This is a genomic window from Citrobacter sp. TBCS-14 (genome assembly GCF_005280805.1).
Taxonomy (GTDB): Bacteria; Pseudomonadota; Gammaproteobacteria; order Enterobacterales; family Enterobacteriaceae; genus Citrobacter; species Citrobacter gillenii.
The window spans coordinates 691,055-804,795 of the sequence record NZ_SZWM01000164.1; the positions used below are offsets into that span (position 1 = coordinate 691,055).

Annotated in this window: 117 protein-coding genes, 2 tRNA genes, 2 pseudogenes and 2 riboswitches (2 of these 123 running past the window's edge); of the genes and pseudogenes, 60 read left to right on the forward strand and 61 right to left on the reverse strand. The window is 53.3% G+C overall.

The genetic code is table 11. The features are described from left to right. From FDX22_RS06985 to FDX22_RS07015, 7 genes are all read left to right on the forward strand, one after another. A protein-coding gene (locus tag FDX22_RS06985; protein ID WP_146716918.1) for a fimbria/pilus outer membrane usher protein crosses the window boundary here: on the forward strand, positions 1-2,326 show its 3' portion. 38 nt of this gene lie to the left of the window's left edge; the window shows 2,326 of its 2,364 coding nt (coding positions 39-2,364); its start codon lies off the left edge, out of view; its stop codon occupies positions 2,324-2,326. Positions 2,327-2,339: 13 nt separating this feature from the next. Next, positions 2,340-3,308: a spore coat protein U domain-containing protein gene (locus FDX22_RS06990; protein WP_146716919.1), complete on the forward strand. Its 969-nt coding sequence runs from the start codon at positions 2,340-2,342 to the stop codon at positions 3,306-3,308. A gap of 318 nt (positions 3,309-3,626) precedes the next feature. Next, entirely contained in the window at positions 3,627-4,901 is a 1,275-nt protein-coding gene (locus FDX22_RS06995) for a Glu/Leu/Phe/Val dehydrogenase (protein ID WP_096756744.1), read from the forward strand. A gap of 325 nt (positions 4,902-5,226) precedes the next feature. Further along, the gene (dhaK, locus tag FDX22_RS07000; protein ID WP_135911887.1) at positions 5,227-6,297 is read left to right on the forward strand and encodes a dihydroxyacetone kinase subunit DhaK; all 1,071 of its coding nucleotides are present in this window, start codon (positions 5,227-5,229) and stop codon (positions 6,295-6,297) included. Positions 6,298-6,308: 11 nt separating this feature from the next. Further along, positions 6,309-6,941, forward strand: a complete 633-nt coding sequence (gene dhaL, locus FDX22_RS07005) for a dihydroxyacetone kinase subunit DhaL (RefSeq protein WP_146716920.1) — start codon at positions 6,309-6,311, stop codon at positions 6,939-6,941. 10 nt (positions 6,942-6,951) lie between these two features. Beyond that, positions 6,952-8,382: a dihydroxyacetone kinase phosphoryl donor subunit DhaM gene (gene dhaM, locus FDX22_RS07010; RefSeq protein ID WP_146716921.1), complete on the forward strand. Its 1,431-nt coding sequence runs from the start codon at positions 6,952-6,954 to the stop codon at positions 8,380-8,382. 171 nt (positions 8,383-8,553) lie between these two features. Next, positions 8,554-10,242: an alpha,alpha-trehalase gene (locus FDX22_RS07015; RefSeq protein ID WP_146716922.1), complete on the forward strand. Its 1,689-nt coding sequence runs from the start codon at positions 8,554-8,556 to the stop codon at positions 10,240-10,242. 48 nt (positions 10,243-10,290) lie between these two features. On the opposite strand, the gene FDX22_RS07020 is transcribed toward FDX22_RS07015, so the two are convergent. Beyond that, the gene (locus FDX22_RS07020; protein WP_115259931.1) at positions 10,291-10,545 is read right to left on the reverse strand and encodes a GlsB/YeaQ/YmgE family stress response membrane protein; all 255 of its coding nucleotides are present in this window, start codon (positions 10,543-10,545) and stop codon (positions 10,291-10,293) included. A gap of 198 nt (positions 10,546-10,743) precedes the next feature. Between FDX22_RS07020 and FDX22_RS07025 the strand changes: the two genes are divergently transcribed. Next, positions 10,744-11,478 carry a flagellar brake protein gene (locus FDX22_RS07025; protein WP_115258258.1) on the forward strand — a complete coding sequence of 245 codons (735 nt, stop codon included), beginning with the start codon at positions 10,744-10,746 and terminating at the stop codon, positions 11,476-11,478. A gap of 11 nt (positions 11,479-11,489) precedes the next feature. Here FDX22_RS07025 and emtA read toward each other — a convergent pair whose 3' ends face one another. Further along, positions 11,490-12,101, reverse strand: a complete 612-nt coding sequence (gene emtA, locus FDX22_RS07030; RefSeq protein WP_096756738.1) for a membrane-bound lytic murein transglycosylase EmtA — start codon at positions 12,099-12,101, stop codon at positions 11,490-11,492. A gap of 98 nt (positions 12,102-12,199) precedes the next feature. On the opposite strand from emtA, the gene ldcA reads away from it, so the two are divergent. Further along, the gene (gene ldcA / locus FDX22_RS07035; protein ID WP_146716923.1) at positions 12,200-13,114 is read left to right on the forward strand and encodes a muramoyltetrapeptide carboxypeptidase; all 915 of its coding nucleotides are present in this window, start codon (positions 12,200-12,202) and stop codon (positions 13,112-13,114) included. Between the two features lie 97 nt (positions 13,115-13,211). Next, on the forward strand, positions 13,212-14,945 hold the full coding sequence (locus tag FDX22_RS07040) for a potassium/proton antiporter (protein ID WP_096756736.1): 1,734 nt from the start codon (positions 13,212-13,214) through the stop codon (positions 14,943-14,945). A 103-nt stretch (positions 14,946-15,048) separates the two neighbouring features. Here the strand turns inward: FDX22_RS07040 and dadX are convergent, their stop codons facing one another. Beyond that, positions 15,049-16,119 carry a catabolic alanine racemase DadX gene (dadX, locus tag FDX22_RS07045; protein WP_135911881.1) on the reverse strand — a complete coding sequence of 357 codons (1,071 nt, stop codon included), beginning with the start codon at positions 16,117-16,119 and terminating at the stop codon, positions 15,049-15,051. 12 nt (positions 16,120-16,131) lie between these two features. After that, positions 16,132-17,430, reverse strand: a complete 1,299-nt coding sequence (locus FDX22_RS07050; protein WP_115258254.1) for a D-amino acid dehydrogenase — start codon at positions 17,428-17,430, stop codon at positions 16,132-16,134. A gap of 322 nt (positions 17,431-17,752) precedes the next feature. On the opposite strand from FDX22_RS07050, the gene FDX22_RS07055 reads away from it, so the two are divergent. Next, positions 17,753-19,285: a SpoVR family protein gene (locus tag FDX22_RS07055; RefSeq protein ID WP_096756733.1), complete on the forward strand. Its 1,533-nt coding sequence runs from the start codon at positions 17,753-17,755 to the stop codon at positions 19,283-19,285. Between the two features lie 102 nt (positions 19,286-19,387). Here FDX22_RS07055 and fadR read toward each other — a convergent pair whose 3' ends face one another. Further along, entirely contained in the window at positions 19,388-20,107 is a 720-nt protein-coding gene (gene fadR / locus FDX22_RS07060) for a fatty acid metabolism transcriptional regulator FadR (RefSeq protein ID WP_096756732.1), read from the reverse strand. 237 nt (positions 20,108-20,344) lie between these two features. Between fadR and nhaB the strand changes: the two genes are divergently transcribed. The 3 genes from nhaB (at position 20,345) to FDX22_RS07075 (ending at position 23,011) form a co-directional block, all read left to right on the forward strand. Continuing rightward, complete coding sequence (nhaB, locus tag FDX22_RS07065) at positions 20,345-21,886, forward strand: Na(+)/H(+) antiporter NhaB (protein ID WP_137399979.1); 1,542 nt, start codon at positions 20,345-20,347, stop codon at positions 21,884-21,886. Positions 21,887-22,027: 141 nt separating this feature from the next. Then, positions 22,028-22,558, forward strand: a complete 531-nt coding sequence (gene dsbB / locus FDX22_RS07070; protein WP_096756730.1) for a disulfide bond formation protein DsbB — start codon at positions 22,028-22,030, stop codon at positions 22,556-22,558. A gap of 111 nt (positions 22,559-22,669) precedes the next feature. Further along, positions 22,670-23,011 carry a DUF1971 domain-containing protein gene (locus FDX22_RS07075; RefSeq protein ID WP_096756729.1) on the forward strand — a complete coding sequence of 114 codons (342 nt, stop codon included), beginning with the start codon at positions 22,670-22,672 and terminating at the stop codon, positions 23,009-23,011. Between the two features lie 29 nt (positions 23,012-23,040). Here FDX22_RS07075 and FDX22_RS07080 read toward each other — a convergent pair whose 3' ends face one another. The 3 genes from FDX22_RS07080 to FDX22_RS07090 all read right to left on the reverse strand — a co-directional run bounded on the left by FDX22_RS07080 (position 23,041) and on the right by FDX22_RS07090 (position 24,602). Further along, entirely contained in the window at positions 23,041-23,487 is a 447-nt protein-coding gene (locus tag FDX22_RS07080) for a YcgN family cysteine cluster protein (RefSeq protein WP_196209307.1), read from the reverse strand. 92 nt (positions 23,488-23,579) lie between these two features. Further along, on the reverse strand, positions 23,580-24,239 hold the full coding sequence (locus tag FDX22_RS07085; protein WP_096756728.1) for a fumarylacetoacetate hydrolase family protein: 660 nt from the start codon (positions 24,237-24,239) through the stop codon (positions 23,580-23,582). Between the two features lie 69 nt (positions 24,240-24,308). Beyond that, positions 24,309-24,602, reverse strand: a complete 294-nt coding sequence (locus FDX22_RS07090) for a YcgL domain-containing protein (protein WP_096756727.1) — start codon at positions 24,600-24,602, stop codon at positions 24,309-24,311. A gap of 126 nt (positions 24,603-24,728) precedes the next feature. Here FDX22_RS07090 and minC point away from each other — a divergent pair, with 126 nt between their 5' ends. Genes minC through minE form a run of 3 tightly spaced genes read left to right on the forward strand, consistent with a single transcriptional unit; the run spans position 24,729 to position 26,542 of the window. After that, positions 24,729-25,436 carry a septum site-determining protein MinC gene (gene minC / locus FDX22_RS07095; RefSeq protein WP_096756726.1) on the forward strand — a complete coding sequence of 236 codons (708 nt, stop codon included), beginning with the start codon at positions 24,729-24,731 and terminating at the stop codon, positions 25,434-25,436. Between the two features lie 23 nt (positions 25,437-25,459). Continuing rightward, the gene (gene minD / locus FDX22_RS07100; protein ID WP_096756725.1) at positions 25,460-26,272 is read left to right on the forward strand and encodes a septum site-determining protein MinD; all 813 of its coding nucleotides are present in this window, start codon (positions 25,460-25,462) and stop codon (positions 26,270-26,272) included. Positions 26,273-26,275: 3 nt separating this feature from the next. After that, positions 26,276-26,542 (forward strand): cell division topological specificity factor MinE, encoded by a 267-nt coding sequence (gene minE, locus FDX22_RS07105; protein WP_003833739.1) that lies wholly within the window; start codon positions 26,276-26,278, stop codon positions 26,540-26,542. 134 nt (positions 26,543-26,676) lie between these two features. On the opposite strand, the gene rnd is transcribed toward minE, so the two are convergent. From rnd to FDX22_RS07130, 5 genes are all read right to left on the reverse strand, one after another. Then, the gene (rnd, locus tag FDX22_RS07110; protein WP_146716924.1) at positions 26,677-27,792 is read right to left on the reverse strand and encodes a ribonuclease D; all 1,116 of its coding nucleotides are present in this window, start codon (positions 27,790-27,792) and stop codon (positions 26,677-26,679) included. A gap of 84 nt (positions 27,793-27,876) precedes the next feature. Beyond that, the gene (gene fadD, locus FDX22_RS07115; protein WP_135911878.1) at positions 27,877-29,562 is read right to left on the reverse strand and encodes a long-chain-fatty-acid--CoA ligase FadD; all 1,686 of its coding nucleotides are present in this window, start codon (positions 29,560-29,562) and stop codon (positions 27,877-27,879) included. Between the two features lie 204 nt (positions 29,563-29,766). Beyond that, positions 29,767-30,351, reverse strand: coding sequence for a Slp family lipoprotein (locus FDX22_RS07120; RefSeq protein ID WP_096756721.1), 585 nt, complete (start codon positions 30,349-30,351; stop codon positions 29,767-29,769). 105 nt (positions 30,352-30,456) lie between these two features. After that, a complete protein-coding gene (tsaB, locus tag FDX22_RS07125) occupies positions 30,457-31,152 on the reverse strand; it encodes a tRNA (adenosine(37)-N6)-threonylcarbamoyltransferase complex dimerization subunit type 1 TsaB (protein WP_146716925.1) in 696 nt (231 codons plus the stop codon). A gap of 58 nt (positions 31,153-31,210) precedes the next feature. Beyond that, on the reverse strand, positions 31,211-33,121 hold the full coding sequence (locus tag FDX22_RS07130) for an ATP-dependent DNA helicase (RefSeq protein ID WP_096756719.1): 1,911 nt from the start codon (positions 33,119-33,121) through the stop codon (positions 31,211-31,213). Positions 33,122-33,263: 142 nt separating this feature from the next. On the opposite strand from FDX22_RS07130, the gene FDX22_RS07135 reads away from it, so the two are divergent. Beyond that, positions 33,264-33,608, forward strand: coding sequence for a RidA family protein (locus FDX22_RS07135; protein WP_096756718.1), 345 nt, complete (start codon positions 33,264-33,266; stop codon positions 33,606-33,608). A 6-nt stretch (positions 33,609-33,614) separates the two neighbouring features. Here the strand turns inward: FDX22_RS07135 and FDX22_RS07140 are convergent, their stop codons facing one another. After that, on the reverse strand, positions 33,615-33,800 hold the full coding sequence (locus tag FDX22_RS07140) for a YoaH family protein (protein ID WP_096756717.1): 186 nt from the start codon (positions 33,798-33,800) through the stop codon (positions 33,615-33,617). An 83-nt stretch (positions 33,801-33,883) separates the two neighbouring features. Here FDX22_RS07140 and pabB point away from each other — a divergent pair, with 83 nt between their 5' ends. The 4 genes from pabB to FDX22_RS07160 all read left to right on the forward strand — a co-directional run bounded on the left by pabB (position 33,884) and on the right by FDX22_RS07160 (position 39,152). Then, complete coding sequence (gene pabB, locus FDX22_RS07145) at positions 33,884-35,290, forward strand: aminodeoxychorismate synthase component 1 (protein WP_186805282.1); 1,407 nt, start codon at positions 33,884-33,886, stop codon at positions 35,288-35,290. A gap of 3 nt (positions 35,291-35,293) precedes the next feature. Then, positions 35,294-35,872, forward strand: a complete 579-nt coding sequence (locus FDX22_RS07150) for a CoA pyrophosphatase (RefSeq protein WP_117342931.1) — start codon at positions 35,294-35,296, stop codon at positions 35,870-35,872. Positions 35,873-36,055: 183 nt separating this feature from the next. Next, complete coding sequence (gene sdaA, locus FDX22_RS07155; protein ID WP_096756714.1) at positions 36,056-37,420, forward strand: L-serine ammonia-lyase; 1,365 nt, start codon at positions 36,056-36,058, stop codon at positions 37,418-37,420. A 130-nt stretch (positions 37,421-37,550) separates the two neighbouring features. Then, positions 37,551-39,152, forward strand: coding sequence for an EAL domain-containing protein (locus FDX22_RS07160; RefSeq protein ID WP_115258244.1), 1,602 nt, complete (start codon positions 37,551-37,553; stop codon positions 39,150-39,152). Between the two features lie 6 nt (positions 39,153-39,158). Here the strand turns inward: FDX22_RS07160 and yoaE are convergent, their stop codons facing one another. Beyond that, a complete protein-coding gene (gene yoaE / locus FDX22_RS07165; protein ID WP_096756712.1) occupies positions 39,159-40,718 on the reverse strand; it encodes a CNNM family cation transport protein YoaE in 1,560 nt (519 codons plus the stop codon). 460 nt (positions 40,719-41,178) lie between these two features. Here yoaE and manX point away from each other — a divergent pair, with 460 nt between their 5' ends. From manX to mntP, 5 genes are all read left to right on the forward strand, one after another. After that, positions 41,179-42,141, forward strand: a complete 963-nt coding sequence (manX, locus tag FDX22_RS07170; RefSeq protein ID WP_146716927.1) for a PTS mannose transporter subunit IIAB — start codon at positions 41,179-41,181, stop codon at positions 42,139-42,141. 58 nt (positions 42,142-42,199) lie between these two features. Continuing rightward, a complete protein-coding gene (locus FDX22_RS07175) occupies positions 42,200-43,000 on the forward strand; it encodes a PTS mannose/fructose/sorbose transporter subunit IIC (RefSeq protein WP_096756709.1) in 801 nt (266 codons plus the stop codon). 12 nt (positions 43,001-43,012) lie between these two features. Beyond that, positions 43,013-43,864 (forward strand): PTS mannose transporter subunit IID, encoded by an 852-nt coding sequence (locus FDX22_RS07180; protein ID WP_096756708.1) that lies wholly within the window; start codon positions 43,013-43,015, stop codon positions 43,862-43,864. 61 nt (positions 43,865-43,925) lie between these two features. Continuing rightward, positions 43,926-44,384: a DUF986 family protein gene (locus FDX22_RS07185; protein WP_115258242.1), complete on the forward strand. Its 459-nt coding sequence runs from the start codon at positions 43,926-43,928 to the stop codon at positions 44,382-44,384. A 197-nt stretch (positions 44,385-44,581) separates the two neighbouring features. Beyond that, positions 44,582-44,682, forward strand: a riboswitch (yybP-ykoY riboswitch). Positions 44,683-44,798: 116 nt separating this feature from the next. Beyond that, positions 44,799-45,365, forward strand: coding sequence for a manganese efflux pump MntP (mntP, locus tag FDX22_RS07190; protein WP_020996621.1), 567 nt, complete (start codon positions 44,799-44,801; stop codon positions 45,363-45,365). Here mntP and rlmA read toward each other — a convergent pair. The 6 genes from rlmA to mgrB all read right to left on the reverse strand — a co-directional run bounded on the left by rlmA (position 45,362) and on the right by mgrB (position 49,704). Next, a complete protein-coding gene (gene rlmA / locus FDX22_RS07195; protein WP_146716928.1) occupies positions 45,362-46,171 on the reverse strand; it encodes a 23S rRNA (guanine(745)-N(1))-methyltransferase in 810 nt (269 codons plus the stop codon). The two genes, mntP and rlmA, sit on opposite strands and share 4 nt — an antisense overlap. 63 nt (positions 46,172-46,234) lie before the next feature. Continuing rightward, positions 46,235-47,980, reverse strand: coding sequence for a peptidoglycan glycosyltransferase FtsI (gene ftsI / locus FDX22_RS07200; RefSeq protein ID WP_096756705.1), 1,746 nt, complete (start codon positions 47,978-47,980; stop codon positions 46,235-46,237). A gap of 219 nt (positions 47,981-48,199) precedes the next feature. Next, entirely contained in the window at positions 48,200-48,409 is a 210-nt protein-coding gene (gene cspE, locus FDX22_RS07205) for a transcription antiterminator/RNA stability regulator CspE (protein WP_001062678.1), read from the reverse strand. 12 nt (positions 48,410-48,421) lie between these two features. Then, positions 48,422-48,565 (reverse strand): DUF2627 domain-containing protein, encoded by a 144-nt coding sequence (locus tag FDX22_RS07210; protein WP_003034983.1) that lies wholly within the window; start codon positions 48,563-48,565, stop codon positions 48,422-48,424. A gap of 639 nt (positions 48,566-49,204) precedes the next feature. Then, entirely contained in the window at positions 49,205-49,486 is a 282-nt protein-coding gene (locus FDX22_RS07215) for a YebO family protein (RefSeq protein WP_117342933.1), read from the reverse strand. A gap of 74 nt (positions 49,487-49,560) precedes the next feature. Then, a complete protein-coding gene (gene mgrB / locus FDX22_RS07220) occupies positions 49,561-49,704 on the reverse strand; it encodes a PhoP/PhoQ regulator MgrB (protein ID WP_115258239.1) in 144 nt (47 codons plus the stop codon). A gap of 163 nt (positions 49,705-49,867) precedes the next feature. On the opposite strand from mgrB, the gene FDX22_RS07225 reads away from it, so the two are divergent. Next, the gene (locus tag FDX22_RS07225) at positions 49,868-50,107 is read left to right on the forward strand and encodes a YobH family protein (protein ID WP_096756702.1); all 240 of its coding nucleotides are present in this window, start codon (positions 49,868-49,870) and stop codon (positions 50,105-50,107) included. A gap of 113 nt (positions 50,108-50,220) precedes the next feature. Here FDX22_RS07225 and kdgR read toward each other — a convergent pair whose 3' ends face one another. Then, positions 50,221-51,012: a DNA-binding transcriptional regulator KdgR gene (gene kdgR / locus FDX22_RS07230; protein WP_096756701.1), complete on the reverse strand. Its 792-nt coding sequence runs from the start codon at positions 51,010-51,012 to the stop codon at positions 50,221-50,223. Between the two features lie 175 nt (positions 51,013-51,187). On the opposite strand from kdgR, the gene FDX22_RS07235 reads away from it, so the two are divergent. Then, on the forward strand, positions 51,188-52,561 hold the full coding sequence (locus FDX22_RS07235) for an MFS transporter (protein ID WP_117342934.1): 1,374 nt from the start codon (positions 51,188-51,190) through the stop codon (positions 52,559-52,561). A gap of 49 nt (positions 52,562-52,610) precedes the next feature. On the opposite strand, the gene htpX is transcribed toward FDX22_RS07235, so the two are convergent. The 4 genes from htpX to FDX22_RS07255 form a co-directional block, all read right to left on the reverse strand. Then, the gene (gene htpX, locus FDX22_RS07240) at positions 52,611-53,492 is read right to left on the reverse strand and encodes a protease HtpX (RefSeq protein ID WP_096756699.1); all 882 of its coding nucleotides are present in this window, start codon (positions 53,490-53,492) and stop codon (positions 52,611-52,613) included. Between the two features lie 192 nt (positions 53,493-53,684). Then, positions 53,685-55,733, reverse strand: a complete 2,049-nt coding sequence (gene prc / locus FDX22_RS07245) for a carboxy terminal-processing peptidase (RefSeq protein ID WP_096756698.1) — start codon at positions 55,731-55,733, stop codon at positions 53,685-53,687. Between the two features lie 19 nt (positions 55,734-55,752). Next, positions 55,753-56,439: an RNA chaperone ProQ gene (gene proQ / locus FDX22_RS07250; protein ID WP_096756697.1), complete on the reverse strand. Its 687-nt coding sequence runs from the start codon at positions 56,437-56,439 to the stop codon at positions 55,753-55,755. Between the two features lie 96 nt (positions 56,440-56,535). Continuing rightward, positions 56,536-57,033: a GAF domain-containing protein gene (locus tag FDX22_RS07255; protein ID WP_146716929.1), complete on the reverse strand. Its 498-nt coding sequence runs from the start codon at positions 57,031-57,033 to the stop codon at positions 56,536-56,538. Between the two features lie 128 nt (positions 57,034-57,161). On the opposite strand from FDX22_RS07255, the gene yebS reads away from it, so the two are divergent. From yebS to FDX22_RS07280, 5 genes are all read left to right on the forward strand, one after another. Then, on the forward strand, positions 57,162-58,445 hold the full coding sequence (yebS, locus tag FDX22_RS07260; protein ID WP_135911872.1) for a membrane integrity lipid transport subunit YebS: 1,284 nt from the start codon (positions 57,162-57,164) through the stop codon (positions 58,443-58,445). Then, a complete protein-coding gene (locus FDX22_RS07265) occupies positions 58,414-61,047 on the forward strand; it encodes a PqiB family protein (protein ID WP_146716930.1) in 2,634 nt (877 codons plus the stop codon). The genes yebS and FDX22_RS07265 overlap by 32 nt, the downstream gene beginning before the upstream one ends. Before the next feature lie 78 nt (positions 61,048-61,125). Beyond that, positions 61,126-62,547 (forward strand): 16S rRNA (cytosine(1407)-C(5))-methyltransferase RsmF, encoded by a 1,422-nt coding sequence (gene rsmF / locus FDX22_RS07270; RefSeq protein ID WP_146716931.1) that lies wholly within the window; start codon positions 61,126-61,128, stop codon positions 62,545-62,547. 100 nt (positions 62,548-62,647) lie between these two features. Next, a complete protein-coding gene (locus tag FDX22_RS07275; protein WP_161959030.1) occupies positions 62,648-62,884 on the forward strand; it encodes a YebV family protein in 237 nt (78 codons plus the stop codon). A gap of 102 nt (positions 62,885-62,986) precedes the next feature. Next, on the forward strand, positions 62,987-63,178 hold the full coding sequence (locus FDX22_RS07280; protein ID WP_045444034.1) for a YebW family protein: 192 nt from the start codon (positions 62,987-62,989) through the stop codon (positions 63,176-63,178). Here FDX22_RS07280 and pphA read toward each other — a convergent pair whose 3' ends face one another. The 4 genes from pphA to yobA all read right to left on the reverse strand — a co-directional run bounded on the left by pphA (position 63,179) and on the right by yobA (position 65,840). After that, positions 63,179-63,820, reverse strand: coding sequence for a protein-serine/threonine phosphatase (pphA, locus tag FDX22_RS07285; protein ID WP_146716932.1), 642 nt, complete (start codon positions 63,818-63,820; stop codon positions 63,179-63,181). 413 nt (positions 63,821-64,233) lie between these two features. Then, positions 64,234-64,572 (reverse strand): YebY family protein, encoded by a 339-nt coding sequence (locus tag FDX22_RS07290; protein WP_146716933.1) that lies wholly within the window; start codon positions 64,570-64,572, stop codon positions 64,234-64,236. 16 nt (positions 64,573-64,588) lie between these two features. Continuing rightward, positions 64,589-65,461 carry a copper homeostasis membrane protein CopD gene (gene copD, locus FDX22_RS07295; protein ID WP_115258190.1) on the reverse strand — a complete coding sequence of 291 codons (873 nt, stop codon included), beginning with the start codon at positions 65,459-65,461 and terminating at the stop codon, positions 64,589-64,591. Positions 65,462-65,465: 4 nt separating this feature from the next. Continuing rightward, positions 65,466-65,840 carry a CopC domain-containing protein YobA gene (yobA, locus tag FDX22_RS07300; protein ID WP_146716934.1) on the reverse strand — a complete coding sequence of 125 codons (375 nt, stop codon included), beginning with the start codon at positions 65,838-65,840 and terminating at the stop codon, positions 65,466-65,468. 144 nt (positions 65,841-65,984) lie between these two features. Here yobA and FDX22_RS07305 point away from each other — a divergent pair, with 144 nt between their 5' ends. The 3 genes from FDX22_RS07305 to exoX all read left to right on the forward strand — a co-directional run bounded on the left by FDX22_RS07305 (position 65,985) and on the right by exoX (position 67,658). After that, positions 65,985-66,209, forward strand: a complete 225-nt coding sequence (locus tag FDX22_RS07305) for a DNA polymerase III subunit theta (RefSeq protein WP_096756688.1) — start codon at positions 65,985-65,987, stop codon at positions 66,207-66,209. Between the two features lie 106 nt (positions 66,210-66,315). Further along, the gene (locus tag FDX22_RS07310; RefSeq protein ID WP_115258187.1) at positions 66,316-66,972 is read left to right on the forward strand and encodes a carbon-nitrogen hydrolase family protein; all 657 of its coding nucleotides are present in this window, start codon (positions 66,316-66,318) and stop codon (positions 66,970-66,972) included. Between the two features lie 23 nt (positions 66,973-66,995). Then, complete coding sequence (exoX, locus tag FDX22_RS07315) at positions 66,996-67,658, forward strand: exodeoxyribonuclease X (protein ID WP_096756686.1); 663 nt, start codon at positions 66,996-66,998, stop codon at positions 67,656-67,658. On the opposite strand, the gene ptrB is transcribed toward exoX, so the two are convergent. The 4 genes from ptrB to yebG form a co-directional block, all read right to left on the reverse strand. After that, a complete protein-coding gene (gene ptrB, locus FDX22_RS07320; protein ID WP_186805283.1) occupies positions 67,655-69,715 on the reverse strand; it encodes an oligopeptidase B in 2,061 nt (686 codons plus the stop codon). The two genes, exoX and ptrB, sit on opposite strands and share 4 nt — an antisense overlap. 86 nt (positions 69,716-69,801) lie before the next feature. Continuing rightward, positions 69,802-70,461 carry a tellurite resistance TerB family protein gene (locus FDX22_RS07325; protein ID WP_117343339.1) on the reverse strand — a complete coding sequence of 220 codons (660 nt, stop codon included), beginning with the start codon at positions 70,459-70,461 and terminating at the stop codon, positions 69,802-69,804. Between the two features lie 93 nt (positions 70,462-70,554). After that, entirely contained in the window at positions 70,555-70,908 is a 354-nt protein-coding gene (gene yebF / locus FDX22_RS07330; RefSeq protein WP_096756683.1) for a protein YebF, read from the reverse strand. Positions 70,909-71,027: 119 nt separating this feature from the next. Then, positions 71,028-71,318: a DNA damage-inducible protein YebG gene (yebG, locus tag FDX22_RS07335; protein ID WP_115258185.1), complete on the reverse strand. Its 291-nt coding sequence runs from the start codon at positions 71,316-71,318 to the stop codon at positions 71,028-71,030. Positions 71,319-71,449: 131 nt separating this feature from the next. On the opposite strand from yebG, the gene purT reads away from it, so the two are divergent. Beyond that, the gene (gene purT, locus FDX22_RS07340; RefSeq protein ID WP_146716936.1) at positions 71,450-72,628 is read left to right on the forward strand and encodes a formate-dependent phosphoribosylglycinamide formyltransferase; all 1,179 of its coding nucleotides are present in this window, start codon (positions 71,450-71,452) and stop codon (positions 72,626-72,628) included. A 316-nt stretch (positions 72,629-72,944) separates the two neighbouring features. On the opposite strand, the gene FDX22_RS07345 is transcribed toward purT, so the two are convergent. The 3 genes from FDX22_RS07345 to FDX22_RS32560 all read right to left on the reverse strand — a co-directional run bounded on the left by FDX22_RS07345 (position 72,945) and on the right by FDX22_RS32560 (position 74,761). Beyond that, positions 72,945-73,020 (reverse strand) — tRNA-Asn (locus FDX22_RS07345). Positions 73,021-73,119: 99 nt separating this feature from the next. Then, the gene (locus FDX22_RS07350; protein WP_304571754.1) at positions 73,120-74,607 is read right to left on the reverse strand and encodes an EmmdR/YeeO family multidrug/toxin efflux MATE transporter; all 1,488 of its coding nucleotides are present in this window, start codon (positions 74,605-74,607) and stop codon (positions 73,120-73,122) included. Between the two features lie 19 nt (positions 74,608-74,626). Next, positions 74,627-74,761, reverse strand: a complete 135-nt coding sequence (locus FDX22_RS32560) for a DUF5951 family protein (protein ID WP_370316880.1) — start codon at positions 74,759-74,761, stop codon at positions 74,627-74,629. Between the two features lie 6 nt (positions 74,762-74,767). Between FDX22_RS32560 and FDX22_RS07355 the strand changes: the two genes are divergently transcribed. After that, positions 74,768-74,843: transfer RNA gene (locus FDX22_RS07355), tRNA-Asn, on the forward strand. A 42-nt stretch (positions 74,844-74,885) separates the two neighbouring features. Here the strand turns inward: FDX22_RS07355 and FDX22_RS07360 are convergent. Further along, positions 74,886-75,773, reverse strand: a complete 888-nt coding sequence (locus FDX22_RS07360; protein WP_146716938.1) for a LysR substrate-binding domain-containing protein — start codon at positions 75,771-75,773, stop codon at positions 74,886-74,888. A gap of 109 nt (positions 75,774-75,882) precedes the next feature. Here FDX22_RS07360 and FDX22_RS07365 point away from each other — a divergent pair, with 109 nt between their 5' ends. The 5 genes from FDX22_RS07365 (at position 75,883) to FDX22_RS07385 (ending at position 81,209) form a co-directional block, all read left to right on the forward strand. After that, positions 75,883-76,473, forward strand: coding sequence for a nuclear transport factor 2 family protein (locus tag FDX22_RS07365; RefSeq protein ID WP_146716939.1), 591 nt, complete (start codon positions 75,883-75,885; stop codon positions 76,471-76,473). 52 nt (positions 76,474-76,525) lie between these two features. Beyond that, positions 76,526-77,593, forward strand: a complete 1,068-nt coding sequence (dctP, locus tag FDX22_RS07370) for a TRAP transporter substrate-binding protein DctP (RefSeq protein ID WP_228758144.1) — start codon at positions 76,526-76,528, stop codon at positions 77,591-77,593. 221 nt (positions 77,594-77,814) lie between these two features. Next, positions 77,815-78,852, forward strand: a complete 1,038-nt coding sequence (locus FDX22_RS07375) for an extracellular solute-binding protein (RefSeq protein WP_146716940.1) — start codon at positions 77,815-77,817, stop codon at positions 78,850-78,852. Further along, on the forward strand, positions 78,836-80,524 hold the full coding sequence (locus FDX22_RS07380; protein ID WP_146716941.1) for an iron ABC transporter permease: 1,689 nt from the start codon (positions 78,836-78,838) through the stop codon (positions 80,522-80,524). Before FDX22_RS07375 ends, FDX22_RS07380 begins: the two co-directional genes overlap by 17 nt. Before the next feature lie 10 nt (positions 80,525-80,534). Beyond that, positions 80,535-81,209, forward strand: a complete 675-nt coding sequence (locus FDX22_RS07385) for an ABC transporter ATP-binding protein (protein WP_135911860.1) — start codon at positions 80,535-80,537, stop codon at positions 81,207-81,209. Positions 81,210-81,239: 30 nt separating this feature from the next. On the opposite strand, the gene ldtA is transcribed toward FDX22_RS07385, so the two are convergent. The 23 genes from ldtA to pduF all read right to left on the reverse strand — a co-directional run bounded on the left by ldtA (position 81,240) and on the right by pduF (position 101,296). Next, positions 81,240-82,166: a L,D-transpeptidase gene (gene ldtA / locus FDX22_RS07390; protein WP_117343330.1), complete on the reverse strand. Its 927-nt coding sequence runs from the start codon at positions 82,164-82,166 to the stop codon at positions 81,240-81,242. A 118-nt stretch (positions 82,167-82,284) separates the two neighbouring features. After that, complete coding sequence (gene cobT / locus FDX22_RS07395) at positions 82,285-83,349, reverse strand: nicotinate-nucleotide--dimethylbenzimidazole phosphoribosyltransferase (RefSeq protein WP_146716942.1); 1,065 nt, start codon at positions 83,347-83,349, stop codon at positions 82,285-82,287. Positions 83,350-83,374: 25 nt separating this feature from the next. After that, positions 83,375-84,118, reverse strand: a complete 744-nt coding sequence (cobS, locus tag FDX22_RS07400) for an adenosylcobinamide-GDP ribazoletransferase (protein ID WP_146716943.1) — start codon at positions 84,116-84,118, stop codon at positions 83,375-83,377. Further along, positions 84,115-84,660, reverse strand: coding sequence for a bifunctional adenosylcobinamide kinase/adenosylcobinamide-phosphate guanylyltransferase (gene cobU / locus FDX22_RS07405; protein WP_137362941.1), 546 nt, complete (start codon positions 84,658-84,660; stop codon positions 84,115-84,117). The genes cobS and cobU overlap by 4 nt, the downstream gene beginning before the upstream one ends. After that, positions 84,657-86,177, reverse strand: a complete 1,521-nt coding sequence (locus tag FDX22_RS07410; protein ID WP_146716944.1) for a cobyric acid synthase — start codon at positions 86,175-86,177, stop codon at positions 84,657-84,659. Before FDX22_RS07410 ends, cobU begins: the two co-directional genes overlap by 4 nt. Further along, positions 86,174-86,989: an energy-coupling factor ABC transporter ATP-binding protein gene (locus tag FDX22_RS07415; protein WP_146716945.1), complete on the reverse strand. Its 816-nt coding sequence runs from the start codon at positions 86,987-86,989 to the stop codon at positions 86,174-86,176. The genes FDX22_RS07410 and FDX22_RS07415 overlap by 4 nt, the downstream gene beginning before the upstream one ends. An 8-nt stretch (positions 86,990-86,997) precedes the next feature. Then, the gene (locus tag FDX22_RS07420; RefSeq protein WP_096756668.1) at positions 86,998-87,675 is read right to left on the reverse strand and encodes an energy-coupling factor ABC transporter transmembrane protein; all 678 of its coding nucleotides are present in this window, start codon (positions 87,673-87,675) and stop codon (positions 86,998-87,000) included. Next, positions 87,662-87,943, reverse strand: a complete 282-nt coding sequence (locus tag FDX22_RS07425) for an energy-coupling factor ABC transporter substrate-binding protein (RefSeq protein ID WP_096756667.1) — start codon at positions 87,941-87,943, stop codon at positions 87,662-87,664. The genes FDX22_RS07420 and FDX22_RS07425 overlap by 14 nt, the downstream gene beginning before the upstream one ends. A 2-nt stretch (positions 87,944-87,945) precedes the next feature. After that, a complete protein-coding gene (gene cbiM / locus FDX22_RS07430) occupies positions 87,946-88,683 on the reverse strand; it encodes a cobalt ECF transporter S component CbiM (protein ID WP_096756666.1) in 738 nt (245 codons plus the stop codon). Then, a complete protein-coding gene (locus FDX22_RS07435) occupies positions 88,680-89,393 on the reverse strand; it encodes a cobalt-factor II C(20)-methyltransferase (protein WP_117343324.1) in 714 nt (237 codons plus the stop codon). Before FDX22_RS07435 ends, cbiM begins: the two co-directional genes overlap by 4 nt. After that, positions 89,390-90,184: a sirohydrochlorin cobaltochelatase gene (locus FDX22_RS07440; protein WP_115258164.1), complete on the reverse strand. Its 795-nt coding sequence runs from the start codon at positions 90,182-90,184 to the stop codon at positions 89,390-89,392. Before FDX22_RS07440 ends, FDX22_RS07435 begins: the two co-directional genes overlap by 4 nt. Positions 90,185-90,194: 10 nt before the next feature. Beyond that, positions 90,195-90,980 carry a cobalt-precorrin-6A reductase gene (locus FDX22_RS07445; protein WP_146716946.1) on the reverse strand — a complete coding sequence of 262 codons (786 nt, stop codon included), beginning with the start codon at positions 90,978-90,980 and terminating at the stop codon, positions 90,195-90,197. After that, a complete protein-coding gene (locus FDX22_RS07450; protein WP_096756662.1) occupies positions 90,977-91,702 on the reverse strand; it encodes a precorrin-3B C(17)-methyltransferase in 726 nt (241 codons plus the stop codon). The genes FDX22_RS07445 and FDX22_RS07450 overlap by 4 nt, the downstream gene beginning before the upstream one ends. Further along, positions 91,702-92,757, reverse strand: coding sequence for a cobalt-precorrin 5A hydrolase (gene cbiG / locus FDX22_RS07455; RefSeq protein WP_115258162.1), 1,056 nt, complete (start codon positions 92,755-92,757; stop codon positions 91,702-91,704). Before cbiG ends, FDX22_RS07450 begins: the two co-directional genes overlap by 1 nt. After that, positions 92,738-93,511, reverse strand: a complete 774-nt coding sequence (locus FDX22_RS07460) for a cobalt-precorrin-4 methyltransferase (RefSeq protein WP_117343322.1) — start codon at positions 93,509-93,511, stop codon at positions 92,738-92,740. The genes cbiG and FDX22_RS07460 overlap by 20 nt, the downstream gene beginning before the upstream one ends. Beyond that, entirely contained in the window at positions 93,504-94,073 is a 570-nt protein-coding gene (locus FDX22_RS07465; RefSeq protein ID WP_115258161.1) for a decarboxylating cobalt-precorrin-6B (C(15))-methyltransferase, read from the reverse strand. The genes FDX22_RS07460 and FDX22_RS07465 overlap by 8 nt, the downstream gene beginning before the upstream one ends. Next, a complete protein-coding gene (locus FDX22_RS07470; protein WP_115258160.1) occupies positions 94,063-94,668 on the reverse strand; it encodes a cobalt-precorrin-7 (C(5))-methyltransferase in 606 nt (201 codons plus the stop codon). Before FDX22_RS07470 ends, FDX22_RS07465 begins: the two co-directional genes overlap by 11 nt. Continuing rightward, positions 94,653-95,801 (reverse strand): cobalt-precorrin-5B (C(1))-methyltransferase CbiD, encoded by a 1,149-nt coding sequence (gene cbiD, locus FDX22_RS07475; RefSeq protein ID WP_115258159.1) that lies wholly within the window; start codon positions 95,799-95,801, stop codon positions 94,653-94,655. Before cbiD ends, FDX22_RS07470 begins: the two co-directional genes overlap by 16 nt. Beyond that, a complete protein-coding gene (locus tag FDX22_RS07480; protein ID WP_096756656.1) occupies positions 95,798-96,430 on the reverse strand; it encodes a cobalt-precorrin-8 methylmutase in 633 nt (210 codons plus the stop codon). Before FDX22_RS07480 ends, cbiD begins: the two co-directional genes overlap by 4 nt. A gap of 10 nt (positions 96,431-96,440) precedes the next feature. Beyond that, a complete protein-coding gene (gene cbiB / locus FDX22_RS07485) occupies positions 96,441-97,400 on the reverse strand; it encodes an adenosylcobinamide-phosphate synthase CbiB (RefSeq protein ID WP_146716947.1) in 960 nt (319 codons plus the stop codon). Beyond that, a complete protein-coding gene (locus tag FDX22_RS07490; protein ID WP_146716948.1) occupies positions 97,397-98,776 on the reverse strand; it encodes a cobyrinate a,c-diamide synthase in 1,380 nt (459 codons plus the stop codon). The genes cbiB and FDX22_RS07490 overlap by 4 nt, the downstream gene beginning before the upstream one ends. Before the next feature lie 87 nt (positions 98,777-98,863). Continuing rightward, positions 98,864-99,039: riboswitch (cobalamin riboswitch) on the reverse strand. Positions 99,040-99,370: 331 nt separating this feature from the next. Then, positions 99,371-100,282 carry a regulatory protein PocR gene (gene pocR / locus FDX22_RS07495; RefSeq protein WP_146716949.1) on the reverse strand — a complete coding sequence of 304 codons (912 nt, stop codon included), beginning with the start codon at positions 100,280-100,282 and terminating at the stop codon, positions 99,371-99,373. A gap of 204 nt (positions 100,283-100,486) precedes the next feature. Continuing rightward, positions 100,487-101,296, reverse strand: a complete 810-nt coding sequence (pduF, locus tag FDX22_RS07500) for a propanediol diffusion facilitator PduF (protein ID WP_096756652.1) — start codon at positions 101,294-101,296, stop codon at positions 100,487-100,489. A gap of 525 nt (positions 101,297-101,821) precedes the next feature. On the opposite strand from pduF, the gene pduA reads away from it, so the two are divergent. The 16 genes and pseudogenes from pduA to FDX22_RS07575 form a co-directional block, all read left to right on the forward strand. Next, on the forward strand, positions 101,822-102,103 hold the full coding sequence (gene pduA / locus FDX22_RS07505; RefSeq protein WP_003030255.1) for a propanediol utilization microcompartment protein PduA: 282 nt from the start codon (positions 101,822-101,824) through the stop codon (positions 102,101-102,103). Beyond that, positions 102,103-102,915 (forward strand): propanediol utilization microcompartment protein PduB, encoded by an 813-nt coding sequence (gene pduB / locus FDX22_RS07510; protein WP_096756651.1) that lies wholly within the window; start codon positions 102,103-102,105, stop codon positions 102,913-102,915. Before pduA ends, pduB begins: the two co-directional genes overlap by 1 nt. A gap of 18 nt (positions 102,916-102,933) precedes the next feature. Continuing rightward, positions 102,934-104,598, forward strand: a complete 1,665-nt coding sequence (gene pduC / locus FDX22_RS07515; protein WP_096756650.1) for a propanediol dehydratase large subunit PduC — start codon at positions 102,934-102,936, stop codon at positions 104,596-104,598. Positions 104,599-104,608: 10 nt separating this feature from the next. Further along, positions 104,609-105,283, forward strand: coding sequence for a propanediol dehydratase medium subunit PduD (gene pduD / locus FDX22_RS07520; RefSeq protein ID WP_096756649.1), 675 nt, complete (start codon positions 104,609-104,611; stop codon positions 105,281-105,283). 14 nt (positions 105,284-105,297) lie between these two features. Next, complete coding sequence (gene pduE, locus FDX22_RS07525; protein WP_115258155.1) at positions 105,298-105,816, forward strand: propanediol dehydratase small subunit PduE; 519 nt, start codon at positions 105,298-105,300, stop codon at positions 105,814-105,816. A gap of 15 nt (positions 105,817-105,831) precedes the next feature. Next, positions 105,832-106,110: pseudogene (locus FDX22_RS32565) on the forward strand (diol dehydratase reactivase subunit alpha); the annotation flags it as partial. A 161-nt stretch (positions 106,111-106,271) separates the two neighbouring features. After that, a pseudogene (locus FDX22_RS07530) lies at positions 106,272-107,825 on the forward strand (diol dehydratase reactivase subunit alpha); the annotation flags it as partial. After that, complete coding sequence (locus tag FDX22_RS07535; protein WP_096756647.1) at positions 107,815-108,165, forward strand: glycerol dehydratase reactivase beta/small subunit family protein; 351 nt, start codon at positions 107,815-107,817, stop codon at positions 108,163-108,165. The pseudogene FDX22_RS07530 and the gene FDX22_RS07535, both read left to right, overlap by 11 nt. 19 nt (positions 108,166-108,184) lie before the next feature. Continuing rightward, complete coding sequence (pduJ, locus tag FDX22_RS07540; RefSeq protein ID WP_001057752.1) at positions 108,185-108,460, forward strand: propanediol utilization microcompartment protein PduJ; 276 nt, start codon at positions 108,185-108,187, stop codon at positions 108,458-108,460. Positions 108,461-108,483: 23 nt separating this feature from the next. Next, a complete protein-coding gene (locus tag FDX22_RS07545) occupies positions 108,484-108,948 on the forward strand; it encodes a BMC domain-containing protein (RefSeq protein WP_096756646.1) in 465 nt (154 codons plus the stop codon). After that, positions 108,948-109,580, forward strand: a complete 633-nt coding sequence (locus tag FDX22_RS07550) for a phosphate propanoyltransferase (protein WP_115258153.1) — start codon at positions 108,948-108,950, stop codon at positions 109,578-109,580. The genes FDX22_RS07545 and FDX22_RS07550 overlap by 1 nt, the downstream gene beginning before the upstream one ends. Next, entirely contained in the window at positions 109,577-110,068 is a 492-nt protein-coding gene (gene pduM / locus FDX22_RS07555; protein WP_115258152.1) for a microcompartment protein PduM, read from the forward strand. Before FDX22_RS07550 ends, pduM begins: the two co-directional genes overlap by 4 nt. A 3-nt stretch (positions 110,069-110,071) precedes the next feature. Beyond that, complete coding sequence (locus FDX22_RS07560; protein ID WP_096756643.1) at positions 110,072-110,347, forward strand: EutN/CcmL family microcompartment protein; 276 nt, start codon at positions 110,072-110,074, stop codon at positions 110,345-110,347. A gap of 8 nt (positions 110,348-110,355) precedes the next feature. Further along, a complete protein-coding gene (pduO, locus tag FDX22_RS07565; RefSeq protein WP_146716950.1) occupies positions 110,356-111,363 on the forward strand; it encodes a two-domain cob(I)yrinic acid a,c-diamide adenosyltransferase PduO in 1,008 nt (335 codons plus the stop codon). Then, positions 111,360-112,745, forward strand: coding sequence for a CoA-acylating propionaldehyde dehydrogenase PduP (gene pduP / locus FDX22_RS07570; protein WP_146716951.1), 1,386 nt, complete (start codon positions 111,360-111,362; stop codon positions 112,743-112,745). The genes pduO and pduP overlap by 4 nt, the downstream gene beginning before the upstream one ends. A 10-nt stretch (positions 112,746-112,755) precedes the next feature. Further along, on the forward strand, positions 112,756-113,741 hold the 5' portion of the coding sequence (locus FDX22_RS07575) for a 1-propanol dehydrogenase PduQ (RefSeq protein WP_115258149.1). The gene runs 127 nt beyond the window's last position; 986 of the gene's 1,113 nt are visible here — the first part of the coding sequence; the start codon lies at positions 112,756-112,758; the stop codon falls past the right edge of the window.

Consider the following 113,741-nt stretch of genomic DNA (forward strand, 5'->3'; position numbering starts at 1 on the left):
GCTTGTGGTGAAATATGGCGTACTTAATGGGGCCTTACTCTCGGGAATGGCCTGCGTGCACGCACAGACAAACACCCCAACGGACACGGGCATTATTCGTGATGAGTCCCCCTTGCCCGGAGTCGATTTATATCTCGACGTGACGGTCAACGGCAATGCCGCTGGATTGGTTCATTTTGGCTATGAAAACGAAAAGCTGTACGCCAGTGCCAATACCCTACGCACGCTGGGTTTTCGTCTACCAGAGGAAACTACTCAGCCTGTCGGGCTGTATGATATTGCGCAGCTGAACGTTGACTACAATAAACAACTGCAAACGCTGGCGCTAACCGTACCACTAAGTGAACTCGACCTTGCCACCACCCAGCTTAACCCACCCGCAGAAACTGCCCCGATGGCCTCCACCGCGGGCGGCGCATTGCTCAATTATGATATTTACGCAGAGCAGGGTGACGCCAGCAGCATTAATACGTTTAGCGAACTGCGCGCTTTTAATGGTTCAGGGGTGTTAAGTACCACTCAACTCACCCAGTACTCCACTGAAACCGATGCCGATAACGCCTTTTACCGACTGGATACCAGCTGGCGCTCATCATTCCCGGAAACGATGCTGGCACTGACCGTGGGGGATACGCTGACCAGTTCGCTCACCGGCTCCCGCCCAACCCGCATCGGCGGGATTCAAATTGGGACCGATTTTGGTTTGCAGCCGTATATGCCAACCACCCCGCTTCCCGCGTATCTCGGCTCCGCAACGGTGCCGTCCAACGTAGAGTTGTATGTCGACGGGGTCAGGTACTACAACGGTGAAGTCCCGGCGGGCAGTTTTCAGATCAACACCTTGCCAAATATCAGCGGTGCGGGGACGGGTCAAGTGATGATGACAGATGCGCTGGGCAGAACGACGGTGCAAAATTTCTCTTTTTACAACGATCAACAGCTGCTGCGCGAAGGTCTGACCTCGTGGTCAGCCGAGATTGGGGTGGTGCGCGAAAACTACGGGTACGCCTCATTTGAGTATGCCAGCGCCCCGGCGATCAGCGGGACATGGCGTCGGGGATTCAGCAGTAACTTCACCGCAGGTGCGCACGCCGAAACCAGCGACGGGCTGATTAATGCCGGTTTCAGCAACGACTGGATCCCAGATATCCACAGCGGCACATTCTCTACGGCATTGGCGGCAAGTGCGGACGCCGGGAAAAACGGTTTTTTATACAGCATGGGATACCGCTGGTCCGGAGAGAAATTCAATTTCAGCACCAGTACTACCGCCACCTCCGGCGATTATCGTGATGTGGCGACCCATTATGGCGAACCACCACCGACGCTGAGCAGCAACACGGTGGTGGGCTATTCGCTGGCGTCCGCCGGAAATATCAGCCTGAGCTACCTGCAATTTCGCTACCCGCATGAAAGCGCCGTGCGCTATGCCAACGCCAGTTGGTACAAGTCCCTCACTGATACCGTGTCCCTTAACGCAGGGTTCAACCAGAACGTTGATGACAACCGCGACCGCAGCGTCTACCTGATGGTGACCGTCACCACTCCTCGTAATCTGAGCGTCAGCAGCACCATCCAGCGTACGAATGACGAAACCGGCTACCAGTTGAATGCCAGCCAGACGCCGCCAGCTGACGGGGGCTGGGGCTGGAACGTCGCCGCCAGCCAGCAAGCATCTCAACAAAGCGGCCAGGGGGAAGTAGGTTATTTAGGTCGTTACGGGAAAGCGTACACCGGCTTCAGCCAATTGCCGGATAACCACTATGGCTATGCCGGTGCGACCGGGTCCGTGGTGATGATGGGCGGCGGCCTGTTTGCCGCGCGTGAAATTAGCAATGGCTTTGCCGTGGTGTCGACCGACGGCATTCCCGACGTTCCCATCAAGCTACAAAACAACGTGATCGGCAGCAGTGATGACAATGGCCTGCTGCTGGTTACCTCCCTGAACAGCTATCAAAAAAACCAGATCAGCATTGACCCGATGGACCTGCCCGCCAATATGCGCATCACTCACGTCGAGGCGAATGCCACCCCTGCAGACCGTTCCGGCACGCTGGTCAGTTTTGGCATTACGCCAATACGCGCCGCGCAGGTGATCCTCGTCGATGAACAGGGGCAGGCTATCCCCGAAGGCAGCATGGCCATTGCCACCACTGGCGCGGGCCAGTCATCACTTGTTGGGTTTGACGGGATGACCTGGTTCGACACGTTGGAACAACACAACGCTCTGCGTATTAAGACAGAAACCGGTACCTGCAGCGTCAAATTTGACTACCCGGCCTCAGCGCGAGGCATCGTGCAAATTGGCCCACTGGTATGCCGATAACAGGAGTAATTTTATGTGGCTAAGAAATCTGCCCCTGATTAGCGGATTACTCGTAAACCCAGGATTCGTTTACGCGGTCACCTGTTCAGTAAGCAACGTGCAGCCGGTTAATTTTGGCGCCGTCAATCCACTGCCAACGTCAGCTGTAACATCCGCGATGACCTTTAACTACAGCTGTGCTAAAGAGCTGGGCGACGTGCTGGCGGGGATTAATCTGTGCTTTAATATTGGCATCTCCGGCGTCAGCGGCCAGGTCACCACGAGGAATATGTCATTGAGTGGTACGCCAGCCAGAACGCTGACCTATCAGCTGTACCAGGACGCGGGACATAGCAAAATATGGGGAAGTCAGTATCAGTCGGGCGCCACCTTCCCGATGGTAAAGCTCAACTTACTTAACCTGACACCGGTGACCGGTACGCTGACGGTGTACGCGAAGCTCAACACCCCGCAAACGACCGCCGTGCCGGGAAACTATCAGGATAGCTATACGACGGCAACAGCTCTGGTGACGCTCAATCCCGGTCTGGTTTTGCCACCCACGACCTGTGGTGATACCGTCGCCGCCAGGCTACCCTTCACCGTCTCGGCCAACGTCACAAAACAGTGCGCGATCGGCTACGCCAATAACATTACCTTTAACCCGTCTAAAGCCACTGACCGCAACGTCACGGCAAGCAGTGCACTCGGGGTCGCCTGCACCAATAACACTCCCTATACCATTGGATTGCAGCCTTCCAATGGGAATACATCAGGTTATGGTGTATTGAAAGGAACCGGGGCCAATCAGGATAAAGTGCCGTATCAGCTAAGTTCAACACCTGGCCCGACGGGGACTATCTGGGGAAATACGTCGCTTAATGCAGTAGCAGGCACAGGTACGGGGTTAACCACCGATTATCCGGTGTATGCCACCGTTCCGAGCAGCAATTTTACCCCTGATAACTATGCCGATACGGTGACCATCTCGGTGACCTACTGAGAGCAGAAATGCAATAAGGAAAATACAATTTATTATCATATTCTTTACTTTTAGAGGTGCGTCATAAATCTGACAAATAGCAAGCCGCACATCTTATGCACTGCAACTGGTTTATTATCAAAAAAACCGCCAAAAACCCTGTGAATCCCGGATAATTATTCACATTCCAACTAAAAACCTAACCCACAGACATGACAATCCGTGCCCTGAAGGCAGGCCGTTGTTTGAAAAAAATGTTAAATTTACGTTTATATGGTGAGATCCACTGTATACCACGGCGAAATTAAGCACATATTACTTTTATAACTAAGGTTTATCATGGATAAGTTATCTTACGCTTCAGATAGCAGCACATCTGCCTGGAATACCTACCTGCAACAAATCGAGCGTGTGGCCCCGTACTTGGGTGAACTTTCCCACTGGGTGGATACCCTGCGTCACCCAAAACGCGCATTGATTGTCGATATCCCGGTGCAAATGGATGACGGTACCATCCGCCATTTCGAAGGATACCGCGTGCAGCACAACCTCTCCCGAGGCCCAGGTAAAGGCGGCGTGCGTTATCATCCTGATGTTGATCTTAACGAAGTGATGGCTCTTTCTGCGTGGATGACCATCAAATGCGCCGCGCTTAACCTGCCATATGGCGGTGCGAAAGGTGGTGTTCGCGTCGATCCTTTCTCGTTGTCTGAGGGCGAACTGGAGCGTTTGACCCGCCGCTATACCAGTGAAATCGGCATTATCATCGGACCGCAGAAAGATATTCCTGCCCCGGATGTCGGTACCAACGGGAAAGTCATGGCGTGGATGATGGATACTTACTCCATGAACCACGGCACTACCGTGACCAGCGTGGTCACCGGTAAACCAATCCATCTTGGCGGCTCTCTGGGTCGTGATAAAGCCACCGGTCGCGGCGTATTCGTCAGCGGTCTGGAAGTAGCGCGCCGTGCCAACATCGCCGTTGAAGGCGCTCGCGTGGCGGTGCAAGGTTTTGGTAACGTGGGGAGTGAAGCAGCTCGCCTGTTCGCCGGTGCGGGTGCACGCGTGGTCGCTATTCAGGATCATACCGCCACCCTGTTTAATACCACCGGGATCGACATGACTGCGCTGACTGCATGGCAGTTAGAGCACAAACAAATTGCCGGTTTCCCGGGTGCTGAAACCATCGCCAGCGAAGCGTTCTGGAGCGTGGAGATGGATATTCTGATCCCGGCTGCGCTTGAAGGCCAGATCACCCGTCATCGCGCGGAAACGCTGACCTGTAAGCTGGTGCTCGAAGGCGCAAACGGCCCAACCTACCCGGATGCCGATGACGTACTGGCCAGCCGCGGTATCGTTGTGGTACCTGACGTGGTCTGTAACGCCGGTGGCGTTACCGTCAGCTACTTTGAATGGGTGCAGGACATGGCAAGCTTCTTCTGGAGCGAAGAAGAGATCAACGCGCGCATGGATAAGATCATGACCGACGCAATGGTCCACGTGTGGGAAAAAGCCGCGGAGAAATCCTGCTCTCTGCGTACTGCCGCCTACATTGTCGCCTGTGAGCGTATTCTGCTGGCGCGTAAAGATCGTGGTATCTATCCGGGCTAAGACCGGACTCCGCTCTTGCGAACAAAACCACCTGCAATGCAGGTGGTTTTTACTTCACCTCCCCACGCTGAGGCGTTTTGCGCTAAACCTGCCGCATCTCTCATTTCCGCTGTTTTATGCACCACTACGTTTCAATACGGAACATTTATCAGCGAAGATGTTCCGTATTGAAACGCTCATTACGGCAATTTTCTTTTGACAACCCATATGCAAAATTACCTTATCGGCAGCGAGAGGTCGCCGTGGCGCTGTACATCACCGATACCCTACACCAGATGTCTGCCGTTTTTTGCAGCCATCTCAGGACTGTCTACGGAGCATAAAAATGAAAAAATTGATCAACCGTGTTGAAGACGTACTGAATGAACAACTCGCCGGGCTGGCAAAAGCCTACCCTTCTCTGGCGCTGCATCAGGACCCGGTATACGTCACTCGTGCTGACGCGCCGGTGATGGGTAAAGTGGCGCTACTTTCAGGTGGCGGCAGCGGGCATGAACCAATGCACTGCGGCTATATTGGTCAGGGCATGCTTTCCGGTGCCTGTCCGGGGGAGATTTTCACCTCGCCAACCCCGGACAAAATGTTCGAATGCGCCATGCAAATTGACGGTGGCGAAGGCGTGCTGCTAATCATCAAAAATTACACCGGTGACATTCTGAATTTTGAAACCGCTACCGAGCTGTTGCACGAAAGCGGCGTCAAGGTCACGACCATGGTTGTTGACGACGACGTAGCGGTAAAAGATAGCCTGTATACCGCCGGACGTCGCGGTGTTGCGAATACCGTGCTGATTGAAAAACTGGTCGGCGCGGCTGCCGAGCGCGGAGACTCGCTGGAAGCGTGTGCCGCATTGGGTCGCAAACTGAATAACCTCGGTCACTCTATCGGCATTGCTATCGGCGCCTGTACTGTCCCGGCCGCAGGGCAACCTTCGTTTACGCTGCAGGATAACGAAATGGAGTTTGGCGTCGGCATTCATGGGGAGCCGGGGATCGACCGACGCGCCTTCTCTTCCCTCGACCAGACCGTGGATGAAATGTTCGACACCCTGCTGGAAAACGGTCACTACAGCCGTACGCTGCGCCACTGGGACAACATCCAGGGTGCCTGGCAGGAAGGTAAAGAAACCAAACAAGCGCTGCAACAGGGCGACCGCGTCATTGCGCTGGTCAATAACCTTGGCGCAACGCCGCTATCCGAGCTGTTCGGCGTCTATAACCGTCTTGAAAGCCGCTGTCAGGATGCGGGTATCATCATCGAACGCAATCTGATTGGCTCTTACTGTACCTCTCTGGATATGACCGGCTTCTCCATCACCCTGTTAAAGGTCGATGACGAAACGCTGAACCTGTGGGATGCACCGGTACACACCCCTGCTCTCAACTGGGGTAAATAAGGAGATTCATAATGTCCCTCAACAGAACACAAATCGTTAACTGGCTTTATCGCTGCGGTGAAATATTTATCACAGAAAGTGATTTTCTGACCGGTCTGGACCGGGAAATTGGCGACGCCGACCACGGCCTGAACATGCACCGTGGCTTCAGTAAAGTGGTCGAAAAACTGCCGTCCATTGCGGATAAAGACATCGGTTTCATTTTGAAAAACACCGGCATGGTGCTGCTTTCCAGCGTCGGCGGGGCCAGCGGTCCACTGTTCGGTACCTTCTTCATCCGCGCCGCACAGGTGACTCAGGCCCATCAGAGCCTGACGCTGGACGAGCTGTATCAAATGATGCGCGATGGCGCAGAAGGCGTGATTAGCCGAGGTAAAGCCGAGCCTGGTGACAAAACCATGTGTGATGTCTGGGTGCCGGTGGTCGAGTCGCTACGTCAGTCCTGCGAACAAAAACTGAGTGTACAGGCGGCGCTGGACACGGCGAGTCAACAAGCAGAAGCGGCTGCACAAAGCACCATCACCATGCAGGCACGTAAAGGTCGTGCCAGCTATCTGGGTGAGCGCAGTATCGGGCATCAGGATCCCGGCGCAACGTCGGTGATGTTTATGATGCAAATGCTGGCTCAGGCCGCCAGAGAGTAAGGATAAAGCGATGGTAAACCTGGTTATTGTGTCTCATAGCGCACAGTTGGGCGCAGGCGTCGGCGAGTTAGCCCGACAGATGTTAATGGGCGAAGGGTGCAAACTCGCGATCGCCGCGGGCATTGACGATCCCGATAATCCTATCGGCACCGATCCAATTAAAGTGATGGAAGCCATTGAGTCCGTCGCGGACACGGATCACGTGCTGGTGATGATGGATATCGGCAGCGCGTTATTAAGTGCGGAAACCGCCCTGGAACTGCTCGATCCGACGATCGCCGCGAAGGTACGCTTGTGCGCAGCCCCGCTGGTAGAAGGCACCCTGGCCGCAACGGTCAGCGCCGCAGCAGGTGCCGATATCGACCGCGTCATTCGCGATGCCATGAGCGCCCTCGATGCCAAATATGCGCAACTGGGTTTACCACCGTCGTCCCCGGTCGTGACCTCGCCGGAAGACCTCTCTGCTGATGACGAGGCCCGCTCTGTTGCCGTGGTGGTCAAAAACCCCAACGGCATCCACGTTCGCCCGGCGTCACGGCTGGTCTCCACGCTGTCTGGCTTTCGCGCCGACATGCTGCTTGAGAAAAACGGTAAGTGCGTGGTCCCGGACAGCCTGAACCAAATCGCGCTGCTGCAGGTGCGTTGTAATGACACGCTGCGCTTAATTGCCAAAGGTGAACAGGCCGACGACGCGCTGGCGGCATTCAAACAACTGGCTGCGCAGAACTTTGGTGAGTCCGTTGAACAGCCACATACCGGCGGCATCACCAACTCAGCACCGATACAAGCAACGGGGATGGCCTTTTGCTATACGCCGGTCGCCGCAGAGGTAGCCCCGCAGCCTGCCACCGATTTACCGTACGAACAGCAGCGGTTACAGGCGGCAATCCGCAATACGCTGGAGGATCTGAACTGTTTAACAGCGCTTGCCGAAGAGAAATACTCCGCCGATATCGCCGCGATTTTCTCCGGCCACCACACGCTGCTGGACGATACCGAGTTATATGACATGGCCTGCGCTATCATGCGCGAAAAACAGTGTCGCGCCGAACATGCCTGGCATACGGTATTGAGCGACCTGAGTCAGCAGTATCTCCAGCTCGACGACCCCTATTTGCAGGCGCGGTATATCGATATTGACGATTTACTGTACCGCTCACTGCGGCATTTGACCGGAATACCCGCTCAAATCCCGACCTTTATTCGCCCGACAATCCTGGTGGCAGACGTCATTTACCCGTCCACCGTACTGCAGTTGGATCCGCTGACCATCAAAGGTATCTGTTTGCGCGCGGGCAGCGAGGCGTCCCATTCGGCAATCATTGCCCGCGAGATGGGGATCGGCTGGGTATGCCAGCAGGGTGAGGCGCTCGACGCCATCAAAATGGGGGACACCCTGACCCTTGACTGCGCGGCACATCAGGTCATCCGCGTGGGCTAAACGCCGCTGCACGTCCTGTTATCACAAAGGGCGTGCAGCTTTCACATCACGTGCAGAAACCTCTGTTTGTTCGCAAAATAGGGTCCCTATAACGCGTAACGGTCGATCCTGGACTAAGGTTTTCTCATGGTAAATGCCGCAACTTCGGCACGCCGCTAAGGAGATTACCCGATGATAACGCCAGCAATTCGCCATCCTGGCCTGCTCTCTGTTACAGTAAAACTCACGCTCGCAAGTACCCTTTTGGCCCTTGCTTCATTCGGCGCCCACGCCGAGGAACAGCCCGCCGCAACGCCGCAGCCCCCTGATATCCTGCTCGGCCCTCTGTTTAATGATGTGCAAACCGCCAAACTGTTCCCGGATCAGAAAACCTTTGCCGATGCAGTGCCCAATAGCGATCCGCTGATGATCCTTGCTGATTATCGGATGCAAAAAAACCAGTCCGGCTTCGATCTTCGTCATTTCGTCGGTGTGAATTTTACGCTGCCCAAAGAGGGTGAGAAATACGTACCGCCCGCCGGGCAGTCGCTGCGTGAGCATATCGACGGGCTGTGGCCAGTGCTAACGCGCTCGACGACTGACGTGGAAAAATGGGACTCATTGCTGCCGCTGCCGGAGCCGTATGTGGTGCCCGGCGGACGTTTTCGCGAAATTTATTACTGGGACAGCTATTTCACTATGCTGGGGCTTGCCGAGAGCAACCACTGGGACAAGGTCTCTGACATGGTGGCGAACTTCGCTTACGAGATTGATGCCTGGGGACACATTCCTAACGGTAACCGCAGCTATTATCTGAGCCGCTCCCAGCCGCCGTTCTTCGCCTTTATGGTTGAACTGCTGGCGCAGCACGACGGTAATGATGCGCTGAAAAAATACCTGCCGCAGATGCAGAAAGAGTACAGCTACTGGATGGAGGGCGTCGAAACGCTTAAGCCAGGTCAGCAGAACAAACGGGTAGTCAAACTGGCTGACGGCACGGTGTTAAACCGCTACTGGGATGACCGTGATACGCCAAGACCCGAGTCCTGGGTTGAAGATATCGCCACCGCCAAAAGCAATCCGAACCGTCCGGCCACCGACATTTACCGCGACCTGCGTTCGGCCGCCGCCTCGGGCTGGGATTTTAGCTCACGTTGGATGGACAACCCGAACCAGTTAAGCACCCTGCGCACCACCAGCATCGTCCCTGTCGATCTCAATGCGCTGCTGTTCAAGATGGAAAAAATGATTGCGCTTGCCAGCAAAGCCGCAGGGGATGAAGCCAAAGCTACACAGTACGAAGGCTTCGCTAATGCGCGACAAAAAGGGATTGAAAGCTACCTGTGGAACGATAAAGAGGGCTGGTATGCCGACTACGATTTAAAAAGTCAGAAAGTACGCAATCAACTGACCGCCGCCGCCCTGTTCCCGTTGTATGTCAATGCGGCGGCCAACGATCGCGCCAGCAAGGTGGCTGCGGCGACCCAGGCGCATCTGCTGCAACCCGGCGGTCTGGCCACAACGTCGGTGAAAAGCGGTCAACAGTGGGATGCCCCGAACGGCTGGGCACCACTCCAGTGGGTTGCAGCGTCCGGGTTACAAAACTACGGCCAGGATAAGGTCGCCATGGAGGTCACCTGGCGCTTCCTGACCAACGTGCAGCATACCTATGACCGGGAGAAAAAGCTGGTTGAAAAATACGACGTCAGCAGCACAGGAACCGGCGGTGGCGGTGGCGAGTACCCGTTACAGGACGGCTTTGGCTGGACCAACGGCGTCACCTTAAAAATGCTCGACCTGATTTGCGCCAAAGAAAAACCCTGTGATAGCGTCCCGTCGACACGGCCAGTAACTGAAAAAACAACGCAGACCGTGCAATAAATCACACCAGATTAGCCATGAGAGGCGGCCCCCGCAGGGGCCGCTGAATTAATCTCGCCGTACCAACCGGAAAATCCCCAGCACGAGAATGGCACCGACGACGGCCACCAGGAAACTGTGCAGATTAAACCCGCTGATATCTCCCCCGATACCAAACATGGTTGCCAGCCATCCGCCAACCACAGCCCCGACAATGCCGAGAATACAGGTCAGAATAAATCCTCCGCCATCGCGCCCCGGCATGAGCAGTTTAGCGATAACACCCGCAATCAGACCAAAAATAATCCAGGCAATAATTCCCATTTTCAGGCCCTCTTTCCAATGAACGCACGCGCAAGCCATTCCTGCGCCAGTACGTTAAGTATAGGCAAGCCGTCGCCCGGCGTTTTTCTACAGCTTGCGTTCAGCGGACTTAATAAAAAATTTCATCCATTTGTATTAAGTTCTGTCGCGCGATGCCGATAATCCAACGACAAACCAGGCATCCAGGAGTCATTAGGTGTGAGCAACTACCATGAGCAGTTCCTGAAGCAAAATCCATTGGCGGTGTTAGGCGTTCTCCGCGACTTAAATTCACAGCAGATCCCCCTGCGAATCTCCTGGTCAGGAGGGCAATTCATCAGCAAAATTCTCGCGGTGAGCCCGGATGAATTAGTTATGGATTTTGGCAGCCAGGAATATGAAAACCAGGCCGTTCAGCGGGCAAACCACGTCTCTGTCATCGCTGAAACGCAGGGCGCCAAGGTCGAGTTCACCCTGCCTCAGCTCAAAAAAGGGGAATTTCAACGGTTGCCGGCATTTATCTCGTCGCTGCCGCCCGCGCTGTGGTTTGTCCAGCGCCGGGAATATTTCCGTATTGGTGCCCCATTGCATCCGCCCTATCACTGCACGGCAAAAATGCCGGACAACAGCATTTTACGTTTTCGGTTGTTCGATTTATCGCTCGGCGGGATGGGCGCGCTGTTAGAAGAGGCAAAACCAGAAGGACTGGTGGAGGGCATGCGCTTTTCGCAGGTTGAAATCAACATGGAACAATGGGGAGTGTACCACGTTGACGCCCAGCTTATTTCCATCAGCGAGCGCAAAGTTATCGACGGGAAAAATGAAACCATCACTACTCCCCGCCTGAGCTTCCGTTTTCTCAACGTCAGCCCGGCGGTGGAGCGGAACTTACAGCGGATTATTTTTTCACTCGAACGTGAGGCCCGGGAAAAATCCAACAAGGTACGCGAGTAACCTCACGCGAACTACATCACATCCAGCGCTTGCTGAAGCTTCCAGATATAACGCGGAGCCTGCGGCGCCGGATGATTATCAGCCACATGCTCAATAAACTCATCCGGACTGAGATCGTTGATTTTGTTGATGGCTTTTTTCCTGTCGGAGGAGAATGTCCGCAGCAACGCCCCCGCACCGTTGGCATATGACACCACCAGCGCATATTGCATCACCTGTGGGTCTTCGATGCCGGCCAATGGTCCGGTTTCGAGAATATTCAGGTACGCGGCACCCATTGAGATGTTGCGCTCAGGGTTTTTCAGCTCACTGGTTGACGGCTCGCCACTCCAGCCCATCCGACGGTAGACATCCCGTCCGGAGGTAGAGGCTTTGAGCTGCATCAGCCCAACGGCGTTAGATTTACTGACCGCATTCGGATTTCCGCCTGATTCAATGGCGATGATGGCCGTAATCAATTGTGGGCTTACCCCCCAGGCCGCGCCGGCTTTTTCACTGATCGGCATCCATTGCATTGCGCGTTTAACCGGAACTTCAGCATTCCATGGCGGATTTTTGTAATCCTGTTTTGAACTACAGCCCGCAAGTAATACAACCAAAAAAGCAAACCATCTCAATTTCACGTCATCTATCCTTATAGCCGGAACCTGTCGCTGAGGTGACAACGACATACCTACGCGGCATGATATACATTTGGTTTTAGTTGTAGCAAGGAAATGCCATGTCCCGGTTTCACTTAATTGCCCCCTCGGGCTACTGTATCAACCAGCAAGCGGCATTGCGCGGGCTTTCGCGCCTTACTGAGGCCGGTCATCAGGTCACAAACTCGGCGGTTATTGCACGTCGCTACCAGCGTTTTGCCGGGACGGAAACCGAACGGTTAGCGGATGTGAATGCATTGGTTGAGCTGAAAACGCCCGATACCATTGTACTGGCGGTGCGCGGCGGCTATGGCGCCAGCCGTTTACTGGATGCTATTGACTGGCAGGCACTGACCGCCCGCCAGCAACACGACCCACTGCTCATTTGCGGACACAGCGACTTTACGGCAATCCAGTGCGGCCTACTGGCACAAGGCAACGTCATTACCTTCAGCGGCCCGATGTTAGCGGCCAATTTTGGTGCCGAAGAAATGAACGCGTTTACCGAACACCATTTCTGGCAGGCATTACGCAATGCGCAATTTACTATCGACTGGCAAGGTGATGGTCCGGACTGCGCCACCGAAGGCACGCTGTGGGGCGGTAATCTGGCGATGCTCATTTCGCTGATTGGCACCCCGTATATGCCCGCCATTGATAACGGTATTCTGGTGCTGGAAGACATTAATGAGCATCCGTTCCGCGTCGAGCGCATGCTGTTGCAGCTGTACCTCGCGGGCATTTTAGCCCGTCAGAACGCCATTATTCTCGGCAGTTTTAGCGGCAGCGCACCAAACGATTACGACGCTGGCTACAATCTGGAGGAAGTCTGCACATTTCTGCGTGCCAGACTGTCGGTACCGTTGATTAGCGGTCTCGATTTTGGTCACGAACAGCGCACCGTCACGCTCCCGCTCGGGGCAAAAGCGGTGCTGCGAAACGTGAAAAATAGCAGCCAGCTCACCTTAACCGGGCATCCGGTGCTGAAATCGTAAAAAAAGCTGCTAACAGGGCTAAGTAAAACGCTGTTTCTGCCGCTAATATGTTAGGGTTTGTTAATACGAAACAGCGTAATTCAGGAGTAACCGAACGTTGGATGCCGCAGCAATTATTAGCCTTTTTATTTTGGGTTCCGTTCTCGTCACCTGCAGTATCTTACTCAGTTCATTCTCATCACGTCTTGGTATCCCGATCCTGGTGATATTTCTCGCGATCGGTATGTTAGCGGGCGTAGATGGCATTGGCGGTATTCCTTTTGATAACTACCCTTTCGCCTACATGGTGAGTAACCTGGCGCTGGCGGTTATCCTGCTTGATGGCGGGATGCGTACCCAGGCCAGTTCCTTTCGCGTAGCGCTCGGTCCGGCATTATCACTGGCGACCGTGGGCGTGCTGATCACCTCCGGCTTAACCGGCATGATGGCCGCGTGGCTGTTTCATCTGGATCTCATCGAGGGTTTATTGATTGGCGCGATTGTTGGCTCAACCGACGCCGCGGCGGTATTTTCCCTGCTCGGTGGGAAGGGTCTGAACGAACGTGTCGGCTCGACGCTGGAAATAGAATCGGGCAGCAATGACCCGATGGCGGTGTTTCTGACCATCACGCTAATTGAAATGATCCAAAACCACGAGACCGGCTTAAGCTGGATGTTCGCGGTGCATATTATTCAACAGTTCGGTCTGGGTATTGCGCTGGGTCTGGGTGGCGGTTATCTGCTCCAGCAAATGATTAACCGGATTTCGCTGCCTGCCGGATTGTATCCACTGCTGGCGTTAAGCGGCGGGATCCTGATTTTTGCCCTCACCACCGCGCTGGAAGGCAGCGGTATTCTGGCGGTCTACCTGTGTGGTTTCCTGTTGGGTAATCGCCCCATTCGCAACCGGTTCGGTATTCTACAAAACTTTGACGGCCTGGCCTGGCTGGCGCAAATCGCCATGTTCCTGGTACTGGGTCTGCTGGTGACGCCATCCGACCTGCTGCCCATTGCCATTCCGGCGCTGATTTTGTCTGCCTGGATGATTTTCGTTGCCCGCCCGCTGTCGGTGTTCGCCGGGCTGCTGCCGTTCCGGGGTTTTAATCTGCGTGAGCGCATTTTCATCAGTTGGGTCGGCTTGCGCGGTGCGGTGCCGATCATCCTCGCCGTCTTCCCGATGATGGCCGGGCTGGATAATGCCCGTCTGTTCTTTAACGTGGCGTTCTTCGTCGTCCTGATTTCGCTGTTGTTTCAGGGGACATCGCTCTCTTGGGCTGCCAAAAAAGCCAAAGTGGTGGTTCCACCGGTCGGCTGGCCCGTTTCGCGCATTGGTCTGGATATTCATCCTGACAATCCCTGGGAGCAGTTTGTTTATCAACTGAGTGCCGATAAATGGTGTGTGGGGGCCGCACTACGCGACCTGCATATGCCAGACGAGACGCGAATTGCCGCGCTGTTTCGTGACAACGTGCTGTTTCATCCGTCGGGCAGCACCCGCCTGCGTGAAGGTGACGTATTGTGCGTTATTGGTCGCGAGCGCGATCTTCCCGCATTAGGCAAGCTGTTCAGCCAGTCGCCGCCGGTCGCGTTAGACCAGCGTTTCTTTGGTGACTTTATTCTCGAAGCCAGCGCCAAATACGCCGACGTGGCGCTGATATACGGGCTGGAAGATGGCACTGAATATCGCGATAAGCAGCAGACGCTGGGTGAGATCGTCCAGCAATTGTTAGGCGCCGCACCGGTGGTCGGCGACCAGGTCGAATTTGCCGGGATGATCTGGACGGTGGCCGAGAAAGAAGATAATTCGGTGCTGAAAGTCGGCGTTCGCGTGGCAGAAGACGAGGATGAATAATAGTGATGTTTTTGCCGGGTAGCGGCTGCGCCGTACCCGGCTTACAAATGTACTGCTATTGTAGGCCTGATAAGCGCATCGCCATCAGGCAACTTTACAAAAGTTACACCGTCACAACCGGTACGCGCAGCGCCAGCGAGCACATCAACTCGTACCCCACCGTACCGGCCGCGGTAGCCACATCGTCGATTTTGATCTCTTTGCCCCACAGCTCTACCGGCGTACCAATGCCTGCCTGAGGACATGGCGTCAGATCCACTGCCAGCATATCCATCGACACCGTGCCGACCGTCCCGGTACGGACACCGTCCACCAGCACCGGCGTGCCGCTCGGTGCATGGCGCGGATATCCATCGGCATAGCCGGTCGCCACAATCCCGATACGTTGTTCACCGCGTGCGGTGTAACGCCCACCGTAGCCGACCCTGTCACCGGCCTTCAGCGTTTGCACCCCGATGACCTCGCTGTTCAGGCTCATTACCGGTTTGAGACCGGTGTTGGCGATGTCCCGCCATTGCCCTGACGGAGAGGCACCGTACAAAATAATACCCGGGCGTACCCAGTCAAAATGGGCTTCCGGGTGCCACAGCGTGGCGGCGGAGTTTGACAGCGAACGTCGGCATTCAAGCCCTTCCGTCGCCTGTGCAATACGCGCCATCGCGTCCTGAATACCGTCCGGATGTTCGGCATCAGCAAAGTGCGACATCAGCGTCATTTCACCCACATTCGGCATCGCCCGCAGCTGTTGCCAGACGGTTGCCACCCGCTCAGGCAAAAAGCCCAGACGGTTCATGCCGCTGTTAACCTTCAGGTATACATCCAGCGGAGCGTTCAGTCGGGCATTTTGTAACGCTTTGAGCTGCCAGTTGCTGTGTACACAGGTGGTTAAACGATATTGGTCATACACCGTCAGATCGTCGGCGTGGAAAAAACCTTCCAGCATTAAGATCGGGCCTTTCCAGCCACGCTCGCGCAGCGTTATCGCTTCTTCCAGATTCAGCATGGCGAAACCGTCGGTGGTCCCCAGCGCATTCCAGACGCGCTCAATGCCATGTCCATAAGCATTGGCTTTTACCACCGACCAGACGCGGGCGTCCGGTGCGGCCTGCCGTGCAATGCCTAAATTTTGTTTCAACGCCTGCAGGTCAATGCTGGCCAGTATTGGGCGGGTCATCTCGCGTCCTTCTCAGCTATGTGCGCCGTGTAAATGTCGTGGACGTGACGGCGAAAATCCTGGGCTGTAACGCGCCACGCTCAGGTCATCGTAAGGGATGGCGGGCGTGCGACCAGAAAGAATATCGCTCAGCAACTGTCCCGATCCACAGGCCATGGTCCAGCCCAGCGTACCGTGACCGGTGTTGAGCAGCAGGTTCTTAAAACGGGTACGCCCGACTACCGGCGTGCCGTCCGGCGTCATCGGCCGCAGCCCGGTCCAGAAGGTGGCCTGCTCCACATGCCCCCCGCGCGGGAAGAGATCGCGCACCACCATTTCCAGCGTTTCACGTCGCGGCTGTAATAATTCAGTATTGAAGCCCACGATCTCCGCCATGCCGCCCACGCGGATACGGTTATCAAAACGGGTAATGGCAATTTTGTAGGTTTCATCAAGGATAGTCGACACCGGCGCGCCGTCGTCCTCCGCGATCGGAATGGTCAGCGAATAACCTTTGAGTGGGTAAACCGGAATATCGACCATCCCTTTCAGCATAGCCGTGGAGTAAGAGCCAAATGCCATCACATAAGCATCGGCTTTGATAATTTCCTCACCGCACTGCACGCCATAAATCTGCTCGCCATCGCTCAGCAGCTTATCAACCGGTGTGTTGAAGCGGAATTTAACCCCTGCCAGCTCCGCCATTTGTGCCAAGCGTTGGGTAAACAGCTGACAGTCGCCGGTTTCGTCATTCGGTAGACGCAGCCCGCCGGTCAGCTTATGCGCCACTTCGGCCAGAGCCGGTTCAACTTCCGCGAGGCGATGGGCTTCCAGCAGTTGATATGGCACACCCGCATCTTCCAGAACGGCGATGTCGCGCGTGGCGTTCTCATACTGCTGCGCGGTACGGAATAGCTGCAGCGTCCCGCCCTGACGACCTTCATATTCAATGCCGGTAGTGGCTCGCAGCGCCTTCAGGCAATCACGGCTATATTCCGCCAGACGCACCATACGACCTTTGTTTTCCATGTAATGACTGGTGTCACAGTTGCGTAGCATCTGCCACATCCATTTCAGTTGGAACTGCGTGCCGTCAAGGCGAACGGCCAACGGCGCATGGCGTTGAAACATCCATTTAATCGCTTTTAGCGGTACGCCGGGTGCCGCCCACGGTGCTGCATAGCCTGGAGAGATTTGCCCCGCATTCGCCGCACTGGTTTCCAGCGCCGGACCGGGCTCACGATCAATGACGGTGACATCGTGTCCAGCCTGACTTAAATACCAGGCGCTGGTCACGCCAACGACACCACTTCCCAGTATGACAACTCGCATAGCCACTCCGTTAACAGTAAAAGAATAATCATCTAATTACATCTTGATAACTCAGTTGAAAATATTATTCAACATATGGCTTTTTTATGGTGATGTACCTCACACATAGCGGTAACGACAGGGATGTCTCTGCTTTAGGATCTCCTGCTGTGCGTCATTTTTATCTAGCATAAAATTTCGTGAACATCCTGTTTTTCGATGTTGGATTAACGTGATATCGCAAAGAAAAATTTTCTGCCGCAGCACGTTTTTTAACACTGTGTTCTATGCTTGAAATGAGGTACTCCAGACAGAGAGTGCCGCCAACAATGAGGGTGCGCGAATGGCTACGATTGATTCCATGAACAAGGACACCACACGGTTGAGCGATGGACCCGACTGGACGTTTGATCTGCTGGATGTCTATCTGGCGGAAATAGACCGCGTGGCAAAACTCTACCGACTGGAGACCTATCCGCACCAAATCGAGGTCATTACCTCCGAGCAGATGATGGACGCCTACTCCAGCGTCGGGATGCCGATTAACTATACCCACTGGTCGTTTGGTAAAAAATTTATTGAAACCGAACGTCTGTATAAGCACGGTCAGCAAGGGCTGGCTTATGAGATTGTCATCAACTCCAACCCATGTATCGCGTATCTGATGGAGGAGAACACCATCACCATGCAGGCGCTGGTGATGGCACACGCCTGCTATGGGCATAACTCCTTCTTCAAGAACAACTACCTTTTCCGTAGCTGGACGGATGCCAGCTCCATTGTTGATTATCTGATTTTTGCCCGAAACTACATTACCCAGTGTGAAGAGCGCTACGGCGTCGACGAAGTCGAAAAACTGCTCGATTCCTGCCATGCACTGATGAACTACGGTGTCGATCGCTATAAACGCCCGCAAAAAATTTCATTGCAGGAAGAGAAAGCGCGGCAAAAAAGCCGCGAAGAATATCTGCAAAGTCAGGTAAATATGCTGTGGCGTACCTTGCCGAAAAAAGAGGAAGAGAAAACCGTGTTTGAAGCGCGGCGTTATCCTTCTGAACCCCAGGAAAACCTGCTGTACTTTATGGAAAAAAATGCCCCGCTGCTGGAGTCCTGGCAGCGTGAAGTGCTGCGTATCGTGCGCAAAGTGAGCCAGTATTTTTATCCGCAGAAACAGACCCAGGTGATGAACGAAGGCTGGGCGACGTTCTGGCATTACACCATCCTTAACCACCTGTACGATGAAGGCAAAGTGACCGAGCGGTTTATGCTGGAGTTTCTACACAGCCATACCAATGTGGTGTTCCAGCCGCCGTACAACAGCCCGTGGTATAGCGGGATAAACCCTTATGCGCTCGGATTCGCCATGTTCCAGGACATCAAACGTATTTGTCAGTCTCCGACCGAGGAAGATAAATACTGGTTCCCGGATATCGCCGGTTCTGACTGGCTGGAAACCCTGCACTTCGCGATGCGTGATTTTAAAGATGAGAGCTTTATCAGCCAGTTCCTGTCACCGAAGGTGATGCGTGATTTCCGCCTGTTCACCGTGTTGGACGATGACAGACATAATTATCTGGAAATCTCAGCAATTCATAACGAAGAGGGATACCGTGAAATTCGTAACCGGCTGTCGTCGCAGTATAACCTGAGCAACCTGGAGCCAAACATTCAGGTATGGAATGTCGATTTGCGCGGCGATCGCTCTCTCACACTGCGCTATATCCCGCATAATCGCGCCCCGCTAGATAAGGGCCGCAAAGAGGTGCTGAAGCACGTCCATCGGTTATGGGGTTTTGACGTAACGCTGGAGCAACAAAATGAGGATGGCAGCGTGGAACTGCTGGAACGTTGCCCGCCGAGAATGAACGGTCTGTGAATCTTATTGCCGGATGGCGACGCGAAAGCGTCTTATCCGGCCTACACTAGACATCCACGTAGGCCGGATAAGGTGTTCACACCACCATCCGGCATTGAGCGATTAACGGCCCTGAATGGCTAAATCGCCGGGCAGGTTTTTCTGCATGCGATGCCAAATCTCGCCGCTGTCGTGACCGTAACTGCGCACCGTCTCATACACCTGGTCATGGGAGCCCTGCTCGCAGAGCAATGACAGCTTACGGTAGAAGCTCAGTGCCAGACCGCGGGCTTCCGGGTTGGCGAAATAATGACGACCAATACGGGTATACAATCCCTTCATGCCGTTGAGGATCAGGCCGTAAATCGGATTGCCGGACGCGAATGCCAGGCCGCGGAAAATGTTGTAGTCCAGGTCAGCAAAAGCGTCAGCGTGGTCGGCTACCTGATTTGCCGTCGCCAGCACTTCCTGCGCTTTGTCCGGATGTTGGCGGAATGCGGTGCGAATGAAGATTGTTGAGATGTTGGTACGCACCGACAGCAGATTATCAATCAGCTGCGGAACGCTCTCGTGATCGAGGCGCGCCAGCGTTTCAAGAATATTCAGGCCTGACGTTTCCCAGAAATTATTCACTTTCGTCGGTTTGCCGTGCTGAATGGTCAACCAGCCGTCCCGCGCCAGGCGCTGTAACACTTCGCGTAGCGTGGTGCGTGTTACTCCGATAAGTTCAGAGAGTTCACGTTCAGCGGGCAAAATAGTGCCTGGGGGGAAGCGGTTATTCCAGATACTTTCAATGATGTACTCTTCCGCGAACCCCGCTGGGCTTTGCGCCTTAATGACCATAGTAATAATTCCATTACACAGCAAAACATAGTTACACACATCATACCAGACGGGTCTGATAGCTGATAGCTGAGGCAATGAAGAAAAAGTGGATCAAGGCTTCATTTTCCAGATAACGCTGGGGCGCAATTGGCGCGACGAAGCACGTGAAGAGCTTGCCTGCGTTCCCTCCTCCCGCTAAGCTTTGCCGTCAAACATAAAAACATGATTTCATTTTTACAGGTAAGGGAAACTGCCATGGAGCTATCCTGGGGTCGCGCGCTGTGGCGCAACTTTTTAGGCCAGTCGCCGGACTGGTACAAACTCGCATTATTATCCTTCTTAATCGTTAACCCGATTATTTTCTTCATCAACCCGTTCGTTGCCGGGTGGCTGCTGGTGGCTGAGTTCATTTTTACGCTGGCAATGGCGCTCAAATGTTATCCGCTGCTGCCGGGTGGCCTGCTGGCGATTGAAGCCGTCGTCATTGGCATGACCAGCGCCACGCACGTGCGTGAAGAGATTGCCGCCAATCTTGAGGTGTTATTGCTGCTGATGTTTATGGTGGCGGGCATCTACTTTATGAAGCAGTTACTGCTGTTTATTTTTACCCGATTGCTGCTGAGCATTCGCTCTAAAATGCTGCTGTCGCTGTCCTTCTGCGTAGCCGCCGCCTTCCTGTCCGCGTTCCTCGATGCATTGACCGTGGTCGCCGTCGTGATAAGCGTGGCGGTCGGTTTTTATGGCATTTACCACCGCATCGCCTCTTCCCGTGGGGAAGATAATATGCTCGATGACAGCCATATTGATCAGCACAATAAAGCCGTGCTCGAGCAGTTCCGCGGTTTTCTGCGCAGCCTGATGATGCATGCCGGCGTCGGCACGGCGTTAGGCGGCGTGATGACCATGGTTGGTGAACCGCAAAACCTGATTATCGCCAAAGCGGCGGGCTGGCATTTCGGGGATTTCTTCCTGCGGATGTCCCCGGTCACCGTCCCGGTGCTGATCTGCGGACTGCTAACCTGCATGCTGGTCGAGAAATTACGTTGGTTTGGCTATGGTGAAACATTGCCTGAAAAGGTACGTGACGTTCTGCAGCAATATGACGATCAAAGCCGCCAGCAGCGTACCCGCCAGGACAAGATCAAACTGATTGTCCAGGCGATTATCGGCGTCTGGCTGGTTATCGCCCTGGCCCTGCATCTGGCCGAAGTTGGACTGATAGGCCTGTCGGTTATCATCCTGGCGACGTCCTTAACGGGGGTCACTGATGAACATGCTATCGGCAAGGCGTTCACCGAGTCACTGCCGTTCACCGCGCTGCTGACCGTGTTCTTCTCAATTGTGGCCGTAATTATCGATCAGCAATTGTTCGCTCCGATTATTCATTTTGTTTTACAGGCTTCAGAGCATGCCCAGCTCACTCTGTTCTACCTCTTTAACGGTCTGCTTTCTTCTATCTCCGATAACGTCTTTGTAGGCACGATTTACATTAACGAAGCCAAAGCGGCGATGGAGCACGGGACCATCAGCCTGAACCAGTTCGAACTGTTAGCCGTGGCGATTAATACCGGGACTAACCTGCCTTCCGTCGCAACTCCGAATGGCCAGGCCGCATTCCTGTTCCTGCTGACTTCCGCACTGGCACCGTTGATTCGCCTCTCCTATGGCCGCATGGTATGGATGGCGCTGCCGTATACCCTCGTACTGACGCTGGTCGGTCTTTTGTGCGTGGAATTCACCCTCGTCCCGGTGACCGAGTGGATGACGCAAATAGGCTGGTTAGCTACACTTTCATAACAACTTACCGGGCAAATCACTGCCCGGTTTGACTTTTTGCATGATAATTATCCGATTACACAATATTTCAATAGCTGCTAGTGGCGCATAAATTGAATTGGTTTAAACTGCGCTCTCTACGCATGTTGCAGGGAATTTATTATGTTGCGATTTTTAAACCAGTGCTCCCGCGGTCGCGGAGCATGGTTATTGTTGGCGCTAACCGCCCTGGCGCTGGAACTCGTTGCGCTGTGGTTCCAGCACGTGATGCTGCTTAAACCTTGCGTGTTGTGTATTTACGAACGTAGTGCGTTATTCGGCGTAATGGGTGCCGGGCTGGTGGGTGCTATCGCGCCAAAAACGCCGCTGCGTTATGTAGCGATGGTTATCTGGATTTACAGCGCCTGGCGCGGTCTGCAGTTAGCATATGAGCACACCATGATCCAGCTTCACCCGTCTCCGTTCATGACCTGTGATTTTGCGGCGCGCTTTCCGAGCTGGTTACCGCTGGACAAATGGCTGCCTCAGGTTTTCCTGGCATCCGGCGACTGCGCCGAGCGTCAGTGGTCTTTTTTAACCCTTGAAATGCCACAGTGGCTATTAGGGATCTTTGCTGCGTACCTAGTGGTCGCCGTGCTGGTGGTCATTGCCCAACCGTTTAAACCGAAAAAACGCGACCTCTTCGGTCGCTAACAGAGACGCTCCTTCGGGAGCGTTTTTTTTTGCCATAATGTCATTGCTTGGTGGCATCTATAAGATGTATATTAAATACATCTTATAGATGCCACACCAAGGAGATGTCCCATGTCCCATTTACGCATCCCGGCAAACTGGAAAGTTAAACGCTCTACTCCCTTTTTCACAAAAGACACTGTCCCAGCCGCACTGCTTTCCCACCATAACACCGCAGCAGGCGTCTTTGGACAGCTTTGCGTGATGGAAGGTACGGTAACGTATTACGGCTTTGCGAATGAAGAAGCGAAAGAACCTGAAGTGAAAGTGGTGATAAATGCCGGTCAGTTTGCGACCAGCCCACCGCAGTACTGGCATCGTGTTGAATTAAGCGACGACGCGCAGTTCAACATTAATTTCTGGGTTGAAGATGACAACCACTCAGATGAGATGTATCAGGCGAAAAAATCTTAATCTTTAGCGCCTGTTAACCGATGGGCGGCTCAGTCCGCCCATGAAGGTTTGTTCAAAATGTGATCCTGCCAGTCGTGTACTTCTGATTCTTTCACCGCAATATGACGGACTGAAATACGCTCACCGTGCATCGCGGCTTTCGAGCCAGTCAGTAGCGGGTGCCAGTCCGGCAGCCCTTTCCCTTCCGCAAGCAGACGATACGCGCAGGTCATCGGTAGCCATTCAAAAGTTGGCAAATTGTCACGCGTCAGCTTGATGCAATCAGGCTCGTATTCGAAACGACGTTCGTAGTTACGGCACTGGCAGGTTTTGATATTGAGCTGCTTACAGGCGACGTTGGTAAAATAGATTTCGTCGGTATCTTCATCCATCAGCTTATGCAGGCAGCATTGACCACATCCGTCGCATAATGACTCCCACTCGGCATCGGTCATTTCATCCAGGGTTTTGCTTTGCCAGAAAGGTATGTCGCTCATCAGGGTATCCGCTATTGCAATAAAGCTGCACCTTATAACCAGTCTGGCACGTTGATGCAAGTTTTGCCGCCCGAAAAGGCGGCAAGAAGAGATTACAGTACTCTCGTCGTCAGCGTTTGACCGTGAAAACCGATCGCCAGCTCATCACCACTGTGTAACGGCCCTACGCCTTCTGGCGTTCCTGTCAATACCACATCCCCCGCTTTGAGGGTGAAGAAACGACTCATGTAGGCAATCAACGGAATAATGTGATGGATCATGTCCGCCGTAGAACCGTGCTGACGTGTTTCACCGTTTACCGTCAGACTGAGCAGCGTATTTTGCGGATCGCCGTTAAACTCCGATACCGGAATGAAGCCCGACAGCGGACAGGAATTATCAAATCCTTTCGCTTTTTCCCACGGCTGCCCCGCTTTCTTCATTTTGCCCTGAATATCGCGCAGGGTCAGATCCAGCGCCACGCCATAACCGGCAATGGCTTTACGCACATGATCTTCCGTTGCCTGGCGCAGGGTCGCGCCAATCAGCACCGCCAGCTCAACTTCGTGGTGCACCGCCCCCATATCCGCCGGGATAACCAGCGGTTGGCGCAGGTCGCACAATGCCGTTTCCGGTTTGATAAACAGCACGGGTTCATCTGGCGTTGCGCTGCCCATCTCCTTAATGTGCTTTGCGTAATTACTGCCCACGCAAACCACTTTACTCACTGGGTAATCCAGCAGAGCACCATGCCAGTTGTGATGTTGATACATGACTTTCCCCTAACGTCGTCTTCGATTTCAGGAACTGCATCGACGGGACATGCGGCTGCCGGATACAGTTTAACCTTTAGCGTCTGGTATATTTTGTTTTGCCACAGACAGATGCTGTTTGAGTAAATCTTCTGGCGGTGGCGGGATTTGTAAATAATAGCCCTGCTCGGTTAACGCCTGTTTTACTTTTTCAAGGTCAGCGTTCACCAGTTTCTTGCGACCATCAAGTGGTAAAATCATTGCCAGTTTCGGCTGACCAAAACCTTTCATCAGTTCTTCAGGAACGCGAGAGAAATCGTCTTTTTTTTCGACATATAAATAGGTCTGGTCACGTTTGCTGCTTCGGTAGATCACACAAAACATATCTTTTACTCTGAATTCACGGAATGGTGGCTTGCCTCAATATAATACTGACTATAACATGCCTTATAGTCTTCGGAATATCACCCCGCGCTGGGGATGATAAATAGCAAATTGAGTAAGGCCAGGATGTCAAACACGCCAATCGAGCTTAAAGGCAGTAGCTTCACCTTATCTGTGGTTCACTTGCACGAGTCAGAACCCGAGGTTATTCGTCAGGCGTTGGAAGACAAAATCGCGCAGGCTCCTGCTTTTTTAAAACATGCTCCCGTGGTGATCAACGTCAGTGGCCTTGAAAGCCCGGTAAACTGGCCAACGCTGCAGAAAGTTGTCGCATCTACCGGTCTGCGCATTATCGGCGTTAGCGGCTGCAAAGATGCCAGACTCAAAGCAGAGATCGACGAAATGGGCCTGCCTTTACTGACTGAAGGTAAAGAAAAAGCGCTGCGCCCTGCCCCCATTGCTGAACCCGCACCTGCCGCGCCGGTACAAAACGTTACTCCCATCACAAAAACACGATTAATAAATGTCCCGGTTCGTTCCGGTCAGCGCATTTATGCACCACAATGTGATCTGATTGTTACAAACCACGTCAGCGCGGGCGCAGAACTCATCGCTGACGGCAATATTCACGTTTATGGCATGATGAGAGGCCGTGCACTGGCGGGTGCAAGCGGCGATCGAGAAGCACAGATTTTTTGTACCCACCTGACGGCAGAACTGGTGTCTATCGCAGGTGTTTATTGGCTGAGTGATAAAATCCCAGCAGAATTTTATGGCAAAGCGGCGCGTCTGCAATTAGCAGAGAACGCTTTGACAGTTCAACCGTTGAATTGATCCCTTTTTAACAAGGAATTTCTATGGCACGCATTATTGTTGTTACTTCGGGTAAAGGGGGCGTTGGCAAAACCACCTCCAGCGCGGCCATCGCTACAGGTTTGGCCCAGAAGGGAAAGAAAACTGTCGTTATTGATTTTGATATCGGCCTGCGTAACCTCGATTTGATCATGGGTTGCGAACGCCGCGTCGTTTACGACTTCGTCAACGTTATTCAGGGCGATGCGTCGTTAAATCAGGCGTTAATCAAAGATAAGCGTACTGAAAATCTCTTTATTCTTCCGGCCTCACAGACTCGCGATAAAGACGCGCTGACGCGTGAAGGCGTCGCAAAAGTTCTGGATGATCTGAAATCGATGGACTTCGACTTCATCGTCTGCGACTCCCCGGCCGGTATTGAAACCGGTGCGCTAATGGCACTGTATTTTGCCGATGAAGCGATTATTACCACCAACCCGGAAGTGTCTTCAGTACGTGACTCTGACCGTATTCTGGGCATTCTGGCGTCGAAATCTCGTCGCGCGGAAAATGGTGAAGATCCGATTAAAGAGCATCTGCTGCTTACGCGCTACAACCCTGGCCGCGTAAACAGAGGCGACATGCTCAGCATGGAAGACGTACTGGAAATTCTGCGCATCAAACTGGTTGGTGTGATTCCGGAAGATCAGTCAGTCCTGCGCGCATCTAACCAGGGTGAGCCGGTGATCCTCGACATCAATGCGGATGCTGGCAAAGCTTATGCAGATACCGTAGACCGTCTGTTGGGAGAAGAACGTCCTTTCCGCTTCGTTGAAGAAGAGAAGAAAGGTTTCCTCAAACGCCTGTTCGGAGGATAAGTTATGGCATTACTGGATTTTTTTCTCTCGCGGAAAAAGAGCACAGCAAACATCGCTAAAGAGCGACTGCAGATCATTGTTGCAGAACGTCGTCGTAGTGACGCCGAACCGCATTATTTACCGCAGTTGAGGAAAGATATTCTCGACGTTATCTGTAAGTATGTACAAATCGATCCAGAGATGGTCACTGTACAACTTGAACAAAAAGACGGCGATATTTCTATCCTCGAACTTAACGTGACATTACCAGAAGCAGAAGAGTCGAAATAAGCGCTTGGGTAAAAAAGTTGTGGTCGAAAAAAGGCAGAATATTCTGCCTTTTTTATTTTCAGTGACCCGTCCTGAATAGCGTTATTACCGAATAAACAGTAGATAGGGTTCCAGAATAACCACCAGACACTCGCTTATTGTGGATATTCCAGCAACAGGGCGTTAAGTCGCTCGGCCATCAGGTCGCCACGCCAGCCGGAAATAAGCTCCGGCAAGGAAGACTTCGGCTTTAATTTCCAGTGCCAGTTAAGCAACTGATTTATCTGACGGCGGGAGGCCAGCAGCTCCACGCTGAGATTGTGTTCCGCGCTCACGTCAGCCACCAGCGCCTTAATGGCTTTGAAGGCTTTACGGTAGCCCGGCATATCCATCAGGTTCAGCAGTGGTTCAGGCAACGATGCTTCCGGCAGGGCCTGCGCTTTTTCTACCAATGAAATCAGTGTCTTGCCATGGAAGCGAATTTCGCTCCCGGAAAGACCGAGGCTGTCCAGCTCACCCAGACTACCCGGCATATAGCGCGCCACTGACCACAGATGCTCTTCGCGTACCACGAAATTCACCGCCAGATCGCGTTCACGCGCTTTACGCAGTCGCCAGTCAGCCAGCAGTTGCAGGCAGGCAAGCTGACGGGTACGCAGCTGCCAGGCGTTGGTAATGTCACGCCACGCGTCCTCAGGCGCCAGTACTTCCTGGCGACGCTGCTGCATTAAACGACACTCATCCAGCGCGGCCGGTAGCCAGCCAGAGGCATCGGTTTCAGCCATCAGTTTTGCGGTGATCGGTAATAAATACCAGACGTCCGCGGCAGCATACTCACACTGACGCTCAGTCAGCGGTCGGGCCAGCCAGTCCGTACGGGATTCGCTTTTGTCCAGCGCCACCCCCGTAAACTCTTCCACCATCGCGGCAAATCCCCACGACAGCGGGCGACCGCAAAACGCGGCCAGAATTTGCGTATCAATCAGCGGCTGCGGAAGTTCGCCAAAGGTGTTGAGAAACACTTCCAGGTCTTCACTTCCCGCGTGCAGGAATTTGGTTATCGTGGTGTCGCGTAAAATGTCGCGCAGCGGCGACCAGTCGGTGATCCCCAGCGGATCAATCAGAGCAACGTGTTTGCCGTCAAACAGCTGAATGAGTCCCAGCTGCGGATAATAGGTACGCGTGCGAACAAACTCAGTATCCAGGGCAATCGCCGGAAACTCACGAACGGCTTCGCACAGCGTGGCCAACGCGTCGTCCGTGGTAATCATTTGGTAATTCAAATCGTGCTCTCTCAGGTTTGCGCCAAAAAAAACGCCGGATTAACCGGCGCTTTCTGATGACTGACTTAACGCTCAGCCTTTATTGTCCACTTTGCTACGGGCTTCGTCACGCAATTCTCGTCGCAAAATTTTGCCGACGTTAGATTTTGGTAACTCATCACGGAATTCCACCAGCTTCGGGACCTTGTAGCCGGTCAACTGACGGCGGCAGAACGTAATCAGCGCTTCATCGGTGAGTGACGCGTCTTTCTTCACGACAAAAATCTTCACTGCTTCACCGCTGCTGCCCGAGGGCACGCCCACCGCGGCTACTTCCTGAACGCCAGGATGTTGCATCACCACGTCTTCAATTTCGTTCGGATAAACGTTAAAACCGGAGACCAGGATCATATCTTTTTTGCGATCGACGATACGCAGGAAGCCTTCGTCGTCCATCACCGCAATATCCCCGGTGTGCAGCCAACCATCTTTAACAATTTCATCGGTCGCATCCGGGCGCTGCCAGTAACCCAGCATCACCTGCGGGCCTTTCACGCACAGTTCACCCGGCTCGCCCGGCGGGACTTCGTTATCGTCATCATCCACCAGCTTAACCTCAGTGGAGGGAACTGGCAGGCCAATACTGCCGCTGTGATAGTCGATATCATGCGGATTGACGCTCACCAGCGGCGAACACTCGGTCAGGCCATAGCCTTCCAGCAGATATTGGCCGGTCAGCTTCACCCAACGTTCTGCAACCGCCTGCTGGACGGGCATACCGCCCCCCGCAGAAAGATGCAGCGACGAGAAATCTAGTTGTTGGAAGTCTTTGTTATTCAGCAAGGCGTTGAACAGCGTATTGACGCCGGTCATGGCGGTAAACGGGTATTTCGCCAGCTCTTTTACCAGGCCCGGAATATCACGTGGGTTAGTGATCAGTACGTTTTGACCGCCAAGCTCAATAAACAGCAGGCAGTTCATCGTTAAAGCAAAAATGTGATACAGCGGTAGCGCGGTGATCACCAGCTCTTTACCCGGATGCAGCAACGGACCGTAAGTAGCATGGACCTGCTCGAGGTTCGCCAGCATATTGCGGTGGGTGAGCATTGCACCTTTTGCCACACCGGTTGTCCCCCCGGTGTATTGCAGGAAGGCCAGATCTTCAGATACCACTTCAGGCTTCACATACTGCATGCGATACCCGTTTTGTAACGCACTGCGAAACGAGATGGCATCAGGCAGGTGATATTTCGGTACCAGCCGCTTGATGTACTTCACAACAAAGTTAACCAGCGTTCCTTTGGCGGTTGAGAGTTGATCGCCCATTCGCGTCAGGATCACGTGCTGAACCGATGTTTTATCGACCACTTTCTCCAGCGTGTGGGCAAAGTTGGACACGATCACAATCGCTGCCGCGCCGCTGTCATTAAGCTGATGCTCCAGTTCACGCGGTGTGTACAATGGGTTCACGTTTACCACAATCATGCCGGCACGCAGAATGCCAAACAGCGCCACCGGATACTGCAGCAGGTTCGGCATCATCAGTGCGACACGATCGCCCTTTTTCAACCCCAGCCCTTCTTGCAAATATGCCGCAAATGCGCGGCTACGCTCTTCGAGTTTGCGGAAGGTCATCACCTCCCCCATATTCACAAACGCGGGCTGATCGGCATAGCGCCTGACTGAATGTTCAAACAGTTCCACCAGGGATTGATAACGGTCAGGATTGATCTCCGCGGGAACACCTGCGGGATAACGGTTAAGCCAAACCTTTTTCAATACATCACCTCTAAAATGCGTATTCGTCGTCATCACAACCCCAGACAATAAACAAACTGTTAACATAATATTAACTCAGCGTACCAGTTTGTTTATTACACAACGACAAGGTTGCGAAGCACGTCACTATTTATTTTTCTTATAGCCACATAAATGCAGAAACAGCGGACGCGCCGCTGCTTCTTTTACATATAAATCAAAGAGTTATTCCGTAACTATCGTCTGAACCTGTGCCGGACCTGGATTGTACCATCCCCATCCGCCGTAGCCGCCGTATGGCCAGCCACGCGCACCGTAGAACCAGGGATCGATGGGCTGCGGAGGCATCACGATCTGCTGAGTAATATGCCAGCGTTTATAACCGGTTACCTGCATCAGCATGAACTTATACGGCGTACTGCCAATTTTACCGTCCACCGTGCCGCTAATAGGCCCTACGACGGTGACCAGTTGTCCGCGGAAATCCACCGGATCGAGAAAGCCATTAACATCGGCATAAATACGCCCGCGTGAGGCTTCACCCAGAATCGGACGCGCGCCGCTGTCGAGAGGCACGGTGGCAATTTCCAGTCGGGATTTCCCCTGCTGATTCTGAATGTCCACCACTTTGCCGCCAAAGCGTGCTTCCTGTCCGACATACAGTTGCGGCGCATTCATGACCCGTACCAGATCCTGCTGTGGCGTTGGGCTTGAACCTTTAATCGCATCAGGAATGGTAACGCAACCGCTTAGCATGAACGCCAATGCGCCCGTCAACACGCCTTTTAATACCCATTTTTGAACCGCCATGTTGCGACTCCCTTATCTCAGCGCCTGTCCCCGGTGAGTTTCAAACTGCTGCGCATTCATCGCGTTGAGCCCGTTTGAAAGCATCGGGGGATGTACTACTAAGATTCATTCTTTTCCGGGAAGTTTCTTCCACGCCACGGTGTTACGTAAATAAACCGGTTCAGCATGTTCAACCGCTACCGTCTTTCCAGAGGCGAACAGTTGGGTGGCGAGAGGCAACATATCCTCAGCCGCCGGAAGCAAAACGTCGCCATCGCGTAGCATCAGGCCACTGTCTTTACCGAGTTCAGGCCATGCAGGCCAGCCCGTGCCGACCGTTACCCAGTCACCGGAAAGCTGCAGCAGTCGCTCATGAACCTGTTCCGGAGTTAATACCGCTTCGGTGTCTTCGCCGTGCCAGATACCGTTCTCATCACGCTGGTATTCGGCCCAGTAGACTTCACCCATGCGCGCATCAATTGCGGCCAGCACGCGCGTTGCGCCGTTTTTGCGCCAGGCCCCCTGCGCCATAGTTGCCAGCGTGGACACGCCGATCATTGGCAAGTCCGCCCCTAACGCCAACCCCTGAGCAATACCAATACCAATACGCACGCCGGTGAAACTACCGGGACCTCGGCCAAACGCCAGAGCGTCGATATCCGTTAATGTGACATTGCCAGCAGTCAGGATATCCTGAACCAGCGGCAGGATGCGTTGGGTATGCTCTCGAGGGCAAAGCTCGAAATGAGATGTGATATTACCGTCATTCCACAGGGCGACAGAGCACGCCTCTGTGGCGGTATCGATAGCCAGAATTCGCATGGGTCTTCGTGATCAGATCAATAAATTTGGCGCGTATCTTAGCACAGTCTGTAACAAATTACTCAGTCGTTGGTATGGCAAGAAAGCGAACCGCGCGGGCAATGTCACGCGTGCGGGGTGCCGGTGGCAGGCTGGCAAGGAATGTCGCACCGTAAGGTCGCATGACCAGCCGGTTATCACAAATCACCAGGACGCCGCGATCGTCAGCGTCACGAATCAAGCGCCCCACCCCCTGCTTAAGCGTGATCACAGCATCCGGGAGCTGGACTTCGTCAAACGGATCGCCGCCGCGCAGCCGGCAGTCTTCCATACGCGCTTTTAACAGCGGATCGTCCGGCGAGGTAAACGGCAGCTTGTCGATAATAACCAGCGATAGCGTGTCACCTCGTACGTCCACACCTTCCCAAAAGCTGCTGGTCGCCACCAGCAGGGCATTGCCCGCACTGACAAACTGCTGCAATAGCTGCCCTTTGCTGGTCTCCCCCTGCAGCAGAACCGGGAGCGTCATGGTGGCACGAAACTGTTCCGCCAGGTCGCGCATCATTGCGTGCGAGGTACACAGCATAAAGCAGCGCCCATTGTTAGCTTCAATAATGGGGCGCAACATGGCGGCCAGCTGACGCGCCGCCCCCGGCTGGTTAGTTTGCGGGAGATTGCGCGGCACGCACAGCAGCGCCTGTCGCGTGTAGTCAAAGGGGCTCGGCAACAACATTGATTCAGCCTGTTCAATGCCCAGTCGCGCGGTAAAGTGGCGGAGATCGTCGTTGACCGACAGCGTAGCGGAAGTAAAAATCCAGCAGCCCGGCTTTTGGTCCATCACCTCTTTGAATTTATCCGCTACGGTGAGTGGCGTCAGCGCCAGCGTAAAATGCCGTGAAGTGCATTCATACCAGTAGCTGAATCCCGGTTGGTTGATCTCCTTCAGGCGTTTCAAGCGGGCGCGATACAGCGTGGCGCGCTCGAATGCGGCATCCAGCAGCGCTGAACGTCCGAGCGACAGCTTCGCTACGTCGTAGCACAGTTCCAGCGTGTCATCGAGCAGCAAAAATGCCCGCTGGACGCGCTGATCGGCCAGCAGTTCACGCAGGTTACCGCGATAGCCCGGCTCGCCCAGTTGCAGGCGGAAATCCTGCGCGCTTTGCGCCAGACGGTCAGCGCACTTTTGTAGTTGCTGGGTATCTTTTAGCTCGGTGCGATAGGCAATGGTAATGTCTTTGGCCAGATCGAGCAGTTGGCGGCTGGAAAGCGACTGACCAAAATACTGGCTGGCGATATCCGGTAGCTGATGGGCTTCATCGAAGATCATCACGTCTGCCTCCGGGATCAGCTCCCCGAACCCGCTCTCTTTCACCACCATATCAGCGAGAAACAGATGATGGTTAACTACCACCACATCGGCATCCATGGCTTTTTTACGCGCTTTAACGACAAAACAGTCTTTATACAGTGGGCAGTCGCTGCCCAGACAGTTGTCGTTGGTACTGGTCACCAGCGGCCATGCGTGCGAGTCTTCCGCCACGCTGACGCAGGTGCTGATATCGCCATCAACGGTTTGATTCGACCACGAGCGCAGCAGGATCACGTCGCTTAAGGTTTGCACCGGCAGGTCACCGCCCGCCAGCGCCTGTTGTTCAAGGCGTTCCAGACACAGGTAGTTAGAACGCCCCTTCAGCAACGCCAGTTTGCCGGTAAATTTCAGCGCTTTTGCCACGGTAGGGAGATCGCGGCTGTAGAGTTGATCCTGCAGCGCTTTCGATCCGGTAGAAATGATCACTTTCTTACCGGCGCGCAGTGCAGGCGCAAGGTAGGCGTAAGTTTTCCCGGTCCCGGTCCCGGCTTCGACGACAAGCGGCTGTGATTTTTCAATGGCATGCGAGACGGCGACGGCCATCTGTCGCTGTGGTTCACGCGGTTTAAAACCCGGTATCGCTTTAGCCAATTGACCGTCTGCTGCAAAATCGTCCGTCACACTACCCCCTGTTCATTTGAACAGGGATTATGTCAGGCCAGCGGGTCTTTCGCCAGTTGAAGAGGTGACGAGGGCACAACATTATGGCAGTCTTGTCGCCAGCAGAAACCGATTAAATAAAAACGTAAATGAGGAATAATTTATGACTATCGTGCGCATTGATGCCGAGGATCGTTGGTCAGACGTGGTGATTCACAACAACACGTTGTATTACACCGGCGTACCGGAAAACCTGGATGCTGACGCGTTTGAACAAACGGCCAACACGCTGGCACAAATTGATGCGGTGCTGGAAAAACAGGGCAGCAACAAGTCACGTATTCTTGACGCGACCATTTTCCTGACGGACAAAAGCGACTTCGCCGCCATGAACAAAGCCTGGGACGCGTGGGTCGTTGCCGGTCACGCGCCCGTGCGTTGTACCGTGCAGGCCGGGTTGATGAACCCGAAATACAAAGTCGAGATCAAGATTATCGCCGCGGTGTAACGGGCGTTACTCGTCTTCGTCCTCGTCTTCAAAACGCGCCACGATCCGTTCGCCGGTATGAGTGGCGCGAATTTCAGCCGCGACCTGAGTGATCGCTTCGCCGCTGCTCATCCCCTGTGACATCAGTTCGTGAATACGCTCGACCGCTTTTTGCTGCTGTTCATGACTGAGTGAAGGTAAACCTGCAAACATTGTTAACTCCTGCTAGATTGTCTGCGCTAATTATCCCATGCTACCGGGCAGTAAGCCAGTAAAGTAGTAACGAGTCAGGACTGATGAAAACGTTATCTCCCGCAGTAATTACATTACCCTGGCGTCAGGACGCCGCTGAACGCTATTTCTCGACCTTAAGCCATCTGCCGTGGGCGATGCTGCTACATTCGGGGCACGCCGACCACCCGCATAATCGCTTTGATATTCTGGTCGCCGATCCTGTGATGACGCTGGTCACGCGAGATGCAGACACCGCAGTGCATGACAAAGACGGAATCACGCACACGCCTGATGACCCGATGACGGTGTTACGCTCGGCGCTAACTTCACTGGCAATACGGCCCGATTATAATCCCGTTCTTCCCTTCCAGGGAGGGGCGCTGGGCCTGTTTGGCTACGATTTGGGCCGACGCTTCGAAGCGCTGCCAAATNTGTTTGGCTACGATTTGGGCCGACGCTTCGAAGCGCTGCCAAATGTCGCTGAACGTGATATCACCCTGCCGGATATGGCGGTTGGCATTTACGATTGGGCACTGATTGTCGACCACCAGCGGCAAACCGTGTCGCTGCTCAGCCACGGTGATGTGCAGGCCCGCCGCCACTGGCTGGAAAGCCAGCGCGCGCCAACACGTGAGCCTTTTATGTTAACGTCAGCGTGGCAATCCAATATGAGCCGCGCGCAGTACGGCGAAAAGTTTCGCCAGGTACAGCGCTATCTGCACAGCGGGGACTGCTATCAGGTCAACCTTGCCCAGCGTTTTCAGGCGCAGTATCAGGGGGATGAGTGGCTCGCCTTTGAGCGACTCAACCAGGCCAACCGCGCCCCGTTCAGTGCGTTTATCCGCCTTGAGGAAGGCGCAATCCTCAGCCTGTCGCCAGAGCGGTTTATTCAGTTGGAAAATCGGCAGATCCAGACGCGTCCCATCAAGGGCACCCTGCCGCGACTGGACTCGCCAGATGCAGATCGTCAGCAGGCGCAAAGACTGGCAAACTCACCTAAAGATCGTGCTGAAAACCTGATGATCGTGGATCTGATGCGTAACGACATTGGTCGCGTTGCCGTGCCGGGTTCGGTCAAGGTTCCCGAACTGTTTGTTGTCGAACCCTTCCCTGCCGTGCACCATCTGGTCAGCACCATTACGGCGCGTTTGCCGGAATCGCTGCACGCCACGGATCTGCTGCGCGCCGCCTTCCCTGGTGGTTCCATTACCGGCGCGCCAAAGGTGCGGGCGATGGAAATTATTGACGAACTGGAACCGCACAGACGTAACGCCTGGTGCGGCAGCGTCGGCTATCTGAGCTTTTGCGGCAATATGGATACCAGTATTACCATCCGCACCCTGACGGCCACCGACGGACAGCTTTACTGTTCGGCTGGCGGTGGGGTTGTTGCGGACAGTCAGGAAGACGCTGAATATCAGGAAACGTTTGATAAAGTGAACCGTATTTTGCACCAACTGGAGAACTGAACCGTGGAAAACAGCAGCCTGACGCTTGATGACTTTTTATCGCGCTTTCTTCTCCTGCGCCCGCAGGTCAATCATGAAGCGTTAAACCAGCGCCAGGCCGCCGTGCTGATCCCGGTCGTTCGCCGCCCACAGCCGGGATTGCTGTTAACCCAACGCTCGGTGCATTTGCGTAAACACGCCGGACAGGTTGCCTTCCCGGGCGGAGCTGTAGACAGCAGCGACGCGTCGCTGGTTGCCGCCGCGCTACGAGAAGCCGAGGAGGAAGTGGCCATTCCCCCTTCGTGCGTTGAGGTGATTGGCGTCCTGCCGCCGGTGGATAGCGTCACCGGTTTTCAGGTCACGCCAGTGGTGGGTATTATCCCACCTAATCTGCCCTATCGTGCAAGTGAAGATGAAGTCTCTGCAGTATTCGAAATGCCGCTGGCGCAGGCGTTGCATCTGGGTCGTTATCACCCCTTAGATATCTACCGCCGGGGTGACTCGCATCGCGTCTGGCTTTCCTGGTATGAGCATTATTTCGTCTGGGGAATGACCGCCGGGATAATTCGTGAGCTGGCGCTGCAAATTGGCGTGAAGCCCTGACTATACTTATCTTTACGCACCGCAGACACAACCTGAAACGCCGGTCACAACATTAGTAAAACCGCGGTTATCTATTAGTTTAATTCATGTGAATAGTTAAGCCGATCGCCGCGTTCCCTCTTACACTATGCGCAGTTATAACATCGTTACTGGAAAGCCCAGTCGCCCTGTAGGAGTATTATCGTGATTAGTCTATTCGACATGTTTAAGGTGGGGATCGGTCCCTCATCTTCCCATACCGTAGGGCCTATGAAGGCGGGTAAACAGTTCGTCGATGACCTGGTCGAAAAAGGATTACTGGACAACGTTACTCGTGTCGCCGTCGACGTGTATGGTTCACTGTCGCTCACGGGTAAAGGTCACCACACCGATATCGCCATTATTATGGGTCTGGCAGGCTATGAGCCTGCGACCGTGGACATCGACAGCATTCCCGGATTTATTCGCGATGTAGAAACGCGTGGACGCCTGCTGCTTGCGCAGGGCCAACACGAAGTCGACTTCCCGCAAAACGACGGCATGCGTTTTCGCAACAGCAACCTGTCGCTGCATGAAAACGGTATGCAAATTCATGCCTACAACGGTGACACCGTTGTTTACAGCAAAACATATTATTCCATTGGCGGTGGTTTCATCGTTGATGAAGAACACTTTGGTCAGGACGCGGCGAATGAGGTCAGCGTACCTTATCCGTTCAAATCTGCCGCTGAAATGCTGGAGTACTGCAACAGCACCGGTCTGTCGCTTTCTGGCATGGTGATGCAGAACGAACTTGCGCTGCACAGCAAAAAAGAAATTGAAGAGTATTTTGGTAACGTCTGGCAAACCATGCAGGCCTGTATCGATCGTGGGATGAACACCGAAGGCATTCTGCCGGGGCCGCTGCGCGTGCCTCGTCGTGCCTCTGCCCTGCGTCGTATGCTGGTCTCCAGCGACAAACTCTCCAACGATCCGATGAACGTGATCGACTGGGTGAACATGTTTGCGCTGGCCGTAAACGAAGAGAACGCCGCGGGCGGTCGCGTTGTGACAGCGCCGACCAACGGTGCTTGCGGCATCGTGCCTGCGGTTCTGGCTTATTACGATCACTTCATTGAGCCCGTCAGCCCGGATATCTATACCCGCTATTTCCTGGCGGCCGGTGCAATTGGCGCGCTGTACAAAATGAATGCCTCTATCTCTGGCGCAGAAGTGGGCTGCCAGGGCGAAGTCGGTGTGGCATGTTCTATGGCCGCAGCAGGTCTGGCAGAGTTACTGGGTGCGAGCCCGGAGCAGGTATGTGTGGCTGCCGAAATCGGTATGGAACACAACCTCGGCTTAACCTGCGATCCGGTTGCCGGACAGGTCCAGGTGCCGTGCATTGAGCGTAACGCCATTGCTTCCGTGAAGGCGATCAACGCGGCACGTATGGCCATGCGTCGTACCAGCGCCCCGCGCGTCTCACTGGATAAAGTCATCGAGACCATGTACGAAACCGGCAAGGACATGAACGCCAAATACCGCGAAACCTCCCGCGGTGGCCTGGCGATCAAAGTTCAGTGTGACTAATACTTAATTTTCGCCCATCTGCGACGGATGGGCGAATTTGCTTCCCCTCCCTCGTCTACGGTAATTTTCCCCACTACACTTGCTCTGTTGCTGTTGGCTTCTGTGACCAACGGCTTATCGGGCGGCCCGCATGCAAACAGCACAACGGATCATCAAAAATTATCGCCGTAATCGCTTAATCGTCTGCACAGTTTGTGCACTACTGACGCTCATTCTTACATTATCTGTCCGATTTATTTCGGAGCGTAATTTAAATCATCACTCCACCGTCACGTTCGCTAACCATGCTGTAGAAGAGCTGGATGATATCCTGCTGCCGTTGCGGACCGGACGTGATGTGCTGCTGCCGTTAATTGGCCTGCCCTGCTCGGTGGCGCGCTTAGCCCTGAGCAAGCACGCCGCCAGACTGCAAACTGTGCGCTCTATTAACCTGGTTCAGGGTGGCATCCTCTATTGTTCGAGTATTTTTGGCTATCGCAATGTGCCCATCAAGCAGCTGCAACCTGAATTGCCCAGCCGCGAACCGCAGCTACTGTTATCCACCGATCATTCGCTCATTAAGGGCAGCCCTATTCTGACGCAGTGGTATCCGTCGTCTGCCAATGGCGAAGATGGGGTGCTGGAGATCGTCAATATTGAATTATTGTCGGGCATGCTGCTTGAACCACAGCCTCCGCAAATTACACATGCCAGTTTAACCATCGGTAAGCGGCATCTGCTGTACGGACAAGGCGTCGTCGACAAGCTACCAGAGAGTGACGGCGAACAACGCTACCAACTTTCATCACAACATTTCCCCTTTGCCATCAGCGTTAGCGGACCAGGAGCCAGCGAACTGGCGTTAAGACACCTGCCCACCCAGTTACCGTTAGCGGTCATGCTCAGCTTATTAGTGGGGTATCTGGCCTGGCTGGCGACCGCTAACAGAATGAGTTTTTCCTGGGAGATTAATCTGGCCCTCGCCGAGCGGGAGTTTGAGCTATTTTGCCAGCCACTACTGAACGCCAGCACCCAGCAGTGTACGGGCGTTGAAATTCTCTTACGCTGGAATAACCCGCGCCAAGGCTGGATTTCACCTGAAGTGTTCATCCCTATCGCGGAAGAGCACAATCTGATTGTCCCCCTGACTCGTCACGTCATCGCAGAAACCATTCAGCAACGGCACGTTTTCCCAATGAGCAGCCAGTTTCATATTGGTATCAACGTCGCCGCCAGCCATTTTCGTGACGGTATGTTGTTAAAAGACCTTAATCAGTACTGGTTCAGTCAGCATCCCATCCAGCAACTGGTGATTGAATTGACCGAGCGCGACGCGCTGCTGGATGTCGATTATCGACTGGTGCATGAACTTCACCGGCTGGGGGTAAAACTGGCCATTGACGATTTCGGTACCGGCAACAGCTCGCTCTCGTGGCTGGAAAAGTTGCGCCCGGATGTACTGAAGATTGATAAATCCTTTACCTCTGCGATCGGGACTGATGCCGTCAATTCGACCGTTACTGACATCATCATCGCACTGGGGAAAAAACTGAATATTGAACTGGTAGCTGAAGGGGTTGAAACACAGGCGCAGGCCCAGCATTTACGGCGACATGGCGTGAATGTATTGCAGGGATTTCTGTATGCCAAGCCGATGCCGCTGCGCGATTTTCCTCAATGGCTGGCGGGCAGTAGTACACCACCACCCGCCCGGCATAACGGGCATATCATGCCTGCTATGCCGTTTCGGTAGGTCAAATTATTCGTCTTCGTGGTGAGCGGATTGCTCTTTAACAATACGAACGAGATCCACACGATAGTCGTTCGCTTCGACAATGGTGATGCTTAGCGGTGCAACCTCAATCACATCGCCAACACGCGGAATGTGACCGTTAGCCGCGATAACCAGCCCCGCCACCGTCGCAATGTCTTCGTCTTCGTCCACCAGCGTATCAACGTCAAGCGCCTGCTGCAGAGCGTGCAGATCGGTGCCGCCTTTAACCAGCCAGCCACCCGCATCGGCGATGATTTCCGGTGTTTCATCAGCATCCGGGAACTCACCGGCAATGGCTTCCAGAACATCCAGCGGGGTCACCAGACCCTGAACAACGCCAAATTCGTTGGTAACGATAACGAAGCTGCCCCGGGCACGACGCAACACGCCCAACAGATTAATCGGATCCAGCGTTTCTGGGACCACGATGGCCGGTGACGCTGAGGCAATTGCTGCCACATCTACGCCGTCTTCGAGGGCCACTAACAGTTCTTTTGCCCGCACGATACCGATAATTTCGTCCAGTTCACCACGACACACCGGGAACAGGCTGTGTGGGGAAGAGAGCAGCTGTTCACGAATTTCTGCCACGCTCAGATCTGCATCCACCCAGCTGATTTCGCCACGCGGCGTCATAATGCCGCGCAAAGAACGTGAGGCCAGCGACAGCACGCCGTTGATCATATAGCGTTCTTCTTCAACAAATGCCCCTTCCGGAACGGGTACCGGCACCGGGTTGTCAGACTCCATCTGCACACCGGCCTGACGTTTACCGCCCATCAGGCGCACAATGGCCTCGGCGGTACGTGCACGCAGCGGCAGCGTCGACTGGTGGCGAATAAAGTTACGACGAGCAATCTGGTTAAACAGTTCGATAATAATCGAGAAGCCGATCGCAGCGTACAGATAACCTTTCGGAATGTGGAAGCCAAACCCTTCGGCTACCAGGCTCAAACCGATCATCAACAAGAAGCTCAGACACAGCACCACGACCGTCGGATGTTGGTTCACGAATCGCGTCAGTGGCTTGGACGCCAGCAGCATCACCGCCATCGCAATCACCACCGCCGCCATCATTACCGGCAGGTGGTTCACCATACCGACGGCTGTAATCACCGCATCCAGAGAGAAGACCGCATCGAGGATCACAATCTGCGTCACGACAACCCAAAAGCTCGCATAGCCTTTTGACTGGCCGGTATCATGCTCACGGTTTTCCAGCCGCTCATGCAGTTCGGTGGTAGCCTTGAACAACAGGAAGATACCTCCCAGCAGCATAATCAGGTCACGCCCCGAGAACGAATAGTCCATCACCGTGAACAGCGGTTTCGTCAGCGTCACCATCCACGAGATCACGGACAGCAGTGCCAAACGCATAATCAGCGCCAGCGACAACCCGATCAGACGCGCTTTATCCCGCTGTTTAGGCGGCAGCTTATCGGCCAGAATCGCAATAAAGACCAGGTTATCAATACCCAGAACAATTTCGAGAACAACAAGCGTGAGCAAACCCACCCAAATCTGCGGGTCCATTAAGAATTCCATGACAAGCTCCTGCTCAAAGAATGGCTAAACTGCGCCCTGGACATCTCAGGCGTTGAAGCAATATGCAGATAAAGTGTGTGGCAAAAAGTGCCAAACTGACAGGCGCTAAGCGGCCTCGAGGTGAAATGACGTCGGTGACGATCCATACGGTGGGCTACTGCCCTATACTCCTGATTAATTAAATATATGCTAAACATAACAGACACAACCGGTTTTTAGCAAAGATTTACCTTCCTTTGCAATAAGTTGTGTCGGAGATATTTTACTCTTCGAAATTTCTTTTAATCGGAAGTTAAATTACGGATCTTCATCACATAAATTATTTTTTTCGATATCTAAAATAATTCACGAAAATCATAGGTTTTTCATTGTAACCCTTATCTGAATCGATTCGCTTGCGGACGACGATTCAAAATACATCTCGTTGTCGATGTGTTAACGATAATAAAGGAGGTAGCAAGTGACCATTGCTATTGTAATAGGCACACATGGTTGGGCTGCAGAGCAGTTACTTAAAACAGCAGAAATGCTGTTAGGCGAGCAGGAAAACGTCGGCTGGATCGATTTCGTTCCAGGCGAAAATGCTGAAACGCTGATCGAAAAGTACAACGCTCAGTTGGCAAAACTCGATACCAGTAAAGGCGTGCTATTTCTCGTTGATACATGGGGAGGCAGCCCGTTCAACGCTGCGAGCCGCATTGTCGTCGACAAAGAGCATTACGAAGTGATCGCTGGCGTGAACATTCCCATGCTGGTCGAAACCTTTATGGCGCGTGATGACAACCCAAGCTTTGATGAATTAGTCGCACTGGCAGTAGAAACCAGTAGCGAAGGCGTGAAAGCGCTGAAAGCAAAACCGGTAGAAAAAGCCGCTCCGGCCCCAGTTGCTGCAGCAAAAGCAGCGGCACCGGCTAAACCGATGGGTCCGAACGATTATATGCACATCGGCCTCGCACGCATCGATGACCGCTTAATCCACGGTCAGGTAGCCACCCGCTGGACCAAAGAAACCAACGTCACGCGCATTATCGTCGTCAGCGATGAAGTTGCCGCAGATACGGTGCGTAAAACGCTGTTGACGCAGGTTGCGCCTCCAGGCGTAACGGCGCACGTGGTGGATGTCGCGAAAATGATCCGCGTCTACAACAACCCGAAATATGCAGGCGATCGTGTGATGCTGCTGTTCACCAACCCGACCGATGTTGAACGTGTCGTGGAAGGTGGCGTAAAAATCACCTCGGTAAACATTGGTGGCATGGCTTTCCGTCAGGGTAAAACGCAGGTTAACAACGCGATTTCCGTTGATGAAAAAGACATCGAAGCCTTCAAGAAACTCAACGCACGCGGCATTGAACTCGAAGCCCGTAAGGTTTCTACCGATCAGAAACTGAAAATGATGGATTTGATTGCCAAAGCGAAATAACCCGCTGGCATTTACTTAGTTTTCACACTTAAGTCTGTATAGCAATAGGAGAAGTACAATGGAGATTACCACTCTTCAGATTGTGCTGGTGTTCATCGTCGCATGTATCGCGGGTATGGAGTCGGTACTCGATGAATTTCAGTTCCACCGTCCGTTGGTGGCCTGTACGCTGATTGGCGCCGTTCTCGGGGACATGAAAACCGGTATTATCATCGGTGGTACCCTGGAAATGATCGCGCTGGGTTGGATGAACATCGGTGCCGCCGTTGCACCAGATGCCGCACTGGCCTCAATTATTTCTACCGTTCTGGTTATCGCAGGTCACCAAAGCATCGGTGCCGGTATCGCGCTGGCTATCCCGCTGGCAGCAGCTGGCCAGGTTCTGACTATCATCGTTCGTACCATCACCGTCGCCTTCCAGCACGCTGCGGATAAGGCGGCTGAGAGCGGCAACTTGACGGCGCTCTCCTGGCTGCATGTGTCCTCGCTGTTCCTGCAGGCAATGCGTATCGCGATCCCTGCGGTTATCGTGGCGATTTCTGTCGGCACCAGTGAAGTCCAGGGCCTGCTCAACGCCATCCCTGAAGTGGTCACCGGCGGCCTGAACATCGCGGGCGGTATGATCGTCGTCGTGGGTTATGCGATGGTCATCAACATGATGCGCGCAGGCTACCTGATGCCGTTCTTCTACCTCGGTTTCGTCACCGCGGCATTTACCAACTTTAACCTGGTTGCACTGGGTGTGATTGGCGCAGTTATGGCCATCCTCTACATTCAGCTGAGCCCGAAATATAACCGCGTAGCGGGTGCGCCAGCGCAAGCTGCTGGCAACAATGACCTTGATAACGAACTGGACTAGCAGGTGAGCGAAATGGTTGATATGACTAAAACTACCACCGAGAAAAAACTCACTCCGAGTGACATTCGTGGCGTGTTCCTTCGTTCTAACCTGTTCCAGGGTTCATGGAACTTCGAACGTATGCAGGCGCTGGGTTTTTGCTTCTCCATGATACCGGCAATTCGCCGTTTGTACCCGGAGAACAACGACGCGCGTAAGCAGGCTATTAAGCGTCACCTGGAATTCTTTAACACCCATCCTTATGTTGCGGCACCGGTTCTTGGCGTAACGCTGGCGATGGAAGAACAGCGTGCTAACGGCGCAGAGATTGACGATGGTGCCATCAACGGTATCAAAGTCGGTCTGATGGGTCCGCTGGCAGGCGTAGGTGACCCGATCTTCTGGGGTACCGTGCGTCCGGTATTTGCCGCCCTCGGTGCGGGTATCGCGATGAGTGGCAGCCTGCTAGGCCCACTGTTGTTCTTTATCTTGTTCAACGCGGTACGTCTGGCAACACGCTACTACGGTGTGGCCTACGGTTATCGTAAAGGTGTCGATATCGTTAAAGATATGGGCGGCGGCTTCCTACAGAAACTGACTGAGGGGGCGTCAATCCTCGGCCTGTTTGTCATGGGGGCCTTGGTGAATAAGTGGACGCACGTGAACATCCCGCTGGTGGTTTCCACCATCACCGGTCAGGATGGTCAGACTCGCGTAACCACCGTGCAGACCATCCTTGACCAGCTGATGCCGGGCCTGGTACCGCTGCTGCTGACCTTCGCCTGTATGTGGCTGCTGCGTAAGAAAGTGAACGCTCTGTGGATTATCGTTGGCTTCTTCGTCATCGGTATCGCGGGTTACGCTGTCGGCCTGCTCGGCCTGTAAGACTGCTATACCATACCGGGGGCTCTGCTCCCGGTTTTTCTATTTAGAGGGTTAAGGATTCATGACTATCACGGACCTGGTGCTGGTTCTTTTTATCCTGTCGCTGCTGGCGTTTGCCATCTACGATCAGTTCATCATGCCCCGCCGTAATGGCCCTACTCTGCTTGCTGTTCCCCTGCTGCCCCGTAGTCGTGTCGATAGCGTTATCTTCATTGGATTGATCGCGATTCTCATCTACAACAACGTCACCAGCCATGGGGCGCAATTCACTACCTGGTTATTGTGTGCGCTGATATTGATGGGAATATATTTGTTCTGGATCCGCACACCAAAAATCATCTTTAAACAGAAAGGATTTTTCTTCGCCAATGTTTGGGTGGAATATAGCCGGATTAAAGAGATGAATTTGTCGGAAGATGGCGTACTGGTGATGCAATTAGAACATCGGCGATTGCTGATCCGCGTACGAAATATAGACGACCTCGAGAGAATATATAAACTTCTCATATCAAATCAATGATATAGAAACATAGCCTGTACTATGTTATTTGTATATTGACGTAAAACAAACATAGCACAGGCTATATTCACGTTCTCTTTTTGTTATTTGATTTAACGCATTACCGACAATTAAATCTAAATGAAAATCGTTTTCAATTAGAAGTCAAATAATATCCCCCCGTTTCTTGTTTTATATTCTCAAAATATGTTAAGGTTGCGCCCGTCATTGGGGAGTAGCCGATTTCCAGACTCCGGAAATGTACGTGTCAACATACTCGTCGCAAGGCGTGGCGCGTACGGACTGTAAACATACAGTCAGGCGAGACCATAGACACATCAACTGCAATGCATGTCTCCTGAACTGCGTGTTTGGGCGTGCATGGTTACTGGGGGCAGTGATGTGTTTAATGGATACCCCGGTCAGGACGCTGTTATGAATCTCACCGCTACTGTTCTTCTCGCTTTCGGCATGTCGATGGATGCATTCGCCGCATCAATTGGTAAAGGTGCTACGCTACACAAACCTAAATTCTCTGAAGCTCTGCGCACTGGCTTAATTTTCGGCGCTGTCGAAACGCTGACCCCGCTGATTGGTTGGGGTATGGGCATGCTGGCGAGTAAATTCGTACTCGAGTGGAACCACTGGATTGCCTTCATCCTGCTGATTTTTCTCGGTGGACGAATGATAATCGAAGGTTTCCGTGATAACGGTGATGAAGATGAAGAGCCGCAGCGTCGCCACGGTTTCTGGCTGTTGGTGACCACCGCCATTGCCACCAGCCTCGATGCGATGGCCGTCGGCGTCGGTCTGGCTTTCCTGCAGGTGAACATTATTGCCACCGCGCTGGCTATCGGCTGCGCCACGCTAATTATGTCCACGCTGGGGATGATGATCGGCCGTTTTATCGGCCCCATGCTGGGTAAACGTGCTGAAATTCTCGGCGGGGTGGTGCTAATTGGTATCGGTGCCCAGATCCTCTGGGCACATTTCCACGGTTAATTCACACGCTGCCAGATATGAATACTAAAGTCTGTCTGGCAGTCAAATGTCGTTTTCCCCGCCAGCGTTTCCCAGACTTCCGGTTTTGCCCGCCAGGCAAAAGGCGTCATTTGCAGCAATGCCACAGCCTCGCTACCGCTAAGCTGCATCTGATAGCCCAACGCGATACTCTGCTGCAGAGCAAAGCCTTCCAGCTGTTCCGTGTGTGGCGCATGCAAACGCACCTCATCGTAAATCAGCCCTTTCAGCTCCATTAAATGGCGCGGGCCCGGCGTGGCCGTGATCACCCACCCACCCGGCTTCACCACGCGCGCCAGCTCCTGAGCTTTACAGGGGGCGTAGATCCTGACAATGGCATCCATTGAAGCATCAGCAAAAGGCAGTCGATGACTTGACGCAACACAAAATGTCACCTGCTGATAACGCCTTGCTGCGGCCTTGATCGCCACCTTCGAGACATCCAGACCAAAGGTCACACTTCCTGCCAGCGCATCGGCAAACGCGTGCGTGTAATACCCTTCCCCACAGCCGATATCGAGAATCGCCGCGTCACCTGGCGTTAACGTTTCCTGGAGAACATTCACAATCGCCTCACGCAGCGGCTGATAGTGGCCGGCATCGAGAAATTCCCGACGTGCCTGCATCATTTCCGCACTGTCACCTGGATCGCGTGAGCGTTTGTGTTGAACAGGCAGTAAGTTGACATACCCTTCTTTCGCCACATCAAACTGATGCCGCCCAGGGCAGGCAAAACTGTTGTTATCTTGAGTAAGAGGCTGATGGCAAAGGGGACAGGAAAACAACATGACAACTCCGGCAGATGGCTTCAGGGCGCAAGTGTAACGCGAATTGCGCCCAGGGAAAATAACTTACAGCGCCGGAGAGACGTCGTTATTACCGTGCATTACCAGCAAGTGTTCCGAGTCAGCGGGCATGCCATCCGGTTTAACGTTTTCCAGACGCAGCACATCCCCCATTATCTGACTAAAGACGGGGGCCGATACGGCACCACCGTAATACGCCCCATTTTGCGGGTTGTTGATAACCACCACCAGCGCAAACTTCGGATCGCTTGCCGGAGCCACGCCCGCCGTGTATGCCACGTATTTATCGACATATTTGCCGTCATCGCCAATTTTCTTTGCCGTCCCGGTTTTTACCGCCACCCGATAATCTCGTACCGCAGCCTTTGTTCCCCCGCCGCCGGGCAGCGCAACGCTTTCCATCATATGCTCAACCTGATGAACTAACGCCTCAGACATGACGCGTCGGCCTATTACCGGCGGATCGATACGGGTGATGGACAGCGGTCGATAGATGCCAAAACTGCCAATGGTGGCGTAAACGTGCGCCAACTGTAGCGGCGTGACCATTAATCCGTAGCCGAAAGCAAAGGTTGCGCGATCCAAACTGCTCCAGTAACGTCTCTGAGGCATTAAGCCGCTGCTTTCGCCAGTCAACCCTAGACCTGTCGGTTCGCCAAAACCAAAGCTCTTGTAGGTGTCCAACAATCGCTGAATGGGCATAGCTAATGATAAATGTGACACGCCGGTATCGCTCGATTTTTGCAAAATACCCGTCAGCGACAACTCAGGATAATAGCCAACATCGCGAATACGGTGCCCGTCAAGATTAAAGGGGTGGGTATCAATCACGCTGTCGGGCTGTACAATTCCCTGTTGCAGGGCAGTCATAAGCACCAACGGCTTAACGGTAGATCCTGGCTCAAAGGTATCGCTGATCGCGCGGTTACGAAAATCGTCCAGCACCGCACCGTCGCGGTTATTGGGGTTGAAATCCGGGAAACTCGCCATCGACAATATTTCCCCAGTGGCGATGTTGATCAGTACCGCCGCCCCTGACTCGGCTTTATTCCACGTCACGGCATTGTCCAGCGCATCCTCGGTGACCGTCTGCAAGCGTTCATCGATACTGAGCTGTAACTCATGTGCGGGTACCGGCATCACTTCCGTGATGTTCTCAATCACATGACCAAATTTGTCTTTACGCACCAACCGCGAGCCGGGTTTGCCCATCAACTGGCTATTGAAGCTTTTCTCTACCCCTTCAATACCCTGGCCATCAATATTGGTGAAGCCAATCAAATTCGCGGCAACGTGACCAGCGGGATAGAAACGACGGGACTCTTCGCGAAGATTAATCCCCGGAAGATTCAGATTATCAACCCACTGCGCCTGTTGGGGTGAAATCTGGCGCGCCAGGTAGATAAAGCGTCCGGCGGGGTTACTATTAACGCGTTCCGCCAGTGCGCTAAGCGACAAATTCAACGTTTTTGCCAACGCTTGCCAGCGCTCGTTATACCCGACACCACCTTTGCTAATAATCGTCTTAGGATCGGCCCAGACAGCATTAACCGGTACGCTCACCGCCAACGGTCGCCCTTCTCTGTCGGTAATCATTCCACGCGGTGATGCCGTCGTTACTTCACGTAATGAGCGCATGTCCTCCTGCTTCACCAGACTGGTCGGCGTGACGATTTGCAACCACGCAACCCTGCCAAGGAGCAGCCCCAGACTCAATAAAATTGCCGCGCAAAGCAGGGCAAAACGTACGGGAGTAAAATTGCGTGCATCGCCGTCGTTTTTCTTTTTCACCTGTTCTCCAGCAAGATAGTTTTTCAGGTGACTGATTTAACGAGAATTAGCGACAGAAAGCGGGGAAAAGAATGCTACGAATATCACGCCTTTGCAACAAAGCGCTAATGGGACGGCATTTTGAAATACTTTGACGTAATCTGAATTAAAAAGCCCCGCAAATGCGAGGCTTTATATCTGAAATTGCTGCGCCTGAGCGCTTCAAATCAGTGGTTTCGATCAGATAGCTGTTACGTTAACAGCAGCCGGACCTTTCTGGCCGTCCTGAATTTCGAACTCAACGTTCTGGCCTTCAGCCAGAGTTTTGAAGCCGTTACCCTGGATTGCAGAGAAGTGTACGAACACATCTTTGCTGCCATCAGCAGGAGTAATGAAACCAAAACCTTTAGACTCGTTGAACCACTTAACTTGACCTTTAATCTTTGCCATTTGCAAAATTCCTTAGAGTATTTTCTTCGCCCGCAGGCATAACATAGATAAAACTGAGACATTACTGCTTGAGGCACTAATATAAGGTTCGGCAGAGAAGCGGTATTCAACGTCAACGTGTTTACTCAGGACTTCTTTACTGAAAATGCCACACATAAACAGAACTGTACCTCGTTTAACCCAAAACGTGTTATCACATACAACGATAATAATGGCAAGCCATTTTTAAACGTGTCTCGATCGGTCGCACAAATCCCGAAGTTCATCTCACGACAACTGCACAGTTATGCGCCAGACCGAGTCTGGATATATTCTCACCGCTCCCGCCCTGCCCCGACTGGCATACGCAGCAGCCGCGACATGTCTACCATAGCTCACCTTGTGAGGTTGTTCCAGACTCACTGATGCACCGTGTGCTGAATATCATTTTTTATGCTTAGTAATGCATAATTTGTCACAACGGTAAAAATGAGATCCGTCTTCTGGTTTTGCAGAAAAATAATGAAAGAATGATGACAAAGCACAAAAAAAGTAAGAGAAACGTTTCGCTGATAATAAAAACGATCACTATCACAAAAATGGCATAATCATATTATTAACGTATGGGTAATTATATTTAACACCACGTACAGGCACAGAATTAATCGGCCAACATGAATTGATGGAAGAACGTTATCGACAGTTCACCGCGCGAACCGCGTGGAGGTCGCAGAAGAAAATGATATGACAGGTTTAACGACAGGATGGAATATCTGAGAACAGCGTCATCAGACGCCCACCCTGTCTTTCAGTTGACTAACGTTCTGCTACCAGGCGAATGATACTTTCATCTTCATCCTGGTTTTTCACTGCAGGTTCTGCGGCTTTTTCAGGTTCGTTAGCTTCACAAAGACGACGAAGCAATGCGTTCTGTCGTTTTTGTTGATCTAACAACGCTTCAAGTAACTCGATCTGCTCATTAGTTCGTGAGCTTGCCCGATTGATGAAGAACCACAGTACAAGCCCGATAACCAGAACCACCACCGATACCACTAAAGACGCAAAACTTAGCGCGCCAGAGTTCAAAACTTCGTTCATTTTACCACCTCAATGTAGACAGCGTAGTTTACCACTGCCGCACAAGAAGGTAATCAACTGTTGCTAAAATGCGCTTACCAGGGAATAAATTTATTGATGGCACAAATTCCGTTGAAAAATTGTACGTCCTGATCGCACATGATGTTGAACACCTGCGCCCACATCAGTATGCATACCAGTACGACAATGATCAGCACCACCCACCGAATTTTTTTCACTCCAACTCCACTCTCCGAATCCACATCTTATGCGACTAAATTATCATGCGTTACCTAAACCCAACGTTAACCTTAGCGGCATAAATATTTTTAGGAATGATTCACTTGTTTCATTCAGTGTACAAGCTAATCTTATAATAACGAGAAAAGATAAGAGGTTGTAATGCGTCTGATTATTCGCGCAATTGTATTGCTGGCTCTGGTTTGGATTGGTTTATTACTGAGTGGCTATGGCGTGCTGATAGGGAGTAAGGAGAACGCAGCAGGACTGGGTCTGCAATGCAAGTACCTGACGGCACGGGGCACCAGCACCGCACAGTACGTACATACCAGCAGCGGTATCATCGGCTTGTCGGACTGTCCCCTGTTAAGGAAAAGCACCGTCATTGTCGATAACGGTTAATATTGAAGCAAGAAAATTACCTGTTATTGGTGTCGGCTTGTATTAATTTTGCTCATTTAAAAAGCCCCGGTACAAAATACCTGGGGCTTTTGACCTATTGCGTATAAATCAAATCAGAATGGATAATCGTTATAACCCATTTGTTCTGAAATTTTTCGCGCAGCCGTGTGCAGCATTTCGACATATTCGTGTAAACGCTCTTCAGAAAAACGCAGAGTCGGGAATGAAATACTCAAACCTGCGATGACCACACCGAAACGATCAAAGACCGGAACGCCGATGCAGCGCAGTCCTTCTTCCTGCTCTTCGTTGTCTTCACCGTAGCCTTGCTCACGCACTTTATCCAGCAGCAGCAGCAACTCATCAGTGCTGGTGATCGTACGGTCGGTGCTGCGTTTGTATTCCACGCCTTCAAGAATCTGTTTTACTTCGTCACGGTCACGCCATGCCAGCAGTACTTTACCGATCGCCGTGCTGTATAACGGGTTACGACGTCCTACGCGAGAATACATGCGTAAATTGTACATCGAGTCGATTTTATGGATGTAGACAATGCTGTCTTCGTCCAGCGCACCGAGGTGGACCGTCTCTTTAGTTAAACGCGACAGTTCACGCATCTGAATATCAGCACTACGGATCAGATCGACGTTTTGCAACGCGCGAGCGCCCAGTTCAAACAGTTTCAGGGTCAGAGAGTATTTCTCAGACTCACCTTCCTGTGCCACATAACCCAGCGTTTTCATGGTCTGTAAAAAGCGATAAACGGTGCTTTTAGACATCATGACGCGTTGCGACAATTCGGTTATACCAATTTCGCGCTCTTCACCCAGCGCCTGCAGAATGCCAAAAACCTTCAGCACGGAAGAAACAGAATCGGGTTGTTTATCCAGATCTGCGATAGCCATTTATCACCTCATTACGAGTGTTTTATAAAAATCAGAACCGGTTTTTATTATAATTTCACGTACCGATGCTCGCAATCCATCTTTGCCCACTTAGTTACAAATCTGCGACATAACACCTGAATATCAATGCTAAAATTATTATTCTCATCATAATTTCCGACAATATTGACTTCCTATGGATAAATTTCAGGCCGATGGCCTGCCGCTGCCCCAACGATATGGCGCAATATTAACCATTATTATGGGTATTTCGATGGCCGTACTGGATGGTGCAATTGCCAATGTTGCCCTGCCGACGATTGCCGCCGATCTTCAGGCCTCCCCCGCCAGTTCAATTTGGGTCGTTAATGCCTATCAAATTGCGATAGTGGTTTCACTACTCTCATTTTCTTTTTTGGGCGACATGTTTGGCTACCGACGTATTTATAAATGCGGACTGGTCGTTTTTCTGCTCGCATCTCTCTTCTGCGCATTATCAGATTCCCTGCAGATGCTCACGCTGGCGCGCGTGGCACAAGGGTTTGGCGGAGCCGCATTAATGAGCGTGAATACGGCGCTGATCCGGCTTATTTACCCTCAACGCCAACTGGGGCGCGGAATGGGTATTAATTCATTCATCGTGGCGGTCTCGTCTGCTGCAGGTCCGACTATTGCCGCGGCGATCCTCTCTATTGCCTCATGGAAATGGTTGTTTTTGATTAACGTACCGCTTGGGATTATTGCTCTACTGCTGGCTATGCGCTTTTTGCCCGCAAACGCTGCACGCAGCAATAAACCCCGTTTTGATTTACCCAGCGCGGTGATGAATGCGTTAACGTTCGGTTTGCTGATAACGGCACTCAGTGGTTTTGCCCAGGGACAGTCACTCACGCTAATCGGGGCTGAACTGGCGGGACTTCTCGTGGTGGGATATTTCTTTGTCCGTCGACAGCTGTCACTACCGGTACCGCTGTTACCGGTTGATCTGCTACGCATACCGCTTTTTTCGCTCTCCATCGGCACCTCGATCTGTTCATTCTGCGCGCAAATGTTGGCCATGGTCTCTCTCCCCTTCTTTTTACAAACCGTGTTGGGTCGTAGTGAAGTTGAAACAGGTCTGTTGTTGACTCCATGGCCGCTGGCCACCATGGTTATGGCACCGCTGGCGGGTTACCTGATTGAGCGCGTCCACGCCGGGCTTTTAGGGGCATTAGGCATGGTAGTGATGGCGTGCGGGTTATTTTCTCTGGTGTTGCTGCCCTCCGCCCCGTCGGACTTCAATATTATCTGGCCGATGATTCTGTGCGGTGCTGGCTTTGGTCTGTTCCAGTCACCAAACAACCATACCATCATCACTTCCGCGCCGCGTGAACGCAGCGGTGGCGCAAGCGGGATGCTGGGAACGGCGCGTTTACTGGGACAAAGCACCGGTGCCGCGTTAGTGGCGTTGATGTTGAATCAGTTTGGCGACAGCGGTACCCACATGTCTCTGCTGGCGGCTGGCATTCTGGCGACGCTTGCCGCTATTGTCAGCGGACTGCGGATCACCCAACCTCGGATTCAGGCGTAAAAAAAGCGCGTCTAACGACGCGCTTCTTCATTATTTAACCTGCTGCGGGTTATTTCAGGTATTCCCCACTGCGCAGCGCTTCAATACGCTTATCCAGCGGCGGGTGAGTCATAAACAGCTCACTCAGCGACTTAGATTTACCGTTGATACAGAAGGCCATCATGCTGGTTGCTTCCTGCGGCTCATAGCTGGTTTTCAGCCGCTGCAGCGCAGCAATCATTTTCTCACGACCCACCAGTTTGGCAGAGCCTGCATCCGCATGGAATTCACGATGACGTGAGAACCACATGGTAATAATGCTCGCCAGAATACCAAACACCAGCTCCAGCACCGTCGCTACCGCGAAATAGATTAGCGGGTTGCCGTTGCTACCCTCACCTTCTTCACGGTTTCCGCCCATAAAGCCGGCGGCGAGTTGCGCCAGAATACGTGAGATAAAGATAACAAAGGTGTTCACCACGCCCTGGATCAGCGTCATGGTAACCATATCGCCATTGGCAATGTGGCTAATTTCATGTGCGATAACGGCTTCGGCTTCATCGGGACTCATGTTTTGCAACAAGCCGGTGCTGACAGCCACCAGCGACGCATCCCGGCGAGCGCCGGTCGCAAACGCGTTAATATCTGGCGCATGGTAAATAGCCACCTGCGGCATAGCGATCCCAGCCTGACGAGCCTGAGTTGCTACAGTATTCATCAGCCAGCGTTCTCTTTCATTACGGGGCTGTTCAATTACTTCCCCACCAACGGACTTTAACGCCATCCATTTGGACATCAGCAGCGAAATAAAGGAACCACCAAAACCAAACAGCAGAGCCATAATCAACAAGCCTTGAACGCTGCTTGACTGAATCCCTGTCAGGCTCAATACCAGCCCGAAAACGACCATCACAGCCAGGTTCGTCAGCAGGAAGAGCGCGATTCGCATCATAATTTTCTTTTAACCTCAATTTAACAAAACGCACTATGCGATTACCCATATCGTATGGGTCTTACGGCTATTTTCAAGCATGCATACGTGCTAAGTCAGTAGAAAGACACAACTTTACATTTTACCGTATCAGACTGACGACTTCATACGCTTGTTAAAAAAACAGGCACAATTTCTTGTGCCTGTTGGATATTACTGTTTGGTCGCAGACTGTTCCGCTGGCTTGTCTTTTTCAAGACGCGCCAGGTCGAGCGCTATTTTCACCGTCTCATCGAGATACGGATCCGGCTCCTGGTAATCCTTCGGCAGATCGTCCAGTTTCTTCAGCGGCGGTTTACCTTCACGCTTCAAGCGATCGTTGATACGCGCCAGACGCAGGGCATCATCTTCGTTATTCTCTTTCTCACGCTGAGCGTAATTCAGAGACGCTATGTTGCGCTTATCTTTCAGGGCATTGAAACGAGCAATATCCTTCATGATGTACTGGAACTCAGGATCTTTAACGATACGCGCATTATGTTCTTTCAGTAATTCAGGACCAAACGGCGTTAAATTATCTGACTTCGCATAGGTTGCAGCATCAACGCTATCCCACGGTAAGGCGTTATCTTCGAACTTCTCACCGGTTTCAGTTTCTTCATTGCCTGTCGGCATGATGATATCCGGCGTCACGCCCTTACGTTGCGTGCTGCCACCGTTAACACGGTAGAATTTCTGGATAGTGTACTGAACGGAACCCAGCGCTGGCCATTCCGGACGCAGCATCTGATCGTAGATACGGTTCAGAGAACGGTACTGCTGCACGGTGCCTTTACCAAAGGTCGGTTCCCCGACGATTAACGCACGGCCGTAATCCTGCATTGCCGCGGCAAAAATCTCAGAAGCAGAAGCACTGAAACGGTCAACCAGCACCACCAGCGGGCCTTTATAGTAAACAACGCCGTCGGTATCACTGTCTTCGCGCACTTTACCGTTATTGTCGCGAACCTGAACAACAGGGCCAGAAGGAATAAACAGACCGGAAAGCGATACGGCTTCGGTCAGTGCACCACCACCGTTAGTGCGCAAATCGATGATCACGCTGCTAACATTCTGTTTTTCCAGCTTCTGCAGCTGAACTTTAACGTCATCCGTCAAGCCAACGTAGAAACCGGGAATATCGAGCACACCGACTTTTTCTTTGCCAACGGTTTTGACCGACATTTTAACAGCACGGTCTTCCAGACGAATACGTTCACGCGTTAGCGTAACGGTACGTGTCTTGGTGCCTTTACCGGCAGGCAGGATTTCAAGGCGAACCTTGCTACCCTTTGGTCCTTTGATCAGCGCGACAACGTCATCGAGACGCCAGCCAATCACATCAACGACACCTTTACCAGCCTGGCCGACGCCAACAATACGATCGCCTACGCTTATCGCCTTGCTTTTGGCTGCCGGACCACCCGCTACCATTGAATTAATAACGGTATAGTCATCATCCATTTGCAGAACCGCGCCAATACCTTCCAGAGACAGGCTCATTTCGGTATTGAACTGTTCGGTATTCCGCGGAGACAGGTAGTTGGTATGCGGATCGATTTCACGCGCAAACGCCGTCATCGCCAGTGAGAACACATCTTCACTGTTAGTCTGCGCCAGACGGCGAATAGCAAATTTGTAACGACGGGTCAGCGTTTCACGAATTTCAGCATCGGTTTTACCGGTCAGTTTCAGGCTAAGTTCATCGAATTTAACCTTACCGTCCCACAATGCGTTTAGCTCGGCTTCGCTTTTTGGCCATGGGGCCTTGCTGCGATCGAGGTTAAACGTGTCGTTACCGGTGAAATCCATTGGACGCGCCAGCACGCTTAACGCGTACTGGTAACGTTCAAACCGGCGCTTTTGCGCCAGATTGTAGAGATCGTAAAAGACATCCAGCTTGCCCGTGCGCAGTTCATCACCGATGACGGTTTTCTTTTTAGCAAACTGCTCTATATCGCTCGCTAACAGCACGTTATGGCTGTAGTCGAGCAGATTCAGATAGCGGTCAAAAATTTTTGCCGAAAACGCCTGATCCAGATCGAACTGGCGATAATGAGAACGCGTAAAACGCGATGTGACACGTTCGCTCACCGTCGCGTGCTGCGTTTCTTCCTTCAGTATGGGGAGTTGATCGGCACGCGTGATGTCTTCCACAGCGAGTGCCTGGCCTGCTAATGCAAGCAGACCAGCTAACGCAGTAAGCCTAAAAAAAGTGTTCATGCCAGGCCAGGCCTCCGTTTCAGAACACCAAGTGTTCTGCGCGTACAATCAAAGACATACCCGAATTCAGCTGTACACGGACGCCATCTTTGGTGATTTCTAATACGGTGGCATCCATCGCATTATTACCTGCTTTCACCTTTAAAGACTGCCCTACCTTCAGCACTGAAATATCAGACACTGGGGTATGCTGTTCTTCGCGAGGAGCACGCGGTGCTTGAGCGGCCGGTTTTTCAGCGCGAGGTTTACGCTCTGCACCTTCTTTACGACGCGGAGCAGGACGCGGCTTACGCTCGCGACGCGGTGCGCCGTCTTTTTCACCCGCAGCAGCTGCCGCTTCGCGTTTTTTCGCCTGTTGCTCGGCACGTTGCGCCTGAACGCGGGCTTTTGCTTCTTCAAGCTGTTTGCGCGCATGTTCGACGTGTTGCTCATCCAGCTCACCACATGGGTTGCCGTCGAGATCGACACGCGTTGCGCCCAGCTTAACGCCATACAGATAGCGCCAGCTTGAAGTGTAGAGACGTAAGGCAGAACGAAGCTGTGTCTTGCTGAGGTTCATTTCACCCTCAACACGCTCTACCAGATCCTGAAAAATGCCAATTTTCAGCGGGCGCGCTTCGCCTTCCGCACTAAAACATTGCGGGAAGCGTTCGGCCAGAAACGCGATAACTTCTTTACTGCTATTCAACTTAGGTTGATTTTCCATGAAATTTCCTGATTACAACGGACGTAGCCAACAAGCGCAGGCATGAACAGGCGTCATTATAATGACGTCATCAGTAATTGCTACGTTATCCGTTGATTATCCTGCGACGGTCGCAAAGAATTTTTTGTAATCCGTCATTGCAAGCACGGTTTCAAGCTGTGCCACAAGCGTACGCAGCCCCTGTTCATCCTCTTCAGTAAAGCGGCCAAACACTGTGCTATCAATATCCAGCACGCCGATTATCTGATTTTCAACCATGATTGGCAGGACGATTTCAGCATTGCTGGCGGCATCGCAAGCAATGTGCCCGTCAAAGGCGTGAACGTCTTCAATGCGCTGAACCTGGTTCTGCGCCACCGCTGTACCACACACGCCACGCCCAACAGGGATACGCACACAGGCGATCTTTCCCTGGAAGGGACCGAGCACCAGCGTGTCGTTTTCGAGCAGATAAAAACCAGCCCAGTTCACTTCTGAAAGACGTTCGTACAACAAGGCGCTGGTATTTGCCAACGTTGCCAGAAAACTGGTTTCACCTGCCATCAATGCGCGAAAATCACGGTTCAGATCCGTGTATAGCTCTATTTTGTTCATTATGTAATCACTTAGTTGTCTTACTTAAAACTGCAGCCTACTAAAATAAACATTAAATGCGTTAATGCTCAAGATCATTCCCGTCATGGGTTAAGATAACATTACTCTAACACTTTGATCCGCGATACATGGCCCTAAATACTCCACGCATCAAGCCATCCAAAAAAATAGCGATCAGGTCCGTCGGTGAGGCGCTACCCCGTGCGCACTACCAGCGTTGCCCCGAATGCGACATGCTATTTAGCTTGCCTAAAATGCGTTCGCACCAAAGTGCATACTGTCCCCGCTGTCAGGCAAAAATTCGTGACGGACGCGACTGGTCATTAACACGGCTGGCGGCAATGGCCTTCACCATGCTGCTGCTGATGCCTTTTGCCTGGGGAGAGCCGCTGTTACACATCTTTTTATTAGGCATTCGTATTGACGCCAATGTGGTTCAGGGGATCTGGCAAATGACCCGCCAGGGTGATCCACTCACCGCCTCCTTCGTGCTCTTTTGCGTGATGGGCGCGCCGATAATACTTGTCTCGTCCATTGCTTATCTGTGGTTAGGCAACATTCTCGGTATGAACCTGCGCCCGGTCCTGCTGATGCTGGAAAGACTCAAAGAGTGGGTCATGCTCGACATTTACCTGGTCGGTATCGGCGTCGCGTCGATCAAAGTGCAGGACTACGCTTTCCTGCTGCCGGGCGTGGGGCTGTATGCTTTTCTTGCGCTGGTGATCCTCAGTATTCTGACGCTGTCGCACCTCAACGTGGAACAGTTGTGGGACCGTTTTTACCCGCAAAGACCCGCACGGCGCCCCGATGAACAGCTTCGCGTGTGCCTCGGCTGCCATTTTACAGGCTATCCGGACACCCGCAGTCGCTGCCCGCGTTGCCATATTCCGTTGCGCTGGCGCAGGAATCAAAGCATACAAAAGTGCTGGGCCGCGCTGCTGGCCTCGATTGTCCTGCTGCTGCCTGCTAATCTGCTGCCCATCTCGGTTATTTACGTTAACGGATCCCGGCAGGAAGACACGATCCTGTCCGGCATTATGTCGCTGGCAAGCAGCAATGTTGGTGTCGCGGCAATCGTCTTTATCGCCAGTATTTTGGTGCCTTTCACCAAAGTGATCGTGATGCTTACCCTATTGATTAGCATCCAATTTAAATGTGAACAGGGCTTACGCACGCGCATTCTGCTACTGCGCATAGTGACGTGGATTGGCCGCTGGTCAATGTTGGATCTATTTGTTATTGCCTTAACCATGTCGCTGATTAATCGCGACCAGATACTGGCTTTTACTATGGGACCGGCTGCGTTTTATTTCGGCGCAGCGGTAATTTTGACTATTCTTGCTGTGGAATGGCTGGACAGCCGCTTACTTTGGGATGCACATGAGTCAGGAAACGCCCGCTTCGCAGACTGAAGCGCAGATTAAAACAAAACGCCGCATTTCTCCATTCTGGCTGCTACCGTTCATCGCCCTGATGATCGCCGGGTGGCTGATCTGGGGAAGCTATGAAGACCGCGGCAACACCGTTACCATCGACTTTATGTCTGCAGATGGTATTGTGCCGGGCCGGACGCCTGTTCGCTATCAGGGTGTCGAAGTTGGCACGGTGCAGGATATCAGTCTCAGCAAAAATCTGCGCAAGATTGAAGTTCGCGTCAGCATCAAGGCCAGCATGAAAGATGCCCTGCGTAAAGATACGCAGTTCTGGCTGGTGACGCCAAAAGCCTCGCTGGCAGGCGTTTCCGGCCTCGACGCACTGGTTGGCGGAAACTATATCGGAATGATGCCCGGAACCGGAGAGCCGAGAGATCATTTCGTCGCCCTGGATACGCAGCCCAAGTATCGCCTGAATAACGGCGATTTAATGTTGCATCTGCATGCACCTGACCTCGGCTCCCTGAACAGCGGCTCGCTGGTATATTTCCGCAAAATACCGGTAGGCAGGGTATATGACTACACCATTAACCCCAATAATCAGGGCGTAACCATCGATGTGCTCATTGAGCGCCGATTTACTAATCTGGTCAAAAAAGGCAGCCGTTTCTGGAACGTGTCTGGGGTCAATGCGGATATCAGCCTCAGTGGGGCGAAGGTTAAGCTGGAAAGTCTGGCCGCACTGGTGAATGGTGCCATCGCCTTTGACTCACCGGAAGATTCACAGCCCGCTGTTGCCGACGATACATTTGGTCTGTATCAAGACCTCGCCCACAGCCAACGCGGCGTGATCATCAAGCTGGAATTACCCAGCGGCGATGGGCTAAAAGCAGGGTCCACATCGCTGATGTACCAGGGCCTGGAGGTCGGCGAGCTGACAAAACTGGAACTTATCCCAGGAGGCAAAGTCACCGGCGAAATGACGGTGGATCCGAGCGTCGTCTCGTTGCTGCGGGACAATACGCGCATTGAGCTGCACAGCCCCAAATTGTCGTTGAGCGATGCGAACCTCAGTTCGCTGTTAACCGGTAAAACCTTCGAACTGGTCCCCGGCGAGGGCGAACCTCGCAGTCAGTTTGTGGTGGTTCCCGGCGAAAAATCTTTACTGCACGATCCAGGTGTGATGACGCTCACCCTGACTGCACCGGAAAGCTACGGCATTGAGGCGGGTCAACCGCTGATCCTGCATGGTGTCCAGGTTGGACAAGTGATTGAACGTACGCTGTCCAGCAAAGGCGTTTCCTTTACTGTTGCCATCGAACCCCAGCATCGCGACCTGGTACAAGGTGACAGTAAATTTGTGGTCAACAGTCGGGTTGACGTCAAAGTAGGTATTGACGGCGTGGAGTTCTTAGGAGCCAGTGCCAGCGAATGGATTAGCGGCGGTATTCGTATTTTACCCGGCACCAACGGTGAAATGAAAACCAGCTATCCGCTTTATGCCAACCTGGAGAAAGCGATTGAAAACAGCCTGAGCGATCTGCCGACCACCACGCTCAGCCTGCGCGCCGAAACGTTGCCTGACGTTCAGGCCGGTTCAGTGGTGCTGTACCGTAAATTCGAAGTGGGTGAAGTGATTAGCGTGCGCCCTCGCGCCGATGCGTTTGATATCGACCTGCACATCAAACCGGAATACCGCAACCTGTTAACCAACAACAGCGTGTTCTGGGCAGAAGGCGGCGCAAAAGTTCAACTTAACGGTAGCGGACTGACCGTACAGGCTTCTCCGTTGTCTCGCGCGCTAAAAGGGGCAATTAGCTTCGACAACCTGAGCGGTGCCAGCGCCAGCCAACGCAAAGGTGACAAGCGGATTCTGTACGCTTCTGAAACCGCCGCACGTGCGGTAGGCGGCCAAATTACCCTGCACGCCTTTGACGCCGGTAAGCTCGCCGCGGGCATGCCAATTCGCTATCTTGGCATCGATATTGGTCAGATCCAAACCCTGGAACTCATCACCGCACGCAATGAAGTGCAGGCGAAAGCGGTACTGTACCCGGAATATGTCCAGACCTTTGCGCGCAGCGGGACACGCTTCTCGGTAATTACCCCGCAAATCTCTGCGGCAGGTGTGGAGCACCTCGATACCATCTTGCAGCCTTATATTAACGTGGAGCCGGGTCGCGGGAATCCACGCCGTGATTTTGAGCTACAGGAAGCCACTATTACCGACTCGCGTTATCTTGATGGCCTGAGCATCGTGGTCGAAGCGCCGGAAGCCGGGTCGCTGAATATCGGCACTCCGGTTCTGTTCAGAGGTATCGAGGTGGGTACCGTCACCGGGCTGACGCTGGGTTCGCTTTCTGACCGCGTGATGATTGCCATGCGCATCAGCCAGCGCTATCAGCATCTGGTGCGTAATAACTCCGTGTTCTGGCTGGCGTCCGGCTACAACCTCGACTTCGGCCTGACCGGCGGCGTGGTGAAAACCGGGACCTTTAATCAGTTCATTCGCGGCGGTATTGCCTTCGCCACTCCACCGGGTACGCCACTGGCACCAAAAGCACAGGCTGGAAAACACTTCCTGTTGCTGGAAAGCGAACCCAAAGAGTGGCGTGAATGGGGAACCGCCCTGCCGCGTTAATGACCCTCCTGCTCCGGCGTACTCGCGCCGGAGCAAATATGCTACACTGCGCGCCTGTTTTTTTTCCGGTGGTACCAAGTGGCTTATTTTCCTGACGCCTTTCTGACTCAAATGCGGGAAGCAATGCCTTCCACGCTCTCTTTCGATGATTTTCTCGCCGCCTGCCAGCGTCCGTTACGACGCAGCATTCGTGTCAATACACTGAAAATCTCCGTTGCCGATTTCCTCGCCTTAACGGCACCTTACGGCTGGTCGCTCACGCCGATCCCCTGGTGTGAAGAAGGGTTCTGGATCGAGCGTGACGAAGAGCAGTCAGTCCCACTGGGCAGCACCGCCGAGCATTTAAGTGGGCTGTTTTATATTCAGGAAGCCAGTTCAATGCTGCCGGTTGCCGCGCTGTTTGCCGAAGGGAATACTCCGGATCGGGTAATGGACGTAGCCGCCGCGCCGGGTTCAAAAACCACGCAAATCGCCGCAAAAATGAAGAATAAGGGCGCGATCCTGGCCAATGAGTTTTCCGCCAGTCGCGTTAAAGTGCTGCATGCCAATATCAGCCGCTGTGGGATCGCTAACGTTGCCCTCACCCACTTTGACGGACGCGTATTTGGCGCAGCGTTGCCAGAATCTTTCGATGCCATCCTACTGGACGCACCGTGCTCCGGTGAAGGCGTGGTGCGTAAAGATCCCGATGCGCTGAAAAACTGGTCCGTCGCCAGTAATCTTGAGATTGCCGCCACCCAGCGCGAACTGCTCGACAGCGCATTTCATGCTTTACGCCCTGGCGGCACGCTGGTGTATTCCACCTGTACGCTGAACCGTGATGAAAATGAACTCGTCATGCAGTGGCTACTAGAAACCTATCCGGACGCCGTGGAGTTTCTCCCATTAGGTGATTTATTCCCGGATGCTGAACGTGCGCTGACACCAGAAGGTTTTCTGCATGTCTTCCCGCAAATTTACGACTGCGAAGGATTCTTTGTTGCCCGTTTGCGAAAAACAGCCGCTATCCCTCCTCTGCCTGCCCCTAAATATAAGGTCGGCAATTTCCCGTTCAGCCCATTGAAAGGTCGTGAAACCGCACAAATCACTGCGGCGGCAAACGCCAGCGGATTACAATGGGAAGACAATCTTCGCCTCTGGCAGCGTGATAAAGAAGTCTGGCTATTCCCTGTTGAGATTGAATCACTGATTGGTAAAGTGCGTTTTTCCCGCCTCGGGGTTAAGCTGGCTGAAACCCACAATAAAGGGTACCGCTGGCAACATGAGGCCGTCATCGCTCTCGCCAACCCACATCACCGCAACGCGTTCGAACTGAACCTTGAAGAAGCAGAAGAGTGGTATCGCGGCAGAGATGTCTACCCGCAGACCGCGCCTGCCAGCGACGACGTGCTGGTCACCTTCCAGCACCAGCCGATTGGGCTGGCAAAACGGATTGGTTCACGGTTGAAGAACAGCTATCCACGCGATCTTGTCCGGGATGGCAAACTCTTTACAGGATAACGCACGTTTTTACTGGCACTTTTGCTCACGTTGACTACGCTGAAAAATGGACGGCCTAACTGGTCGTACCACAACCAGCAAATTGACGGAGAGCACGATGATGAAAACCAGTGTGCGCATTGGCGCTTTTGAAATCGACGACGCCGAGTTACACGGCGAATCGCCGGGAGACCGAACGTTAACCATTCCGTGTAAATCCGATCCGGATTTATGTATGCAACTGGACGCCTGGGATGCCGATACCAGCGTCCCGGCTCTCCTTAATGGCGAACATTCTGTTCTATTCCGCGAGCACTACGATCGTAAGTCAGATGCCTGGATCATGCGTTTTGCCTGATTCAAAAAGAACCCGTCGCCAGACGGGTTATTTATGTCTCCATTTCCCCCACGCAGTAACCTCTTCTACACTATCGGTACGGCAGTATAATTTGGGGATGGAATGTTCACGCTGGTTCTTTTTGTTTGCTACCTGGATGGCGGTTGTGAAGACATCGTGGTCGATGTCTACAATACGGAACAGCAGTGCCTTATTTCGATGGACGATCAGCGGATTCGCAATGGCGGATGCCTGCCAGCAGATGGCTACATCGACAGCTTCTGGCGACCTGCGCAGGAATATAGCGATTTTTGATTATTGTAATTGCACCATCGTTAGCTCGCCGCCGAATACCGCACCGGTATCGATATAGTGCAGGTTATCAACGTCCAGACGATGGCGCAGCGGCGTATGACCAAACCAGAAATGGTCCGCGCCACCAATTCCGCCACTTTTGTTCATCAACCGCGAGCGATCCCACAATACCCGCTGTAAATCGACATGCTTTTGCCATTGATATTCATCATCCGGGTAATCGGCATGGGCAATAACGTGCACACCATTCTGACAGCGCAGTTCCACAATCCAGGGTAATTGCTGACACGCCTCAAGCGCATGCCTCGCCGCCGGTTGCACGGCATGGGTAAACCACTCTCCCCCGTTCATTTGCCACAGCAACTGTTCTCCCGTTGTCAGCGCATCCAGCGCCATCTGCTCATGATTCCCCCTGACCGCTACCATCCAGTTTTTACGCAATAACACCAGACAGCGCAAACTGTCTGGTCCACGGTCAATCACATCACCGACTGAAACCAGCAGATCCTGCCACGGATCAAAACGGCACTGGCGCAATTTAGCCATCAACATGGAAAAACAGCCGTGGAGATCCCCCACCACCCAGACGTGGCGCCAACGCGTACCTTCTATTCTCTGGTAGACAGCATCAGGGTGTTCCATTCGACCTCCCGGATAGAGCGATCGCCCTTATAATAATTTAACAATAGCAGCAAAAAAGCCTGGACGATTGAGGGGCGGAGTATGGTATGGTTTGGGAAGAATACAGCATGCGACACGCAGTGTTTTGCCCTGGACGGCATCGTATTCGACAGATAAAAAGAGACCGAATACGATTCCTGTATTCGGTCCAGGGAAATGGCTCTTGGGAGAGAGCCGTGCGCTAAAAGTTGGCATTAATGCAGGCTAAGTTACCCTGCCATTTAAGAATAGATGACAGCGCCAGGTTTTCCAGTCCGCGACCAAAGTGGCCTGAAAAAAAGGACGATTGTCACCCGCTAGAATGCAAAAACCGCAAGTTCTGCAGCCAGAACGTTGCGGTTTTTTATTGGAAATCAGAAAGCTACATCTGACAATTAACAGAGCTTTTCTGCACGCTCAATAAACGGGGCCAGGCTCATTTTGTCGCCAGGCTTTGCCGGATCGTCAATCTGGATAATGTCGATCGGTTTGGCGGTCGTTTTACCGCTTGCTACCTGCTGTCTGGCAATATCGTTCAGCGGGTATTGCACCAGCGTGCTGGGGTTGATGACATACAGCGCATTACCCGGTCGGCACGTCAGCATCACTTCTTCGCGATTAAACGCCCACTTGTCTTTGCCAACCTCAAAGCGACTGACGGTAATAACCTGCGGCGCGGCCAATGCAGCTCCTGAACTTGCCAGCAGGAACACAGAGATAATCAATTTTTTCATACGTTTTGCCAGTCCATCAGAACGGTTCCAGGGTTGCAAACAGGCTGACGATTGCCAGCACGACGGCCCCTATTCCCCATTCAATCTTAGTCATCCAAATAAAATAGAGAGTCATGCAGCGATTATCCTGCTGCATACGTGGTACGAGAACATACCGGTTCGCCAGCGCAATCGCCACCATTAGCGCGACCAGCACACATTTTAACAACAGAAGTTGCCCATAGGCTGCATGCCAGGGAAAGGATAATCCGACAATAAACAGGCCGTTGGTGATGCCCGTCAGCAAGACGCCAATAACGAAAAGATGCCCAAAGCGGGAAAAACGCATCATGGTGGCGATCGCCTGTTGTTGCCAGCGGCCTTGCGCCATTCTCATACAGTAAAGAACGGGCAGCAAGCCGCCAAACCAGGCAGCGGCGCAGACCAGATGCAGAGCGTGATTAAGCTGCTGCACCGCCCGCGTTGCGCCGTCATGCAGCGTCGCATGTCCGACACCGGCTAATAAAATACACTGCGCAATCGTCAGCATCAGCAGCAGTCGTGACATACTGCGCGGCACAATGAGGGTCACCACCAGCGTAACCAGCGCGAGGATAATTTGCCACAGCCATACGCCGCCAAACTGCGTTTGCAGGACCGCTCCCCATATATCAACGGAGAAAACATCCTGCCAGCCGGACCCCATTAATCCCCCTTGGACAGCCAGCATCAGCGTCGCGCTGATAAAGCTCCACATCGCGGCATGGCGTTGCAGGCGCATAAAACGGCGCATCATTAAACGTCGTACCGAAACAGGTGCCAACCAGGCGCCGTACAGCGCACAGCCAAATACCAGCATTAAAGAGGTGAAATGGATAAACCGCAGCGTAACCCAGGTGAATGCCAGCATCGTTTTATTTCACGCTAAAGGTATAGTGTCCTTTGGTTTTGTGACCGTCTACCGACACAACGTGCCAGTCAACCGTATATTTTCCGGCGTCCAGCGATTGTTCCACAGGAACGAGCAGTTGCGTCTTATCCTGCTCATTACGCGTCGCCTTACCCGTTTTAATCGGCTGCTGCTGTGGGCCTGTCAGCGTTGCACCGCTGAATGCAGGTTCAACGCCCTCTGAAAAATTCAGGGTCAGCGCCTCAGGAGACGCGGTAATCTGCGCATTCGCCGCCGGATTTAGTTGCGTCAGGTGTGCATGTGCCAGTGCGGCAGGAGAAATCAACGTGGAGACGAGAGCGATGAGAGCAAAGCGAAGTGAGGATGCAGATGAAGCCATATCAACTATTCCTTTTTGTTATGTCTAATCTATAGAGAATAACCTTCTACAATGAACGAGTCGAGAATCATCAATTCAGGCTTGCCATTAGCGCACACTCTTAGTAACTTTTGCGCGCTACGGGATACCTATAAGGAGAAACGCATGAATCTGGCCAAACTCGAACAATCTGAAATGGATAAGGTCAATGTTGACCTGGCCGCCGCTGGTGTCGCCTTTAAAGAGCGCTATAACATGCCTGTTGTTGCCGAAGTCGTCGAACGTGAGCAACCCGCACACCTGCGAGACTGGTTTCGTGAACGGTTAATTGCGCATCGTTTAGCGTCCGTTTCCCTCTCACGTTTACCTTACGAGCCGAAAGTTAAATAAACCTTATAATACGTTACGATTCCTTACATGATGACTGCTACAGTATAAGTATATTCTTAATCTATACTTTAGAGATGATTGTAGACACTATGAAAAGGAAGTCATTATGTCACACTGGAAAATTGCCGCAGCGCAGTATGAACCGCTTCAAACCTCACTAACTGAACATGTCGCCCATCACCTGCAATTCATCAGGGCGGCGGCCAAATGCCAATGTGAATTGCTGGTTTTCCCCTCCCTTTCTCTATTAGGTTGTATGGATGAAAGCGATGAGCTGCCAGCCCCACCCGATGAATCTCTGTTGCAGCCCCTCGCCCACGCCGCGGCGACGTATCGCATGACCATTATTGTGGGATTGCCGGTTGAACATAACGAACGTTTTGTGAAAGGTATGGCGCTTTTTTCGCCGTGGATGACCGCCCCCTTAATGTTCCACCAGAGCCATGGGGCTTGTATTGCCAGACAGCGAAATACCATTAGCGTTGTCGACAGCCAGCCAGAAGGCATCGATATTGATCCTGCGTTTTCACTGTTTACCACCTGCCAGTGCGTCAGCGAATCTGAACTTCTCTCATCAACCTCTCGCCTGCAACGTTTCTCGCATCAGTTCGCCATTGCGGTACTGATGGCCAATGCGCGCGGAAGCAGCGCATTATGGGATGAACGGGGCCGTTTAATTGTTCGCGCGGACAGCGGCTCACTTCTCTTAACCGGCAAGCGCACCTCTCAGGGTTGGCAAGGCGATATCATTCCATTACGCTAGGCGTTTTCGGCCAGGAGCATGGCATGCTGCGCATAATAGATACAGAAACCTGCGGTCTGCAGGGAGGCATTGTTGAGATCGCATCTGTCGATGTGGTTGATGGCAAAATTGTGAATCCGATGAGCCACCTGGTGCGACCCGACCGCCCCATCAGCCCGCAGGCAATGGCGATACATCGGATTACGGAAGCCATGGTGGCGGATAAACCGTGGATTGAAGACGTCATCCATCATTATTACGGTAGCGAGTGGTACGTCGCGCACAACGCCAGTTTCGACCGTCGCGTATTGCCGGACATGCCTGGGGAATGGATTTGCACGATGAAGCTGTCCCGCCGCCTGTGGCCGGGGATAAAATACAGCAACATGGCGCTGTATAATTCCCGCAAGCTGAGCGTACAAACCCCCGTTGGTTTGCATCAGCACCGCGCGCTATACGATTGCTACATTACCGCGGCACTGCTGATCGACATCATGAACACCTCAGGCTGGTCGGCAGAGCAAATGGTCGAGATCACCGGTCGCCCTGCGCTGTTAACCACATTTACCTTTGGTAAATACCGCGGTAAACCCGTTTCCGAGGTGGCAGAACGCGATCCGGGCTATCTGCGCTGGCTGTTTAATAACCTTGACAGTATGAGCCCGGAACTGCGGTTAACATTGAAGCACTATCTGGATAACGCCTAGACGGCCGCGTTGCCGGGCAACGTCCCCTGCGCCAGGCCAATCAAAAAGGCGAACTCAAGGGCCACACCTTCATAAGATTTAAAACGTCCGGACTTGCCGCCGTGACCGGAGTCCATATCCGTACACAGCAACAGTAGATTGTCGTCCGTTTTCAGCTCCCTCAGTTTCGCTACCCACTTTGCCGGTTCCCAGTATTGCACCTGGGAGTCGTGAAGCCCGGTGGTGACCAGCAGATGCGGATAAGCCTGTGTGGTGACGTTATCGTATGGGCTGTAGCTTTTCATGTAAGCGTAATACTCCACATCCTGCGGGTTGCCCCACTCTTCAAATTCCCCGGTGGTGAGCGGGATCGACTCGTCCAGCATCGTTGTGACTACGTCAACAAACGGCACTTGGGCAACCACGCCGTGAAATAACTCCGGACGTTCGTTAATGGCGACCCCCATCAGCATTCCACCCGCGCTTCCTCCCATGCCGTAGCAGAGTGAAGGCGCTCCGTAGCCCAGTTTGAGCAGCGCGTCACAGACGTCGAGATAATCGTTGAAGGTATTTTTCTTCTGCAAGAATTTACCGTCTTCGTACCACTGCTGCCCCAGCTCACCACCGCCACGGACGTGGGCAATAGCATATACAAAGCCGCGATCCAGCAGGCTCAAACGGCTGCTGCTGAAATCAGCATCCATGCTGGCGCCATACGAACCATATCCATATACCAGCAGTGGATTTTTCCCTTTTTGGAAATGCCGCTGATGATAAACCAGTGAAACCGGCACCTCTACGCCATCACGGGCGGTTACCCACACATGCTCGCTGCGGTAGTTTGTCGCATCAAAACCGGGGACATCCGTCTGTTTGAGCACCCGTCGCTCTCCCGTGTCCATATCCAGTTCAAATAGCGTGTCCGGTGTCGTCATGGATGAATAACCATAGCGCAGCCGCGACGTCTCCGGTTCGGGATTATAGGCAAGCCAGGTGACATAAGCCGGATCGTCAAAGGCAATCCCAACCACTTCACGCGTCTTACGGTTGATCTGCCGCAGGCTGGTTAAGCCCTGCTGACGTTCTTCCACCACCAGCCAATCGGTAAACAGCGTAAACCCTTCCAGCATAACGTTTTCACGCGGCGGAATTAACGCTTCCCAGGTCTGTTCATCACGCATACGGGTACGGTACAGACCAAAGTTTTTACCCTGTCGGTTAGATCGCAGATAAAACGCGTGCTGATAGTGATCGAGGCTGTACTCATGGTCTTTACGCCGCGGTAAAAAAACCAACGGTTCAGCGTCGGCCAGCTCAGCGTCAAGCAGCAGAACCTCACTGGTGGTCGCACTGGCAATATGAATAGCGACATAATGCTGCGAAGTCGTTTTGTGCAGACTGACATAAAACATATCGTCTGCCTCTTCATATACCAGCCTGTCTTCGGATGACGGCGAACCGATGGTGTGTCGCCAGACCTGATACGGCAGTAACGTTGTTTCATGCTTACGCACGTAGTAGAAAGTTTGCGAGTCATTGGCCCAGACGAGTTCAGGCTCGACGTTGTCGAGGACTTCCGGATACCAGTTACCGCTTTGCAGATTGCGAAAACGCACACCATATTGCCGGCGCGAGAGATAATCCTCAGCCAGCGCCATGATGGTGTTGTCCGGGGAGATTGCCAGACCGCCCAGTGTATAAAACTCGCTGTGAGCTGCGCGCTGGTTTCCGTCCAGCAACGTATCCCAGGCATCCCACTCTTCGCTGAGCGCAGACTGACGCTGGTAAATGGCATACTCACAACCGGGCTCATAGATATGCCGGTAGCGATAACCGTTTTTCACGTAGGGAGCCGAAACATCCTGCGGGGGAATACGGTCGATAATTTCTTTCAGCACGCGATCCTGTAATGCCTGCTGTGAGGCCATAACCTGGCGACCATAAGCATTTTCTTGCTGCAGGTAATCGAGGACCTCTGGCTGCGAGCGCGTGTCATCTCGCAACCAGTAATAATTATCGACGCGGGTGTCGCCATGTTGCGTCATGGCGTGTGGAATACGAGGAGCGTTCGGTAGCATGTCATTGTTCTTTTGCTTAATCATCCTATAAGGGTGGCAAAAGTCAGCAATGATGCAAGCGAAATATGCTCCTGCGCCGTAACTATTTAGCCCGGCAATGCCTGTTTTTGTTGCTTAAGATCTTGCTCAATACCTTCTCGAACATCCTGTGGGATCTTTAACGCATCGCCCAGCGCGCTCAGATAGCTGCGCTCCATAAAGTGGTCGATATCAATCGCCGCACAGCTGAGGAAGTAGATTTCCAGCGCCTCTTCTTCGTTGCGGATCCCCTGTGCCAGACGCTGAGGATCCAGCGGTTGCTCAATGGCGCGTTCAATCAGGATACGCCCCTGGTCTTCTACTCCCGCTTCACGCAGCTGCTGATCGATGGCCGCACGCTCTTTTGCATCGATATGACCATCGCTTTTTGCCGCAAAAACCAGCGCGAGGATCAGGCGTTCAGTCCGCTCATCCACCGGCGTACTTTGCACGCCAAACTGCGGCTCATCCTGATGCGCCGTGCGGACTTTATCTTTGTATTTGTTCCATAACACGCTACCAGCCACCGCGCCGCCACCGACGAGCAGCGCACTGGTGCCGTACTTGGTCAACAATTTGCGCGAGGATTTATTGGCTACCAGTAACCCCGCCAGTCCGCCTAATGCGCCGGGAACCAGCAATTTGCTCAGTCCCTGATCGCCCGAAGAAGACGCGGAAGATCCTTTTTGCCCAAGAAGAGATTGCAGTTGATTCAGCCAGTTAGCCATTTTGCCCCTCAAATACTGACGATTAATTATCACAGCGTACCCGAGGGGATGTCAGGAAGTGTCTATTGTAGCAAAAGATGCGCAAATACCAGGTTACTGCGCCAGATACTCTGCGCTGCCCGTTTTGCAATCAACCTTCACCTGATAGCGAATATCCGCACTCTTACCGCGCACGGTAAGTGGTACCGTCCACTGCCCGTCTTTGCCGACAATGTCCTGTGGATTAACCCAGGCAACAGGATCGAGTTGTCCCAGTTTTTTCTGATCGTCAGCCCAGCGCACGATACGATTTTGCTGATAATCACGTTTCACGCTCGCAGCAATACCGTCGGCGTTCAGTCCCTCACACTTGGGAAACTGAACGGTCTTACTTTCCGTATTTGCAGCAAAGGTCGACACGCTGGCGGATAACAGCAGCAGGCTTAACAGCGTTTTTCTTTTATTCATTCTTTTCTCCTTTATCCCCTTCGTCCTTCAGGCCGCAGAAATGCAACGCGAAATCAGTTGGGTACAGCACAATGATTCAGGGAAAAGCATGGTACAAAACGCCGGGAGCGCAAGTCGGATCAGGCTGCTTGTGTGTCATCTCCGTCGGACGCCGTGTTTTCTACTGCCTGAGGCGACGGCAGTTTGCCGTTTTTCAGGATCGCACTTAGCACGTCTTTTTGCTCGGCCAGCCACAGAGAAAGCGCTTCACGCTGTTCATCTTCCAGCGCGACCGGCGACTGCTCCAGCCAGGTGTCTAGCAGGTCTGCTGTATCCAGCATTTTGTCATACGCATCGGCTTCCTTTTTGCTGGTAAACGACATTTTTTCCTCACCTTCCCGAATGACTACGTATTTAACTTCAACCGCCATTTTGCAGCCTCTTAAATTACCTGTAATTATGTACAGTATATTCTTTTTCAGCCGCAAAATCAACCTGGTAATAAAGACAGACGCAAACGTTTTCGTATATACTGCGCCCAGATAAAACAGGGGATTAATTTATGACGTTATTAGGCACAGCGCTGCGTCCGGCAGCAACGCGAGTGATGTTATTAGGTTCAGGGGAACTGGGTAAAGAAGTGGCGATTGAATGCCAACGCCTGGGTGTAGAAGTCATCGCCGTGGATCGTTACCCCGACGCGCCAGCAATGCACGTAGCCCACCGTGCGTACGTGATTAATATGCTGGATGGCGAGGCATTGCGCGAGGTTGTCGAGCGCGAAAAACCCCATTATATCGTGCCAGAAATTGAAGCTATTGCGACGGATATGCTGGTAAAACTGGAACAGGAAGGTATGAACGTCGTGCCTTGCGCGCGCGCCACACAGTTGACCATGAACCGTGAAGGCATTCGTCGTCTGGCTGCTGAAGAGCTGTTATTACCCACATCCTCTTTCCGCTTCGCCGATAGCGAAGCCCGCTTTCGTGATGCGGTGGCTGAAATCGGCTTTCCATGTATCGTGAAACCGGTAATGAGTTCTTCCGGCAAAGGTCAGAGCTTTATTCGCTCCGCTGAGCAGCTTACCGAAGCCTGGGAATATGCCCAGCAGGGCGGTCGAGCCGGTGCGGGACGCGTGATAGTGGAAGGGGTGGTGAATTTTGATTTTGAAATCACCCTACTCACCGTCAGTGCCGTTGACGGTGTGCACTTCTGCGCGCCGGTAGGCCATCGCCAGGAAGATGGCGATTACCGCGAATCCTGGCAGCCGCAGCAGATGAGTGAACTGGCACTGAAACGCGCACAGGAAATTGCCCGCAAGGTCGTGCTGGCGTTGGGCGGTCACGGATTGTTTGGCGTAGAGCTATTTGTTTGCGGTGATGAGGTAATTTTCAGCGAAGTCTCCCCTCGCCCACACGACACCGGCATGGTGACGTTAATTTCGCAGGATCTGTCCGAGTTTGCGCTGCACGTCCGCGCGTTCCTCGGATTACCCATCGGCGCAATCCGCCAATATGGTCCGTCCGCATCAGCCGTTATCCTGCCACAACTCACCAGTCAGAATGTGACGTTTAATCACGTAGAAAGTGCCGTTGGCGCAGGTTTGCAGCTTCGTCTGTTCGGTAAGCCGGAAATTGATGGCTCACGTCGCTTAGGCGTTGTGCTGGCAACAGATGAAAGCGTTGACGAGGCGGTTGAACGGGCAAAGAATGCTGCCGCACAGGTGAACGTCGCAGGATAAAATATCGGGCCTTCTGGCCCGTTTTAAGGTATTCCGTCGGACCGAAAAGCGTAGTGGACTGCACCCCAAGATTGGTTATCCAACTGAATAAGGTGCAGTTTTTTTTGACTAAATCACAATATTCCCAGGAAACGAAACTGACGTTAGTTGACCGTATTCTCTCCAAAAAGGATCGGACCCTTCGCACAGCAAAACGTTTTGGATAAACAATTTTCGATAGGTGAAACCGCCGCCTGGCTTGCTATCCCGACTCAAACGGCTGTACTGCGCTAAAAGCAAAAAACCCGCTTAGTTTCCTAAGCAGGTTTCTTAAATATGGCTCCTCTGACTGGACTCGAACCAGTGACATACGGATTAACAGTCCGCCGTTCTACCGACTGAACTACAGAGGAATCGTGTGAACGGGGCGAATATTAGCGATGCCAGTCAGCGTTGTCAAAGCCTGAATGGAGAAATGCGATCGTTTGCCGAATATTTCTTCATTTCGTTGCTTATTCAGACGCAACGGGTTGTTTTATAGACTTTTCCCGTTCCGAACGCGGATACTTCCATAACCATCGCCCGGTGATCATGCGCCAGTAAAACAGCGCAGCACGCACTGCCCAGTCGAAGAACATCCCCATCCAAACCCCGACGACCCCCCAATCTAAGACGATCCCGAGGGTATAACCTGCCACCACGCGACAGCCCCACATGCCCAGCATGGAAACCCACATCGCAAAACGGACATCGCGAGCCCCCTTAAACCCGGAAGGAAGAACCCACGATGCCGCCCATATCGGCATAAATGCCGCGTTGAGCCAAATCAGAACAACTATGACCTCTTTTACATCCTGATCGCGGGTATAGAACGAGGCCATTAATCCGGCAAAGGGAGCTGATAACCAGGCTATGGCGGTTAAACCAATTGTGGATAGCCAGAATACATGCCGCAACTGAATCTCAGCCTGGGCAATCTGTCCATTTCCCAGACGCCGCCCGGTAATAATGGTGGAGGCAGAACCCAGAGCATTGCCGGGCAGGTTAATCAGTGCTGCGATAGAGAAGGCAATAAAGTTACCGGCAATGACGCTGGTTCCCATCCCTGAGACAAACATCTGAGTGAGCAGCTTACCGCCGTTAAACAGTACTGATTCGATACTCGCAGGAATACCGATCCCCATCACCTCCCAGATAATGGCAAAATTCAACGGCTTAAAATAGCTCTTCAGGGGAATCCGCAGCGCCGGGTTAAAACCAATCATCAATACCCAGATAATGGCGACAGCGCCGATGTAACGAGAAATCGTCAACCCCAGCCCAGCGCCTTCAAACCCCAGCCCTTGCCAGGAAAAAATACCGTAGATCAGGATACTACTGATGATGATGTTCAGTATGTTCATACCGCCGTTAATCAGCAGCGGTATTTTGGTGTTTCCAGCACCGCGTAGCGCCCCACTGCCGATCAACGCAATGGCTGCCGCAGGATAACTGAGCACCGTCAGTTCAAGATACGTTAGCGCCAGCGCTTTAACCTCAGGTGTCGCTTCTCCGGCAACGACATTAATGATCTGTTCCCCAAAGTAATGAATGATCGCGGCCAGCACGACGGCAAAAATTGTCATGATCACCAGCGACTGTCTGGCTGCGGCTCGGGCTCGACGACGATCGCGTTTTCCCAGACTAAAGGCCACGACTACCGTGGTGCCAAGATCGATGGCGGCAAAAAATGCCATGATGACCATATTGAAACTGTCGGCGAGGCCGACGCCTGCCATCGCTTCTTTGCCCAGCCAGCTTACCAGGAAGGTACTCAGTACCCCCATTAAGAGCACGCAGGTATTTTCCAGAAAAATAGGTACGGCAAGCGGGGTGATTTCGCGCCAGAATAGAACTTTATAACTCTTGCGTTTGGCGTACCAGGGCGTGCGGGAAACGACCTGGCGTAAGGCAGCGGAGACGTTCAAAATGGACCTTAATGAAGAAAGTTGAAACCTCATTTCAAATGATGCGGGAGAATCAAAAAAGCTGCAAAGTTTTTTCCATATAAAATGTCTGTAAATGCAACAAACTGTCGAGAGAAGCACCAATTGATACGCATTGAAGGAAATGGGGTTTGACAAAATATTTTTCGCCGCTAAGATAAGCCTCCACACCGATTCCTCTGTAGTTCAGTCGGTAGAACGGCGGACTGTTAATCCGTATGTCACTGGTTCGAGTCCAGTCAGAGGAGCCAAATTTAAGAAGCCTGCTTAGGATACTAAGCGGGCTTTTGCTTTTATACTCCCGCATTTTCACGCGCTATATGCAGAAAAGCCTGTACGGCCCCCTTATTCTCCTGTTGCCTGCTGATGAGCATCAGATTCGCCGACAGTTCCGGCGCATCCAGTGGGCGGTATACCAATCCAGGAATATTCACATGCTGCAGAGGATCGGGCACCAGCGCCAGCCCCTGGCCGGCGGCGGCGAGTGCAAGCACGCTTAGGGTACTTGCGGTGCAATGGGCGATATGCGGAGCATGGCCCATAATTTCGGTAAGTGCGGTGTAAAGCGACTCATCAGCCCCATGCGCGTCATAAAAAATGAGTGGCTGCTCGGCGAGCATATCGATTGTCAGCGACGCCCGTGCGGCCAACGGGTGGTCGTCAGCCATCGCCACTTGCCGGTGCCAGACACCGATCTGTTCAGCCATTAGCGCGGCATCATGGATTTTGTGGTGATCGGGGGTATAACCCACATCGAGCTGTCCCGTCAGGATAGCCTCGGCTTGCAGCAACGGTGCGACTTCATTCACAACCAGTTCGGCATCAGGGTAGGTTCGGCGAAAAGCACGTAGATCGTTGGTGAGCTTGCCGCTAAAGACGGCATTACCGGCAAACCCCACGCGTACATGACCCGTTTCACCGCGTATTGAGCGCTGAACGGTCAGTCGGGCGTGATCCGCTTGCTCCAGCGTGCGCTGCGCCTCGACCTGTAGTAGCCGCCCGGCGTCCGTTAACTCCACTTTGCGGCTGGTGCGTACAAACAGCGGACCACCGAGTTCCTCTTCCAGGGCCTTGATTTGCATACTCAGCGCAGGTTGGACGATATGCAGACGTTGAGCCGCGCGACCAAAATGGCCTTCTTCGGCAACAGCCAGAAAATAGCGCAGATGGCGCAGATCCATATCGTTACTCCGTCATCAAATAAAATGATTGATCAGTCATATCTATCTATTTGAGTTTATCTCCATTGGGGATGAAACTGAAATCCAATCCCATACCAGAGTACATGTTATGCAAAATTATTTGGACGACCGTCAGCAAATCACCGATCTTCTCACGGGCTGGATGCACCGCGATCTGGGGGAATGGGAGCAGCTGCGCAACCTTTTTCACCCGGACGGCACCATTGAAATCACGTGGTTTGAGGGCCTCGCCAGCGATTTCGTTGAGGGCTCAATGCGGATGGGAGCGTCAGATGTGCGCACCAAGCATCTGATTGGCACGCCGGTAGTGACCTTCAATGCCAACGCGACGAGGGCTATTGTCGAAACCAACGCAATGATTATCGCTGAGCACGTTAAGCTGAATCTGGGCTGCATTGGTCATAACCGTTTCTATGACATGGCAGAAAAACGTGACGGCGTCTGGAAGCTGTTCCATCGCCAGAGTATTTACGATATGGCCAGCTTTACCTTTCCGCTCTGCATGGTCGCGATTGACCACAGTGCGGCAGAGAAATATCCGCGTGAATACGCCGCGCTGGCTTATCTGCTGGAAAAAAGTGGTTTTCCGGTTCAGCGCGTCTTTGCCACCCGTGGCAGCGATCTGGAACAACAAATGAAAGCAAGTGGTACACGCTGGTTAGCCGGGCAGACGGCCTGACAATTTCATCCGCCATTGACCCTTTTTCATCTCAGCAACGCAAAGGAAATGTATGCGCCCCAACAAAATATACGGAAAATATCTGGCAATGCTGTTCATCGCCCTGCTGCTACCGACCACGGTTTCGGCTACACAAATCCTGACATACAGTGATCATGAACCACTGGGTGGGATGCGCACTCGCTTTCTTAACGACGTGCTCTTCCCCGCCATTGAGAAAGAGTCAAACGGACGGCTGAAAATAGAGGCGCACTGGAGCGGTGAGCTCAGTAACAGCTACGATGCATTACGCAACGTCGGCAACGAACGAAAGGTGGATATGGCGACTGTCGTACCTGAATACACCGCCGACGCGCTGCCCCTGAATCAGATATTTAAAAGCTTTCCCGTCGGACCGGCCAGTGAACAACAGGTGGCCTTCTTCCGCCACGTCTACGCTGACATCCCGGCATTTCCGGCTGAACTTGAGAAAAATAATGTGGTGAGTATTTTCCTTGCCACTGGCTATCCACTGGCCTTTTTCAGCGCTAAGCCCATAGCGACGTTGAGCGATATCAAAGGCGGCACATGGCGCTCTGCCAGCTTCTGGCACCGTGATTTTCTGCAAAACGCTGGGGCTAAACCGGTGACCATGCCCTGGGGTGAAAAGACCTATAACGCACTAAAAACGGGGGCAATCGATGGCATGATGCTGAACGTGGACAGCGGTTACGCTCTTAAAGCGTATCAGTTCGCACCCAATGTGCTTCTCGCCAAAAATCTGTGGCTGGGGCATCTCTATATTCTGACGATGAACAAAAAAACCTGGAACGCGCTTTCTCATGAAGATCAGGTCGCCATTCAGCGTGCGGCTGAAACAGCGTATCAATCTCTGGGTTCAGTCATGGACAGGTGTTTTAACACCCAGATAGACGATTTACGCCAGGCTGGGGCCTCGGTACGCGTTCTGCAATCGCAGGAGGTCGCACAGTGGAACACCGCCACCCATTACCGGGCTGCGCAAACCAAGTGGGTCCACGAGCAGGAAGCGAAAGGCGTCAAAAACGCAGGCATGGTGATGAAACAAGTTAGCGCCATTATGGATGAAACCCTGTCACAAAAAGCGCGCGTAAAACGGTAGTTATCCATGAACTAGTGGCAGGGAGTCTCACCCTCTCTCTACCCGCCACTTTTCGCCGAGTAAACACCACATCACACCGTTGTTTAAAGTTATGTAAATGTAAATCGTTTAAACTTTGCCATTATTGTAAGTGCTAGTGATTATCATTTATTGTACGCGAGCCAAAAGAACGAGCGCCTGCTCGGGTCACTGTACGTTCCAATTACTCTGGGATATAAACGATGAATGCTCTGCCTCGCACCGGACTGCGCCGTATCACGCTTGCATCTGCCCTGGTCCTCTCCGTCAGCCTGCCGGCTTTCGCACAGGATACGTTAACGCTTTATACCACCCGTGAACCAGGCCTGATCCAACCCCTGCTCGATAGCTGGACAAAAACCAGCGGTATAAAAGTGAGCACGGTGTATATCAAGGATGGCATGCTTGAACGTGTTAAAGCGGAAGGGAAGAACTCCCCTGCCGACCTGCTGATGACCGTCGATGCCGGTAACCTCATCGATTTAGTCGAAGCGGGCGTAACGCAACCGGTAGAGTCCGATGCGCTGAAAGCCGCCATTCCGGCTAACCTGCGCGGTGCAGATAATCAGTGGTTTGCGCTTTCCATGCGTGCTCGCGTGCTCTACGCTGAGAAATCGATGCCTATCGATAACTGGCATTATGAGCAGCTCGCAAGCCCGGAGTACAAAGGCAAAGTCTGTATCCGTTCCGGGCAGCATCCGTATAACACCGCATTGATTGCCGCCATGATTGCCCACCACGGTGAGGCCAAAACGGAAGAGTGGCTGCGCGGCGTGAAGGCGAACCTGGCACGCAAAGCGACCGGCGGCGATCGTGACGTTGCCCGCGATATCCTCGGCGGGATTTGTGATATTGGCCTCGCCAACTCCTATTACGTCGGTCATATGAAAAATGCCAAAGAAGGCACCGATGCACGTCAGTGGGGTGATGCCATTAAAGTGGTGAAACCGACCTTTGAGAAAGGCGGCACACACGTCAACATTAGCGGTGCTGCCGTAGCCCGTTACGCACCCAATAAAGCCGACGCCCTTAAGCTGATGGAATATCTGGTTTCCGCACCTGCCCAGCAACAGTACGCGAAAGCGAACTTCGAATACCCGGTACTCAAAGGTGTAACGCTCGACCCGGTTATCAGCGCCACTATCGGTGAAATCGACGTCGACAAGATCCCGTTAACCGAAATCGTGAAGTACCGTAAACAAGCTAGTCTGCTGGTAGATAAAGTTGGATTCGATCAATAAACCGCTATTGCTTCCGACGTTACGCGGCCTGGTTTCCGGGCCGCAGTCATTATTAACGCCGTTACATCTTGGTGCCCTGTGTATTGCACTCGGCGTCCTGACCCCTATTGTGGCGCTCATCTGGCAGGCCACACAAGCTGATTTGTCCCACTGGGATAATCTCATCACCTGGGTGTTGCCCTCTGCGTTAAAAAACACTGTACTGTTGTTGGCAGGTGTTGCGGTCATGGTCGGCGTGATTGGCGTTGGCAGCGCGTGGGCAGTCACTGCATGGGATTTTCCAGGGCGCAAAATACTGAGCTGGGCGCTGCTGCTGCCGCTGGCGATGCCGACCTATATCGTGGCCTTTGCCTGGCTCGATTTACTGCATCCCATTGGCCCACTGCAAACCTTCATCCGTTTTTTACTCGGTTTCGATAGCCCGCGACAGTTCCGCTTGCCGGATTTACGCTCCCTTTCCGGCGCGATCCTGCTGCTCGGTTTAGTACTGTATCCGTATGTTTATTTAACCACTCGCGCCACGTTTATCAGCCAGCCTGCGCATTTGCTGGAGGCGGCACGTACCCTGGGCTGCAGCGCCAGCGGAACCTTCTTCCGCGTGGCCCTGCCAATGGCCCGTCCGGCGTTGGCGGTCGGGATCAGCCTGGCGCTGCTGGAAACGCTCAATGACATCGGCGCGTCGGAATTCCTTGGGGTACAAACCTTAACCGTCACCGTGTACACCACGTGGATCTCGCGCTCTGATTTATCCGCTGCGGCGCAAATCGCCTGCATGATGCTGATGTTTATCTTCTTTATCCTGACGCTGGAGTTTTACGGTCGCAGAAAACAAGGATTCAGCAGTCGCAGTCTGCGAGAAATTCAACCCACGCGCGTGCATGGCTGGCGCGGTTGGCTGCTCGGCGTGGTTATTTCGCTCCCGGTTGTACTGGGTTTCCTGGCCCCGGTATTGTTTTTACTGTGGGAGAGCGCCAAACGGTTAGGCGGTGAGAATCCGCTGTCCGCATCATTACTTTCTGCATTGCAAAACACGCTATCGCTGGCGGCTGGTACCACGCTGGTGGTGATTTGCGTCAGCATGCTGGTAGCGTGGAGCGCACGTCGCTGCGCCGCAGACAACGCCATGCCCGGCTTTCGTCGCGGTGTGATGCGTCTGGCCTCGTTAGGTTACGCCGTGCCTGGTACGATTCTGGCGATTGGTTTTCTTCCCCCGGCGATGGCGGTTGACCGCTGGCTGGCCGATCTGCTCGACATGCGCGGTTTACCGCTGATGTCTGCCGGTATTTTGCTGATCATTTGCTGTGCGATGCGTTTTCAGGCCATCGCCATCGGCGCGCTGGATTCCGGGCTGGGCCGTATTCCTCCTTCCCTTGAGCAAGCCTCACGTTTACTGGGAGAAAATGGGGCCGGTACGTTTGCTCGCGTGCATTTCCCGCTACTGCGTCCAGCGTTGGTAAGCAGTGCATTGCTGGTGTTTGCCGATGCAATGAAAGAGTTGCCCACTACCCTGCTACTACGCCCGGTAAACTTCGAAACGCTGGCCACGCTGCTGTATGCAGAAGCGGCGCGAGGTACCTATGAAGAAGGGGCAATTGCTGCGCTAATGATTGTGTTAGCCGGCACACTGCCTGTTATTTTGCTGGTTCGTCATCAGATGACGCGCCGTGGTTGAGAGAGCAACAATGTCAGAAATCGCGTTACGACTCCAGGATGTACACGTGGCCTACGGCAACAGCCAGCAATCGGTGCTGACCGGCTTTTCAATGTCGGTGCGCAAAGGCGAAATCGCCTGCCTGCTGGGTGCGTCAGGCTGTGGGAAAACCACGGTTTTGCGCGCGGTCGCCGGATTTGAACGCCTGCAACGCGGAGAGATTTATGTTTCACAGCGGCGTGTTGCTGGCCCCGGCGTGCATCTGCCGCCGGAAAAACGGCATGTTGGCATGGTGTTTCAGGAATACGCGTTATTCCCACATCTGACAGCCCAACAAAACGTGGCCTTTGGTTTGCGCCGCCTGCCACGAGAAGCGCAACAGGCCAGAGTCACCGAGCTGTTAAAAATGGTTGAACTACACAGCCACGCCAGCCATTACCCTCATGAGCTTTCTGGCGGGCAGCAGCAGCGTATCGCCCTGGCCCGCGCCCTGGCGCCACATCCGGATATTCTGCTGCTGGATGAACCGTTTTCCAGTCTGGATAAAAGCACCCGCGAGCGTCTGGGTGGCGAGGTACGGGATATTTTGCGCGCCGCCGGACAAACGGCGCTGCTGGTCACCCACAGTGAGCATGAAGCGCAGTTGATGGCGGACCATATTGGTTTTGTGAAAATGGGTCAGTTTCAAACGAAGCACGCGGCCTGACAGTAACATACAGGCCGCGCGGGGTAGTGATTAGAATCTCTGCACCTGGCTGATATTCACTGGCATCCCGGAGCGGCGTTCCAGCGTTGCATTAGCACGACTGACGTCCACTCCCTCTCCGCTCACAAAACTGCGTAATGCCGGAGTCACCGGCAGTGGGATCTTTTTATCCGACTCATATTCGCTGCGGTTGCGTGACAACGGTTCATGAACTTCAACCCAGCGGCTACCGTCTGGCTCAGTGCTGTATTTAACAGGCCGGTCGATAAGTTGAACCCGCGTTCCCACCGGCACGGTATCAAACAGGTATTTAATATCGTCATTGCGCAGGCGAATACAGCCCTGGCTGACTCGCAGCCCAATTCCGAAATTAGCATTGGTGCCGTGAATAGCGTACAGCTTGCCAATATAAATGGCGTACAACCCCATCGGATTTTCCGGCCCGGCCGGAACAAACGCCGGTAAGCTTTCGCCACGCGCGGCGTATTCCCGGCGGGTATTTGCTGTTGGCGTCCAGCTCGGTGCTTCCTGCTTGCGCTGTACCGTCGTCACCCAGTTGCGCGGCGTTTCTCTCCCCGCCTGACCGATACCGATGGGTAAGATTTCAACTGTATTGCTGTCTTTGGGGTAATAGTAAAGACGCATTTCAGCGACGTTTATAACAATGCCCTCACGCACGGTATCCGGCAAAATAACCTGCTGTGGCACCACCAGCGTAGAGCCCGACTTCGGCAAATAGACATCCACCCCCGGATTGGCTTCCAGCATATTGCTCAGCCCCTGCCCGTACTGCGCCGCAAATGCTTCCAGCGGTTGCGTATTGGCTGGCGGCACCGTAATAGTCAGCGGACTGCCGACCAGGCGGCTGCCCTCTGGCGGCAACGGATAGCTCACCGCCTGAGCTCCCTGGCCGGCAAGCAGTATGATAAGTGAACACAACAGTTTTACACGACGCATCATTGTCCTTTCCTTCGCCGCAGCAGATATCCGTTAATTATAGCTTTTTTATCGGGTTAACGGGGTTACGACGGACCCTACCAACAAGAACCCCGCCGTTGAGCGGGGTGCAGCTTGACTACGCTTCCTTACCGTCCGGAAGCACAATATTGCTGGCGGCTAAATGCCCCATATTGTTGTACATGGCGCAGGCGGCCTCAACGATCGGCATCGCCAGCGCGGCACCGCTGCCTTCACCTAAACGCATGCCCATGTTGAGATACGGGTCTAGTTCCAGATGCGCCAGGGCGGTACGGGCACCTTTTTCGGCGGAAAAATGTGATGGGATCAGGTACGGCTTAATCTCAGGCGCAATCTGACAGGCTGCCAGCGCAGCGGAATAAGAAAGGAACCCGTCCAGCAACACCGGCAGACCGCAGGAGGCAGCCCCCAGTATCACACCCGTCATCCCCACAAGATCAAAACCACCGACTTTGGCCAGCACATCGATACCATCTGTGGGGTCGGGCTGATTAACGGCGATCGCCCTACGCACCACATCCACCTTATTGCCCACCCGCGAGAGTGGCAGGTTAGCGCCAATCCCCACCACCGCCTCAGCATCACTGCCGGTCAGTACGCTAACAATCGCCGCCGCAGGCGTGGTATTGGCCATGCCCAACTCGCCGACGCCAAACAGCGTGACGCCCTCTTTCGCCAGTTCACGGGTATAGCGCATCACTTCCAGCAACAGTTCCTCGGCCTGAGAACGGTGCATTGCCGGGCCTTCAGCAATATTGCCGCAGCCACGCGCAACGCGCATATTCACCACGCCAGGAATAGGGTCAGCGTCAATCCCCACATCAATCACATGAACCTTTGCGCCAACCTGGGTCGCCAGTACGCAAACGCCGGTCGTGCCACGCGTCATATTTGCTGCCTGAATCGCCGTAACCACTTTCGGCGAAACGGCCACACCTTCATCCCAGACGCCGTGATCGGCGCACATCACCAGCATCGCTTTCCCCCCCATGCGCGGCACGCCCTTCAGGCCTGGCATACCGGCGAGTTGCACGGCCAGGGACTCAAGACGTCCCAGGCTGCCCGGTGGTTTAAGTAAGCCATCAATATGCTGCTGTGCGCGTAACATTGCAGCACTGTCGGGAGAAGGGATCGCGTGGAGTAAAGCGGATAAAGTCTGCATAAGGGTTCTCAATGTGTTGACTGGCTCAAAGCAGAGCCAGTAAGAAGATCAACTCGCCAAGTTCGATGGCCGCGCCAAGCGTATCGCCGGTCTGCCCACCTAACGTGCGTTTTAATAATTGCCCAAGAATGAAAATTGCCACCATCGTGACGACCAGCGCCGCCACTCCACGCATGCCGGGAAGCAGTACAGCAGCAAGGATCGCCGCAAGCCCCAACGTAACGCAGGTTTGTCGTCCGGCTACTTTGCCTATAAAGACATTTCCCAGCCCTTCTTCGCGGGCATAACGATGCCGGTACATCAGCAGAACTGCGGTTCCACGCCCAGCCACACAGGCTGCAGTCAGTGCAGCCAGCATTGGCGTTCCGCGTAAAGCCAGTTCGCTCACCACCAGCACTTTAGCCAGCAGAACAAAGATCAGCGCCAGTCCGCCGTGGGTCCCCAGGCGGCTGTCGCGCATTATTTCCAGCATCCGCTCGCGCCGACGAGCAGAAAACACGCCGTCACAGGTATCCGCCAGACCGTCAAGATGAAAACCGCCGGTCAGCAGCGCCAACGTCAGCACGCTAAACAGCGCTGCCAGCGGGATACCGCACCAGGTTTGCAGCGCCATGAAGACCAGTCCCGTCAACCCTCCCAGCACCACGCCAATCAGCGGGAACATGACGATGCCGCGCGAGTACTGTTCGAACTCCAGTCCTTGCGACCAGCGTGCAGGAACGGGCAAGCGACTGATAAAAGAGAGCATTGCCCAAAACAACTTACTCATTTAATTTTGACTCCAATTCCAGATACCACCAGCCAGACCTCATCTGACGCTGCCGCCAGGCGCTGGTTTACCCGCCCAGCAATATCGCGAAAATGCCGCGCCAGACGATTTTCCGGAACAATCCCCATCCCCACTTCGTTAGTCACCAGCACGACTTTTGCCGGGCAACGCTGACAAGCGTCAATCAGCACACGGAACTCATCCTCAATGGACCGTTCCATCGCGGCATAGTCCCAGCCATCCGGTGAACTGTCGCCGCCTAACGCAAACAGCTGGTTCGTCACCATCGTGGTAATGCATTCCAGTAAAATCGCCTCGTGCGGATCGTTCTCAGCCGTAATCAGCGCATCAAGATGTTGCCAGCGCTCGGCTGTACGCCAGTGCGCAGGGCGTCCATCACGATGGTGTTGAATTCGCGCCGCCATCTCCTCGTCGAATATCTGCGACGTCGCGATGTACAGCACGTTTGGGGAGTCCGCGATCAGTGCCTCTGCGTGACGGCTCTTGCCGCTACGGGCACCACCGGTAACCAGAATCATCATACTGGCTCCTGGTGTTGCTGCATGATGGTATAAATTTTCTCAATATCGATGTGTTGCCGCATCGCATCCGCCAGCAGATCAAACTGCTGTGATTTATATTGCGCGTAATGGAAGGTTGAATCCAGTGGTGCTAACCCTTTGCGCACCCGCAGGCCATTCACCAGCGCGCGCGTGAATTCATCGCTGTCAAACAAGCCGTGGAGATAGGTGCCGAACGCCAGACCGTCGTGAGTCATCGCACCATCAGCGACGTTACCGCCCTCTTTTTGCAGCGTCATTACCGACTGACACTCCCCGGATAACACCGTTTCACCCATATGAATTTCATAGCCGCGAACAGCTAACCCTGAGGCGTCTGCCAGCCAGTCCGGCAATGTGGCCGACATTTGCCCTTCAACCAGGGTCGTGGTTTTGTGCTGCGCAAAATGGGTAACGGTATCGAGCAAGCCAAGGCCCGGCAGCGTTCCCAGGCCCGACTCCACGTCATCGATAATGGTCTCGCCGAGCATTTGATAGCCACCGCAAATCCCCACCACCGGCACATTCTGACGGTGTAGCTGCAACACGCTGTGCGCAAGACCGCTTTCTCGAAGCCAGACTAAATCGCCGAGCGTATTTTTACTGCCTGGCAAAATCACAAGATCGACGCCTGCCAGCTCTTCCGGGTGCCGAACATAGCGCACCCGAACGTCCGGCTGGGCGGCCAGCGCATTAAAATCCGTAAAGTTGGAAATATGCGGCAGTTGCACCACAGCAATCTCGATATCGCGTTTGTCGGTGCGTAAATACTTCCCTTTTTGCAGCGCGACGCCATCTTCATCTTCGAGATCAACATCCAGCCACGGCATCACGCCGAGTACGGGAACGCCGGTCAGCGCTTCAATTTGTTCAATACCGGAATAGAGCAGCGCCACATCGCCACGAAATTTATTGATAATCACGCCTTTTACGCGCGCGCGTTCATGATCATGCAGCAGCGCCAGCGTGCCATAAATCGAGGCAAACACGCCGCCGCGATCGATATCCGCCACCAGCACAACCGGGCACTGCGCCATCTCCGCCATCCCCATATTGACGATATCGCGATCGCGCAGGTTAATTTCAGCCGGACTTCCCGCCCCTTCCAGCACAATAACGTCAAATTCCTGCGCCAGACTGTTATAAACCGAAATGATCTGCTCGCGCAGACGCGGTTTGTACTCGTGGTAGCTTACCGCATCCATATCGGTCGCCACTTTGCCCATCAATACCACCTGCGCTTTGCGGTCGCTGGTCGGTTTCAATAGCACCGGATTCATACGTACATCTGGGGTGATCCCTGCCGCTTCAGCCTGGAAAATTTGCGCGCGCCCCATCTCTTTCCCCTCAGGCGTAATACCCGAGTTCAGCGCCATGTTCTGCGATTTGAACGGCGCAGTACGTCGTCCATCCTGATAAAAAATACGACACAGCCCGGCGACTAATACGCTTTTGCCTACATCAGATGCCGTTCCCTGCAACATTATTGCCTGCGTCATGACGCCTCCTTCAGTGCGTTCTCTCGCATACAACGATAAAATTCAGCCTCTGTTTTACACAATGGAAAGCCTAGCTCCGTGTGCAACTTCACCAGCCAGGGCTGAGTTAATCCTGCTTGTTCAATAAGGTCCGTGTGCGCGAATACCTCACCGGGAGTGCCGTGCGTCAGCACTTCTCCCCGGCGCAAAACGTAAACCGCGTCGCTCACTTCATAGATAAGATCGATATCATGGCTGGAAATAACTACATGATTTCCCTGCGCCACGATCCGTTTAATAATCTCAATCATTTGCGTACGGCCCGAGGGATCAAGGCCCGCAGTCGGTTCATCCAGCAGCAGATACTGCGCCTGCAGTACCAGCGCGCCAGCGATCGCCACGCGTTTTTTTTGTCCGTGGCTTAGGCATTGAATAGGCTGATGACGGAAATGTTGTGCATCCACCAGCGTCAGGGCATCTTCCACCCGGCGAGCAATTTCTTTTTCATCCACGCCAATATTGCGCAGGCTAAAGGCGATGTCGCTGTCGATATCGGTATAAAAGATTTGCTGATCGGGGTCCTGAAATACGGTCGCCACCTGCTGACGCAGTGCCAGCAGGCCTCGCTTGCTGTAATCCAGCGGTTTTCCTTGCCACATCACCGCCCCCTGCTGTGGACGCAACAAGCCACTCAGGTTCATAAACAGCGTGGATTTTCCGCACCCATTGGCCCCCACCAGTCCAGTGACGGCCTGCGCGGAAAAATCCAGCGTGAGCCCTTTGAGGACCGGGTCATCCTGATAGCGAAACCAAAGCGCTGAGGTGGCAAGCATACTTATCCTTACAGGTGAAAATCACCCTGATACAGTTTGATATCCAGTGTGGTGGTCATTTGCTGATAGCGGATTAACACACGCGTAAACAACAGCCCCACCAGCATTGCCAACGAGCGATAGCTCAGCGGCACGCTACGATAACCAAAACGCAGCGTTTGCGCGCGGTGAATAGCGAGCGCTTCGTCTAAAAGAATAAAAATAAATCGCCAGGTCAGCAGGATCTGCTCAGTCAGCAGGCGCGGAACGCGCGCCCATTTCAGTAAAAGAATTAATTGCGGGAACGGCAGATTAAGTACCAACCAAAAGGTGGATGCCAGCGCCGCCAGGCTTCGCCAGAATGTTGCATTGGCAGTGAGTACACCCGCTTCGGTGACGCCTAACCAGTAGCTACCCACCGGCAGACTAACCAGTAAGCTATGCGGATCGCGACTCACACTGAATAGGATCGTCACTACCCCGACCAGCAAAAAACCAAACGGCAATGCCATCCAGCGACACCAACGCCAGAAAGAGATGCGCAGCAGCCAGCAGCTCAGTGCGGCAATGAGTAACAGCTCGATACCCTGCCCCAACGGAGGCAGGGTAAACGCCAGAATCATCATCACTAACCACAGCAGAAATTTGCGCTGCGGTGTGACATGAAACCAGCGGCTCTGGTAGCTCAGCCTGTCAAGACCGGTCATCACGGCGTTGTCTGCCCTTGGTGTAACCCAGAATGTAGAAAATTACCGCTGCACCGAGCGATCCCTGAAGCGTAAACAGCAGACTTTCAATTTCACCACTGGCTGGCTCATACAGCGGCTGGAACCACGGCTCATAATGCGGAGCGATGGCCTGAATCTGGCTTTCTGCTTCGCCATCTGATCCTCCGTATTCTCCACCGTGGTTGATGAAAAATGGCAGGACAACCAGCCCAATCACCATTGCTAACAGAATCAGCGTCTTTTTCATGGTTAATGTCCTTGTGCGGTGATGAGCTGCCGTTTGGTGAGCTGGTCATAAATCATCACCGTGAGCAAGCCTTCTGCGATAGCGATTGGGATCTGCGTCAGGCAGAAAATCCCCATGAACTTGATGATGGAGCCCGTAGCACCTACGGACGGGTCCGGGAAAGCAACACCCAGTTGCACCGACGTCACAAAATAGGTCACCAGATCGGCCAGCATGGCGCAGAGGAAGACGCAGACATCACGACGGAACCCCGCACGGCAAGCCATCTTCCACACCATATAGCCGACGACCGGACCAATAACCGCCATCGACATACCATTAGCACCCAGCGTGGTCAAACCGCCATGTGCCAGCAATAATGCCTGGAATAACAAAACGATGGCCCCGAGAATGGCCACCACGCCTGGCCCGAACAGAATCACCGCCAGACCGACCCCGGTCGGATGCGAACAACTCCCGGTAACAGATGGAATTTTCAGCGCTGACAGCACGAAAATAAACGCGCCACACAGGGCCAGTAACACTTTCTGGTGGTTATCTTCCTGCACAATTTGACGCAGGCGCACCAGCCCATACCACAGGCAGGGTAAAAACAGCAGCCACCAGGCCAGCGCCCACATCGGCGGTAAAAAGCCTTCCATAATGTGCATAGCAAACGCCTGCTCAGGCACAATCATCAGCAATAGCGCCGCAGCCAACCCGCTGAAAGACAGCTGTTTTAGCTGGTGTTCAAGCTTCATCTTTCATACTCCCACTGTTTATTGACCAGAATGGTCGAGAAATACGGTAGCGGCTGATCGTCACTCACTTCACTGAGTTGGCGCCAGCACTGCTCACCCGGTAGCGTGGCTTCGGACATCATTAACGCGCAGTCCAAAATGCCTTCTTCTTGCAGCAACGCCTTGATGCGTGCAAACCGACCGTAGACCTTCATCAGCACCAGGCTGTCATGCTGCTTTAACGCCTGCCGGATTTCTGCCTCCGGCGCAGTGCACGAGACGACCGCCAGCGACTGCTGTTCCATGGCGAGCGGCGTTTTTGAGCGCGCGGCAATCGCAGCAAATGAGGTCACGCCGGGGACGATTTCTAACCAATCAGGATTACCAATACGCTGGAGTAAAAAGACCCAGGTACTGAACAGCATGGCATCGCCGAGGGTGATGAAACCGACCTGCTTGCCGGCCTCCACTTCCGCAACCAGTGCAGCGGCGACCTCATCCCAGACGGCTTCTTTTTCGGTACTGTCGGCGCTCATCGGGAAATGGCAGCAGCGAATTTCAGTCTGCTCACCGACATATTCCCGAACGATAGACAGCGCCAGGCTGTCGCCACCTTTACGCCCGGCGGGCGCATAGAGAATATCCAGCGAGCCGAGCGTGCGCGCCGCGCGCACGGTTACCAGATCGGAGGCACCTGGCCCGGTGCTCAATGCATACAATTTGCCACTCATGCTGCTTCCTCCAGCGCCACGCTCAGCGCCTGCTGTAAATGTGCCACGAACATGGCGCGTACCGCCGGGTTCTCACCCAGACCACTCAGCCACGGCGTGGCCGGAATGCCTGCCGCGTTAAATAATGTTTTCCACGAGTCGTCTTCGTCGGAGGCCATATCGTTGATAGCGTGGTCACCCGCAACCAGCATTAATGGCATAAGATGCACCGCCGTTATCCCTTCGCGACCTAAGCTGTCGATAAGAATATCCACTTCCGGGTAGCTCTCTACCGCACCAACTCGCGCCGGGAAACCCTGCGCGGTCATCATGTGATCGAGGCAGGCATAAGCGGCAAAGGCGTGATGGCTAGCCCCGTGCCCCATAAACACCACTTTTTCGCGCTCACCAAGCGACGGCATCTGCTGCTGCAGCGCCAGCATCAGTTGCGCGTAATCATCATGGCTACTCAGCAGGGGAACCCCCAGCGTCAGGCGGGCAAACAGCGGGCGCATACTTTGTACTTCACGAACTATTTTTTCGTACTCGTCACCGTTAATGATGTGCAGCGACTGAATAGCCACATCCTGATACCCCTGCTCCGCCAGCTTTTGCAGGGCCTGCAACGGCGTGTCGATGTCAATGCCGTCGCGCTGTTTGAGCTTGCGGATGATCATCCCAGAGGTAAATGCCCGAAACAGGTCACGGTCAGGGCAACTGGCCGCAAGATCGCGTTCACAGGCCACAATATTTTTCTCACAGGTGTCGTGATAGCTGGTGCCAAAACTGACCACCAGAAGCGCCTTTTTCATCTCTAACTCCTTAAGCCACAGCCAGCCAGCGCGCTAAACGCGCCGCAAATGCGGCCTGACTATCCAGTAATTCTTCTCCCGTCACCAACGGTGCCGGACATGTAATCACGATGCAGGGGATCCCGGCATCCAGACAGGGTTGTACTTTTTCCTGATAACCACCTTCCGCGCCCGATGCTTTGGTGATGACCACGTCAGCCTGACACTGACGGTAAAACACGGCATTAAACTCAGCGCTAAACGGCCCGCACAGGGCGAATATTTCGCCAACGCCAAATCCTAAATCGGCGCATTGCTGGATAACGTCAGGCACCGGCAGTACGCGGGCCAGCAGTGTTTTTTCCGGCAGCCCCGCGCGCCAGATAGCCAGATCTTTGCTGCCGGTGGTTAGCAGCACTCGTTCGCCAAAGCGACGCGCCACGTCGCAGGCTTGCTGAATACTCTGCACGGTGTACAGATGAGGATGCGTTAAGCCACTCAACTGCTCAGGGCGCTGATAGCGGCTCAGCAGCACGCCCGCCGCTTCACAGGCGCTCATGATGTTACGACTCACCACTTCGGCATATGGATGTGAGGCATCAATCACCCAGCGCGTACGGTTTTCCTGCAGCCAGGCAACCATGTGTTCCCGCTCCAGACGTCCGCAGCGCACCTGACCTTTAATATCGCCCGCCAGCTGTTTCCCCGTTGGGGTGGCTACCGACAGGGTATAAGCCACGTTCGCCGCATCCAGTTGCTGGCACAGCATGCGCGCGTCGCTGGTACCGCCCATGACCAGCACATCACCGTAATTCACAGTACATAACCGCGTGGGGTGATCATCAGGCCATCCTGAACGTAGGTCGTTTTGTTGCCGACAATCACCAGGCTGGTCATATCCACCGGTTCAAAGTCCATTTCGCCGAGCGTGGTCAGCCATTTTTCCTGTTTTTTACGTCCGGCTGACTTCACGATACCCACCGGCGTTTGTGCACTTTTGCTGGCAGAAAGCAGCTCAAAAGCACGTGCCAGATGCCCTTCGCGGCCACGGCTGCGCGGGTTATAGAAACAAATCACGAAGTCAGCTTCGCCCGCGGCCACAATGCGTTTTTCAATCACCGGCCACGGTGTTAACAGGTCGCTTAAACTGATATGGCAGAAGTCGTGCATCAGCGGAGCACCGAGCAAAGAGGCCGCGGCAATACTGGCAGTCATCCCCGGAATTAGCTTGACCTCAACATCCAGTTTCTGCTTGCTGACCAGCTCAAGCACCAGCCCGGCCATGCCGTAAATTCCGGCATCGCCGCTGCTGATTAGCGCCACGTTATGACCGGCCTGCGCTAGCTCAATCGCCGCCTGGCAGCGTTCTATCTCTTTGCACATCCCGGTTTTGATCACCTGCTTATCGCCGGTGAAGGCTTTTACCAGGTGGGTGTAGGTTTTGTAACCCACGATAATTTCTGCCGCTTTCAGTGCTTCAACGGCTTCCATGGTCATCATTGCCTGCGAGCCAGGACCAATTCCAATTACGGTTAACATCAGTGTGAAACTCCCAAAGTAATAGTGACGCCCTGTTCACGCAGGGTCTCGCCTAACAGTTGTCCATGGCTCAGCAGCCAGGCTGCAGGACCGGAGACGCTCCCCGTCCCGACCGTTTTACGCACAAACGATGAGGCAGGAAAACGGTGTTCATGCTCACGCAGCGCGTCAGCAGTAAAGGTTTCGAAAGGTACGCGACAGCAGGAAGCCAGTTGGATAAGCCCCTGTTCATCTTTTTTCAGCGTAATGCTGCCGATGGCTTTTAGTGCCAACGGATCGAGCCGTTGGGCTTCAAGTTGGCGGGAAAGCAGTTCAGCTAACAGCGGGAACGGCGTATCGCGACGACAGCCAATCCCGGCGACAACCCGCTGTGGCACCAACTTCCAGTGCGGAAGGGGCAACTCGGGGAGATCGGTCCGCAAGGTGATGCAAATCAGCGCATCGAGTTCAGGGAGTTGGTTCAGGTCAGTCACCGTGATGAAACCACGACGATCGCAATGACTGACGTCCTGCGCCAGTTCGTCGTCCCACCACAGGCCAACCCGCTTGTTGCTGACCAGCATCTGATTAACGATTTTTACCACCGAACGGAAGTCGGTCATTCGCGCATTCAGTTGAAACGCCAGCGTATCAAGGGCCGCCATGTCATTCACATCCGTCGCCGTGGTGATCACCGGATCCGCACCCAGCATGCCCGCCAGGTAGCGCGCCAACGTGTTAGCGCCCCCCGCATGGCCCGACAACAGACTGATGACATGCTGCGCACGCTCATCGATCACGACCACCGCCGGGTCACAAAACTTGTCGTTAACCAGCGGGGCCAGCACACGTACCGCAATACCGGTCGCGCCGATAAAAATCAGCGCCGAATAGTTCGCAAACGCATCGCGGGCCGCATTGGCAAACCCGTTTTCGAAGGGAAGAAATCCCTCCTCCAGCAATTTTTCACTGGTGAAACAGGTCACCGGTAGCATTGCCGCCAGACGCTTCGCCAGCAAAACACCGCCGGGCGTCAGGCAGAACAACGCGATAGACTCAGGCTTTACGGTATTCATGGCTAAAGTCCGCCGCATAGAGTTTGGAGTAGTGATACTCCGAGCCCAGGAAGTTGCCGACCAGAATAAGCGCCGTTTTGCGGATCCCCGCATCGCGCACTTTGTCGCCAATATCCTCAAGGGTGCCACGTACGGTCTGGCTTTCAGGCCAGGTGGCTTTATAGATGACCGCCACTGGCGTGGTCGCCGGATAACCGCCTTCAATCAGACGCTCAGCCACCCGATGGATACGCTGGACGGAAAGATAAATCGCCATTGACGTCTGGTGACTGGCAAACGCCTCCAGTTGTTCGCGCTCCGGTACCGGCGTACGACCTTCAAGACGGGTAATGATCAGACTCTGCGACACTTCAGGTACCGTATACTCGACGCCGAGTTCTGCCGCTGCCCCGAGGAACGCGCTGACGCCAGGCACCACCTGCCATTCAATCCCGCGTTTGGTCAGCTCTTCACCCTGCTCGCGGACCGAGCCGTACAGCGAGACGTCGCCGGTTTGCAGACGCACAACCGTTTTACCCGCTTTTACACCGGCTTCCATCAAGTCGAGGATTTGTTCCAGATGCAGTTCGGCGCTGTCGTGACACTCAGCATCAGGTGGGCAATATTCCAGCAGTTCGGTGTTAATCAGCGATCCGGCATAGATAACCACCTGCGCCTGCTGCAGCAACCGGTAACCTTTGAGGGTAATCAGCTCGCGATCGCCAGGACCAGCGCCAACAAACCACACACTACGGGGATCAAATATCTCAGACATGGTTTCCTTCCTTCTGACAGGCGATAACAAAAACGGGATTATTCGGTTTGAAATAGTGGCCACTGCCAAGCGTGGTCAGTGATGACACCTGCATTTGCAGGCAGTCCACACCCTGCACGCCAAGGTGCTCCAGATGCGCCAGCGCGGTATTCAGGTTTTCCTGAAGAATGAAGGTCATTACCAGCCGTCCGGCGGGATGCAGTTGGCGCATCGACCAGTCGATCAGGTCGGTCAAGTGACCACCACTGCCGCCCATAAAGATGGCATCAGCTTTTTCCGCGATGGTCATCGGCGCGATACCGGGATAAATATCAACGTTGGCGCAGGCAAAGTGCTGGCGATTCTCGTCCAGCAGTCTGAGTGCCGCCGGGTTACGCTCAATCGCCGTCACGCGTAGCGATGGATATTGCAACGCCGCTTCTATCGACACGCTGCCGGTTCCTGCGCCAATATCAATCAGGTGCGTGGCACGGTGTAATTCAAGTTTTGAGAGGGCAAGTGCACGGACCGCTTCTTTGGTCATCGGCACCTTCTCTCCACGCAGAAAAAGCTCATCTTTCATCGAGGATCACCACTGCATTCATGTCATAGTCGGCATTAATTTCACTGAGCGGCAGGCAGTGGATGCGTTCATTTTCCATTGCCAGGTTTTCGCCAATCACCATCCAGCGATGCCCCTTACCACGGGCAATAAGCTGATGTGCAATTTCGCGCGGACCGCACAGGGCATCCGTAACCATCGCCACCTTGTTATGTCGTGCCAGTTCATCGAAACAGACGCTACGGCCGTGGCTACTGGTCAGCCACATGTCGTTCATATCAATACCGGACTGCGCGCACAGATATTGCACCGCACTGATGCCAGGAATAATGCGCACATGTTCAATGCCAAAATGCGCCACCATCCGGGTGCCAATGCCGTAGAACAACGGATCGCCAGAGGCCAGTACCACTACATGCTTCCCCTGATGCTCGCCAATCCAGGTTAATAACTCCGGGATATTGGCGCCAAGGGCAAACCGCTCGCCGGTAAAATCCGGGAACTGCTGCAAATGCCGTTTACCACCGACCAACACATCCGCCGTGGCGACAGACTCGCGTGCTGCGGGCGTCATCAAATGCAACCCCGCGGGTCCCATCCCTACAACGGTAAGCATGTCATCTCCTGCGCAATCTCTGTGACCGGGCGGTTGCTGCCGAGGATCTGGTTATCAAAAGAGAACATGATGGCGTCGCAGGTCGGCGGATTTTTGGTAAAACGCAAAGTCTGCAGGACACGCATGCAGATACGTTTAGCAAGATGATCGTAAATATGCTGAAAACCGTAGGCATCGATGTGCTCCATCGCGGCTTCGGTGGTATCGCAGTCGCTGACCAACGTCAGTAATTCCAGCGGCGCACCGAGCAGCGCCAGGTGGGCGACCAGAGTTTCCATACGCGCGTCGGCAATATGGCTGTGGGTATGGAAAATACCCGCTGCAATTTTGATGAGCTTGCCCGGATGTCCGACGAGAACGATTTGTTTGAACCCAAGGCGGACGGCCTCTTCAATCATGTAGCCGACAAAGTTGCTCATGGTGACCACCACCTGCGTGTCAATCCCCATCTGTTCGCGGACAAAACGTTCACCATGGTTACCCGGCACCAGCACCACGTGTTCCAGTCCCGCCGCACGTTTGATTTCCAACTCCAGCGACAGTGAACGCTTCCAGCTCTCTTCCGACATGGGCGTAACAATACCGGTGGTGCCGATAATGGAAATGCCGCCCAGAATACCCAGACGCGAGTTGTAGGTTTTCTGCGCCCGCTCTTCACCTTCCGGGGCAAAAATTTCAATCTGTGCCCCACGATTTGGGCCGATCGCCTCGCGAACCGCTGACTCAATAGTCTGACGCGGCGTGCGATTGATTGCCGAACTGCCTACCGGTAGGCCAATTCCTTTGCGGGTGACCGTGCCGACACCTTCGCCGCCCTGCAGCGCTATTTCGCCGCTGTCGTCTAGCGTCACACGAGCAAAAATCAGCATCCCGTGGGTGGCGTCCACATCATCGCCGCCGTCTTTACGAATAGCGGCAATCGCCTGCTGCCCTTCAATGTGCGGCGACTCAACGTTCAGGCATAGCGTGACCCCGGACGGGGTGACTATGGATACTTGATGGATCAAATGCTGACGCAATACCATCAACGCAGCGACTTTGGCTGCTGCCGTCGCACACGATCCGGTGGTGTACCCTTTGCGCAGCGCTTTACCGTTGTGCCATACCGGTGCGTCAAAGGGTTGGTCGCTCATCGCGCCCCCTGCATGTGGTAGAGCATCGCGTTGACGATAGCGGCTGCGACGTTGCTTCCGCCTTTGCGGCCCAGGGCAGCTATGGCAGGCAGATGACTTTTCGTCAGCGCATCTTTTGACTCCTCCGCGCCGACAAACCCTACCGGCACACCGACCACGCCGCTCACGGCAACATCATGTTCCATCAGGCGGAACAGCGCCGTCGGCGCATTGCCAAAGACAAACAGCTTTTCGCCCTCTTCCTGAACCGCAATGTCGACGGCGGCCATCGAACGAGTGATACCCTGTTCTTTTGCGGCGCGCACCACTCGCGGGTCGCTGATGTAACAGCGGCATTCTCCGCCGAATTTTGCCAGCAACGTTTTGTTGATCCCGGAAAGGGCCATCGTAGTATCGGTATAAATCACGCTTGATCGGTTTAACGCGGCGCAAAACTGCGCCAGTACATCATCGGAAAACCACAAAATGTCCAGCCAGTCGAAGTCAGCGGTGGTGTGGATCACCCGCTTGATGATGGCCTCATGTAATGGGCTGGCAAACTGATAGTCCGGGCGGGTTTCACGAATAATGTCGCCAATGATGTCGAAACTTTTGGCTTCAATCGCCTGGGGTTGCTGAATGTATTGCATTGTTTTGTCCTCAGGCCACACCGACCAACAGCCACCGCAGCGCAATAAATAGCGCCAGGGCCAGGGTCGATGCTACCCACATCAATCGTATCGTTTGGGAAATGTCGTCTACTGAAATGTCTCGTTGTGCATCACCGATCCACGGTTTCTCAACGCGCTCGCCAAAGTAGTCGTTAGGACCACCCAGTCGAATGCCTAATGCCCCGGCAACGGCCCCCTCGGACCAGGCACAGTTTGGACTGCTGTGGTTGTAGCGATCGCGCCAACCAATGTGTAATGCACCGAAGCCGTCTTTACGGCATAAAAATGCAGCGCACCCGAGCAACAGCCACCCCAGTCGGGCAGGAATCAAATTCGCGACATCATCCAGTCGTGCACTGACCATCCCGATAGCGCGGTACTTTTCATTTTTATAGCCAACCATGGAGTCCAGGGTGTTCACCGCTTTGTAGGCCATCGCCAACGGGGCACCGCCGAGAAACAGGAAGAACAGCGGTGCAATGATGCCGTCCACGGTGTTTTCAGCGATGGTTTCCACCACCGCGCGATTGATCTGTTTCGGCTGTAATTGTGAGGTGTCACGCCCCACAATCCAGGAGAGTTTTTCCCGACTTTCTGTGAGATTATTGGCACGCAGTGGACGTTCGACATCTCGTGCGGCATTCGCCAGGCAGCGGCCAGCCAACACGGTAAAGATCATCCACACCTCGACGCCCCACCCTAGCCACGGATGAAGCGATTGCGCCAGCGCCAGTACGCCCCATGAAACGCCCCAGGTCACGCCGACCACCACAACCCACAGCACTGCGCCACCGATACGCAGCATGCCATCGCTATGGCAGTAGCGGCGCACCAGGCGCTGCACAGTGGTAATGATATTGCCAATCCAACGTACCGGATGCGGCCAGCTCTGCGGATCGCCAATGATAAAATCAAGCAGCCAGGCGACACACCACGCGAGCAGTGTCATTTCACGCTCCTCGCGGCGTCCAGCCAGTGATTAAGCATCTCAGGACGCTGAGCAAAATGAACATGCAGGTAGCTGGCAAATGCATTGCCAACCTGCCAACCGCCAGACCACGCCTGTAATGTTTCGCCATCGCGAACTTTGCGACAGCTCATCACGGCCTGGGTTTGAGGGGTAAAATCGGAATAGTGAAATTCATGTCCGCGCAGCACGTCACCGGGCGCAGCGAGTAAGGTTTGTTGTTCGGCCTGCGCTTCACAATAGCCAAATCGGGTCAGACGTTTGCCCATTTTGCTGTGACCGGGAATAATATCCGCCATCGGCCAGATATCGCCGTTGCTGTCTTCCAGCGAACTCCCCAGGTACATCAGACCACCGCACTCCGCGTAAATCGCCACACCGCGCTGATGAGCCGCACGCAGTTGCGCCAGCATGGTGGAATTTCGGGCAAGCCCGGCTGCGTGCAGCTCAGGGTATCCGCCCCCTAGCCAGATCATCTGGCAATCAGGGAGACGGCTGTCGTGTAGCGGGCTGAAACGGACAATATTGAGGCCCGTGCGCGCCAGTAGCGTAATGTTATCCGGATAGTAGAAGTTGAATGCTTCGTCATCAGCAATGGCAAGCGTCAGTCCAGCTCCGGCATCGGCGGCAGGAAGCGCGGGCCATTCGCCCACCGGTGGGGTGTCTAACTGGCTTAAGGCCAGCAGCGCGTCGATATCTAACGTTTGCTCAAGCGTTGTAGCAAATTCCTGCCACGGCAACTGATTGACGATTGATTCCCGCGCGGTCACCAGTCCCAGATGACGCTCAGGGAGCGCCACGCCATCGACGCGGGGAACATAGCCCAATACCGGTATCGAACAGTAGCGTTCGATGGCGACTTTAAGTAGCTGGTAATGCGTTTCGCTGTTTACCCGGTTAACAATCACGCCAGCAATGTTCAGCGTTGGGTCAAAATGCTGGAATCCCATCACCGTGGCGGCAATTGACGTTGAGACGGCTTTACCGTCCACCAGCAAAATGACCGGACAGCCCAACTGCTTCGCCATCGCGGCGGAACTGCAGTAATTGGGGTCCGTACCATAACCGTCATACAACCCCATAACGCCTTCGATGACGGCGATATCCGCATGCTGCATATGTTCGCAAAATAAGGCGTTCAGCGTGGAAGTGGGGAGCATGAAGCTATCAAGATTGCGGGAGGCTGTGCCAGATACGGCGGTATGCCAGCCGGTATCCAGATAATCAGGACCGACTTTGCAAGGCTGGACGCGCAAACCGCGTTTTTTCAGCAGACTCAACAAGCCCAGCGTTACCGTGGTTTTACCACAGCCGCTTCCGGTACCTGCAAGAACAAACGCGCGAAAATTGGCCGCCATACCCTGATCCTGTTCAGGGTGGTAGGGGTGTAGAGATACCCAGTCTTTCGACTGTATGCATCTGAGCAACCCACTTCCCACCGAAGTTGTTGGTAGTCACTGACAGGCAGGTCTTCTGGCTTAGCGTCATTCTCACCCGTCCTTCCCAATCTCGCGATCAGTGGTCTATACGGGGTCGTCAGCATCACAGCAGCGGGGGCTGCGGGGGATTCTCACCCCCTTCCCTACCACAAACGTGGTAAACCTGTCAGCTCAGGAGAAAATTCTATTAAGCTCCAGGCATGAGATGAATTAACACACCTCATGACAAAAATTCATTTAAATATCTTTTACGCTCATTCAGCCAATGTTATGGCGTCATTCAGCTTATTCTTAAGTTTGCATTCCGTATGAAAGCTTCAATTAATAATAAAGAAAGTCATTCACACAGACACTGTATCTCATCACAAAAATAAAAACTGGTGCAGTTTATCCTTCAGACACTATTACTTTGTTGCGCTATGACAATTTATTGTCTTCTATCCTTATTTTTCATTTTATAATGACGGACATACAATACGATATCAAAAATCGGCAATAGCAAAATATTGCTATTTATGCTGACTCTTCGGACGAAACAACACTAATTTGCTGGCGAAAAGCCTGCGGCGTCACCTGGTATGTCTGGCGGAAAACTTTGCAAAAATAACTGGTTTGCGAAAAGCCTAAATTTCGCGCAATACTGGCAATACTCCAGTCACTATGACAAAGCAACTCTTTAGCACTTGCCATTCGCTGTTGGTTTACCCAGGCATTAAAACCGATCCCCTGATATTTTTTGAACAGCTTGCTGAAATAGTACGGACTGAGATAAACATGCGAAGCCACCTCCTCGAGGCGAAGCTCATCCGACAAATGTGCGTCGATATAGCGCAACGCTTTTTTCATTTTACTGTCATGAGGAGTCGGGCTACGGGTTGGACGCACCGACTCTGACTGCTGTGGACTGTCTTTAATGACAACGAAATTCAATTGTTTTTTAAGGCAATTTTCAACAATCAACTTCAGCAAATCTGCAGAGGCGATGACGCGAGAATAGTCCATTTCCGGAACATTACGAAATTCATTGAGCAGTTCGGGATCGGCTTGCCAGCGATCATCGACATTCAAAATATCAACCAGGCCTACGTCATTGCTTAAGCGCACCTGACCGCATAAAACAAAACCGACCAAGTGGCCTGCAATCACCAAAGGGATAGAAAAATCGGTAAGGCCAGCATGACAGCGATAAATACACGGCTGGTCTGATTTTGATGCTTCAAGGCCCCCACAACGATCGCTCATACGGCATCGCGTGCTGTGCTGCGGATGCTGGCGCATCAACTGGCAGAAAGGGGTAAAATTAAAGAGTTCAGAAATTTCATCACCGTGAATATTGACAACCACAACGGCCAGACTGGTGGCCTGTGCAAAATCCTGTGCGATTTTATTAATGAGTTCTGAGTTCAGGGCGCTCGCAGAAATCATGATAAAACCTCTCAGTTAATTTATTGTTATAAATAAAAACACATTATTTACATTCACTTTTCATCTCGCTATTAGACGCAATGATAAAAGGTGTTAATGGACCATAACAAAAGTCTCCCATTGTGGGGAGACTTTTTAAGCTGTTCAGGAAACCGGATCACGAAATCAGTTTTTGCATTTCAGAAATAAACAATTTCCATGAAGCTAGTTCTCATTTTCCTCCAGCTTACAAGTATTACACGGTAAATTTTTGCCAATAAAGTAACGATAAATTGCTGCCCCGGCGCACGCGCCGATGATCGGTGCCACAATCGGGACGATAAAGTATGGGATATCGCGTCCCCCCGTCATCGCAACATCTCCCCATCCGGCAAACCAGGCAAACAACTTAGGACCAAAATCACGCGCCGGATTCATGGCAAATCCTGTGAGCGGACCTGTTGATGCACCGATGACGGCAACCAGAATACCAATCAGCAATGGCGCGAGAGGACCTTTAGGCACCCCATTGCCATCGTCCGTCAGCGCCATAATCATACCCATCAGAATGGACGTGATGACCACTTCCACCAGCGCCGCTTGCCATACGCTAAGCGCAGAGGCCGGATAAGTACTAAAAATACTGGCCAGTTGCAGGCTTTCAAGACTGCCACGAACCATATGGTGCGCCGTCTCATATTCAATGAATAAACTGCCGTACAGCAAATAGGCCAGCAACGCGCCGCCAAAGGCACCCGCGACTTGCGCGACCGTATAGGGTAAAACTTTACGCCCAGGGAAACAGGCAAACAGCCACAGAGCGATGGTAATCGCAGGGTTGAGGTGTGCCCCGGATATTCCGGCAGTCAGGTAGACCGCCAGCGAAATCCCAAGACCCCAAATGATGCATATTTCCCATAACCCTAAACTCGCACCGGCCACCTTAAGGGCACTCAGGCATCCAATGCCAAAAAACAGGAACAGCCCGGTACCTAAAAACTCGGCAATGCATTGCGCTTTTAGTGAATCGTTCATTGTGACACCTTCTAAGCAGAGTTCGTGTCTGTACCAGCGGACTCCCTGCTGGCAGTAGAGTACTTCAAGGCTTACTATAAAAAGCGCCGTCGGCAAATTGTTGGCAATCTGAGCACTTCCACCTTTTTAAAATCGTGTAGTGATAACAAATTCTTGCTGTCAGCATTATTAAAACAGCTAACAAAAACGGGCATTAGCCCTATTAAAAACGCATTATAAAAATAATAAAATATTGCCAACAGCAGATTTCTGTTTTCAAACAAACATCACAATTTCATTTCCCCCGCATAGCAAATGATATTTATCGTGTCACTAGCAAAAATGTAAATCTGGTATTGACATAACCAATTTTTCACATCCACAAAATAATAAAAAACATTTAAAAACAATCAGATAAAAGAATATCAAGCAATTTTATATCACCGATCGCTTACTATTTTTTCACTCTCCGTTTCAAGTCAGCCATTCTTTTTCCTCGCTTCTTTTTATAGTCATGAAAATCGGAACAACCCAGGCGAGGTCTTTATGCAACAAGAAGCGTTAGGAATGGTAGAAACCAAAGGCTTAACTGCAGCCATAGAGGCCGCAGATGCAATGGTGAAGTCAGCCAATGTGATGCTGGTCGGCTACGAAAAAATTGGTTCAGGGCTGGTCACCGTGATTGTTCGCGGTGATGTTGGCGCGGTAAAAGCGGCAACAGATGCAGGCGCCGCTGCCGCACGTAATGTGGGTGAAGTGAAAGCCGTACACGTGATCCCACGTCCTCATACCGATGTCGAAAAAATCTTACCGAAGGGAATTAGCTGATGAGCAGCAATGAGCTGGTTGAACAGATCATGGCGCAGGTGATTGCTCGGGTGGCAACGCCAGAACACAAGGCTATCCCTGAAAATAATCTTCCAACACGAGAGACGGCTATGGCAGAGAAAAGCTGCAGTTTAACGGAATTTGTCGGCACCGCGATTGGCGACACCGTCGGTCTGGTGATCGCCAACGTCGACAGCGCCTTACTGGACGCGATGAAGCTTGAAAAACGCTATCGCTCCATTGGCATTCTAGGCGCCCGTACCGGCGCAGGCCCCCATATCATGGCCGCGGATGAAGCGGTAAAAGCCACCAATACTGAAGTGGTGAGCATTGAGCTTCCGCGAGATACCAAAGGCGGAGCAGGCCACGGTTCACTGATTATCCTCGGCGGCAACGATGTTTCCGACGTAAAACGCGGAATTGAAGTCGCGCTGAAAGAACTGGATCGCACATTTGGTGATGTCTACGCCAATGAAGCCGGTCACATCGAAATGCAATACACCGCACGTGCCAGCTATGCGCTGGAAAAAGCTTTCGGCGCACCCATTGGTCGTGCCTGTGGTGTGATCGTCGGCGCACCGGCATCTGTTGGTGTACTGATGGCCGATACCGCACTGAAATCGGCCAACGTCGAAGTGGTGGCTTATAGCTCCCCTGCCCATGGTACCAGCTTCAGTAACGAAGCCATTCTGGTTATTTCCGGTGACTCTGGCGCCGTACGTCAGGCCGTCATCTCCGCGCGCGAAATCGGTAAAACCGTGCTTGCGACCCTCGGCTCAGAACCGAAAAACGATCGTCCGTCCTACATCTGATACCCGTGAGGCTGATTCATGAGATCGAAAAGATTTGAAGCACTGGCGAAACGCCCTGTGAATCAGGACGGCTTCGTTAAGGAGTGGATCGAAGAAGGCTTCATTGCGATGGAAAGCCCGAACGACCCAAAACCGTCCATAAAAATCGTTAACGGTATGGTCACCGAACTGGATGGTAAAGCCGCCAGTGAATTTGATTTGATAGACCATTTCATTGCCCGCTACGGTATTAATCTGGCGCGCGCTGAAGAAGTGATGGCGATGGACTCGGTCAAACTCGCCAATATGCTCTGCGATCCTAATGTGAAACGCAAAGACATCGTTCCGCTGACCACCGCGATGACACCGGCAAAAATTGTCGAAGTGGTTTCGCATATGAACGTCGTCGAAATGATGATGTCGATGCAGAAAATGCGCGCCCGCAGAACCCCTTCTCAACAAGCGCACGTCACCAACGTTAAAGACAACCCGGTGCAGATTGCGGCCGATGCAGCAGAAGGCGCATGGCGCGGATTTGACGAGCAGGAAACAACCGTTGCCGTGGCACGCTATGCCCCGTTTAACGCTATTGCTCTGCTGGTCGGTTCACAGGTTGGGCGTCCCGGCGTATTAACCCAGTGCTCGCTGGAAGAAGCCACCGAACTCAAACTCGGCATGTTAGGCCACACCTGCTATGCAGAAACGATTTCCGTGTACGGTACTGAGCCGGTCTTTACCGATGGTGACGATACCCCATGGTCAAAAGGCTTCCTGGCCTCTTCTTATGCCTCACGCGGTCTGAAAATGCGCTTTACCTCAGGCTCAGGCTCAGAAGTGCAGATGGGTTATGCAGAAGGCAAATCCATGTTGTATCTGGAAGCCCGCTGCATTTACATCACCAAAGCCGCTGGCGTGCAGGGTTTACAGAACGGGTCCGTTAGCTGCATCGGCGTCCCTTCCGCCGTACCGTCAGGTATCCGCGCAGTGCTGGCAGAAAACCTGATCTGCTCGTCACTGGATCTCGAATGCGCCTCCAGTAACGACCAAACCTTTACCCACTCGGATATGCGCCGTACCGCGCGTTTGCTGATGCAATTCCTGCCAGGAACTGACTTCATCTCTTCCGGTTATTCCGCCGTTCCGAACTACGACAACATGTTTGCAGGCTCTAACGAAGATGCCGAAGACTTTGACGACTACAACGTTCTCCAGCGTGACCTGAAAGTCGACGGGGGTTTGCGTCCGGTGCGTGAAGAAGACGTCATCGCCATTCGTAACAAAGCGGCCCGCGCACTGCAGGCAGTGTTTGCTGGAATGGGATTGCCACCCATCACCGATGAAGAAGTTGAAGCCGCAACTTACGCCCACGGCTCGAAAGATATGCCAGAACGTAACATCGTTGAAGACATTAAGTTTGCGCAAGAGATCATCAGCAAAAACCGCAACGGACTGGAAGTGGTGAAAGCCCTGGCCCAGGGCGGATTTACCGATGTTGCTCAGGATATGCTCAACATCCAGAAAGCCAAGTTAACCGGAGACTATCTGCATACCTCCGCCATTATCGTCGGCGACGGACAGGTGCTTTCCGCGGTGAATGACGTCAACGATTATGCCGGTCCGGCAACAGGTTATCGCCTGCAAGGCGAACGCTGGGAAGAAATTAAAAACATCCCCGGCGCACTTGATCCCAACGAGCTTGGCTAAGGGGTGAACTATGGAAATCAATGAAAAGCTGCTGCGCCAGATAATTGAAGATGTGCTGTCTGAAATGCAGACCAGCGATAAGCCTGTTTCTTTCCGCTCGTCTGCTGCGGCAACCGCACCGCAGATGGCGACCGCGCCTGGTGACAGTTTTCTGACCGAAATTGGCGAAGCCAAACAGGGTCAGCAGCAGGATGAAGTGATTATTGCCGTTGGTCCGGCGTTTGGGCTCTCGCAGACCGTCAATATCGTCGGTATTCCGCACAAGAATATTTTGCGCGAAGTGATCGCGGGTATTGAAGAAGAAGGCATTAAAGCACGCGTCATCCGCTGCTTTAAATCCTCCGATGTGGCGTTTGTCGCCGTGGAAGGTAACCGTCTGAGTGGTTCCGGTATTTCAATCGGCATCCAGTCCAAAGGCACCACGGTTATCCACCAGCAGGGGTTACCGCCGCTTTCTAACCTGGAGCTGTTCCCTCAGGCCCCACTCCTGACACTGGAAACCTACCGCCAGATTGGTAAGAACGCCGCGCGTTACGCCAAGCGTGAATCTCCACAACCGGTCCCGACGTTGAATGATCAGATGGCGCGTCCGAAGTACCAGGCGAAATCAGCCATTCTGCACATTAAAGAGACCAAATACGTCGTGACGGGCAAAAACCCGCAGGAACTGCGCGTGGCGCTTTGATAAAGGATAACTCCATGAATACCGACGCAATTGAATCGATGGTTCGGGATGTGTTGAGCCGAATGAACAGTCTGCAGGGAGAGACCGTCACTCCAGCCGCGACTGGTTCATCAGCGCATACCGCGAAAGTGACGGATTACCCGCTCGCCAATAAACACCCTGAGTGGGTAAAAACCGCCACCAATAAAACGCTGGATGACTTCACGCTCGAAAATGTGCTGAGCAATAAGGTCACCGCACAGGATATGCGTATCACACCAGAAACGCTGCGCATTCAGGCGGATATCGCCAAAGATGCCGGACGTGACAGGCTGGCGATGAACTTTGAACGTGCCGCAGAACTGACCGCAGTACCTGACGATCGCATCCTTGAGATCTACAACGCCCTGCGCCCATACCGCTCAACCAAAGACGAGCTGATGGCCATCGCCGACGATCTCGAAAATCGTTATCAGGCAAAGATTTGCGCAGCCTTCGTACGTGAAGCAGCAGTGCTGTACGTCGAACGTAAGAAACTCAAAGGTGACGATTAATTTTAGGGAAAAATGATGCGACATATAGCTGGCATTGACATAGGCAACTCATCAACAGAAGTCGCTCTCGCGACTCTGGATGACGCTGGCACGCTGAGCATTACAACCAGCGCACTGGCAGAAACGACTGGAATTAAGGGCACGTTACGTAATGTGTTTGGTATTCAGGAGGCGCTTACGCTTGCAGCAAAAAATGCAGGCATCAATGTCAGCGATATTTCGCTCATCCGTATTAACGAAGCCACGCCAGTCATTGGTGATGTGGCGATGGAGACGATCACCGAAACCATCATCANGCGCTCATCCGTATTAACGAAGCTACTCCGGTCATTGGCGACGTGGCGATGGAAACGATCACCGAAACCATCATCACTGAGTCCACTATGATCGGTCATAACCCTAAAACGCCAGGCGGCGTCGGGTTAGGCGTCGGCATCACGATTACGCCGGAAGACCNCGAGTCAACCATGATAGGCCACAACCCTAAAACGCCTGGTGGGGTCGGGTTAGGTGTTGGCGTCACAATTACGCCGGAAGAGTTGTTAACCCGTCCGGCGGATATGCCTTATATCCTGGTGGTGTCATCGGCATTCGATTTTGCCGATGTCGCCACCATGATTAATGCCTCCGTTCGCGCCGGATATCAGCTAACCGGCGTTATTTTGCAACAGGACGATGGCGTGCTGGTCAGCAACCGTCTTACTACGCCGCTGCCCATCGTCGACGAAGTGCGCTATATCGATCGGATCCCGTTAGGGATGCTGGCGGCCATTGAGGTCGCCATCCCCGGAAAGGTGATTGAAACGCTCTCTAATCCTTACGGGATTGCGACAGTTTTTAACCTGAATGCGGACGAGACCAAAAATATTGTCCCTATGGCACGTGCCCTGATTGGTAACCGCTCAGCGGTCGTCGTGAAAACACCGTCGGGCGATGTAAAAGCGCGAGCCATTCCTGCCGGAAACCTCGAACTCCAGTCGCAAGGACGTACTGTTCGCGTCGACGTTGCCGCAGGCGCGGAAGCCATTATGAAGGCGGTAGGCGAATGCCCACGGCTTGATAACGTTATCGGCGAAGCAGGAACCAATATTGGCGGCATGCTGGAACATGTACGCCAGACCATGGCGGAGTTAACCAACAAGCCCAGCCATGAAATCTTCATCCAGGATTTATTGGCAGTTGATACCTCCGTTCCCGTCAGCGTGACGGGGGGACTCGCCGGAGAGTTCTCGCTGGAACAGGCGGTGGGTATTGCCTCAATGGTGAAATCAGATCGCCTGCAAATGGCGATGATAGCCCAGGAGATCACGCAAAAGCTCAACATCGACGTTCAGGTAGGCGGCGCTGAAGCCGAAGCGGCCATCCTGGGTGCCCTCACTACGCCGGGCACGACGCGTCCGCTGGCCATTCTGGATCTCGGCGCAGGTTCCACTGACGCCTCAATCATTAATCCAAAAGGCGAAATTATTGCCACACACCTGGCGGGTGCGGGCGATATGGTCACGATGATTATTGCCCGTGAACTGGGACTGGAAGATCGTTACCTCGCCGAGGAGATCAAAAAATATCCGCTGGCGAAAGTAGAAAGCCTATTCCACCTTCGCCACGAAGATGGCAGCGTTCAGTTCTTTCCTTCTCCCCTGCCGCCAACGGTATTCGCCCGGGTCTGTGTGGTGAAACCCGATGAACTGGTGCCATTACCTGGGGACCTGGCTCTGGAGAAAGTTCGCGTCATTCGCCGCAGCGCCAAGGAGCGCGTTTTTGTCACCAATGCGCTGAGAGCGCTTCGTCAGGTTAGCCCCACAGGAAATATTCGCGACATCCCGTTTGTGGTTCTGGTTGGTGGCTCTTCTCTGGACTTCGAAGTTCCACAGCTGGTAACGGATGCGCTGGCGCACTACCGGCTGGTTGCGGGTCGCGGCAATATTCGCGGTACCGAAGGCCCACGAAATGCTGTCGCAACTGGGCTTATCCTCTCCTGGTACAAGGCATTTGCTCATGGAAAGTAACCTCAGCGCACCGGCTATCGTGATCTTCACCCTGGGAGAGGACATGTCACTCTGGAATGACGTCCTGCTGGGTATTGAAGAAGAAGGGATCCCCTTTGTGGTTCAGGAGAGCCATTCCGCCGACATCATCCACAGCGCATGGCTGGCGGCATGTCAGTCACCGCTGCTCGTCGGCATTGGATGTAACCGGGAACAACTGGTAGTGCACTACAAAAATTTACCGACCTCAGCGCCACTTTTTACGCTGACGTATCAACAAGATAGCCACGCTCGTCGGCGCATCGGCAATAACGCTGCGCGGCTGGTTAAAGGCATTCCCTTCCGGGAATGCCACTCATAATCCACAGGAGAAAAGCAGTATGAATAACGCACTGGGACTGGTTGAAACAAAAGGGCTTGTCGGCGCTATTGAAGCCGCTGATGCCATGGTGAAATCCGCTAACGTGCAGTTGGTTGGTTACGAAAAAATTGGCTCGGGCCTTATCACCGTCATGGTTCGTGGGGATGTCGGCGCGGTTAAAGCTGCTGTAGACGCTGGCAGCGCTGCCGCCAGCGCCGTTGGCGAGGTGAAATCCTGCCACGTCATCCCGCGTCCACACAGCGACGTCGAAGCCATTTTACCTAAATCCGCTTAAACCGTTGCAACAAGGAGCACAGCGTGAAGCAATCACTGGGATTACTTGAAGTTAGTGGTCTGGCATTAGCCATCAGTTGCGCGGATGTCATGGCGAAAGCCGCCTCCATCACGCTGGTGGGCCTCGAAAAAACCAACGGCTCAGGCTGGACGGTGATCAAAATCATCGGGGATGTGGCCTCCGTGCAGGCGGCCATTTCCACCGGTGCCAGCTTTGCAGACCAGCGGGAAGGTCTGGTTGCGCACAAAGTCATTTCCAGACCCGGGGAAGGCATCCTTTCGCACAGCGTCGTTTCGACGCCTGAGCCCATCCCTGAACCCACACCTGTCGAGGTGGAAGTACAGGTGGTTGTGGAAAGTGAATTACCCGAAGCACCACAAGATACAGACCTGATTAGCTGCAATCTGTGTCTCGACCCTGCCTGTCCGCGCCAGAAGGGAGAGCCTCGCTCACTCTGCCTGCATTCTGGTAAACGAGGTGAAGCGTAATGGATAAACAGCAACTGGAGACTACGGTCAGTAAAGTACTGGATGAAATGCGCGAGCGCCCTATTCCACTGGGGATCTCTAATCGTCATATCCATCTTTGTGCTGAAGATTACGCTCGTTTGTTTCCCAATCAGCCCATCAGCGAGAAAAAAGGTCTGCTGCAGCCTGGACAATATGCCGCAGATCAGACCGTTACGCTGGTGGGTCCAAAAGGCCAGCTAAAAAATGTGCGTTTGCTGGGACCGCTGCGTAGCACCAGCCAGGTAGAAATCTCCCGCACCGACGCCCGCACGTTGGGTATCGCTGCGCCGTTGCGTATGTCCGGCAATATTCAGGGAACGCCGGGCATTCGCCTGGTGAGTCCTTTTGCTGAACTGGATATCTCATGCGGAGTGATTGTCGCCCAGCGGCACATTCATATGTCACCGCTTGATGCGCTGATCCTACGCGTGTCACATGGCGATAAAGTCTCCGTCGCCATCAATGGAGATGAACGCAGACTGATCTTCGATAACGTTGCCGTTCGCGTATCGCCGGATATGCGTCTTGAAATGCATATCGACACTGACGAAGCCAATGCTGCAGGGGCGGATAGCCCACAGGCATTCGCCACGCTGGTGAGCTCACGATGAACAATGAACTGCTGCAACGCATCATCGGGGAGGTCGTCTCCCGATTACAAAAACGCGCGGACAGTTCGCTCTCTCTGAGCGTCGCGCAGTTACGGGAAGCCGATCCCCGGGCGCTGGTTTGTCAGTACTCCGCTCTGATTATCGAGCACGCTGATTTACCTCTGCTGGCGCATATTGCGCAACACGATTCATCCGATGTGTCAGCGATCACTCTCCACGAAGCCCTGGCCTGTGGCGTTCGCGTGAAGATATCGCTGCAGCATCAATTGCTACCGGCGATCCCCGTACGAAAACTCGCGCGACTGCCGCTGGAGTTCAGTGATGAACGCGGGCAAACCATCATTCTGCATCCCGAGACGCTTTTAAGTTATGCCGATGTAGCCCGATTACAAGGTGGGTTTCTGGTGCTACGCCGTCGATGTGTTGTGACCGCACTGGCAAAAGAAACCGTCAGTATGCGCAATATCCAATTAATTAAGCAGGAGTGAACCATGCATCTGGCACGCGTTACAGGCGTCGTGGTATCCACGCAAAAATCACCGTCACTGGTTGGAAAAAAACTGTTACTGGTACGTCGGGTAACAGCCGACGGCGAACTACCGCAATCGCCAACAGCGGGTGACGAGGTCGCAGTTGACTCAGTAGGTGCCGGTACCGGTGAGCTGGTTTTACTCAGCAGCGGCTCCAGCGCCAGACACGTTTTTAGCGGCCCCAATGAGGCTATCGATCTGGCCATCGTTGGCATTGTCGACACGCTTTCTCGCTAGGAGGAACTATGGCGATTTATACCCGAACAGGCGATGCCGGTACGACAGCGCTCTTTAGCGGACAGCGCGTCAGTAAAACACACCCGCGCGTTGAGGCTTACGGCACGCTGGACGAACTCAACGCGGCGCTGAGCCTATGCGTCTGCGCGGTACAAAGCCCGCAACACCGTGTGTTACTTGAAGAAATTCAGTTACAGCTGTTTTGGTTCAGTGCCGAACTGGCCAGTGAAAGCGAACAGCCCACGCCCTCCCAACGCTACATCAGCTCGGAGGACATTGCAGCACTTGAGGCTGCCATCGATACCGCGATGGCGCGAGTGCCTCCCCTGCACAGTTTTATTTTGCCCGGACGCTGTGAAGCCGCCAGCCGTCTGCACTTCGCCCGCACGCTTGCCCGTCGCGCTGAAAGACGGCTTGTCGAACTCTCCACAGATGCCTCCATCCGACAGGTACTGATGCGCTATATCAACCGCCTGTCCGATTGCTTATATGCGCTCGCCAGGTCTGAAGATTATGACGCGCACCAAAACACGCTCATTCAGAAGGTGGCTGAGCGTTACGTGGCAGCGACCCAGACATCGGCAGTTCAGGAGTCTGCTATGTCATTGTCATTTCAGGAACTCCATCAGCTTACGCGTACGGCGGTAGCGCGTGCACAAGCACTCAAAGTTCCGGTTGTCATCAGCATTGTGGATGCAAACGGCACACAAACAGTGACCTGGCGCATGCCCGATGCCCTGCTCGTCAGTAGCGAGCTGGCACCGAAAAAAGCGTGGACCGCCGTGGCGATGAAAACCGCCACCCATGAACTGAGCTCAGCGGTGCAACCGGGCGCTGCACTTTACGGTCTGGAAAGCCATATGCAGGGAAAAGTCGTCACGTTTGGTGGCGGATACGCACTATGGCGAGAAGGTTTACTCCTTGGGGGTCTTGGCATCAGCGGAGGAAGCGTTGAGCAGGATATGGACATTGCAGAAACCGCCATTGCGGCGATTAACGTGAGAACACATCAATGAATACGTCAGAACTTGAAACCCTTATCCGCACTATTTTGACTGAACAGCTCGAACCGGCAAAAGCAGAGATAAAGGGTGGCGGTATTTTTCCATCCGTCGGTGAAGCAATCGATGCCGCACATCAGGCCTTTTTACGTTATCAGCAATGCCCACTGAAAACCCGTAGCGCCATTATTAGTGCTCTACGGGAAGAACTGACACCTCATCTGGCCTTGTTGGCGGCAGAAAGCGCAACCGAAACGGGAATGGGCAACAAAGAAGATAAATTTCTCAAAAATAAAGCCGCGCTGGATAACACCCCCGGTATTGAAGATCTAACCACAACCGCCCTCACCGGTGATGGCGGCATGGTGCTATTTGAATATTCCCCCTTTGGCGTAGTGGGTTCCGTTGCTCCTAGCACCAACCCAACGGAAACTATTATTAACAACAGCATCAGTATGTTAGCAGCAGGGAATAGCGTTTACTTCAGTCCGCACCCGGGCGCTAAAGTGGTTTCACTCAAGCTGATTGCCATGATTGAAGATATTGCCTTCCGCTGCTGCGGGATCCGAAATCTTGTTGTCACAGTCACAGAACCCACTTTTGAAGCTACCCAGCAGATGATGGCGCACCCTAAAATCGCAGTTCTGGCGATTACCGGTGGCCCGGGCATTGTGGCTATGGGTATGAAAAGCGGGAAAAAAGTCATTGGTGCCGGTGCCGGGAACCCCCCCTGCATCGTTGATGAAACCGCCGATCTGGTTAAGGCCGCGGAAGACATCATCAACGGCGCATCGTTTGATTACAATCTGCCCTGCATTGCAGAGAAAAGCCTAATTGTTGTCGAAGTGGTTGCCGAACGACTGATTCAACAGATGCAGTCTTTTGGGGCGTTGCTGCTAAACAGCGAAGAAGTGGACAAACTACGCGCCACCTGTCTGCCAGAGGGAATGGCGAATAAGAAACTTGTCGGAAAAAGCCCGGCAACGTTACTGGAAGCGGCAGGTATACCCGTTCCAACAAAAGCGCCTCGTCTGTTGATGGGCGTCGTCAAGGCTGACGATGTGTGGGTTACCAGCGAACAGTTGATGCCCATGCTCCCTGTCGTGACGGTTAACGATTTTGACAGTGCGCTAACGTTGGCGCTGAAGGTTGAAGAGGGACTGCACCATACTGCCATTATGCACTCGCAAAATGTGTCGCGTTTGAATCTTGCTGCTCGCACGTTGCAAACGTCTATTTTTGTGAAAAATGGCCCCTCTTACGCCGGTATTGGCGTCGGCGGAGAAGGTTTCACCACCTTTACCATCGCCACCCCAACCGGTGAAGGGACAACGTCTGCGCGAACGTTTGCACGTTCTCGTCGTTGCGTGCTGACCAACGGTTTTTCTATCCGCTAATGAGGCCGTAATGAATAGCTTTTCACTGCAAACTCGATTGTACAGCGGCCAGGGCAGTTTGAGCGTGCTCAAACGCTTCACGAATAAGCATATCTGGATTATTTGCGATGGTTTTCTTGCGCGTTCGCCGCTGATTGCAACGCTGCGCGATGCGTTACCTGCGGATAATCGCATTAGCGTGTTCAGTGATATCACACCCGATCCCACCATCAATACGGTAGTACAAGGGATTGCACAAATGCAGTCCCTGCGACCGGATGTGGTGATTGGCTTTGGTGGAGGGTCGGCGCTTGATGCAGCGAAAGCGATTGTCTGGTTCAGCCGTCAGTTTGGCATCGAAATCGAAACCTGTGTAGCCATCCCCACCACCAGCGGAACAGGCTCTGAAGTGACCAGCGCCTGCGTGATCGGCGATCCGGAGAAAGGCATTAAATATCCGTTATTTAATAATGCCCTCTACCCGGATATGGCGATCCTTGACCCAATGCTGGTGGTCAGCGTACCGCCTGCCATCACCGCCAATACCGGAATGGACGTGCTGACGCATGCGCTTGAAGCGTACGTCTCCACCAAGGCCAGCGACTTCACTGACGCGCTGGCTGAAAAAGCAGCGCAAATTGTCTTCCAGTATCTGCCCATCGCCGTCAGCAAAGGCGATTGCCTGGCTACCCGAGGAAAAATGCACAACGCCTCAACCCTCGCGGGGATGGCGTTTAGCCAGGCTGGTCTTGGAATTAACCATGCCATAGCGCACCAGCTCGGCGGTCAGTTTCATCTGCCGCACGGCCTTGCTAACGCACTACTCCTGACCTCTGTGATTCACTTTAATGCCCGCGATCCCAGGGCCACAAAACGGTATGCCCGCTTCGCGAAGGCCTGCCACTTATGCCCTGATAACGCAAACGATACGGCGGCACTCAATGCGCTAATTCATCATATTGAGCAACTCAAAAAACAGTGTGCGTTACCCTCTTTCACAGACGCGCTCAAAGACGG

Excerpts from the sequence above, each read along its gene's own strand:
- FDX22_RS06990 (WP_146716919.1), top strand. The coding sequence starts at position 2,340 with ATGTGGCTAAGAAATCTGCCCCTGATTAGCGGATTACTCGTAAACCCA.
- FDX22_RS06995 (WP_096756744.1), top strand. The coding sequence starts at position 3,627 with ATGGATAAGTTATCTTACGCTTCAGATAGCAGCACATCTGCCTGGAAT.
- dhaK (WP_135911887.1), top strand. The coding sequence starts at position 5,227 with ATGAAAAAATTGATCAACCGTGTTGAAGACGTACTGAATGAACAACTC.
- dhaL (WP_146716920.1), top strand. The coding sequence starts at position 6,309 with ATGTCCCTCAACAGAACACAAATCGTTAACTGGCTTTATCGCTGCGGT.
- dhaM (WP_146716921.1), top strand. The coding sequence starts at position 6,952 with ATGGTAAACCTGGTTATTGTGTCTCATAGCGCACAGTTGGGCGCAGGC.
- FDX22_RS07015 (WP_146716922.1), top strand. The coding sequence starts at position 8,554 with ATGATAACGCCAGCAATTCGCCATCCTGGCCTGCTCTCTGTTACAGTA.
- FDX22_RS07020 (WP_115259931.1), bottom strand. The coding sequence starts at position 10,545 with ATGGGAATTATTGCCTGGATTATTTTTGGTCTGATTGCGGGTGTTATC.
- ldcA (WP_146716923.1), top strand. The coding sequence starts at position 12,200 with ATGTCCCGGTTTCACTTAATTGCCCCCTCGGGCTACTGTATCAACCAG.
- dadX (WP_135911881.1), bottom strand. The coding sequence starts at position 16,119 with ATGACCCGCCCAATACTGGCCAGCATTGACCTGCAGGCGTTGAAACAA.
- FDX22_RS07050 (WP_115258254.1), bottom strand. The coding sequence starts at position 17,430 with ATGCGAGTTGTCATACTGGGAAGTGGTGTCGTTGGCGTGACCAGCGCC.
- FDX22_RS07055 (WP_096756733.1), top strand. The coding sequence starts at position 17,753 with ATGGCTACGATTGATTCCATGAACAAGGACACCACACGGTTGAGCGAT.
- fadR (WP_096756732.1), bottom strand. The coding sequence starts at position 20,107 with ATGGTCATTAAGGCGCAAAGCCCAGCGGGGTTCGCGGAAGAGTACATC.
- nhaB (WP_137399979.1), top strand. The coding sequence starts at position 20,345 with ATGGAGCTATCCTGGGGTCGCGCGCTGTGGCGCAACTTTTTAGGCCAG.
- dsbB (WP_096756730.1), top strand. The coding sequence starts at position 22,028 with ATGTTGCGATTTTTAAACCAGTGCTCCCGCGGTCGCGGAGCATGGTTA.
- FDX22_RS07075 (WP_096756729.1), top strand. The coding sequence starts at position 22,670 with ATGTCCCATTTACGCATCCCGGCAAACTGGAAAGTTAAACGCTCTACT.
- FDX22_RS07080 (WP_196209307.1), bottom strand. The coding sequence starts at position 23,487 with ATGAGCGACATACCTTTCTGGCAAAGCAAAACCCTGGATGAAATGACC.
- FDX22_RS07085 (WP_096756728.1), bottom strand. The coding sequence starts at position 24,239 with ATGTATCAACATCACAACTGGCATGGTGCTCTGCTGGATTACCCAGTG.
- FDX22_RS07090 (WP_096756727.1), bottom strand. The coding sequence starts at position 24,602 with ATGTTTTGTGTGATCTACCGAAGCAGCAAACGTGACCAGACCTATTTA.
- minC (WP_096756726.1), top strand. The coding sequence starts at position 24,729 with ATGTCAAACACGCCAATCGAGCTTAAAGGCAGTAGCTTCACCTTATCT.
- minD (WP_096756725.1), top strand. The coding sequence starts at position 25,460 with ATGGCACGCATTATTGTTGTTACTTCGGGTAAAGGGGGCGTTGGCAAA.
- minE (WP_003833739.1), top strand. The coding sequence starts at position 26,276 with ATGGCATTACTGGATTTTTTTCTCTCGCGGAAAAAGAGCACAGCAAAC.
- rnd (WP_146716924.1), bottom strand. The coding sequence starts at position 27,792 with ATGATTACCACGGACGACGCGTTGGCCACGCTGTGCGAAGCCGTTCGT.
- FDX22_RS07120 (WP_096756721.1), bottom strand. The coding sequence starts at position 30,351 with ATGGCGGTTCAAAAATGGGTATTAAAAGGCGTGTTGACGGGCGCATTG.
- tsaB (WP_146716925.1), bottom strand. The coding sequence starts at position 31,152 with ATGCGAATTCTGGCTATCGATACCGCCACAGAGGCGTGCTCTGTCGCC.
- FDX22_RS07135 (WP_096756718.1), top strand. The coding sequence starts at position 33,264 with ATGACTATCGTGCGCATTGATGCCGAGGATCGTTGGTCAGACGTGGTG.
- FDX22_RS07140 (WP_096756717.1), bottom strand. The coding sequence starts at position 33,800 with ATGTTTGCAGGTTTACCTTCACTCAGTCATGAACAGCAGCAAAAAGCG.
- FDX22_RS07160 (WP_115258244.1), top strand. The coding sequence starts at position 37,551 with ATGCAAACAGCACAACGGATCATCAAAAATTATCGCCGTAATCGCTTA.
- yoaE (WP_096756712.1), bottom strand. The coding sequence starts at position 40,718 with ATGGAATTCTTAATGGACCCGCAGATTTGGGTGGGTTTGCTCACGCTT.
- FDX22_RS07175 (WP_096756709.1), top strand. The coding sequence starts at position 42,200 with ATGGAGATTACCACTCTTCAGATTGTGCTGGTGTTCATCGTCGCATGT.
- FDX22_RS07180 (WP_096756708.1), top strand. The coding sequence starts at position 43,013 with ATGGTTGATATGACTAAAACTACCACCGAGAAAAAACTCACTCCGAGT.
- FDX22_RS07185 (WP_115258242.1), top strand. The coding sequence starts at position 43,926 with ATGACTATCACGGACCTGGTGCTGGTTCTTTTTATCCTGTCGCTGCTG.
- mntP (WP_020996621.1), top strand. The coding sequence starts at position 44,799 with ATGAATCTCACCGCTACTGTTCTTCTCGCTTTCGGCATGTCGATGGAT.
- rlmA (WP_146716928.1), bottom strand. The coding sequence starts at position 46,171 with ATGTTGTTTTCCTGTCCCCTTTGCCATCAGCCTCTTACTCAAGATAAC.
- cspE (WP_001062678.1), bottom strand. The coding sequence starts at position 48,409 with ATGGCAAAGATTAAAGGTCAAGTTAAGTGGTTCAACGAGTCTAAAGGT.
- FDX22_RS07210 (WP_003034983.1), bottom strand. The coding sequence starts at position 48,565 with ATGTGTGGCATTTTCAGTAAAGAAGTCCTGAGTAAACACGTTGACGTT.
- FDX22_RS07215 (WP_117342933.1), bottom strand. The coding sequence starts at position 49,486 with ATGAACGAAGTTTTGAACTCTGGCGCGCTAAGTTTTGCGTCTTTAGTG.
- FDX22_RS07225 (WP_096756702.1), top strand. The coding sequence starts at position 49,868 with ATGCGTCTGATTATTCGCGCAATTGTATTGCTGGCTCTGGTTTGGATT.
- kdgR (WP_096756701.1), bottom strand. The coding sequence starts at position 51,012 with ATGGCTATCGCAGATCTGGATAAACAACCCGATTCTGTTTCTTCCGTG.
- FDX22_RS07235 (WP_117342934.1), top strand. The coding sequence starts at position 51,188 with ATGGATAAATTTCAGGCCGATGGCCTGCCGCTGCCCCAACGATATGGC.
- htpX (WP_096756699.1), bottom strand. The coding sequence starts at position 53,492 with ATGATGCGAATCGCGCTCTTCCTGCTGACGAACCTGGCTGTGATGGTC.
- prc (WP_096756698.1), bottom strand. The coding sequence starts at position 55,733 with ATGAACACTTTTTTTAGGCTTACTGCGTTAGCTGGTCTGCTTGCATTA.
- proQ (WP_096756697.1), bottom strand. The coding sequence starts at position 56,439 with ATGGAAAATCAACCTAAGTTGAATAGCAGTAAAGAAGTTATCGCGTTT.
- FDX22_RS07255 (WP_146716929.1), bottom strand. The coding sequence starts at position 57,033 with ATGAACAAAATAGAGCTATACACGGATCTGAACCGTGATTTTCGCGCA.
- yebS (WP_135911872.1), top strand. The coding sequence starts at position 57,162 with ATGGCCCTAAATACTCCACGCATCAAGCCATCCAAAAAAATAGCGATC.
- FDX22_RS07265 (WP_146716930.1), top strand. The coding sequence starts at position 58,414 with ATGAGTCAGGAAACGCCCGCTTCGCAGACTGAAGCGCAGATTAAAACA.
- FDX22_RS07275 (WP_161959030.1), top strand. The coding sequence starts at position 62,648 with ATGAAAACCAGTGTGCGCATTGGCGCTTTTGAAATCGACGACGCCGAG.
- FDX22_RS07280 (WP_045444034.1), top strand. The coding sequence starts at position 62,987 with ATGTTCACGCTGGTTCTTTTTGTTTGCTACCTGGATGGCGGTTGTGAA.
- pphA (WP_146716932.1), bottom strand. The coding sequence starts at position 63,820 with ATGGAACACCCTGATGCTGTCTACCAGAGAATAGAAGGTACGCGTTGG.
- FDX22_RS07290 (WP_146716933.1), bottom strand. The coding sequence starts at position 64,572 with ATGAAAAAATTGATTATCTCTGTGTTCCTGCTGGCAAGTTCAGGAGCT.
- copD (WP_115258190.1), bottom strand. The coding sequence starts at position 65,461 with ATGCTGGCATTCACCTGGGTTACGCTGCGGTTTATCCATTTCACCTCT.
- yobA (WP_146716934.1), bottom strand. The coding sequence starts at position 65,840 with ATGGCTTCATCTGCATCCTCACTTCGCTTTGCTCTCATCGCTCTCGTC.
- FDX22_RS07305 (WP_096756688.1), top strand. The coding sequence starts at position 65,985 with ATGAATCTGGCCAAACTCGAACAATCTGAAATGGATAAGGTCAATGTT.
- FDX22_RS07310 (WP_115258187.1), top strand. The coding sequence starts at position 66,316 with ATGTCACACTGGAAAATTGCCGCAGCGCAGTATGAACCGCTTCAAACC.
- exoX (WP_096756686.1), top strand. The coding sequence starts at position 66,996 with ATGCTGCGCATAATAGATACAGAAACCTGCGGTCTGCAGGGAGGCATT.
- ptrB (WP_186805283.1), bottom strand. The coding sequence starts at position 69,715 with ATGCTACCGAACGCTCCTCGTATTCCACACGCCATGACGCAACATGGC.
- FDX22_RS07325 (WP_117343339.1), bottom strand. The coding sequence starts at position 70,461 with ATGGCTAACTGGCTGAATCAACTGCAATCTCTTCTTGGGCAAAAAGGA.
- yebF (WP_096756683.1), bottom strand. The coding sequence starts at position 70,908 with ATGAATAAAAGAAAAACGCTGTTAAGCCTGCTGCTGTTATCCGCCAGC.
- yebG (WP_115258185.1), bottom strand. The coding sequence starts at position 71,318 with ATGGCGGTTGAAGTTAAATACGTAGTCATTCGGGAAGGTGAGGAAAAA.
- purT (WP_146716936.1), top strand. The coding sequence starts at position 71,450 with ATGACGTTATTAGGCACAGCGCTGCGTCCGGCAGCAACGCGAGTGATG.
- FDX22_RS07350 (WP_304571754.1), bottom strand. The coding sequence starts at position 74,607 with ATGAGGTTTCAACTTTCTTCATTAAGGTCCATTTTGAACGTCTCCGCT.
- FDX22_RS07360 (WP_146716938.1), bottom strand. The coding sequence starts at position 75,773 with ATGGATCTGCGCCATCTGCGCTATTTTCTGGCTGTTGCCGAAGAAGGC.
- FDX22_RS07365 (WP_146716939.1), top strand. The coding sequence starts at position 75,883 with ATGCAAAATTATTTGGACGACCGTCAGCAAATCACCGATCTTCTCACG.
- dctP (WP_228758144.1), top strand. The coding sequence starts at position 76,526 with ATGCGCCCCAACAAAATATACGGAAAATATCTGGCAATGCTGTTCATC.
- FDX22_RS07375 (WP_146716940.1), top strand. The coding sequence starts at position 77,815 with ATGAATGCTCTGCCTCGCACCGGACTGCGCCGTATCACGCTTGCATCT.
- FDX22_RS07385 (WP_135911860.1), top strand. The coding sequence starts at position 80,535 with ATGTCAGAAATCGCGTTACGACTCCAGGATGTACACGTGGCCTACGGC.
- ldtA (WP_117343330.1), bottom strand. The coding sequence starts at position 82,166 with ATGCGTCGTGTAAAACTGTTGTGTTCACTTATCATACTGCTTGCCGGC.
- cobT (WP_146716942.1), bottom strand. The coding sequence starts at position 83,349 with ATGCAGACTTTATCCGCTTTACTCCACGCGATCCCTTCTCCCGACAGT.
- cobS (WP_146716943.1), bottom strand. The coding sequence starts at position 84,118 with ATGAGTAAGTTGTTTTGGGCAATGCTCTCTTTTATCAGTCGCTTGCCC.
- cobU (WP_137362941.1), bottom strand. The coding sequence starts at position 84,660 with ATGATGATTCTGGTTACCGGTGGTGCCCGTAGCGGCAAGAGCCGTCAC.
- FDX22_RS07410 (WP_146716944.1), bottom strand. The coding sequence starts at position 86,177 with ATGACGCAGGCAATAATGTTGCAGGGAACGGCATCTGATGTAGGCAAA.
- FDX22_RS07415 (WP_146716945.1), bottom strand. The coding sequence starts at position 86,989 with ATGCTTGCCACCTCAGCGCTTTGGTTTCGCTATCAGGATGACCCGGTC.
- FDX22_RS07420 (WP_096756668.1), bottom strand. The coding sequence starts at position 87,675 with ATGACCGGTCTTGACAGGCTGAGCTACCAGAGCCGCTGGTTTCATGTC.
- FDX22_RS07425 (WP_096756667.1), bottom strand. The coding sequence starts at position 87,943 with ATGAAAAAGACGCTGATTCTGTTAGCAATGGTGATTGGGCTGGTTGTC.
- cbiM (WP_096756666.1), bottom strand. The coding sequence starts at position 88,683 with ATGAAGCTTGAACACCAGCTAAAACAGCTGTCTTTCAGCGGGTTGGCT.
- FDX22_RS07435 (WP_117343324.1), bottom strand. The coding sequence starts at position 89,393 with ATGAGTGGCAAATTGTATGCATTGAGCACCGGGCCAGGTGCCTCCGAT.
- FDX22_RS07440 (WP_115258164.1), bottom strand. The coding sequence starts at position 90,184 with ATGAAAAAGGCGCTTCTGGTGGTCAGTTTTGGCACCAGCTATCACGAC.
- FDX22_RS07450 (WP_096756662.1), bottom strand. The coding sequence starts at position 91,702 with ATGTTAACCGTAATTGGAATTGGTCCTGGCTCGCAGGCAATGATGACC.
- cbiG (WP_115258162.1), bottom strand. The coding sequence starts at position 92,757 with ATGAATACCGTAAAGCCTGAGTCTATCGCGTTGTTCTGCCTGACGCCC.
- FDX22_RS07460 (WP_117343322.1), bottom strand. The coding sequence starts at position 93,511 with ATGTCTGAGATATTTGATCCCCGTAGTGTGTGGTTTGTTGGCGCTGGT.
- FDX22_RS07465 (WP_115258161.1), bottom strand. The coding sequence starts at position 94,073 with ATGAAAGATGAGCTTTTTCTGCGTGGAGAGAAGGTGCCGATGACCAAA.
- FDX22_RS07470 (WP_115258160.1), bottom strand. The coding sequence starts at position 94,668 with ATGCTTACCGTTGTAGGGATGGGACCCGCGGGGTTGCATTTGATGACG.
- cbiD (WP_115258159.1), bottom strand. The coding sequence starts at position 95,801 with ATGAGCGACCAACCCTTTGACGCACCGGTATGGCACAACGGTAAAGCG.
- FDX22_RS07480 (WP_096756656.1), bottom strand. The coding sequence starts at position 96,430 with ATGCAATACATTCAGCAACCCCAGGCGATTGAAGCCAAAAGTTTCGAC.
- cbiB (WP_146716947.1), bottom strand. The coding sequence starts at position 97,400 with ATGACACTGCTCGCGTGGTGTGTCGCCTGGCTGCTTGATTTTATCATT.
- FDX22_RS07490 (WP_146716948.1), bottom strand. The coding sequence starts at position 98,776 with ATGGCGGCCAATTTTCGCGCGTTTGTTCTTGCAGGTACCGGAAGCGGC.
- pocR (WP_146716949.1), bottom strand. The coding sequence starts at position 100,282 with ATGATTTCTGCGAGCGCCCTGAACTCAGAACTCATTAATAAAATCGCA.
- pduF (WP_096756652.1), bottom strand. The coding sequence starts at position 101,296 with ATGAACGATTCACTAAAAGCGCAATGCATTGCCGAGTTTTTAGGTACC.
- pduA (WP_003030255.1), top strand. The coding sequence starts at position 101,822 with ATGCAACAAGAAGCGTTAGGAATGGTAGAAACCAAAGGCTTAACTGCA.
- pduB (WP_096756651.1), top strand. The coding sequence starts at position 102,103 with ATGAGCAGCAATGAGCTGGTTGAACAGATCATGGCGCAGGTGATTGCT.
- pduC (WP_096756650.1), top strand. The coding sequence starts at position 102,934 with ATGAGATCGAAAAGATTTGAAGCACTGGCGAAACGCCCTGTGAATCAG.
- pduD (WP_096756649.1), top strand. The coding sequence starts at position 104,609 with ATGGAAATCAATGAAAAGCTGCTGCGCCAGATAATTGAAGATGTGCTG.
- pduE (WP_115258155.1), top strand. The coding sequence starts at position 105,298 with ATGAATACCGACGCAATTGAATCGATGGTTCGGGATGTGTTGAGCCGA.
- FDX22_RS07535 (WP_096756647.1), top strand. The coding sequence starts at position 107,815 with ATGGAAAGTAACCTCAGCGCACCGGCTATCGTGATCTTCACCCTGGGA.
- pduJ (WP_001057752.1), top strand. The coding sequence starts at position 108,185 with ATGAATAACGCACTGGGACTGGTTGAAACAAAAGGGCTTGTCGGCGCT.
- FDX22_RS07550 (WP_115258153.1), top strand. The coding sequence starts at position 108,948 with ATGGATAAACAGCAACTGGAGACTACGGTCAGTAAAGTACTGGATGAA.
- pduM (WP_115258152.1), top strand. The coding sequence starts at position 109,577 with ATGAACAATGAACTGCTGCAACGCATCATCGGGGAGGTCGTCTCCCGA.
- FDX22_RS07560 (WP_096756643.1), top strand. The coding sequence starts at position 110,072 with ATGCATCTGGCACGCGTTACAGGCGTCGTGGTATCCACGCAAAAATCA.
- pduO (WP_146716950.1), top strand. The coding sequence starts at position 110,356 with ATGGCGATTTATACCCGAACAGGCGATGCCGGTACGACAGCGCTCTTT.
- pduP (WP_146716951.1), top strand. The coding sequence starts at position 111,360 with ATGAATACGTCAGAACTTGAAACCCTTATCCGCACTATTTTGACTGAA.